This window comes from Streptomyces sp. NBC_01451 (genome assembly GCF_036227485.1).
Taxonomy (GTDB): Bacteria; Actinomycetota; Actinomycetes; order Streptomycetales; family Streptomycetaceae; genus Streptomyces.
In genome coordinates this window covers 7,561,019-7,674,113 of the sequence record NZ_CP109479.1, presented here as the reverse complement: position 1 = coordinate 7,674,113, position 113,095 = coordinate 7,561,019, and the positions used below count along the sequence as shown (strand labels likewise).

At 70.6% G+C, this 113,095-nt stretch carries 104 protein-coding genes, 1 tRNA gene and 1 riboswitch (2 of these 106 cut by a window edge); of the genes, 47 read left to right on the top strand and 58 right to left on the bottom strand.

From position 1 onward, the window contains the following. The 3 genes from OG595_RS33785 to OG595_RS33775 all read right to left on the bottom strand — a co-directional run. Window positions 1–192, bottom strand: partial view of an enoyl-CoA hydratase/isomerase family protein gene (locus OG595_RS33785; protein WP_329278699.1) — the beginning only. 630 nt of this gene lie to the left of the window's left edge; the window shows 192 of its 822 coding nt (coding positions 1–192); its start codon is at window positions 190–192; the stop codon falls past the left edge of the window. A 133-nt stretch (window positions 193–325) separates the two neighbouring features. Continuing rightward, the gene (locus OG595_RS33780; RefSeq protein WP_006123601.1) at window positions 326–547 is read right to left on the bottom strand and encodes a helix-turn-helix domain-containing protein; all 222 of its coding nucleotides are present in this window, start codon (window positions 545–547) and stop codon (window positions 326–328) included. Window positions 548–933: 386 nt separating this feature from the next. Then, a complete protein-coding gene (locus OG595_RS33775; protein WP_329278697.1) occupies window positions 934–2,532 on the bottom strand; it encodes an ABC-F family ATP-binding cassette domain-containing protein in 1,599 nt (532 codons plus the stop codon). Window positions 2,533–2,731: 199 nt separating this feature from the next. Here OG595_RS33775 and ypfJ point away from each other — a divergent pair, with 199 nt between their 5' ends. Together ypfJ and OG595_RS33765 are read left to right on the top strand one after the other, a co-directional pair. Then, entirely contained in the window at window positions 2,732–3,622 is an 891-nt protein-coding gene (gene ypfJ / locus OG595_RS33770) for a KPN_02809 family neutral zinc metallopeptidase (RefSeq protein WP_329278696.1), read from the top strand. Between the two features lie 147 nt (window positions 3,623–3,769). Then, on the top strand, window positions 3,770–4,183 hold the full coding sequence (locus tag OG595_RS33765; protein ID WP_329278695.1) for a VOC family protein: 414 nt from the start codon (window positions 3,770–3,772) through the stop codon (window positions 4,181–4,183). A gap of 181 nt (window positions 4,184–4,364) precedes the next feature. Here the strand turns inward: OG595_RS33765 and OG595_RS33760 are convergent, their stop codons facing one another. The 3 genes from OG595_RS33760 to OG595_RS33750 all read right to left on the bottom strand — a co-directional run bounded on the left by OG595_RS33760 (window position 4,365) and on the right by OG595_RS33750 (window position 7,973). Continuing rightward, window positions 4,365–5,774 carry a hypothetical protein gene (locus OG595_RS33760; RefSeq protein WP_329278694.1) on the bottom strand — a complete coding sequence of 470 codons (1,410 nt, stop codon included), beginning with the start codon at window positions 5,772–5,774 and terminating at the stop codon, window positions 4,365–4,367. A gap of 244 nt (window positions 5,775–6,018) precedes the next feature. Continuing rightward, window positions 6,019–7,155, bottom strand: a complete 1,137-nt coding sequence (locus OG595_RS33755; protein WP_329278692.1) for an alpha/beta hydrolase family protein — start codon at window positions 7,153–7,155, stop codon at window positions 6,019–6,021. 95 nt (window positions 7,156–7,250) lie between these two features. Next, window positions 7,251–7,973 carry a class II aldolase/adducin family protein gene (locus tag OG595_RS33750; RefSeq protein ID WP_329278690.1) on the bottom strand — a complete coding sequence of 241 codons (723 nt, stop codon included), beginning with the start codon at window positions 7,971–7,973 and terminating at the stop codon, window positions 7,251–7,253. Window positions 7,974–8,170: 197 nt separating this feature from the next. Between OG595_RS33750 and OG595_RS33745 the strand changes: the two genes are divergently transcribed. The 10 genes from OG595_RS33745 (at window position 8,171) to cobI (ending at window position 22,026) form a co-directional block, all read left to right on the top strand. Continuing rightward, on the top strand, window positions 8,171–8,929 hold the full coding sequence (locus tag OG595_RS33745) for a lysozyme (protein WP_329278688.1): 759 nt from the start codon (window positions 8,171–8,173) through the stop codon (window positions 8,927–8,929). Window positions 8,930–9,073: 144 nt separating this feature from the next. Then, window positions 9,074–10,333, top strand: coding sequence for an inorganic phosphate transporter (locus OG595_RS33740; RefSeq protein ID WP_329278686.1), 1,260 nt, complete (start codon window positions 9,074–9,076; stop codon window positions 10,331–10,333). A gap of 40 nt (window positions 10,334–10,373) precedes the next feature. Then, the gene (locus tag OG595_RS33735; protein ID WP_329278684.1) at window positions 10,374–10,595 is read left to right on the top strand and encodes a hypothetical protein; all 222 of its coding nucleotides are present in this window, start codon (window positions 10,374–10,376) and stop codon (window positions 10,593–10,595) included. 156 nt (window positions 10,596–10,751) lie between these two features. Further along, window positions 10,752–10,891, top strand: a riboswitch (cobalamin riboswitch). Window positions 10,892–10,992: 101 nt separating this feature from the next. Next, window positions 10,993–11,967, top strand: a complete 975-nt coding sequence (locus tag OG595_RS33730) for a cobalamin biosynthesis protein (RefSeq protein ID WP_329278682.1) — start codon at window positions 10,993–10,995, stop codon at window positions 11,965–11,967. An 11-nt stretch (window positions 11,968–11,978) separates the two neighbouring features. After that, window positions 11,979–13,511, top strand: a complete 1,533-nt coding sequence (locus tag OG595_RS33725; RefSeq protein ID WP_329283427.1) for a cobyric acid synthase — start codon at window positions 11,979–11,981, stop codon at window positions 13,509–13,511. After that, window positions 13,508–17,164, top strand: coding sequence for a cobaltochelatase subunit CobN (gene cobN / locus OG595_RS33720; RefSeq protein ID WP_329278681.1), 3,657 nt, complete (start codon window positions 13,508–13,510; stop codon window positions 17,162–17,164). Before OG595_RS33725 ends, cobN begins: the two co-directional genes overlap by 4 nt. Further along, a complete protein-coding gene (locus OG595_RS33715; protein WP_329278679.1) occupies window positions 17,161–19,194 on the top strand; it encodes a putative cobaltochelatase in 2,034 nt (677 codons plus the stop codon). Before cobN ends, OG595_RS33715 begins: the two co-directional genes overlap by 4 nt. Then, window positions 19,194–19,793, top strand: coding sequence for a cob(I)yrinic acid a,c-diamide adenosyltransferase (gene cobO, locus OG595_RS33710; RefSeq protein WP_329278677.1), 600 nt, complete (start codon window positions 19,194–19,196; stop codon window positions 19,791–19,793). Before OG595_RS33715 ends, cobO begins: the two co-directional genes overlap by 1 nt. After that, window positions 19,787–21,280: a cobyrinate a,c-diamide synthase gene (locus OG595_RS33705; RefSeq protein WP_329278675.1), complete on the top strand. Its 1,494-nt coding sequence runs from the start codon at window positions 19,787–19,789 to the stop codon at window positions 21,278–21,280. Before cobO ends, OG595_RS33705 begins: the two co-directional genes overlap by 7 nt. Continuing rightward, on the top strand, window positions 21,265–22,026 hold the full coding sequence (cobI, locus tag OG595_RS33700; RefSeq protein WP_443073271.1) for a precorrin-2 C(20)-methyltransferase: 762 nt from the start codon (window positions 21,265–21,267) through the stop codon (window positions 22,024–22,026). Before OG595_RS33705 ends, cobI begins: the two co-directional genes overlap by 16 nt. An 8-nt stretch (window positions 22,027–22,034) precedes the next feature. On the opposite strand, the gene OG595_RS33695 is transcribed toward cobI, so the two are convergent. Beyond that, complete coding sequence (locus tag OG595_RS33695) at window positions 22,035–22,775, bottom strand: ZIP family metal transporter (RefSeq protein ID WP_329278672.1); 741 nt, start codon at window positions 22,773–22,775, stop codon at window positions 22,035–22,037. A gap of 98 nt (window positions 22,776–22,873) precedes the next feature. Here OG595_RS33695 and cobM point away from each other — a divergent pair, with 98 nt between their 5' ends. The 5 genes from cobM to cobC all read left to right on the top strand — a co-directional run bounded on the left by cobM (window position 22,874) and on the right by cobC (window position 28,837). Next, entirely contained in the window at window positions 22,874–23,713 is an 840-nt protein-coding gene (cobM, locus tag OG595_RS33690; RefSeq protein WP_329278671.1) for a precorrin-4 C(11)-methyltransferase, read from the top strand. Next, window positions 23,710–24,996 carry a precorrin-6y C5,15-methyltransferase (decarboxylating) subunit CbiE gene (gene cbiE / locus OG595_RS33685; protein WP_329278670.1) on the top strand — a complete coding sequence of 429 codons (1,287 nt, stop codon included), beginning with the start codon at window positions 23,710–23,712 and terminating at the stop codon, window positions 24,994–24,996. The genes cobM and cbiE overlap by 4 nt, the downstream gene beginning before the upstream one ends. Further along, on the top strand, window positions 24,993–26,753 hold the full coding sequence (gene cobJ / locus OG595_RS33680) for a precorrin-3B C(17)-methyltransferase (RefSeq protein ID WP_329278669.1): 1,761 nt from the start codon (window positions 24,993–24,995) through the stop codon (window positions 26,751–26,753). The genes cbiE and cobJ overlap by 4 nt, the downstream gene beginning before the upstream one ends. Before the next feature lie 82 nt (window positions 26,754–26,835). Beyond that, on the top strand, window positions 26,836–27,774 hold the full coding sequence (locus OG595_RS33675) for a sirohydrochlorin chelatase (RefSeq protein WP_329278667.1): 939 nt from the start codon (window positions 26,836–26,838) through the stop codon (window positions 27,772–27,774). After that, window positions 27,764–28,837 (top strand): Rv2231c family pyridoxal phosphate-dependent protein CobC, encoded by a 1,074-nt coding sequence (gene cobC, locus OG595_RS33670; protein WP_329278664.1) that lies wholly within the window; start codon window positions 27,764–27,766, stop codon window positions 28,835–28,837. Before OG595_RS33675 ends, cobC begins: the two co-directional genes overlap by 11 nt. 153 nt (window positions 28,838–28,990) lie before the next feature. Here cobC and OG595_RS33665 read toward each other — a convergent pair whose 3' ends face one another. The 5 genes from OG595_RS33665 to OG595_RS33645 form a co-directional block, all read right to left on the bottom strand. Continuing rightward, window positions 28,991–29,893 (bottom strand): SCO1860 family LAETG-anchored protein, encoded by a 903-nt coding sequence (locus OG595_RS33665; RefSeq protein ID WP_329278661.1) that lies wholly within the window; start codon window positions 29,891–29,893, stop codon window positions 28,991–28,993. A 156-nt stretch (window positions 29,894–30,049) separates the two neighbouring features. Then, the gene (locus OG595_RS33660; RefSeq protein ID WP_329278658.1) at window positions 30,050–31,141 is read right to left on the bottom strand and encodes an amidohydrolase family protein; all 1,092 of its coding nucleotides are present in this window, start codon (window positions 31,139–31,141) and stop codon (window positions 30,050–30,052) included. Window positions 31,142–31,151: 10 nt separating this feature from the next. Then, window positions 31,152–31,964 carry an amino acid ABC transporter ATP-binding protein gene (locus OG595_RS33655; protein WP_329283425.1) on the bottom strand — a complete coding sequence of 271 codons (813 nt, stop codon included), beginning with the start codon at window positions 31,962–31,964 and terminating at the stop codon, window positions 31,152–31,154. A 32-nt stretch (window positions 31,965–31,996) separates the two neighbouring features. Further along, on the bottom strand, window positions 31,997–32,833 hold the full coding sequence (locus OG595_RS33650; protein ID WP_329278655.1) for an amino acid ABC transporter permease: 837 nt from the start codon (window positions 32,831–32,833) through the stop codon (window positions 31,997–31,999). After that, entirely contained in the window at window positions 32,830–33,675 is an 846-nt protein-coding gene (locus OG595_RS33645) for a transporter substrate-binding domain-containing protein (protein WP_329278652.1), read from the bottom strand. The genes OG595_RS33650 and OG595_RS33645 overlap by 4 nt, the downstream gene beginning before the upstream one ends. A 220-nt stretch (window positions 33,676–33,895) precedes the next feature. Here OG595_RS33645 and OG595_RS33640 point away from each other — a divergent pair, with 220 nt between their 5' ends. From OG595_RS33640 to thpD, 5 genes are all read left to right on the top strand, one after another. Next, entirely contained in the window at window positions 33,896–34,999 is a 1,104-nt protein-coding gene (locus OG595_RS33640) for a pyridoxal-phosphate-dependent aminotransferase family protein (RefSeq protein WP_329278650.1), read from the top strand. A gap of 262 nt (window positions 35,000–35,261) precedes the next feature. Then, the gene (gene ectA, locus OG595_RS33635; RefSeq protein ID WP_329278648.1) at window positions 35,262–35,831 is read left to right on the top strand and encodes a diaminobutyrate acetyltransferase; all 570 of its coding nucleotides are present in this window, start codon (window positions 35,262–35,264) and stop codon (window positions 35,829–35,831) included. Between the two features lie 31 nt (window positions 35,832–35,862). Next, a complete protein-coding gene (gene ectB, locus OG595_RS33630; RefSeq protein WP_329278646.1) occupies window positions 35,863–37,143 on the top strand; it encodes a diaminobutyrate--2-oxoglutarate transaminase in 1,281 nt (426 codons plus the stop codon). Between the two features lie 76 nt (window positions 37,144–37,219). Beyond that, window positions 37,220–37,642 carry an ectoine synthase gene (locus tag OG595_RS33625; RefSeq protein ID WP_329278643.1) on the top strand — a complete coding sequence of 141 codons (423 nt, stop codon included), beginning with the start codon at window positions 37,220–37,222 and terminating at the stop codon, window positions 37,640–37,642. A 5-nt stretch (window positions 37,643–37,647) separates the two neighbouring features. Further along, window positions 37,648–38,544: an ectoine hydroxylase gene (gene thpD / locus OG595_RS33620; RefSeq protein WP_329278640.1), complete on the top strand. Its 897-nt coding sequence runs from the start codon at window positions 37,648–37,650 to the stop codon at window positions 38,542–38,544. A 63-nt stretch (window positions 38,545–38,607) separates the two neighbouring features. Here thpD and OG595_RS33615 read toward each other — a convergent pair whose 3' ends face one another. The 4 genes from OG595_RS33615 to OG595_RS33600 form a co-directional block, all read right to left on the bottom strand. Further along, the gene (locus OG595_RS33615; RefSeq protein ID WP_329278636.1) at window positions 38,608–39,720 is read right to left on the bottom strand and encodes an aminotransferase class V-fold PLP-dependent enzyme; all 1,113 of its coding nucleotides are present in this window, start codon (window positions 39,718–39,720) and stop codon (window positions 38,608–38,610) included. A gap of 72 nt (window positions 39,721–39,792) precedes the next feature. Beyond that, window positions 39,793–40,515, bottom strand: a complete 723-nt coding sequence (locus OG595_RS33610) for a DsbA family oxidoreductase (RefSeq protein ID WP_329278634.1) — start codon at window positions 40,513–40,515, stop codon at window positions 39,793–39,795. Between the two features lie 224 nt (window positions 40,516–40,739). Further along, on the bottom strand, window positions 40,740–41,348 hold the full coding sequence (locus tag OG595_RS33605) for a DUF1349 domain-containing protein (RefSeq protein ID WP_329278632.1): 609 nt from the start codon (window positions 41,346–41,348) through the stop codon (window positions 40,740–40,742). A 106-nt stretch (window positions 41,349–41,454) separates the two neighbouring features. After that, a complete protein-coding gene (locus OG595_RS33600; RefSeq protein WP_329278630.1) occupies window positions 41,455–42,984 on the bottom strand; it encodes an aldehyde dehydrogenase (NADP(+)) in 1,530 nt (509 codons plus the stop codon). Window positions 42,985–43,128: 144 nt separating this feature from the next. Here OG595_RS33600 and OG595_RS33595 point away from each other — a divergent pair, with 144 nt between their 5' ends. The 3 genes from OG595_RS33595 to OG595_RS33585 all read left to right on the top strand — a co-directional run bounded on the left by OG595_RS33595 (window position 43,129) and on the right by OG595_RS33585 (window position 45,996). Further along, the gene (locus OG595_RS33595; RefSeq protein ID WP_329278628.1) at window positions 43,129–43,902 is read left to right on the top strand and encodes an IclR family transcriptional regulator; all 774 of its coding nucleotides are present in this window, start codon (window positions 43,129–43,131) and stop codon (window positions 43,900–43,902) included. A 3-nt stretch (window positions 43,903–43,905) separates the two neighbouring features. Then, window positions 43,906–44,397, top strand: coding sequence for a GNAT family N-acetyltransferase (locus OG595_RS33590; RefSeq protein WP_329278626.1), 492 nt, complete (start codon window positions 43,906–43,908; stop codon window positions 44,395–44,397). A 144-nt stretch (window positions 44,398–44,541) separates the two neighbouring features. After that, window positions 44,542–45,996: a peptidoglycan D,D-transpeptidase FtsI family protein gene (locus OG595_RS33585; RefSeq protein WP_329278624.1), complete on the top strand. Its 1,455-nt coding sequence runs from the start codon at window positions 44,542–44,544 to the stop codon at window positions 45,994–45,996. Window positions 45,997–46,103: 107 nt separating this feature from the next. On the opposite strand, the gene OG595_RS33580 is transcribed toward OG595_RS33585, so the two are convergent. After that, on the bottom strand, window positions 46,104–47,555 hold the full coding sequence (locus OG595_RS33580) for an NCS2 family permease (RefSeq protein WP_329278621.1): 1,452 nt from the start codon (window positions 47,553–47,555) through the stop codon (window positions 46,104–46,106). A gap of 285 nt (window positions 47,556–47,840) precedes the next feature. On the opposite strand from OG595_RS33580, the gene OG595_RS33575 reads away from it, so the two are divergent. From OG595_RS33575 to OG595_RS33560, 4 genes are all read left to right on the top strand, one after another. Continuing rightward, window positions 47,841–48,407, top strand: a complete 567-nt coding sequence (locus tag OG595_RS33575; RefSeq protein WP_329278619.1) for a SigE family RNA polymerase sigma factor — start codon at window positions 47,841–47,843, stop codon at window positions 48,405–48,407. Next, a complete protein-coding gene (locus OG595_RS33570; protein ID WP_329278616.1) occupies window positions 48,404–49,273 on the top strand; it encodes a hypothetical protein in 870 nt (289 codons plus the stop codon). Before OG595_RS33575 ends, OG595_RS33570 begins: the two co-directional genes overlap by 4 nt. Window positions 49,274–49,380: 107 nt before the next feature. Further along, the gene (locus OG595_RS33565) at window positions 49,381–50,211 is read left to right on the top strand and encodes a pectate lyase (RefSeq protein WP_329278615.1); all 831 of its coding nucleotides are present in this window, start codon (window positions 49,381–49,383) and stop codon (window positions 50,209–50,211) included. A 32-nt stretch (window positions 50,212–50,243) separates the two neighbouring features. Further along, window positions 50,244–51,926: a rhamnogalacturonan lyase B N-terminal domain-containing protein gene (locus tag OG595_RS33560; RefSeq protein ID WP_329278614.1), complete on the top strand. Its 1,683-nt coding sequence runs from the start codon at window positions 50,244–50,246 to the stop codon at window positions 51,924–51,926. Between the two features lie 89 nt (window positions 51,927–52,015). Here OG595_RS33560 and OG595_RS33555 read toward each other — a convergent pair whose 3' ends face one another. Continuing rightward, window positions 52,016–53,170, bottom strand: coding sequence for a right-handed parallel beta-helix repeat-containing protein (locus OG595_RS33555; RefSeq protein ID WP_329278612.1), 1,155 nt, complete (start codon window positions 53,168–53,170; stop codon window positions 52,016–52,018). Window positions 53,171–53,433: 263 nt separating this feature from the next. On the opposite strand from OG595_RS33555, the gene OG595_RS33550 reads away from it, so the two are divergent. Beyond that, a complete protein-coding gene (locus OG595_RS33550) occupies window positions 53,434–55,683 on the top strand; it encodes a family 43 glycosylhydrolase (protein ID WP_329278610.1) in 2,250 nt (749 codons plus the stop codon). 3 nt (window positions 55,684–55,686) lie between these two features. Here the strand turns inward: OG595_RS33550 and OG595_RS33545 are convergent, their stop codons facing one another. The 20 genes from OG595_RS33545 to OG595_RS33450 form a co-directional block, all read right to left on the bottom strand. Further along, a complete protein-coding gene (locus OG595_RS33545) occupies window positions 55,687–56,481 on the bottom strand; it encodes an HAD family acid phosphatase (RefSeq protein WP_329278608.1) in 795 nt (264 codons plus the stop codon). Window positions 56,482–56,635: 154 nt separating this feature from the next. Next, window positions 56,636–57,778, bottom strand: a complete 1,143-nt coding sequence (locus OG595_RS33540) for a right-handed parallel beta-helix repeat-containing protein (protein WP_329278606.1) — start codon at window positions 57,776–57,778, stop codon at window positions 56,636–56,638. Between the two features lie 45 nt (window positions 57,779–57,823). Then, entirely contained in the window at window positions 57,824–59,008 is a 1,185-nt protein-coding gene (locus OG595_RS33535) for a dienelactone hydrolase family protein (RefSeq protein ID WP_329278604.1), read from the bottom strand. After that, window positions 58,995–60,038 carry a pectinesterase family protein gene (locus OG595_RS33530; RefSeq protein ID WP_329278603.1) on the bottom strand — a complete coding sequence of 348 codons (1,044 nt, stop codon included), beginning with the start codon at window positions 60,036–60,038 and terminating at the stop codon, window positions 58,995–58,997. Before OG595_RS33530 ends, OG595_RS33535 begins: the two co-directional genes overlap by 14 nt. Window position 60,039: 1 nt before the next feature. Continuing rightward, on the bottom strand, window positions 60,040–61,161 hold the full coding sequence (locus OG595_RS33525; RefSeq protein ID WP_329278601.1) for a pectinesterase family protein: 1,122 nt from the start codon (window positions 61,159–61,161) through the stop codon (window positions 60,040–60,042). A gap of 2 nt (window positions 61,162–61,163) precedes the next feature. Beyond that, window positions 61,164–62,483 (bottom strand): pectate lyase family protein, encoded by a 1,320-nt coding sequence (locus OG595_RS33520; RefSeq protein ID WP_329278599.1) that lies wholly within the window; start codon window positions 62,481–62,483, stop codon window positions 61,164–61,166. A gap of 53 nt (window positions 62,484–62,536) precedes the next feature. Further along, window positions 62,537–63,337: a rhamnogalacturonan acetylesterase gene (locus OG595_RS33515; protein ID WP_329278596.1), complete on the bottom strand. Its 801-nt coding sequence runs from the start codon at window positions 63,335–63,337 to the stop codon at window positions 62,537–62,539. Window positions 63,338–63,439: 102 nt separating this feature from the next. Continuing rightward, window positions 63,440–64,777: an ABC transporter substrate-binding protein gene (locus tag OG595_RS33510; RefSeq protein WP_329278594.1), complete on the bottom strand. Its 1,338-nt coding sequence runs from the start codon at window positions 64,775–64,777 to the stop codon at window positions 63,440–63,442. Between the two features lie 52 nt (window positions 64,778–64,829). Beyond that, a complete protein-coding gene (locus tag OG595_RS33505; RefSeq protein ID WP_329278592.1) occupies window positions 64,830–66,854 on the bottom strand; it encodes a pectinesterase family protein in 2,025 nt (674 codons plus the stop codon). A 33-nt stretch (window positions 66,855–66,887) separates the two neighbouring features. Further along, window positions 66,888–68,441 carry a glycoside hydrolase family 43 protein gene (locus OG595_RS33500; RefSeq protein ID WP_329278590.1) on the bottom strand — a complete coding sequence of 518 codons (1,554 nt, stop codon included), beginning with the start codon at window positions 68,439–68,441 and terminating at the stop codon, window positions 66,888–66,890. Beyond that, a complete protein-coding gene (locus OG595_RS33495; protein ID WP_329278587.1) occupies window positions 68,438–69,289 on the bottom strand; it encodes a PmoA family protein in 852 nt (283 codons plus the stop codon). The genes OG595_RS33500 and OG595_RS33495 overlap by 4 nt, the downstream gene beginning before the upstream one ends. Continuing rightward, window positions 69,289–70,452 carry a Gfo/Idh/MocA family protein gene (locus OG595_RS33490; protein WP_329278586.1) on the bottom strand — a complete coding sequence of 388 codons (1,164 nt, stop codon included), beginning with the start codon at window positions 70,450–70,452 and terminating at the stop codon, window positions 69,289–69,291. The genes OG595_RS33495 and OG595_RS33490 overlap by 1 nt, the downstream gene beginning before the upstream one ends. Then, complete coding sequence (locus OG595_RS33485; RefSeq protein ID WP_329278584.1) at window positions 70,449–71,747, bottom strand: pectate lyase family protein; 1,299 nt, start codon at window positions 71,745–71,747, stop codon at window positions 70,449–70,451. The genes OG595_RS33490 and OG595_RS33485 overlap by 4 nt, the downstream gene beginning before the upstream one ends. After that, window positions 71,744–72,643, bottom strand: coding sequence for a carbohydrate ABC transporter permease (locus OG595_RS33480; protein ID WP_443073267.1), 900 nt, complete (start codon window positions 72,641–72,643; stop codon window positions 71,744–71,746). The genes OG595_RS33485 and OG595_RS33480 overlap by 4 nt, the downstream gene beginning before the upstream one ends. Continuing rightward, entirely contained in the window at window positions 72,640–73,575 is a 936-nt protein-coding gene (locus tag OG595_RS33475; protein ID WP_329278582.1) for a carbohydrate ABC transporter permease, read from the bottom strand. The genes OG595_RS33480 and OG595_RS33475 overlap by 4 nt, the downstream gene beginning before the upstream one ends. A 112-nt stretch (window positions 73,576–73,687) precedes the next feature. Continuing rightward, window positions 73,688–75,427, bottom strand: coding sequence for an L-arabinonate dehydratase (gene araD, locus OG595_RS33470; RefSeq protein ID WP_329278580.1), 1,740 nt, complete (start codon window positions 75,425–75,427; stop codon window positions 73,688–73,690). After that, window positions 75,424–76,335, bottom strand: a complete 912-nt coding sequence (locus tag OG595_RS33465) for a dihydrodipicolinate synthase family protein (RefSeq protein WP_329278578.1) — start codon at window positions 76,333–76,335, stop codon at window positions 75,424–75,426. Before OG595_RS33465 ends, araD begins: the two co-directional genes overlap by 4 nt. Beyond that, window positions 76,332–77,000: a GntR family transcriptional regulator gene (locus tag OG595_RS33460; protein ID WP_329278576.1), complete on the bottom strand. Its 669-nt coding sequence runs from the start codon at window positions 76,998–77,000 to the stop codon at window positions 76,332–76,334. The genes OG595_RS33465 and OG595_RS33460 overlap by 4 nt, the downstream gene beginning before the upstream one ends. A 187-nt stretch (window positions 77,001–77,187) precedes the next feature. Further along, window positions 77,188–77,940 (bottom strand): MBL fold metallo-hydrolase, encoded by a 753-nt coding sequence (locus OG595_RS33455; RefSeq protein ID WP_329278574.1) that lies wholly within the window; start codon window positions 77,938–77,940, stop codon window positions 77,188–77,190. 79 nt (window positions 77,941–78,019) lie between these two features. Continuing rightward, window positions 78,020–78,610: a TIGR03086 family metal-binding protein gene (locus OG595_RS33450; RefSeq protein ID WP_329278572.1), complete on the bottom strand. Its 591-nt coding sequence runs from the start codon at window positions 78,608–78,610 to the stop codon at window positions 78,020–78,022. Window positions 78,611–78,753: 143 nt separating this feature from the next. On the opposite strand from OG595_RS33450, the gene OG595_RS33445 reads away from it, so the two are divergent. Next, the gene (locus OG595_RS33445; RefSeq protein ID WP_329278570.1) at window positions 78,754–80,025 is read left to right on the top strand and encodes an MFS transporter; all 1,272 of its coding nucleotides are present in this window, start codon (window positions 78,754–78,756) and stop codon (window positions 80,023–80,025) included. On the opposite strand, the gene OG595_RS33440 is transcribed toward OG595_RS33445, so the two are convergent. Together OG595_RS33440 and OG595_RS33435 are read right to left on the bottom strand one after the other, a co-directional pair. Then, entirely contained in the window at window positions 79,962–81,134 is a 1,173-nt protein-coding gene (locus OG595_RS33440) for a hypothetical protein (RefSeq protein ID WP_329278568.1), read from the bottom strand. The genes OG595_RS33445 and OG595_RS33440 overlap by 64 nt on opposite strands. Then, window positions 81,131–82,126 (bottom strand): 5-dehydro-4-deoxyglucarate dehydratase, encoded by a 996-nt coding sequence (locus OG595_RS33435; protein ID WP_329278565.1) that lies wholly within the window; start codon window positions 82,124–82,126, stop codon window positions 81,131–81,133. The genes OG595_RS33440 and OG595_RS33435 overlap by 4 nt, the downstream gene beginning before the upstream one ends. Before the next feature lie 253 nt (window positions 82,127–82,379). Between OG595_RS33435 and OG595_RS33430 the strand changes: the two genes are divergently transcribed. The 8 genes from OG595_RS33430 to OG595_RS33395 all read left to right on the top strand — a co-directional run bounded on the left by OG595_RS33430 (window position 82,380) and on the right by OG595_RS33395 (window position 90,295). Continuing rightward, a complete protein-coding gene (locus OG595_RS33430; RefSeq protein WP_329278563.1) occupies window positions 82,380–83,189 on the top strand; it encodes an NAD-dependent epimerase/dehydratase family protein in 810 nt (269 codons plus the stop codon). A 312-nt stretch (window positions 83,190–83,501) separates the two neighbouring features. Then, window positions 83,502–84,269, top strand: a complete 768-nt coding sequence (locus tag OG595_RS33425) for a DeoR/GlpR family DNA-binding transcription regulator (protein WP_329278561.1) — start codon at window positions 83,502–83,504, stop codon at window positions 84,267–84,269. 96 nt (window positions 84,270–84,365) lie between these two features. After that, complete coding sequence (locus OG595_RS33420) at window positions 84,366–85,724, top strand: ABC transporter substrate-binding protein (RefSeq protein WP_329278559.1); 1,359 nt, start codon at window positions 84,366–84,368, stop codon at window positions 85,722–85,724. Next, complete coding sequence (locus OG595_RS33415; protein ID WP_329278557.1) at window positions 85,721–86,662, top strand: carbohydrate ABC transporter permease; 942 nt, start codon at window positions 85,721–85,723, stop codon at window positions 86,660–86,662. Before OG595_RS33420 ends, OG595_RS33415 begins: the two co-directional genes overlap by 4 nt. Continuing rightward, complete coding sequence (locus tag OG595_RS33410) at window positions 86,659–87,540, top strand: carbohydrate ABC transporter permease (RefSeq protein ID WP_329278555.1); 882 nt, start codon at window positions 86,659–86,661, stop codon at window positions 87,538–87,540. Before OG595_RS33415 ends, OG595_RS33410 begins: the two co-directional genes overlap by 4 nt. Next, entirely contained in the window at window positions 87,537–88,526 is a 990-nt protein-coding gene (locus OG595_RS33405) for a zinc-dependent alcohol dehydrogenase family protein (protein ID WP_329278553.1), read from the top strand. The genes OG595_RS33410 and OG595_RS33405 overlap by 4 nt, the downstream gene beginning before the upstream one ends. 271 nt (window positions 88,527–88,797) lie before the next feature. Continuing rightward, complete coding sequence (locus OG595_RS33400; protein ID WP_329278550.1) at window positions 88,798–89,019, top strand: hypothetical protein; 222 nt, start codon at window positions 88,798–88,800, stop codon at window positions 89,017–89,019. A 64-nt stretch (window positions 89,020–89,083) separates the two neighbouring features. After that, a complete protein-coding gene (locus tag OG595_RS33395; protein WP_329283423.1) occupies window positions 89,084–90,295 on the top strand; it encodes a TerD family protein in 1,212 nt (403 codons plus the stop codon). A 92-nt stretch (window positions 90,296–90,387) separates the two neighbouring features. On the opposite strand, the gene OG595_RS33390 is transcribed toward OG595_RS33395, so the two are convergent. Next, on the bottom strand, window positions 90,388–90,879 hold the full coding sequence (locus OG595_RS33390) for an FBP domain-containing protein (protein WP_329278548.1): 492 nt from the start codon (window positions 90,877–90,879) through the stop codon (window positions 90,388–90,390). A 70-nt stretch (window positions 90,880–90,949) separates the two neighbouring features. On the opposite strand from OG595_RS33390, the gene OG595_RS33385 reads away from it, so the two are divergent. Continuing rightward, window positions 90,950–91,528: a TetR/AcrR family transcriptional regulator gene (locus tag OG595_RS33385; RefSeq protein ID WP_329278546.1), complete on the top strand. Its 579-nt coding sequence runs from the start codon at window positions 90,950–90,952 to the stop codon at window positions 91,526–91,528. Between the two features lie 53 nt (window positions 91,529–91,581). After that, window positions 91,582–92,814, top strand: a complete 1,233-nt coding sequence (locus OG595_RS33380) for a GDSL-type esterase/lipase family protein (protein ID WP_329278544.1) — start codon at window positions 91,582–91,584, stop codon at window positions 92,812–92,814. Here the strand turns inward: OG595_RS33380 and OG595_RS33375 are convergent. From OG595_RS33375 to OG595_RS33355, 5 genes are all read right to left on the bottom strand, one after another. Beyond that, window positions 92,811–93,827 carry a 1-aminocyclopropane-1-carboxylate deaminase gene (locus tag OG595_RS33375; protein ID WP_329278542.1) on the bottom strand — a complete coding sequence of 339 codons (1,017 nt, stop codon included), beginning with the start codon at window positions 93,825–93,827 and terminating at the stop codon, window positions 92,811–92,813. The genes OG595_RS33380 and OG595_RS33375 overlap by 4 nt on opposite strands. Before the next feature lie 20 nt (window positions 93,828–93,847). Continuing rightward, a complete protein-coding gene (locus OG595_RS33370) occupies window positions 93,848–94,495 on the bottom strand; it encodes a GntR family transcriptional regulator (protein WP_329278540.1) in 648 nt (215 codons plus the stop codon). 134 nt (window positions 94,496–94,629) lie between these two features. Beyond that, window positions 94,630–96,213 (bottom strand): TROVE domain-containing protein, encoded by a 1,584-nt coding sequence (locus tag OG595_RS33365; protein ID WP_329278538.1) that lies wholly within the window; start codon window positions 96,211–96,213, stop codon window positions 94,630–94,632. Between the two features lie 355 nt (window positions 96,214–96,568). Beyond that, window positions 96,569–96,638 (bottom strand) — tRNA-Met (locus OG595_RS33360). 45 nt (window positions 96,639–96,683) lie between these two features. Further along, window positions 96,684–98,132, bottom strand: a complete 1,449-nt coding sequence (locus tag OG595_RS33355; RefSeq protein ID WP_329278536.1) for an alkaline phosphatase PhoX — start codon at window positions 98,130–98,132, stop codon at window positions 96,684–96,686. A 314-nt stretch (window positions 98,133–98,446) separates the two neighbouring features. Between OG595_RS33355 and OG595_RS33350 the strand changes: the two genes are divergently transcribed. The 3 genes from OG595_RS33350 to OG595_RS33340 all read left to right on the top strand — a co-directional run bounded on the left by OG595_RS33350 (window position 98,447) and on the right by OG595_RS33340 (window position 100,373). Further along, entirely contained in the window at window positions 98,447–98,677 is a 231-nt protein-coding gene (locus tag OG595_RS33350; RefSeq protein ID WP_329278534.1) for a hypothetical protein, read from the top strand. A 72-nt stretch (window positions 98,678–98,749) separates the two neighbouring features. Next, entirely contained in the window at window positions 98,750–99,883 is a 1,134-nt protein-coding gene (locus OG595_RS33345; protein ID WP_443073377.1) for a hypothetical protein, read from the top strand. 37 nt (window positions 99,884–99,920) lie between these two features. Beyond that, window positions 99,921–100,373 (top strand): hypothetical protein, encoded by a 453-nt coding sequence (locus OG595_RS33340; RefSeq protein WP_329278530.1) that lies wholly within the window; start codon window positions 99,921–99,923, stop codon window positions 100,371–100,373. Window positions 100,374–100,433: 60 nt separating this feature from the next. Here the strand turns inward: OG595_RS33340 and OG595_RS33335 are convergent, their stop codons facing one another. After that, window positions 100,434–101,903 (bottom strand): hypothetical protein, encoded by a 1,470-nt coding sequence (locus OG595_RS33335; protein WP_329278528.1) that lies wholly within the window; start codon window positions 101,901–101,903, stop codon window positions 100,434–100,436. A 481-nt stretch (window positions 101,904–102,384) separates the two neighbouring features. Between OG595_RS33335 and OG595_RS33330 the strand changes: the two genes are divergently transcribed. Then, window positions 102,385–104,214 (top strand): endonuclease/exonuclease/phosphatase family protein, encoded by a 1,830-nt coding sequence (locus OG595_RS33330; protein ID WP_329278526.1) that lies wholly within the window; start codon window positions 102,385–102,387, stop codon window positions 104,212–104,214. A gap of 78 nt (window positions 104,215–104,292) precedes the next feature. Here the strand turns inward: OG595_RS33330 and OG595_RS33325 are convergent, their stop codons facing one another. From OG595_RS33325 to OG595_RS33305, 5 genes are all read right to left on the bottom strand, one after another. Continuing rightward, entirely contained in the window at window positions 104,293–105,039 is a 747-nt protein-coding gene (locus OG595_RS33325; protein ID WP_329278524.1) for an SRPBCC family protein, read from the bottom strand. A gap of 5 nt (window positions 105,040–105,044) precedes the next feature. Next, window positions 105,045–105,734, bottom strand: coding sequence for an ArsR/SmtB family transcription factor (locus tag OG595_RS33320; RefSeq protein ID WP_329278522.1), 690 nt, complete (start codon window positions 105,732–105,734; stop codon window positions 105,045–105,047). Between the two features lie 78 nt (window positions 105,735–105,812). Then, window positions 105,813–106,517, bottom strand: a complete 705-nt coding sequence (locus OG595_RS33315; protein ID WP_329278520.1) for a hypothetical protein — start codon at window positions 106,515–106,517, stop codon at window positions 105,813–105,815. An 83-nt stretch (window positions 106,518–106,600) separates the two neighbouring features. Next, the gene (locus OG595_RS33310) at window positions 106,601–107,305 is read right to left on the bottom strand and encodes a hypothetical protein (RefSeq protein ID WP_329278518.1); all 705 of its coding nucleotides are present in this window, start codon (window positions 107,303–107,305) and stop codon (window positions 106,601–106,603) included. Continuing rightward, on the bottom strand, window positions 107,302–107,433 hold the full coding sequence (locus OG595_RS33305) for a hypothetical protein (RefSeq protein ID WP_329278515.1): 132 nt from the start codon (window positions 107,431–107,433) through the stop codon (window positions 107,302–107,304). The genes OG595_RS33310 and OG595_RS33305 overlap by 4 nt, the downstream gene beginning before the upstream one ends. Before the next feature lie 174 nt (window positions 107,434–107,607). Between OG595_RS33305 and dapA the strand changes: the two genes are divergently transcribed. Then, on the top strand, window positions 107,608–108,510 hold the full coding sequence (gene dapA, locus OG595_RS33300; protein ID WP_329278512.1) for a 4-hydroxy-tetrahydrodipicolinate synthase: 903 nt from the start codon (window positions 107,608–107,610) through the stop codon (window positions 108,508–108,510). Window positions 108,511–108,660: 150 nt separating this feature from the next. On the opposite strand, the gene dapD is transcribed toward dapA, so the two are convergent. The 3 genes from dapD to OG595_RS33285 all read right to left on the bottom strand — a co-directional run bounded on the left by dapD (window position 108,661) and on the right by OG595_RS33285 (window position 110,691). Beyond that, on the bottom strand, window positions 108,661–109,650 hold the full coding sequence (gene dapD / locus OG595_RS33295) for a 2,3,4,5-tetrahydropyridine-2,6-dicarboxylate N-succinyltransferase (protein ID WP_329278509.1): 990 nt from the start codon (window positions 109,648–109,650) through the stop codon (window positions 108,661–108,663). A 181-nt stretch (window positions 109,651–109,831) separates the two neighbouring features. Beyond that, complete coding sequence (locus tag OG595_RS33290; protein WP_329278507.1) at window positions 109,832–110,371, bottom strand: TetR/AcrR family transcriptional regulator; 540 nt, start codon at window positions 110,369–110,371, stop codon at window positions 109,832–109,834. Next, on the bottom strand, window positions 110,371–110,691 hold the full coding sequence (locus OG595_RS33285; RefSeq protein ID WP_164316260.1) for a DMT family transporter: 321 nt from the start codon (window positions 110,689–110,691) through the stop codon (window positions 110,371–110,373). The genes OG595_RS33290 and OG595_RS33285 overlap by 1 nt, the downstream gene beginning before the upstream one ends. A gap of 212 nt (window positions 110,692–110,903) precedes the next feature. Between OG595_RS33285 and OG595_RS33280 the strand changes: the two genes are divergently transcribed. Beyond that, window positions 110,904–111,776, top strand: coding sequence for an AbfB domain-containing protein (locus OG595_RS33280; RefSeq protein WP_329278502.1), 873 nt, complete (start codon window positions 110,904–110,906; stop codon window positions 111,774–111,776). A gap of 71 nt (window positions 111,777–111,847) precedes the next feature. On the opposite strand, the gene OG595_RS33275 is transcribed toward OG595_RS33280, so the two are convergent. The 3 genes in view from OG595_RS33275 to OG595_RS33265 are tightly spaced (at most 15 nt apart) and all read right to left on the bottom strand, a layout consistent with a single transcriptional unit that may run on beyond the window. Continuing rightward, window positions 111,848–112,180 carry a metal-sulfur cluster assembly factor gene (locus OG595_RS33275; protein WP_053741509.1) on the bottom strand — a complete coding sequence of 111 codons (333 nt, stop codon included), beginning with the start codon at window positions 112,178–112,180 and terminating at the stop codon, window positions 111,848–111,850. Next, window positions 112,177–112,644, bottom strand: coding sequence for a Fe-S cluster assembly sulfur transfer protein SufU (gene sufU, locus OG595_RS33270; RefSeq protein ID WP_329278497.1), 468 nt, complete (start codon window positions 112,642–112,644; stop codon window positions 112,177–112,179). Before sufU ends, OG595_RS33275 begins: the two co-directional genes overlap by 4 nt. Window positions 112,645–112,659: 15 nt before the next feature. Beyond that, on the bottom strand, window positions 112,660–113,095 hold the final stretch of the coding sequence (locus OG595_RS33265) for a cysteine desulfurase (protein ID WP_329278495.1). Its footprint extends 821 nt past the window's final position; only the last 436 of its 1,257 coding nucleotides appear in the window; its start codon lies off the right edge, out of view; its stop codon occupies window positions 112,660–112,662.

Genomic DNA, 113,095 nt, shown 5'->3' with positions numbered 1-113,095 from the left:
CACGGTGCCCGGCAGCAGCCGGCCCGCCTCGGCCAGCGCCCGCCACAGGGCGGGGCTCTGCGCGTTGCGCTTGGCCGGGTTGGTCAGCGTCACCGTGGCGACCGCGTCGTCGACGGTGAGTCGTACGCCGTCCTTGTCGAGTACGGAAACTTCGGGACCTTGACCAACGACGTCCTGGTCGAACGAAGCCATGGGGCGCCTCCGATGAGTGCGGTCGGATCAGGGTGCCCCCTACGGGGCGCACCTAAGTGACTGCACAGTAACCACCCGGCCGGTCAGCAGACCGACCGGGTGGCCACCATCGAAGCCGACGAGTCGTCGGGGATCAGGCCGAAGCAGCCTTCTTGCCCCGTGTCGCCCCGCCCCGGCCACGGAGCGTGACGCCCGACTCGCTGAGCATCCGGTGTACGAAGCCATACGAGCGACCGGTTTCTTCGGCCAGCGCTCGAATGCTCGCACCGGAGTCGTACTTCTTCTTCAGGTCTGCCGCGAGCTTGTCGCGCGCGGCGCCGGTTACCCGGCTGCCCTTCTTCAGAGTCTCGGCCACCCGTGCCTCCTCGTGGGAAGTGCGCTCTGGTCCTCTCATGATCACCCCTCAAGCGCCTCATGGCCACCCATTCGGCAAGGTCCGTGAGACAAGGTTTTGACGACAGGAGCGTGTCCCCACAAGCGGAATTTGCAATTCCATAGTCGGTTGTCCGTACGGCCGAACGAGTTGTTCCGCGAAATGCCTGGTCAGGAACGCGCGACGGCCGGGCCCTCGTCGATGAAGGGCCCGGCCGCGAAATGGATGTAGGACACACCTCGGTATGAGGAGATCTCACTCAGATGATGGATCACGGATCGGCCGAATGATCCAGAGGAAGTGGATCAGCGATTCGATCAAGTGACCGTGGCCGTCGGCCGGGGCCGGACGACCGGGGTGGGGGCCGGTCAGGCGAGGGCCACCAGGTCCGCGTAGTCGGCTCCCCACAGGTCCTCGACGCCGTCCGGCAGCAGGATGATCCGCTCCGGCTGGAGCGCGTGCACGGCGCCCTCGTCGTGGGTGACGAGGACGACGGCGCCCTTGTACGTGCGCAGCGCGCCGAGGATCTCCTCGCGGCTGGCCGGGTCGAGGTTGTTCGTCGGCTCGTCCAGGAGGAGCACGTTCGCGGAGGAGACCACGAGGGTCGCGAGCGCCAGACGGGTCTTCTCGCCGCCGGAGAGGACGCCTGCGGGCTTGTCCACGTCGTCGCCGGAGAAGAGGAACGAGCCGAGCGTCTTGCGGACCTCGACCAGGTCGAGGTCGGGGTTGGCGGAGCGCATGTTCTCCAGGACCGAGCGCTCGGGGTCGAGGGTCTCGTGCTCCTGCGCGTAGTAGCCGAGCTTGAGCCCGTGGCCCTCGATCACCTCTCCTGTGTCGGGCTTCTCGGCGCCGCCGAGCAGCCGCAGGAGGGTCGTCTTGCCGGCGCCGTTGAGGCCGAGGATGACGACGCGGGAGCCCTTGTCGATGGCCAGGTCGACGTCGGTGAAGATCTCCAGGGAGCCGTAGGACTTCGACAGGCCCTCCGCCATGAGCGGGGTCTTGCCGCAGGGCGCGGGCTCCGGGAAGCGCAGCTTGGCGACCTTGTCGGAGACCCGTACCGCGTCGAGCCCGGCGAGCAGCCGGTCGGCGCGCTTGGCCATGTTCTGCGCGGCGACCGTCTTGGTGGCCTTGGCGCGCATCTTGTCGGCCTGCGCGTTCAGCGCGGCGGCCTTCTTCTCGGCGTTCTGGCGCTCGCGCTTGCGGCGCTTCTCGTCGGCCTCGCGCTGCTGCTGGTAGAGCTTCCAGCCCATGTTGTAGACGTCGATCTGGGCGCGGTTGGCGTCCAGGTAGAACACCTTGTTGACGACCGTCTCGACCAGTTCGACATCGTGGGAGATCACGATGAAGCCACCGCGGTAGGTCTTCAGGTAGTCACGCAGCCAGACGATGGAGTCCGCGTCGAGGTGGTTGGTGGGCTCGTCGAGCAGCAGGGTGTCCGCGTCCGAGAACAGGATGCGGGCCAGCTCGATACGGCGCCGCTGACCGCCGGAGAGCGTGTGCAGGGGCTGGCCGAGCACCCGGTCGGGCAGGTTGAGCGCGGCGGCGATGGTGGCGGCCTCGGCCTCCGCGGAGTAGCCGCCCTTGGTGAGGAACTCCGTCTCCTGGCGCTCGTACTGCCGCATGGCCTTCTCGCGCGTGGCGCCCGAGCCGTTGGCGATGCGCTGTTCGTTCTCGCGCATCTTGCGGATCAGGGTGTCCAGTCCGCGCGCGGAGAGGATGCGGTCGCTCGCCAGCACGTCCAGGTCGCCGGTGCGGGGGTCCTGGGGGAGGTAGCCGACCTCGCCGGAGCGGGCGATCTGGCCCGCCGCGGGGATGCCCTCGCCCGCGAGGACCTTGGTGAGGGTCGTCTTGCCGGCGCCGTTGCGGCCGACCAGGCCGATGCGGTCGCCCTTGGTGATACGGAAGGTGGCGGACTCGATGAGGACACGTGCGCCGGCGCGCAGCTCGATACCGGAAGCGGAGATCACGGACAGACTCCAGGGCGGGGTTGTTGGCGGGGTGGGCGGCTGAGGACTTTCCCGCCGTCTAATGCGCGAGGAGACAGGCCATGGGACAAGTCTAACGGGGTCGTGCAAGCACTTTCTCTGCGTGCGGGTGTTCGGGACGGGTCCCCCGTTCGGACCTCTGTCCGGCGCCGCAGCTCAGGCCGCGTATCAGGATGACGTCATGCAGTTCGACGACGACGCCGATCTCGACACCTCCGAGGTCCAGGACGTACGCGGCAGCCGGGTCCCGGGAGGCAGAGCGACCGTCGGGGGTGGCATCGGCGTCCTGCTCGCGCTGGTTCTGGGCCTGTTCTTCGGTGTCGGCCCGGACCAGCTGGGCCTGTCCTCCGGCGGCGACGGGCCCACGGCGACCGCCTCCTCCCTCGCGCAGGTGCAGCGGACCTGCCGTACCGGCCGGGACGCGAACACCAGGGACGACTGCCGCATCGTGGCGGTGGTCAACAGCGTCCAGGACTTCTGGGACGGGGAGTTCGCGCGCGGCCCGAACACGTACACGCGGTCACCGACCGTGGTCTTCAGCGAGCGGGTGGGCACCGCGTGCGGCACGGCGACCTCGGCGGTGGGCCCGTTCTACTGCCCCGGCGACCGCAAGGTCTATCTGGACCTGGGCTTCTTCGACGAGCTGCGGACGACGTTCGGCGCCGACGGCGGCCCGTTCGCACAGGCATACGTGGTGGCGCACGAGTACGGGCACCACGTCCAGGACCTCCTGGGCACCCTGGGCAGGTCCCAGGACGGCCGTACGGGCGCGAACAGCAACGCGGTACGGGTGGAGCTCCAGGCGGACTGCTACGCGGGGGTGTGGGCCAACCACGCGACCACGACGAACGACGAGTCGACCGGGCGCCCGCTGATCACCAGCCTCACCGACGCCGACATCCGGGACGGCCTGGACGCCGCGGCTGCCGTGGGCGACGACCGTATCCAGGAGCGCTTCCAGGGGCGGGTGACACCGGAGACATGGACGCACGGCTCGGCGGAGCAGCGCCGGCAGTGGTTCCAGGAGGGGTACAGCACCGGGGACACGGCCCGCTGCGACACCTTCCGCTGAGCGGGGCGACGGGACGGGACGGACGCGGGACCGCTTGCCGGGGCGTTGTCAGTGGCCGGTGCAAGACTGGGCGCAGGCCGTTCTTTCCGGTTTCCGGTTGTCCGGTCTGCGGTTCTCCGGCAGCGGGACGTAGGGAGTGTGATGGGCATGGCAGGCACGGGCGGCGGGCGTCCCAGCGTCTACCCGACACTGGTGTACGCGGACGCGAAAGCGGCGATCCGGCAGCTCACCGAGGCCTTCGGCTTCACCGAGGCGTCGGTGTACGAGGGGGAGGACGGCTCGGTGCTGCACGCCGAGCTGGTGCAGGGCAACGGCGCGGTGATGCTCGGCTCGAAGGGCCGCGGCGGCGTCTTCGACACGGCGATGAAGGACGCGGGGCCGTGCGGGGTGTACGTCGTCGTGGACGACGTCGACGCACACCACCTGCAGGCCGTGGAGCACGGCGCGGACATCCTGATGCCCCCGACGGACCAGGACTACGGCTCGCGCGACTACATGGCACGCGACATCGAGGGCAACATCTGGAGCTTCGGGACATACGCGCCCGAGATACAGACCTGACCCCGTCCTCCCCCAGGGCGGCCCGAGTCCGCCGCGCGATACGACTGCGCGGCCTCGGTGGAGGTCCAGGACGCCACCGCGGCCCGCAAGGGCGCGCGACTGTGGCAGTGCGGCTGCGCCGCGTGAGTGCGGCCAGGCCGCACCGGCCCGCGACAGACCGACCGCGCAGCCGGCGGAGCCTTCAGCTGCCTCCGGTGTGCACCTGGAAGGCGGCGCGGCGTACGGCCTTGGCGAGGGCCGGGTCGGGGTGGGCGGCGGCGAGGGCGACCAGGACCTGGACGGTGCGGGGGTGGCCGACGGCGCGGACCTCGTCGAGGAGCGCGGGGATGGTCGGCTGCACCGCCGACTCCAGATGCCGTACGAGCAGCGGCGCCTCGCCGTGGTCGGCGACGGCCGCGGCGGTGTCGACCCACATCCAGGTGGCCTCCTCACGGGTGAGCACCTCGTGGGCGTCCTCGGGGTCGATCCCGTCGTGCTCGGCCAGCCACAGCAGGGCGTACGGCCGCAGCGGGGCCTTCTCCGTCACGGCGCGCACATCGGGCTCGGCGGGGCCGCCGACCACGCGGAGCGCCTCGAAGGCGAGACCGCGCAGCAGGGCGTCCTCACCGCGGGCGGCGTCGAGGAGTTCGGCGACGGCACTGCCGACGGGGCGGGCGGCGAGCCAGGCCCGGTACTCGGCGCGGGCCGCGTTGGGACGCAGCTGGGAGCAGCCGCGCAGCATGTCCTCGGCGTTCTGCTCGATGTTGCCGGCCGGGCTCTGCGCGGCGACGCAGATCTGCTCCAGCTTGACCCACACCGCCCAGCTGCCGAGCGGGGTGAGTGTGGCGTGGCCGTCGCCGTAGGTGAGGGCGCCGACGGAGGCCAGGGCGTGCAGGGCCCAGTCGAGGAGGGGGGCGAGCGGGGTGTCGACGGCGGTGGCCTCGGGCTGCTGGGGCAGCGGCTCGGGCTGGGGGCCGTACGGGACCTCGCAGCGCTCGGTGCGCAGTTCCGTGACCCGCTGCTCCAGGAGGTCCAGGAGCTGGTCCATGGGGACGGGGCCCGCGGACAGCTGGAGGAAGGAGAGCACTTGGGGCATCGCGGAGACGACCTCGGCGACGGCGGCGGGCTCGTGGTCCGCGGCCTCGGGGTGGGCGATCGACCAGGCGTCGAAGAGCGCGACCCAGCCGCGCAGTACGGCGCTGTCGTCACGGTTCCAGGCGCGCAGGCGCCAGCCGGGGCGTGCGATGTCGCCGTGCACCTCGACGAGGCCGGCGAGCCGGGCGGTGTCCCAGTCGTGGCGGACCTGATCCGGGGTCAGCCCCAGTTCGGCGGCGGCCCGTTCGGCGGTGGCGTCGGACAGGGCGCCCCTGCCGTCGGAGGACCCGCCGTCGTGGCCGGGCCGCAGGGAGGGGTCGGCCCAGCGGGCCACGCGGGCCGCGCCGGCCAGACCGGAGCGGGCCATTCTGGCCAGTTCCGCCGGGGCCGGTGTGCCCTCGGGCGGACGCGGGGCGGGGCGGCGCGAGCGCCGCTGGTTCATCGCTCGTGGGGCGGCGGCCAGGGGTCGCGGGCGGACAAGTCGAAGCCTGGAGTCGCGCGGGATACGGGACGTCACGGGTGCAGTCTTCCGGTTGACGGTCCGAAAACCCAAACGGAATGTCACGGCGGGCCACAGGGCTGGCCAAGGGAGGTGGTTCGAGCGGGGGCCCAGGGGGGTGTTCAAGCCAGTGGTCCAGGCTTAAACGGAAGGAGGTGCGGGGTGCGGCGGTGCATGGGCGAGACGCTGCGGACCAGGCGTTTCCCGGTGCGGGCGACGGCCGGAGCCGCCGACGGGGGAGCGGCCGGGTCGCCTGCGTCAGCTACATCAGCGGGGTCAGGAAGCGGCGCAGGGTTTCCTCGTACGTCGCCGGGTCCGCGTTCCACATCGCGCCGTGCGGGGCGTCCGGGACCTGGTGCAGGGTGATGAGGTCGGGGCGGCGGGCCGCGAGGCGGCGGGAGGGTCCCCACGGGGCGATCGTGTCGGCGGGGCCGTGGACGATCAGGGCCGGGACGGTGAGCCTGGCGGGGTCGGCGGCATGGGCGGCGGGTCCCTCGTGGCCGCCGTGCAGACCGGTGCGGCCCTGTGCGGCGCGCACGGCCAGCGGGAGCAGCGCGCCCGGGGTGCGGCGGGCCGTGGCGAGGGCGCGCAGGGTGGTCTCCCAGCTGAGCACCGGCGAGTCCAGGACCAGCCCGGAGACCCGGTCGCGCAGCGCGGAGCGGGCGGCGGCCCGCAGGGCCATGGTGGCGCCGGTGGACCAGCCGTACAGGACGACGTGCTCGGCGCCGTGGCTCAGGGCGTACCGGATCGCGGCGTCGAGGTCGCGCCACTCGGTCTCGCCGAGGTGGCCGAGGCCGTCCTGGGGCCGGGGCGCGCCGGGATCGCCCCGGTAGGCGAGGTCGAGGACCGGGAACTGATGGCGGTGCAGGAACGGCAGGACGTTCAGGGGGTGCTCGCGGGTGGCGCCGAGTCCGTGGACGGTGATCACCCAGGTACTGCGGGCCCCGGGCACGAACCACGCGGGCAGGGCGCCGAGTTCGCCGGGGATCTCGATGTCGAGGTGGTCGAGTCCGAGAGCGGTGCCGGGGTCGCCGACGTGCACGTTCGGGGTGAGCCAGACCTTGTCGCGGGGTTCCAGGGTGCCGTGGGTGACCCGTTCGAGGCGGCGTACGACGGTGTCGGCGGAGTGGGCCGCGTGGTTCAGGACGGGGCCTACGACGGCGTGGGTCCTGTCACCGGCGAGGCCGTAGGTGCCGGGGCGCCGGGAGGCCAGGGCGCGGGTGAGCACGACCCGGCCGGCGGCGGTGGAGTGCACGGTGAGCCGGGGTTCGGTGGGCAGGGGCCTGCCCTGGGGCGCCTTGAGGGCGGCGTCGCTGGCGTAGCGGCCGGCGGCGACACTGGCGGCGCCTGCTGCCAGGGCTGCGGTGACGGCAGCGGCCGTCGCGGTGACTGGGCGCACGGACCCAGTCTCGGTGCGGAGCGCTCCGACGGCCAGTGGGAGAGCCGGGAGAACCGGGAGAACGGGGTGAAAGGTGAAATGGGGCCTCTCCCCCGCTACCCCCGCTGCCCGTACTCCTTGAGCCGTTCCGCCGCCTCTCCCACCTGTTCCTCCGACAGGAGCGTGGGGGACCGTCCCGGCAGGGAGGACGCCGTGAGCCAGACGCGGCACATCCACTCCAGCTGGGCGGTGCGGTCGTACGCCTGGTCGAGGGTGGCGCCGTGGGTGAGCGTGCCGTGGTTCTGGAGGAGGCACGCGGCGCGGTCCGTCAGGGCCCGGAGCATGTTCTCGGCCAACTCCTCCGTGCCGTATGTCGCATACGGGGCGACTCGGACGGGGCCGCCGAGGTCGCCGGCCATGTAGTGGATCAGCGGCAGCTCCCGTACGAGCGTCGAGACGGCGGTCGCGTGGACGGCGTGGGTGTGGACGACGGCGCGGGCGTCGGTGGACCGGTAGACGGCGAGATGCATGGGCAGTTCGCTCGTCGGGGTCAGGGTGCCGAGAACCTGGCGGCCCGCCAGGTCGACGCCGACCACGCCGTCGGGGGTGAGCCGGTCGTACGGAACGCCGGACGGTGTGACCAGGACGGTGTCCCCGACACGCACGGAGACGTTGCCGGAGGTGCCGACCACCAGGCCGTCGGCCACCGTGCGGCGGGCCGTCGCGACGAGCCCCGCCCAGGCCCGCGCCGTCCCGTCGGACCCGGCGGGCCATCGTGCCGGATCAGTGCCCCGCACGTCGTCCCGCACGTCACGTCCGTCCCGTCGCTGCTCAGCCATGCCCCGATCCTGCCAGGCACGGTCCCGGAGCGGCGCCGGGCGAGGGCACTGTAGGGGGAAATTCCGGGGTCCGTAAGGGCGCGTGTGCGCGCGTATCGGCGCGTGCGTGCGCTTTGGCCGGAGACCGCCGGAAATCGGTCGATCTTCCAGTAGCCTCCTGGGGATTTGTCACGCACGCAGCCATTCCGGGGGGACACATGGCCCGTGATCACCGACCCTCGCTCCGGCACTTCCGGCGCCGGTCCCGTGCCGTCGCGGCCACCGCGGCGGCGATCGCCATCGGCGGGACCGTCCTGACGGAGGTCCCGGTCTCGGCGGCGGGTGAGCCGAGGGGGCACGACGTCTCGTCGCACCAGAAGGACGTCGACTGGCAGTCCGCGAAGGCGAAGGGCGCCACTTTCGTATACATCAAGGCGACCGAGTCCCACACCTACCGCAGTCCGTACTTCGGCCGGCAGTACGACGGTTCACGGGCCGCCGGCCTGATCCGCGGGGCCTACCACTTCGCCCTGCCGGACAGGTCGTCCGGCATCACCCAGGCCCGGTACTTCGTGCGCAACGGCGGGGCCTGGCGCGCGGACGGGTGGACGCTGCCCCCCGCGCTCGACGTCGAGTACAACCCCTACGGCAAGAAGAAGTGCTACGGCCTCGACAAGGCGGAGATGGCCAGTTGGATCACGGCCTTCAGCAACGAGGTCGCCCGGCTCACCGGCCGCCGTCCGGTCATCTACACGACCGCCCACTGGTGGAACACCTGCACGAACAGCAGCAGTGCCTTCACTTCGAAGCACGCCCTGTGGCTGGCCCGCTACAACGCGTCCGACGCGGGGGCGCTGCCGTCCGGCGGCTGGAAGTTCTGGACGTTCTGGCAGTACGACAACAGCGGCTCGCTGCCGGGTGACCAGAACCTCTTCAACGGGACGTCGGCCCAGCTCAAACGGTTCGCGAAGGGCTGACGGGAGCGGGCGCCGCCCGTCCCGCGACACCAGGGGAACGGCGCTCCGTTTTCGGCCACCCAGCGTCCCCCGCCAGTTCATCTTCCGTTCATCCAGGTTGCCTACGGTCCAAGAGCCAATACCGTACGGAAGAAATCTGGGTAAATGGAAAGCTTCTCGCTGATCCTCGCGATCGTGGTCGTCACCGCGCTTGCGTTCGATTTCACGAACGGTTTCCACGACACCGCCAACGCGATGGCCACCACCATCTCGACCGGTGCGCTCAAGCCCAAGGTCGCGGTCGCCATGTCGGCGGTGCTCAACCTCGTGGGCGCCTTCCTTTCCGTCGAGGTCGCCAACACGATCTCCAAGGGCCTCGTGGACGAGAGCGGTATCCGTCCCGAGGTGATCTTCGCCGCACTGGTCGGCGCGATCCTCTGGAACCTGCTGACCTGGCTGGTCGGGCTCCCGTCCAGTTCCTCGCACGCCCTGATGGGCGGCCTGATCGGCGCGACCATCGCCTCGGCGGGTACGGGCGCCGTCCACGGCGATGTGCTGGTGACGAAGGTGCTGATCCCGGCGATCGCCGCCCCACTGGTGGCGGGCATGGCCGCCATGCTGGCAACCCGGCTGTCGTACAAGCTCGGTGCAGCGCGGGCCGAGGGCAAGGCGGCGGAGAAGGGCTTCCGGGTCGGCCAGATCGCCTCCGCGGGCCTGGTGTCGCTGGCACACGGCACGAACGACGCGCAGAAGACGATGGGCATCATCACCCTCGCCCTGGTCGCCGGCGGCGCCGTCTCCCCCGACTCCGATCCCCCGGTGTGGGTCATCCTCTCCGCGGGCCTGGCCATCGCGCTCGGCACGTATCTGGGCGGCTGGCGCATCATCCGTACGATGGGCAAGGGTCTGACCGACCTCCAGCCCCAGCAGGGCTTCGCCGCCCAGACCAGCGCGGCGACCGTCATCCTGGCCTCCTCCCACCTCGGTTTCTCCCTCTCCACCACGCACTCGGTGTCGGGCTCGGTGATGGGCGCCGGCCTCGGCCGCAAGGGCGGCGTGGTCCGCTGGTCGACGGCGACCCGGATGTTCGTGGCGTGGGGGCTGACGCTGCCCGCCGCGGCTCTCGTCGGCGCGCTGGCGGAGTACGTCACCGGCTTCGGCGACTGGGGCACGGCTCTGGTGGCCGCCTTCCTCATCGCGTCGAGCGCGGCGATCTGGGTCGTGTCGCGCCGCGAGGTGATCGACCACACGAACGTCAACCACGTCGAGGGCGAGTCCGCCGAGAACGCCGAGCCCGCGGGCATCGTCACCACGGCCATCGCCGCCGTGACGCCGCCGCCGGCGGGCACCATCGCCGATGACCTGACGGCTACCATCCCGGCCCCGGCCGAGGTCACGGCGAAGCCGTCGGCCACGGCCCTCTGAGTCCGGCTCCCGGTCCGAGCGAGAAGCAGAAGGAAGCAACATGAAGATCGACTGGGCAGCCCTCGGCTCCGTCTTCGGCGTCAGCCTCGTCATCACCGTGGCCATGGTGGGCGTGTTCACCCTGGGCATCGTCGGGCTCTCGCGCCGCGAACGGGCGGTCGCGCAGGGCGAGTCGGCGGGGCTGGCCGTCACCGGGGCGTACGCGTGCTTCGCCGCCTGCGCGGCGGTGGTCTCGTACGGGATCTATCTGATCGTGGCCTGACCCGGCCGGACACGCGCGCACCTCCTCGCCGCCCGCTCCGACCCTGACCGCCTTGCCGGTGGTCACGGTCGGAGCGGGCGTTTTTCGTCGCCCCGATCCGGTCGTGGTGTGGGGCTCAGCACAGTCCTCCTTTCCTGGTCAACGGCAAGTTGACGGGTGTTCCGGGCCCGTGGTGGACTGCCGGAGCCATGTACGGCGGCAGAAGAGGAAGCCGGTGCGAATCCGGCGCGGTCCCGCCACTGTCACCGGGGTAGGTAACCCCGGGAGCCAGGAACTCTCGCCGCCGGTCTCGTCGAACCAGGGCGTGGACACCCTGAGTGAGGACATATCGCCATGCTCGGCTGCCGTTCGAGGTACAGCACCAGGTCGCTGCCCGACTCCACGGCCGGCTGAGCCGGTGCGTGCCGATCGCGTCTTCGCGTACGGCGCCACCGCCGGACTCCTCGGTGATCTGATCCTCGGCGACCCCCGCCGCGGGCATCCGGTCGCCGTGTTCGGGCGGGCCGCCGGCGCCGTCGAGCGGGTGCTGTGGCGGGACCACCGGGGGTGGGGCGCGCTGCACACCGCCATGTGCGCGGGGGGCGCCGTCTTCCTTGCCGCGGCGGCCGGTCGTGTCGTACGTCCGTCCCGTGCCGCTTCCCTCGCACTCACCGCCGCCGCCACCTGGGCCGTCGTCGGCGGTACCTCCCTCGGCCGGGAGGCGCGGGCCGTCGGCCGGTCCCTGGAGACCGGGGACGTCGAGGCGGCGCGGGAGCGGCTGCCCCATCTCTGCGGGCGGGATCCGCAGGCCCTCGACCCCGACGGGATCGCCCGGGCCGTCGTGGAGTCCGTCGCCGAGAACACCTCCGACGCCGTGGTGGGCGCGCTCGTCTGGGGCGCCCTGGGCGGGGTGCCCGGGCTGGTCGGGTTCCGGGCCGTCAACACCCTGGACGCGATGGTCGGGCACAGGTCGGAGAGATACCGGCGGTACGGCTGGGCCTCCGCGCGGCTCGACGACCTCGCCGGGTGGCCGGGGGCGCGGCTGACCGCCGTGCTCGCCGCCGTCGCCGGCGGTGATCCGCGCGGCGCAGTCCGGGCCTGGCGTGCCGACGCCGGACGCCATCCCAGTCCGAACGCCGGGCCCGTGGAGGCCTCGTTCGCGGGGGCGTTGGGGGTCCGGCTCGGCGGAACGCTGTCCTACGGGGGGCGGGTCGAGCACCGGCCCGTGCTCAACGGGGAGTCCGGGCGGGCTGTCGGCGTCCCCGACGTCGAACGGGCCGTACGGCTGTCCCGGCGCGTCTCCTGGCTGGCCCTCGGCGTCTGTGTCGCCGGGCGGCTGCTCGCGAACGCGATCATGAACAGGCGCAGGAACACCGAAGGGCGTACCTCATGAGTGGTGGGGCCATGGGTGGTGGGCTGCTCGTCGCCGGGACCACCTCCGACGCCGGCAAGAGTGTCGTGACCGCCGGGATCTGCCGGTGGCTGGTGCGGCAGGGGGTCAAGGTCGCGCCGTTCAAGGCGCAGAACATGTCCCTCAACTCCTTCGTCACACGGGAGGGTGCGGAGATCGGGCGGGCGCAGGCCATGCAGGCGCAGGCGTGCCGGATCGAGCCGACGGCGCTCATGAATCCCGTACTGCTGAAGCCGGGGGGCGACCGGAGCAGTCAGGTCGTGCTCATGGGGAAGCCGGTGGGCGAGATGAGTGCGCGTGGGTATCACGGGGGGCGGCAGCAGCGGCTTCTGGGGACCGTGCTGGAGTGCCTCGCCGAACTGCGGGGCACGTATGACGCGGTGATCTGTGAGGGGGCCGGGAGTCCGGCCGAGATCAATCTGCGGCGGACCGACATCGTCAACATGGGGATCGCGCGCAATGCCCGGCTCCCGGTGCTCGTCGTCGGCGACATCGACCGGGGCGGGGTCTTCGCCTCCTTCTTCGGGACGGTCGCCCTGCTGTCCCCCGAGGACCAGGCGCTCGTGGCCGGGTTCCTCGTCAACAAGTTCCGCGGGGACGTCAGCCTGCTCGAACCTGGGCTCGACATGCTGCTCGGGCTCACCGGACGGCCGACCTACGGCGTGCTGCCCTTCCGGCACGGGCTCGGCATCGACGAGGAGGACGGGCTGCGGATCTCGCTGCGGGGGACGGTCCGGGAGTCGAACGTCGCCCCGCCCGTCGGGGAGGACGTGCTGCGGGTCGCCGTGTGCGCGGTCCCGCTGATGTCCAACTTCACCGACGTGGACGCCCTCGCCGCCGAACCGGGTGTCGTGGTGCGGTTCGTGGACCGGCCGGAGGAACTGGCCGACGCCGACCTCGTCGTCATCCCCGGGACGCGGGGAACCGTGAAGGCGCTGGCGTGGCTGCGTGAGCGCGGGCTCGCGGACGCCGTCGTGCGCCGGGCCGCCGAGGGGCGGCCCGTGCTCGGCATCTGCGGCGGGTTCCAGGTTCTCGGCGAGCACATCGAGGACGACGTCGAGAGCCGGCAGGGCCATGTCGAAGGGCTCGGGGTCCTTCCCGTCCGGGTGCGGTTCGCCCGCGAGAAGACCCTCACCCGGCCCGTCGGCACCGCCCTCGGCGAACAGGTCGAGGGGTACGAGATCCATCACGGGGTCGCCGAGGTCACCGGAGGCGATCGGTTCATCTCTGATGGCAATGGACACAGTCTGGACGGGTGCCGGGTCGGGAGCGTCTGGGGCACGCACTGGCACGGCTCGCTCGAATCCGACGGGTTCCGGCGGGCGTTCCTGCGCGAGGTGGCCGCCGCCGCGGGCCGCCGCTTCGTCCCGGCCCCCGACACCTCCTTCGCCGCGCTGCGCGAGGAACAGCTCGACCTGCTCGGCGATCTCGTCGAACAGCACGCGGACACCGACGCGCTCTGGCGGCTCATCGAGTCGGGCGCGCCGCAAGGACTGCCTTTCATTCCACCGGGAGCGCCCGCATGAGCACAGTGTTGTTGTTGTCGACCGCCGACACGGACCTGCTGGCGGCCCGGGCCGCCGCCGGTGCCTCGTACCGGATCGGCAATCCGACCCGGGTGGATGTCACGGAGGAGCTGCCCGCGCTGGTCGAGGGCGCGGACATCGCCGTCGTGCGGCTGCTGGGCGGGAAGCGGGCCTGGGAGGACGGGCTCGCCTACCTGAAGAGCGCCGGTGTGCCGACCGTGCTGCTCGGCGGGGAGACCGTGCCGGACGCCGAGTTGATGGCCGAGTCGTCGGTGCCCGCCGGGGTGGTCGCGGAGGCGCTGCGCTATCTCATCGAGGGCGGCCCCGCCAACCTCGTGGAGATGGCGCGGTTCCTGTCCGACACCGTGCTGCTGACCGGTGAGGGGTTCGTCGAGCCGCAGAAGATGCCCGAGTACGGGGTGCACGGCTCGTACGCGCGGGAGAGCGGCCGTCCGACCATCGGGGTGCTCTTCTACCGGGCCCACGAGCTCAGCGGCAACACCGGGTTCGTCGACACGCTGTGCGACGCGATCGAGGCGCGGGGCGCCAACGCCCTTCCCGTGTACTGCGGTTCACTGCGCGGGGCGGACGCGGGCCTGTACGAGCTGCTCGCCGGTGCCGACGCCCTGGTCGCCACCGTTCTCGCCGCCGGCGGTACGCACGCCTCGGAGGCGTCGGCCGGCGGTGACGAGGAGGCCTGGGACATCGGGGCGCTCGCCGACCTCGACGTGCCTGTGCTGCAAGGGCTCTGCCTCACGTCGTCGAGAGCCACGTGGGACGCGTCCGACGCCGCCCTCTCCCCCATGGACGCGGCGATGCAGGTCGCGATCCCCGAGTTCGACGGCCGCCTGATCACCGTGCCGTTCTCCTTCAAGGAGGACGGCCCCGGTGGCGTACCCGTGTACGTCGCCGACCCCGAGCGGGCCGCCCGCGTCGCCGGAATCGCCGTACGGCACGCCCGGTTGAAGTACAGGCCGAACGCCGAGAAGAAGCTCGCACTCGTCTTCACCGCCTACCCGACGAAGCACTCCCGGGTCGGCAACGCGGTGGGACTCGACACTCCCGCGTCGGCGGTACGGGTGCTGGACGCGCTGCGCGCCGCCGGGTACTCCCTCACCGAATACCCGGACAACGGGGACGAGTTGATCCACCGGCTCATCGCGGCCGGCGGTCACGACGTGGAGTGGCTGACGGAGGACCAGCTGGCCGCCGCGCCCGCGCGCGTCCCGCTGGCCGACTACCAGGCCTGGTTCGACAAGCTCGACAGCGGGATGCGGGACGGCATGCTGGAGGCGTGGGGCGAGCCTCCGGGCAGCCTGTACGTCGACGGGGACGACATCGTCCTGGCGTCCCTCCAGTTCGGGAACGTCGTCGTGATGATCCAGCCGCCGCGCGGCTTCGGCGAGAACCCGATCGCGATCTACCACGACCCGGACATGCCGCCGTCCCACCACTACATGGCCGCCTACCGGTGGCTGGAGTCCTCGTTCGGCGCGGACGCGATCGTCCACATGGGCAAGCACGGCACCATGGAATGGCTGCCCGGCAAGGGACTTGGGCTGAGTCGCGGGTGCGGGCCGGACGCCGTGCTCGGTGAACTCCCCCTCGTCTACCCGTTCATCGTCAACGACCCCGGTGAGGGCACCCAGGCCAAGCGGCGCGGGCACGCCACGGTCGTCGACCACCTCGTACCGCCGATGGCACGCGCGGACACGTACGGCGACCTGGCGAAGCTGGAGCAGCTCCTCGACGAGTACGCGCTCGTCTCCGACCTCGACCCGACGAAGGCGCCCGCGGTGCGCGCGCAGATCTGGACGCTCGTCAAAGCGGCCGAACTGCATCACGACCTGCATGTGGACGACCAGCCGGACGACGACGCGTTCGACGAGTTCGTCATGCACATCGACGGCTACCTGTGCGAGATCAAGGACGTGCAGATCCGGGACGGCCTGCACATTCTCGGCGGCGGTCCGGAGGCCGAGCCGCGCGTGAACCTCGTCCTGGCCGTGCTGCGCGCCTCGCAGGTGTGGGGCGGTACGGCGAACGCGCTGCCGGGTCTGCGGGCCTGTCTCGCCGAGCACTTCGGGCTGGTCGAGAAGGAGTTGCTGGCCGAGCCGGGCGCCCCGATGAAGCTGTCGGCCGAGCTGACGGATCTCGTCGAGGGGCCGGCGCGTTCGGCCGCCGACGCCATCGACCTGCTGGAGCAGCTGTGCCGGCGGCTCGCGGAGGGCATGGAGGAGCGGGCGTGGGAGGCCGCGACGGTTCCCGCCCTCGTGCGTGACGTCATCGGTCTCGAACTTCCGGACGCCGTCGCGGTGTTGGAGTTCGCCTGCCGTGAGGTGGTGCCCCGGCTGGCCCGTACGACGGACGAGATCACCCACATCCTCAAGGCACTTGACGGCGGCTATGTCCCGGCGGGGCCCTCGGGCTCGCCCACCCGCGGACTCGTCAACGTCCTGCCGACCGGCCGCAACTTCTACTCCGTCGACCCCAAGGCCATTCCGTCCAGGCTGAGTTGGGAGGTCGGACAGGCGCTCGCCGACTCGCTCGTGCAGCGCTATCTGACCGACAACGGCGAGTACCCGACGTCCGTGGGCCTGACGGTCTGGGGCACGTCGGCCATGCGGACCCAGGGCGACGACATCGCCGAGATCCTGGCGCTGCTGGGCTGCCGTCCGGTGTGGGACGACGCGTCGAGGCGGGTGACCGGGTTCGAGGTGGTGCCGGTGGCGGAGCTGGGGCGGCCCCGTATCGACGTCACCGTCCGCATCTCCGGGTTCTTCCGGGACGCGTTCCCGCACGTGGTCGGGCTGATCGACGACGCGGTGCGGGCTGTGGCGGACCTGGACGAGCCGGCCGAGTCCAACTTCGTGCGGGCCCACGTGGACGCCGACGCCGCCGGGCACGGCGACCGGCGGCGGGCCACGGCCCGTATCTTCGGGTCGAAGCCGGGTGCCTACGGTGCCGGGCTGCTGCCGCTGATCGACGCGCGGAACTGGCGCAGCGACGCCGACCTCGCCGAGGTGTACGCGGTGTGGGGCGGCTACGCCTACGGGCGCGGGCTGGACGGGCGGGCTGCCCGGGGTGACATGGAGACGGCGTTCCGGCGGATCGCGGTGGCGGCGAAGAACGTCGACACGCGCGAGCACGACCTGGTCGACGCCGACGACTACTTCCAGTACCACGGCGGCATGGTCGCGATGGTGCGGCACCTGACGGGGTCGAGCCCCGAGGCGTACGTCGGTGACTCCGCGACTCCCGACCAGGTGAAGACGCGCACGCTGGGCGAGGAGACCCACCGGGTGTTCCGCGCCCGGGTGGTCAACCCGCGCTGGATGGCGGCGATGCGGCGGCACGGCTACAAGGGCGCGTTCGAGATGGCCGCGACCGTGGACTACCTCTTCGGGTACGACGCCACGGCAGGGGTCGTGGACGACTGGATGTACGAGAAGCTCAGCGCCGAGTACGTCTTCGACCACGAGAACCGGGACTTCATGAAGAAGTCCAACCCGTGGGCGCTGCGCGGGATCACGGAGCGGTTGCTGGAGGCCGCCGACCGTGGGTTGTGGGCCGAGCCGGACGCCGACACGATCGAGCGGCTGCGCGCGACCTACCTGGAGCTCGAAGGCGATCTGGAGGGCGACGACAAGTGAGTACCCCCTTTCCGTTCACGGCCGTCGTCGGCCAGGACGACCTGCGGCTCGCGCTGCTGCTGAACGCCGTCTCACCGGCGGTGGGCGGTGTGCTCGTGCGCGGCGAGAAGGGCACCGCCAAGTCCACCGCCGTGCGCGCCCTTTCGGTGCTGCTGCCCGCGGTCGATGTCGTCGCCGGGTGCCGGTTCTCGTGCGATCCGGGAGGGCCCGATCCGGCCTGCCCCGACGGGCCGCACGAGGCCGGGGCCCACGAGTCCCGGGCCGCCCGTATGGTCGAGCTGCCGGTCGGCGCGTCCGAGGACCGGCTTGTCGGCGCCCTCGACATCGAGCGGGCGCTCGCGGAGGGCGTGAAGGCGTTCGAGCCGGGCCTGCTGGCCGACGCGCACCGCGGGATCCTGTACGTCGACGAGGTCAACCTTCTTCACGACCATCTCGTCGACCTGCTGCTGGACGCCGCCGCCATGGGTGCCTCCTACGTCGAACGTGAGGGTGTCTCCGTACGGCATGCGGCGAAGTTCCTGCTCGTCGGGACCATGAACCCCGAGGAGGGTGAGCTTCGGCCGCAGCTGCTCGACCGGTTCGGGCTGACCGTCGAGGTCGCGGCCTCGCGGGAGCCCGACCAGCGTGTCGAGGTCGTGCGGCGGCGGCTGGCGTACGACGACGATCCCGCCGGGTTCGCCGCGCGGTGGGCCGACGAGGAGTCCGCCGTACGGGCCCGGATCGTCGCCGCGCGGGAGCTGTTGCCGTCCGTGCGGCTGGGCGACGGGGCGCTCCGGCAGATCGCCGCGACCTGTGCCGCCTTCGAGGTGGACGGGATGCGCGCCGACATCGTGATGGCGCGGACCGCGGTCGCGCTGGCCGCCTGGGACGGACGTACCGACGTGCTCGCGGAGGATGTGCGGCAGGCCGCGTTGCTCGCCCTGCCGCACCGGAGGCGGCGGAATCCCTTTGACGCGCCGGGACTTGACGAGAACAAGCTCGACGAGACGCTGGAGGAGTTCGGCGGCCAGGGCCCGGGGGCGGACGGTGGGGACGAGGATCCGGACCCGGACCCTGACCCCGGGCCGGACGGGCCCGGGGGCGGTGGTCAGGCCCCCGAGTCCGACGGGCCGCAGGGGGACGACGCCGGCGCGCGGCCAGAGGCCGCCGGGGAGGGCGGGGAGCCGCAGCCCTCGGGGCCCGGCTCCGGCGAGCAGCAGCCCGTACGGGCCGGTGAGCCCTTCCGTACCAAGGTGCTGAGCGTGCCCGGTGTGGGTGAGGGTGCTGCCGGGCGGCGGTCGCGGGCGCGGACCGAGCGGGGGCGGACCACGGGGTCCCGGCGGCCTCAGGGGGCGCTCACCAAGCTGCACCTGGCGGCCACCGTGCAGGCCGCCGCGCCGCACCAGCTGGCGCGGGGACGGGTCGGGCGCGGGCTGGTGGTGCGGCGGGACGATCTGCGGCAGGCGACGCGGGAGGGGCGCGAGGGGAATCTCGTGCTGTTCGTCGTCGACGCCTCGGGGTCGATGGCGGCCCGGCAGCGGATGAGTGCCGTCAAGGGCGCTGTGCTGTCGCTCCTGCTCGACGCCTATCAGCGGCGGGACAAGGTGGGGCTCGTGACGTTCCGCGGGGCGGCGGCCGATGTCGCTCTGCCGCCGACCTCGTCCGTGGACGCGGCGGCCGTCCGGCTGGAGTCGCTGCCGACCGGAGGGCGTACGCCGATCGCGGCGGGGCTGCTGAAGGCGCACGACGTGCTCCGGGTCGAGCGGATGCGGGATCCGGCCCGGCGGGCGCTGGTGGTGGTCGTGACCGACGGGCGGGCCACGGGTGGTCCGGAGCCCGTCGCGCAGGCCGGGCGGGCGGCTCGCCTGTTCGCCGCCGAGGGGATCGCCTCCGTGGTCGTCGACTGCGAGTCCGGGCCGGTACGGCTGGGACTCGCCGGGCAGCTCGCGGGTGAGCTGGGAGGTACGGCCGTGACGCTCGACGAGTTGCGGGCGGACTCCATCGCCGGTCTGGTGAGGGATGTGCAGGGGACTTCGAGGAGGGCCGCGTAATGCCGCAGGGACAGCCGAGTGTCGTACCGGACGACGGACTGACGACCAGGCAGCGGCGTAACCGGCCGCTCGTCGTCGTGCACACGGGGATCGGGAAGGGCAAGTCGACCGCCGCTTTCGGGCTCGCTCTGCGCGCCTGGAACCAGGGGTGGCCCATCGGGGTGTTCCAGTTCGTCAAGTCGGCGAAGTGGAAGGTGGGGGAAGAGAACGCGCTGCGGGTGCTGGGGGCCAGCGGCGAGGGCGGGACAGTCGACTGGCACAAGATGGGCGAGGGCTGGTCCTGGGTCCAGCGCGACGAGCAGCTCGACAACGAGGAGAAGGCCCGGGAGGGCTGGGAGCAGGTCAAGCGGGATCTCGCCGCCGAGACGTACAAGCTGTACGTGCTGGACGAGTTCGCCTATCCCATGCACTGGGGATGGGTCGACGTCGACGAGGTCGTCGCCGTGTTGCGGGACCGGCCCGGGAACCAGCATGTGGTGATCACCGGGCGCAACGCCCCGGAGAAGCTGGTGGAGTTCGCGGATCTGGTGACCGACATGTCCAAGGTCAAGCATCCGATGGACACCGGGCAGAAGGGGCAGCGGGGAATCGAGTGGTGACGTCCGCGTCCGCCTCCGTGTCGTCCGGGTCCGTGCCCCGGCTGGTCGTCGCCGCGCCCTCCTCGGGCAGCGGCAAGACCACCGTTGCCACGGGGTTGATGGCCGCGTTCGCCGCGCGGGGGCTCGCCGTGTCCCCGCACAAGGTGGGGCCGGACTACATCGACCCCGGGTATCACGCGCTCGCCACCGGGCGGGTGGGGCGGAACCTCGACGCGTACATGTGCGGGCCCGAGTTGGTGGGACCGCTGTTCGTGTACGGGGCGCGGGGATGCGACATCGCCGTGGTCGAGGGCGTGATGGGGCTGTACGACGGGGCCGCGGGCGAGGGGGAGCTCGCGTCCACGGCCCAGGTGGCCAAGTTGCTGCGGGCGCCGGTGGTGCTCGTCGTCGACGCGTCTTCGCAGTCCCGGTCCGTGGCGGCGCTCGTGCACGGGTTCGTGTCGTGGGATCCGGAGGTGCGGGTCGGGGGCGTGATCCTCAACAAGGTCGCGTCGGATCGGCACGAGGAGATGCTGCGGGAGGCGTTGGAGTCGGTGGGGGTGCCTGTGGTGGGGGTGCTTCGGCGGGTTCCGCAGGTGGATGTGCCCTCTCGGCATCTGGGGCTGGTGCCGGTCGCCGAGCGGCGGGGGGAGGCGGTGGCGGCTGTCGCGGCCATGGCCGCGCAGGTTTCGGCGGGGTGTGATCTTGAGGCGTTGATGGGGTTGGCCCGGGGGGCGGGGGCGTTGGCTTGTGCGGGGTGGGATGCGGGTGAGGTGTTGTTTTCTTCGCCCCCGCCGCCCCTACCCGTCCCATCCCTGGGGGCTGCGCCCCCAGACCCCCCTACGGCCCTGAACGGGTCTCGTCCTCAAACGCCGGACGGGCTGAAGGCGCCGGGCGGCGCTTCGGAGGTGATCGTCGCCCTTGCCGGCGGCGCCGCCTTCACCTTTTCCTATGCCGAGCATGCCGAGTTGTTGCGGGCCGCCGGGGCCGAGGTCGTCGTGTTCGATCCGCTTCGGGATGAGCAACTGCCTGACGGGACCCGCGGGTTGGTCATCGGGGGTGGGTTTCCCGAGGTGTTCGGTGCTGAGCTGTCCGCCAACGAGCCGCTGCGCAAGTCCGTCGCCGCTCTCGCCGGGAGCGGTGCGCCCGTTGCCGCCGAGTGTGCCGGGCTGCTGTATCTGGGCCGGGAGTTGGACGGGCGGCCCATGTGCGGGGTGCTCGATGCCACCGCCCGGATGAGTGACCGGCTCACCCTCGGCTATCGGGACGCCGTGGCCGTGAGCGACAGTTCGCTCGCGGTGGCCGGTACCCGGATGCGGGGGCACGAGTTCCATCGGACCGTCGTCGAGCCCGGGGCGGGGACGGCTCCCGCCTGGGGTGTGCGGGGTGCGGAACGGCGGGTCGAGGGGTTTGTACAGCGCGGTGTGCACGCGAGCTATCTGCACACGCACTGGGCGTCCGCGCCCGGTGTCGCCCGTCGGTTCGTGGAGAGGTGCCGGACGTCATGAGCAGCGAGAGCAGCGTCAGCAGCAGGTTGATCGGGGTCGGGGTCGGGCCCGGTGATCCCGAACTGGTGACCGTCAAGGGCGTCAACGCGCTGCGCGCCGCCGATGTGGTCGTCGTACCCGTGATGGACACCCTTGAGCGGGGGCGGGCCGAGGCCACCGTGCTGCACTACGTGGGCGCCGAGAAGATCGTCCGGGTCGTCTTCGCGCTCAACGAGCGGTCCGACCACGGGCGGCGCGAGGCTGCCTGGGACGCGGCCGGTGCCCGGGTCGCCGAGTTGCTCGGCGCGCACTCCGTCGTCGCCTTCGCGACCATCGGGGACCCCAACGTGTACTCGACGTTCACCTATCTCGCCCACACCATCGGGGAGCTGGTGCCCTCCGCCGTCATCGAGACCGTGCCCGGTATCACCGCGATGCAGGATCTGGCGGCGCGGTCGGGGGCCGTGCTCACCGAGGGGACCGAGCCACTCACCCTCGTACCCGTGACCGCGGGGGCCGCTGTCCTCAAGGAGGCTCTGGGCGGGCCGGGCACCGTCGTGGCGTACAAGTTCGGGCGGCAGGCCCAGGAGGTCGCCGAGGCGCTGCGGGAGAGCGGGCGGATCGGCGACGCCGTGTGGGGGTCGGCGCTGGGGCTGGCGGGCGAGTCCATCCGGCCCGCCGCCGAACTCGACGGTGAGCCGCTCCCGTACCTCTCCACGCTCATCGCGCCCGCGCCGCGCGACGGCGGCAGAGGCGGCAAGTTGTGAACGCCCGCTCAGCCCGACAGGCCCACCACCAGCCAGATGAACGCCGCGCCCGCGATCGTGCACAGCACCGTCGAGTGGGCGGGGTGGTCGTGGTGGGCCTCGGGGAGGATCTCGGCGGCGGCGAGGTAGAGCAGTACGCCGCCGAAGAGGCCGAGATAGCCGCCGAGCAGCTGTTCGGGGATGGTGAAGAAGAGGGTCGAGGCCGCGCCCGCGACCGGTGCCGCCGCGTCGGCGAACAGCATGGCCACGGCCTTGCGGCGGGCGTTTCCGTACAGGCTGGTGATCGTGTACGTGTTGAAGCCGTCGGCGAAGTCGTGGGCGATCACCGCGAGCGCGACCGCGAGGCCCATCCCGCCGCCCACCTGGAAGGCGGCGCCGATCGCGACGCCGTCCATCGCGCTGTGGCCGACCATGGCCGCGGCGGCCGTCAGGCCCACCTGGGGCGTCCGGCCGCCGTGCTCGCCGGTCCCCGCGGCGGCGCCGTGCGAGGCCTGCCGTACCGCGAGCAGACGTTCCACCAGATGGGCCAGCAGGAAACCGGCGACGAACAGCAGCAGCGCGGCCGGTACGCCGAACACCTCCCGGCCCGCCGCGTGCAGCGCCTCCGGCAGCAGGTCGAGGCCGACCACGCCCAGCATCAGGCCGCCGGCCAGGCCAAGGACGAGATGGCGGCGGTCGGTCACACGCAGTGCCGTCCAGCCGCCGGCCAGCGTCATCAGGAACGCGCCGAGCGCGACGAAGACCGCCATGTGCCCTTGCTATCCGATCAACCCGCCTCAGCGCACCTCCAGACCCACCCGCACACCCACTGACATTTTCGACATTCCGTACGAGAGGATCTCGCCCCATGGCTCCCACGGCCGACGTTTCGACCGACGCTCCCACCGGCAAGGTGACGTTCGTCGGTGCCGGCCCCGGCGCCGCCGATCTGCTGACCTTCCGCGCCGCCCGCGCCATCGCCGACGCCGATGTGGTGATCTGGGCGGCCAGCCTCGTACAGGAGGCTGTCCTCGAACATGCGCGCGAGGGGGCGGAGATCCTCGACTCGGCGACCATGTCGCTGGAGGACGTCGTCGCCGTGTACGAGCGTGCCGTGCGCGAGGGCCTGCGCGTGGCCCGGATCCACTCCGGCGATCCCGCGCTCTGGGGCGGCACCCAGGAGCAGGTCGACCGGTGTGCCGAGATCGGGATCGAGACCGAGATCGTGCCCGGCGTCTCCTCCTTCTCCGCGGTCGCCGCCCTCGCCCAGCGCGAGCTGACCATTCCCGAGGTCGCGCAGTCCGTGATCCTCACCCGGCTGGGCGGCGGCAAGACGCCGATGCCGCCGGGGGAAGAGGTGCGCGAGTTCGCGCGGCACGGGACCACCATGGCGATCTTCCTGTCCGCCGCCCGCAGCGGGCAGCTCGTCCGGGAGCTGCTGGAGGGCGGTTATCCGACGTCCACGGCGGTCGTCATCGCCTATCAGGCGACCTGGCCCGAGGAACTGGTCGTGCGGTGCACGATCGAGACGCTGGAGGAGACGGTCAAGGAGCACAAGCTGTGGAAGCACACCCTGTTCCTGATCGGCCCGGCCCTCGACGCCAGCGGCACCCGCTCGCACCTCTACCACCCCGGGCACTTCCACGGCTTCCGCAAGGCCGACCCGGCGGCCCGGCGGGCGCTGCGCGAGCGAGGGGCGAGTACGTGATCACCGTCATCGGTACGGGGACGGGGGCGCCGCTTCCGCCGGACGCCACGGCCGCCGTCGCCGGGGCCGCGCTGGTCGTGGGCGCCCGGCGGCACCTGGCCGCGGTGTCGGAGGCTGTGCCGGAGGGGGCCGACCGGATTGTCCTCGGGGCACTGGCTCCCGCGCTCGACACCGTCGAGGAGTACGTCGGGAAGGAACGGCCCGTCGTCGTGCTCGCCTCCGGTGATCCGGGGTTCTTCGGGATCGTGCGGGCGCTGGCCGAGCGGTTCGGGGCCGGGCGGCTCGATGTCAGGCCGGGGGTGTCCTCCGTCGCCGCCGCGTTCGCCCGGACCGGGCTGACCTGGGACGACGCGGTCGTGGTCAGCGCGCACGGGCGGGCTCTGCGGACGGCGGTCAACGTGTGCCGGGCGCGGCCCAAGGTGGCGGTGCTGACCGGGCCGGGCGCCGGGCCCGCCGAACTGGGCGCGGCGCTGGTCGGAGGTCCGGGGGCGCGCGTCCTGGTGGTCGCCTCGGCGCTGGGCGATCCGGACCTCGAACGCGTCGAGCGGGTCACTCCTGCCGAGGCGGCGGCACGGGACTGGGGCGACGCGGTGAGTGTGGTGCTGTGCCTGGACGAGGCACGGGCCGTCGCGTCCGTCCCTGTCACGGTCGCCGGGGCTGCCGCTGCCACCGGGCCCGCCCGATGGGCCCTGGACGAGCGGGAGTTCACCCACCGCGACTCGATGATCACCAAGTTCGAGGTACGGGCCCTGGCGCTGGCCCGGCTCGGACCGCGCCTGGGTGACCTGGTCTGGGACATCGGCGCGGGCTCCGGTTCCGTGGCCGTGGAGTGCGCGCGGCTCGGGGCGGCCGTGGTCGCCGTCGAGAAGACGCCGGACGGGGCGGATCGGGTGCGGGCGAACGCCGCAGCGCACGGCGTCGACGTGCGGGTGGTGGAGGGGAGCGCACCTGATGACCTGCCCGCGCTGTCCGCACCCGGACTCGAACTCGACGAACCCGACGCCGTGTTCATCGGCGGGGGCGGGCGCGAACTGCCGACGATCGTCGCAGCCTGTGCGGGGCGGGCCCGGCGGACGGTGGTGGTCGCGATGGCCGCCCTCGACCGGGTACCGGCCGTGCGTGCGGCGCTCGTCGGCGCCGGACTCGACTGCGACGGCGTCCTGTTGCAGTCGTCCCGGCTCGCACCGCTGCCGGGTGAGGTGACCCGCCTCGCGGCGACCAATCCCGTGTTTCTGCTGTGGGGCACCCGTCCCTCGGCACGTAGTGAAGGAGTTGCTCTGTGATCGGCCTGATTTCCGCGACGGCGGCGGGCGCGGCGGCGCGTGATCGCCTCGCCGCCGCCTGGCCCGACCGTACGCGTGTGTACGAGGGGCCGGTCGCCGACGCCGTCCGGCGCGCGTTCGGGGAGTGCGCGCAGCTCGTGTGCTTCCTGGCCACGGGGGCCGTCGTACGGCTGGTCGCCCCGCTGCTGTCCGACAAGGCGTCGGATCCCGGTGTGGTGTGCGTCGACGAGGGCGGACGGTTCGCCGTGTCGCTGGTCGGCGGGCACGGTGGCGGGGCCAATGAACTGGCCCGTGCGGTCGGGCGGTTGCTGGGCGCGGAGCCCGTGGTGACCACCGCGACGGACGCGGTGGGGGTGCCGGGGCTCGACACCCTCGGACTGCCCGTGGAGGGCGATGTCGCGGGAGTCTCGCGAGCCATGCTCGACGGTGAAACCGTCGCGCTGGAGCTGGAGTCGGGCTGGCCGCTGCCCGCGCTGCCGTCCAATGTGCTGCGTTCCGATGTGCTGCCGTCCGGTGAACTCCCGTCCGGTGTCGGGAGTGCGGTGCCCGGTGCCGGGCCGACGGTCCGTATCCGGGTGACCGACCGGCTGATCGACGGTGCCGGTGCGGGTGCGGTCGTGTTGCGTCCGCCGTCCCTCGTCGTCGGGGTCGGCGCCTCCAAGGGCGCTCCGGTCGACGAGGTGCTCGGGCTGGTCGAGGGGGCGTTGGCGGACGCGGGGCTCTCCGTGGCCTCGGTCGCCGCGCTGGCCACCGTCGACGCGAAGGCCGGCGAGCCGGGGATCGTCGGAGCCGCCGAACGGCTCGGGGTGCCCGTGGTGACGTACTCCGCCGACGAGTTGGCCGGGGTCGACGTGCCGAATCCCTCCGCCGCGCCGCTCGCCGCCGTGGGTACGCCGTCCGTGGCGGAGGCTGCCGCGCTGGTCGGCGGGGGTGAACTCCTCGTGCCCAAGCGGAAGTCGGAGCGGGCGGACGGGGCGCCGGCCATGGCGACCTGTGCCGTCGTACGGCGGCCGGGGCGTGGGCGGCTCGCGGTCGTGGGGCTCGGGCCCGGCGCGCGGGATCTGCTGACCCCGCGTGCCGAGGCGGAGCTGCGGCGGGCGTCCGTGCTGGTCGGGCTCGATCAGTACGTCGACCAGATCCGTGATCTGCTGCGGCCCGGTACCCGGATCCTGGAGTCCGGGCTCGGGGCCGAGGAGGAGCGGGCCCGGACGGCGGTGGCCGAGGCCCGGAAGGGGCAGGCGGTCGCGCTGATCGGCAGCGGGGACGCGGGCGTGTACGCGATGGCGTCGCCCGCGCTCGCCGAGGCGTCCGACGACATCGACGTGGTCGGGGTACCGGGTGTCACGGCCGCCCTCGCCGCCGGCGCGATTCTCGGCGCCCCGCTCGGCCACGACCATGTCTCCATCAGCCTCTCCGACCTGCACACACCGTGGCACGTCATCGAGCGGCGGGTGCTGGCGGCGGCCGAGGCGGACATCGTCGTCACGTTCTACAACCCGCGCAGCCGGGGCCGTGACTGGCAGCTTCCCAAGGCGCTCGCCGTCCTCGGCGCGCACCGGGAGCCGACGACGCCCGTCGGTGTCGTACGGAACGCGTCGCGGCCCGACGAGTCCAGCCGTGTCACGACCCTGGCCGGCCTCGACCCGGCGACGGTCGACATGATGACGGTCGTGACCGTCGGCAACACCGCGACCCGGAACATCGCGGGCCGGATGGTCACGCCTCGCGGATACCGCTGGCAGGAGGCGGCCCGATGAACACCACCGGTCAGGCGTCGCCGCCCGGCTGCCCGCTCAACACCCTTCCCCTTCATCCCACTTCACCGTCCGAGGAGACATCGTGACCACCCCTCCGCCCGCCCTGCTCATCGCCGGCCACGGCACCCGGGACGAGGCCGGGGCCGAGGCGTTCCGTGACTTCGTACGGGAGTTGGGACGCCGCAACCCCGAACTGCCCGTCGCGGGCGGCTTCATCGAGCTGTCGCCGCCGCCGCTGGGCGACGCCGTGACCGAGCTGGTGGAGCGGGGGGTACGCAGGTTCGCCGCCGTTCCGCTGATGCTGGTGTCCGCCGGACACGCCAAGGGGGACATCCCGGCGGCGCTGGCCCGGGAGAAGGAGCGGCACCCGGGGATCTCCTACACGTACGGGCGTCCGCTGGGCCCGCACCCGGCGCTGCTGGCGGTGCTGGAACGGCGGCTGGACGAGGCGCTGGGCGGTGGGGCGCGTACGCCCGCCGACCGGGCCGACGTGACCGTGCTGCTGGTCGGGCGCGGCTCCACCGACCCGGACGCCAACGCCGAGGTGCTCAAGGCGGCGCGGCTGCTGTGGGAGGGGCGCGGGTACGCCGGTGTGGAGACGGCGTTCGTGTCGCTGGCGGCGCCGGACGTGCCGTCGGGGCTCGACCGGTGCGTGAAGCTGGGTGCGCGGCGGATCGTCGTCCTGCCCTACTTCCTCTTCACCGGGATTCTGCCGGACCGGGTCCGGCAGCAGACGGAGGGCTGGGCCGCCGCGCACCCCGGGGTCGAGGTGCGGTCCGCCGACGTCATCGGTCCGGAGCCGGAACTGCTCGACCTGGTGATGGAGCGGTACCGGGAGGCCGTGCGGGGGGATCTGCGGATGAACTGCGACTCGTGCGTGTACCGGATCGCGCTGCCCGGCTTCGAGGACAAGGTCGGAATGCCCCAGCAGCCGCACTTCCATCCGGACGACGACAGCGACCACGATGGTCACCATCATGGACACCACTCCCACGGGCACTCGCACTCCCATGCGCACTGACAGAGACACCGACGGGCACGACCTCCGGCACCACGGGGACGCCGAGGTGCGCGACGACGGCGCCAGGCTGGTCGACCTCGCCGTGAACGTCAGAGCCGGCACACCCCCGGCCTGGCTGCGCGAGCACATCGCCGGGTCGCTCGGTGGTCTCGCCACGTATCCCGACGGGCGGGCCGCACGGGCGGCGGTGGCGGCCCGGCACGGGGTACCGGTGGAGCGGGTGCTGCTCACCGCCGGGGCCGCGGAGGCCTTCGTGCTGCTGGCGCGCGCCCTGAAGGTACGCCGACCGGTGGTCGTGCACCCGCAGTTCACGGAGCCGGAGGCGGCACTGCGGGATGCCGGGCACCGGGTGGACCGGGTGCTGCTGCGGGCGGCGGACAACTTCCGGCTGGACGCTTCGCTCGTGCCCGACGACGCCGACCTGGTGGTGGTCGGCAACCCGACGAACCCGACGTCGATCCTGCACCCGGCGGCTGCCGTCGCCCGACTTGCCCGTCCTGGGCGGACGTTGGTGGTCGACGAGGCGTTCATGGACGCGGTGCCGGGTGAGCGGGAGGCGCTCGCCGGGCGTACGGACGTGCCCGGCCTCGTGGTGCTGCGGAGCCTGACGAAGACGTGGGGGCTGGCCGGACTGCGGATCGGGTACGTGCTGGCGGCGCCGGAGACGATCGTGGAGCTGGAGCGGGCGCAGCCGTTGTGGCCGGTGTCCACGCCGGCGCTGGCCGCGGCGGAGGTGTGCGTGTCCGGGCGGGGCCTGGCGGAGGCGGAGGAGGCGGCCCGGCGTATCGCCGCCGACCGGGCTCATCTTGTCGCCGGGCTGGCCGAGTTCGGGTCCGACGGAGTGGAGGTGGTGACGCCGGCTGAGGGGCCGTTCGTGCTGGTGCGGGCGCCTCGGGCCGTTGCGGTGCGGGGGCATCTGCGCGGGCTGGGGTACGCGGTGCGGCGGGGCGACACGTTTCCCGGGCTCGGGGAGGAGTGGTTGCGGGTCGCCGTACGGGACCGGGTGACGGTGAACGGGTTCCTTCAGGCGTTCGACCGGGCGGTGACGCTGGCGGGACGGTGAGTTCCCTCGGGGCGCTGGCCCCGAACCTCCGCTCCTCGAAACGCCGGAGGGGCTGGACTGTCAGCCCGTCCGGCGCTTGAGGTCGAGGCCCCTTCAGGGCCGAAAGCGGGGGTCTGGGGGGCGCAGCCCCCAGGAACGGACGGGTCCGGCGCGTCAGTTCCTGGTGCGGCGGCGGGCCAGGGCGACCGCTCCGGCGCCCGCCGCGAGCAGCGCCACCGCCCCGCCCGCGAGATACGGCGTCATCGAGCTGCCGCCCGTCTCCGCGAGCCCCGCCTCCGCCGGTGCCCCCTGCGGCTTCACCTCAGGAGCCGGTTCCGTCGGCGTCGGGGCCGGCGGAGCCGCCTGTACGGCCGGTGCCTCACAGGTCGACCTCGCCAGTGTCACCGTGCCCTCGACCTCCGCCACGTTGAGGTCCAACGGGTTGACGGACACCTTGAGTTCGAGCGCGGTCGCAGCCGCCGTACGCGTCGTCGTCTCCGACTGCGACAGGTCGAGGCGCACCTCGCCGACTCCCGGCACCTTCACCTCGACGGGGCCGCTCGGCGTCAGCGTCACCTTCTTTCCGAGCGCCGTCACCGAACCCAGGAGGTTCGAGGAGGCGACCGGCTTCTCCCCGGCCACGCAGGTCGCCTTCGACGTGACCTGCTCCACCTCGATCAGCGCCAGGAGGGGGAGGCCGGGCACGTGGAGCTTGGCGTGTGCGAGTCTCGTCGACGCCTCCGCCTTCCCGTCCGACACCGCCGCCTTGGCCTCGGCGACCTCCGCACCGAGCACGGTGAACGGCCTTCCGCCGTCCACACCGTCCAACGTCGCGGTCAGGGCCGTCTGTTGGGCGGTCTGCGGAGCCTGCACCTCGTTCAGCGCGACCGCGAGCGGGACGTTCACGCCCTTGTTGAGGAGGGACACGTTCAGCCCGGTGCGGAGGACGACCGCGCTCGCGCGGCCCTGGTCCTCCGTGGCGTGGGCCAGGGCCGCGGGACCGGCGGCCACCAGGGCCGTGGCTGCCGCGACGGTGGCCAGACGGCGTGCGGGCATGCGGAAGTTGGTGGCGTTCACGGTTGGGGACCCCTCGGAAGAGACACGCTTGGGACCCGGTAAGAATTACGTACAGGGAGTCAACGGTCAGCAATCCGACGGGACTTCACTCCTACGTGGGGTTTCCGCGCAGATCTTCGAATCCCACGGCACGGATGTTCCCCGCAGTCACCCGGGTCACCCCACGACCCGACCGTTCAGCACCACCCGCAACGGCGCCCCCAACACCCGTACGTCCGCCCGCGGATCGCTCTCGTACACCACCAGGTCCGCCGCCGCCCCCTCCGCGAGGCCGGGCCGCCCGAGCCACTCCCGCGCACCCCATGTCGTCGCCGACAGCGCCTCGACCGCCGGGATGCCGGCCCTGGTCAGCTCGGCCACCTCCGCCGCGACCAGCCCGTGCGGCAACGTGCCCCCCGCGTCCGTGCCGACGTACACCGCGATCCCGGCGTCGTACGCGGAACGCACCGTGTCGTAGCGGCGTTCGTGCAGGCGGCGCATGTGGGCCGACCAGGTCGGGAACTTGGCGTCGCCGGCTGCCGCCAGGTTCGGGAACGTCGCGATGTTCACCAGGGTCGGGACGATCGCGACGCCTCGTGCGGCGAACAGGGGGATCGTGTCCTCGGTCAGGCCCGTCGCGTGCTCGACGCAGTCGATGCCGGCCTCGACCAGGTCCCGCAGGGAGTCCTCCGCGAAGCAGTGGGCCGTGACGCGCGCGCCCAGCCGGTGGGCCTCCGTGATCGCCGCCTCCACCGCCTCGCGCGGCCAGCAGGCGGAGAGGTCGCCGGTGCCACGGTCCAGCCAGTCCCCCACCAGCTTCACCCAGCCGTCGCCGCGCCGGGCCTCCCTGGCGACGTACGCCACCAGGTCGTCCGGCTCGATCTCGTGCGCGAAACCGCGGATGTAGCGGCGGGTGCGGGCGATGTGCCGGCCCGCCCTGATGATCTTCGGGAGGTCCTCGCGGGCGTCGGTCCAGCGGGTGTCGGACGGTGAGCCCGCGTCCCGGACCAAGAGGGTCCCGGCGTCCCGGTCGGTCAGCGCCTGCTTCTCCGCCGTGTCCTCGGGCACCGGACCCTGCGGCCCCAGGCCCACATGGCAGTGCGCGTCGACCAGGCCGGGCAGCGCCCAGCCCTCCACCGTGCGGACGTCACGGGCACCGGGCGGCCGGTCGTACGTGATCCGGCCGCCGACCACCCACAGCTCGTCCCGGATCTCCTCCGGGCCGACCAGCACCCGCCCCTTCACCCGCAGCACCGTCTGATCGCTCATGGACGGCACCTTAGTTCGGCCCCGCCGGCTTCTCCCCCGCCCCCTCCGCCTCCTGTGCCGTTTCCTCCTCCACGTCCGCCATCGCCGGGTCCAGCAGCCGGGAGAGGAAGTGGCGGGTGCGCTCGTGGGCCGGGTCGGTGATCACCCGGGCCGGGGTGCCCTCCTCGACGATCACTCCGCCGTCCATGAAGACGACCCGGTCGGCGACCTCGCGGGCGAACGTCATCTCGTGCGTGACGACCATCATCGTCATGCCCTCGTTCGCCAGCCTGCGCATCACCGCCAGTACGTCCCCCACCAGTTCGGGGTCGAGTGCCGACGTCGGCTCGTCGAAGAGCATGACCTCCGGGCCCATCGCCAACGCCCTCGCGATGGCGACCCGTTGCTGCTGGCCGCCGGACAGGGACGACGGGTACGCGTCCGCCTTCTCCGAGAGGCCCACCCGCTCCAGGTTCTCCGCGGCCACCCGCGCGGCCTCGGCCTTGTCCCGCTTCAGCACCCGGCGCTGCGGCAGCGTCAGGTTCTCCGTCACCGTCAGATGCGGGAAGAGGTTGAACTGCTGGAAGACCATGCCGATCCGGCGGCGGACCTCGTCGATGTCGACGTCGGGGTGCGTGACCTCCGTACCACCGACGAAGACCTGGCCCTTCGTAGGCTCCTCCAGCAGGTTCACACAGCGCAGCAGGGTCGACTTGCCGGACCCGGACGGGCCGATCACGCACACGACCTCGCCCTGCCCGATCTCCAGGTCGATGCCGCGCAGCACCTCGTTGTCGCCGAACGACTTGTACAGGCCCCGGACCTCGATCTCCGGCACACTCATGTCCGGCCCACTCATGTCCTCGGTACCCTCGGTCACCTCGTCGCCTCCCCCGCCTTCGTCTCCAGCCTTCGTACGACGAAGCCCAGCGGCACCGTCACCAGCAGATAGCACAGGCCCGCCACCAGGATCGGCGTGGAGTTGGCGGTCTGGCTGGCCAGGTCACGGCCGTACTTGGCCAGTTCGCGTTCCTCCAGGGTGACGCCGAGGAACAGCACCAGCGAGGAGTCCTTGAACAGGAGCACCAACTCGTTGGTGAGCGGCGGGATCACGATGCGGAACGCCTGCGGGATGATGATCGAGACCATGGCCCGCGCGTGCGAGAAGCCCAGTGAACGGGCCGCCTCCATCTGCCCCTTGGGCACCGCCTGGATGCCCGCGCGGATCGTCTCCGCCATGTACGCCGCCGACACCAGGCCGAGTGCCAGCGCCACCTTGCCGTACGTCCCGCCGGGAATCTCCGTGCCGGGGAAGGCGAGTGGCACCGCCACACCCACGAAGATGAAGATCAGCAGGGCCGGCAGGCCGCGGAAGATCTCGATGTAGATGCCCGCGACCCAGCGGTAGGGGCCCACCGGCGACAGCCGCATCAGGGCGACCGCCATCCCCAGCACCAGGCCGAAGACGAAGCCCGACAGGGTGTAGAGGACGGTGTTCTTGAGGGCCAGCGTGATGATCTCCGGGAACATCTGCTCGGCCAGGTCCGCCTGCGCGAACTGGTTCTTCAGACGGGCCCAGTCGGCCGACACCGCGAGGGCGACGACGGCCGCGACGAACAGCGCGTACTGCGCGCCACGGGACAGCGCCCGCTTCTGGGTGCGGCTCAGCCCCTGCCTACGGGGCTGCACCTGCTTCGCGTGGGCGTCGGTCATGACGCGGACGGAGCTGCCGCGGACTCGTCGTACGGGCCGATCCACTGCTCGTACAGCTTCTTGTAGGTGCCGTCGGCCTTCGCGTCGGTGATCGCCCTGTTGAGGGCGGCGAGCAGTTTGGTGTTGCCCTTCTTCACCGTGAAGCCGTACTGCTCACCGGTGTTGAGGTTGTCCACCACCTTGAAGGCGTCGGCGTTGGCCGAGTCCTTGAGCCAGCCCTGGACGACCGGGTAGTCGATGATCACGGCCTCGACCTGGCCGGTGCGCAGACCGTTGAGGACGGCGTCGGAGGACTCGAAGGAGACCGGGTCGAGGCCCTTGCCCTTGGCGTAGTCCTCGCCGGTCGTCTGAGCCTGGGCGCCGACCTTCTTGTCCTTGAGGTCCGCGAAGGAGGTGATGCCGCTCTTCTTGTCGACGAGGACGGCCTGCGTCGCCGCGAAGTAGGGCTCGGAGAAGTCCACGTTCTTCTTGCGTTCGTCGGTGATGGTCATGCCGGCCGCGCCGAGGTCGCACTGGTCCGCGTTGAGGAAGGCGCCCGTCTTGAAGTTCTCGAAGGGCGTGTCGAGGATCTCCTGCTTCACGCCGAGGTTCTTGGCGGCGAGGTCGACGAGCGACACGTCGAAGCCCTGCACCTTGCCGTCGATCTCCGACTGGAAGGGCGGGTAGGGAAGGTGCGTGCAGACGGTGAGCTGCCCGCCCTTGACGAGTTCGACCCCGCCGGCGGCGGTCTTCGCGGCGCCACCGCCGTCGTCGTCCGAGGAGCAGCCGGCCACGAGCAGGAGCCCGGCCGTCGCGGTGGTGGCGGCCAGGATGCGGGACCGTCGTGCGAGGACCGTGTTCACGGGGACCTCCTGTGGGGGGACTGTGGGGGACTAGAGGGACTGCGGCTTCTGATCATAAGGAGACGTTTGACTATCTCAAACTATTCCCATGGTTACGGCGCCATTCAGCCTGCGGTTTTCAGGCCGCGCGGCCTCCGATCCCGTCGGCCCGAGGGCCCGGAGGCTCTCCGGTTAGTCTCGACCCGGCTCACCTACCCCGCTATCCGAAGAGAGCACCACCGTGACCGCACACCCCTTCCTGGACCTGGCGCCGCTGACCGCCGCGCGCTTCGCGTCGATCGAGGACCGCGTGGCGCGGCTGCTCTCCACCGAACAGGACGTCGTGATCATGCAGGGCGAGGCGCTGCTGCCCCTGGAGGGCGCCATCAGGGGGACCGCGGGCCCGGGCACGACCGCTCTCAACGTCGTCACCGGCCCCTACGGGCAGACGTTCGGCGACTGGCTGCGGGACTGCGGCGCCACGGTCGTCGATCTCAGGGTGCCCTTCCACGCCGCGGTCACGGCCGCGCGGATCAGGGAGGCGTTCGCCGAGCACCCGGAGATCGACTTCGTCTCGCTGGTGCACGCGGAGGCGGCGACCGGCAACACCAATCCGGTCGCGGAGATCGGCGAGGCCGTACGGGAACACGGCGCCCTCTTCTACCTCGACGCCGTCGCCTCGGTCGGCGCCGAGCCGGTGCTGCCGGACGCGTGGGGTGTCGACCTGTGCGTGATCGGGGCGCAGAAGGCGATGGGCGGTCCGGCCGGGGTGTCCGCGGTGTCGGTGAGCGAGCGGGCGTGGGCGCGGATGGCGGCGAATCCGGGGGCACCGCGGCGGTCGTACCTCTCGCTGCTGGACTGGAAGGAGCGGTGGATCGACGGCGGCCGGCGCGCGCTCCCGCACGCTCCCGCCCAGCTGGAGATGCTCGCGCTGGAGGCGTGCGTGGAGCGGATCGAGGCGGCGGGGCTCGACACGGTGATGGCCCGGCACGCCGCCGCGGCGGCGGCCACCCGGGCGGGGGCGCTCGCGCTGGGCGGCGGCCTTGAGCCGTATGTGCACGAGGCCGGGGACGCGGCGCCGGTCGCCACGACCCTGCGGGCACCCTCCGGGGTAGTCGCGTCGGAGCTGGTGGCGAGCGCGCTGGCCGCCGATCCGGCGCTGCCGCTGGCGGCGGGCGGGGGCGCGTTGGCCAAGGAGATGATCAGGGTCAACCACTACGGCGCGGACGCGACGCGGGAGGCGGTGCTCGGGAGTCTGGCCGCACTGGGCGCGGCGCTGGCGGACCGTGGGCTGACGGTGGACACCGAAGGCGCCCGGCAGCATGCGGTCGCGAATTTCTCGTGAATGCGCGATGAAATTGGGCAATTCAATTCGAGGTAGCTTCCCGCATTCGCCTGCCCGCTTTTCATCGACCTAAACGCAAAGATTTCGCGAACGACCTGAGTGAATTGCATGATTGTGATCCACTCAACAACCCGCCCGCTTTGTCTGATTATTTACTGGACAAAGCGGGCTCTTCCATGCCCCGGGGATAACACATTCCACGCCCGCCCGGAACCCCGATCCGCGATGCATTTTTGATTTTCTCTCGGTAAGTTCGATTTGCATGAGCGCAGCACGGACAGACCTGCAAATAGACCGACCGGCGATTGCCGACGGGGCCGCGCTGTGGCGGATAGCCCGGGACTCGAAGGTTCTCGATCTCAACTCGTCGTACAGCTATCTGCTGTGGTGCCGGGACTTCGCCGCCACCTCGGCGGTCGCCCGGGACTCCGGCGGGCGCCCGGTCGGCTTCGTCACCGGGTACGTCCGGCCGGACCGGCCCGGCACCCTGCTCGTCTGGCAGGTGGCCGTCGACGTCGGCCACCGGGGGCGCGGGCTCGCCGCGGCACTGCTCGACGGGCTGACCCGGCGGGTCGGCGCCGAGCAGGGGCTCACCACCGTCGAGACCACCATCACGCCGCGCAACACCGCCTCGGAGCAGCTGTTCACCTCGTTCGCGGAGCGCCACGGCGCCACCGTCCAGCGGGAGGTGCTGTTCGACGCGGCCCAGTTCCCGAACGACCCGCACGACCCCGAGGTCCTGTACCGCATCGGCCCCCTCTCCGATTCCTCGGATTCCCCCGAACCTTTCGGACTCTCCGAACCGTCCGGACTCTCCGGACTCTCCGGCTGATCTCGCCCCCCACCTCAAGGAGTTCACCGACGTGACCATCACCCAGCCCGACCTGAGCGTCTTCGAGACCGTCGAGTCGGAGGTGCGCAGCTACTGCCGCAGCTGGCCCGCCGTGTTCGACCGTGCGCAGGGCAGCCGTATGTACGACGAGGACGGCCACGCCTACCTCGACTTCTTCGCGGGCGCCGGATCACTCAACTACGGCCACAACAACCCCGTACTCAAACGGGCGTTGATCGACTATCTGGAGCGGGACGGCGTCACCCACGGGCTCGACATGTCGACCTCCGCGAAACGCGCGTTCCTGGAGTCCTTCCAGGACTTGGTGCTGCGGCCCCGCGACCTGCCGTACAAGGTCATGTTCCCCGGCCCGACGGGCACCAACGCCGTCGAGGCGGCGCTGAAGCTGGCGCGGAAGGTGAAGGGGCGGGAGGCCATCGTGTCCTTCACCAACGCCTTCCACGGTATGTCCCTCGGGTCGCTCGCCGTGACCGGCAACGCCTTCAAGCGGGCCGGTGCGGGCGTGCCGCTGGTGCACGGCACGCCGATGCCGTTCGACAACTACTTCGAGGGGACCGTCCCCGACTTCCTGTGGTTCGAGCGGCTGTTGGAGGACCAGGGCTCCGGACTAAACAAGCCGGCCGCCGTGATCGTGGAGACCGTGCAGGGCGAGGGCGGCATCAACGTGGCGCGCCCGGAGTGGCTGCGGGCGCTGGCCGACCTGTGTGTGCGGCAGGACATGCTGCTGATCGTCGACGACATCCAGATGGGCTGCGGGCGCACCGGCGCCTTCTTCTCCTTCGAGGAGGCGGGCGTCGTACCCGACATCGTCACCGTGTCGAAGTCCATCAGCGGGTACGGACTGCCCATGTCTCTCTGCCTGTTCGGGCCCGAGCTGGACGTCTGGGAGCCGGGCGAGCACAACGGCACGTTCCGCGGCAACAATCCGGCGTTCGTGACGGCCACCGCCACGCTGGAGACCTACTGGTCCGACGGTTCCGCCATGGAGAAGCAGACGCGCACCCGTGGCGAGCAGGTCGAGGAGGCGCTGATCTCGATCACCGAGGAGAACCTCGCCGACGTCAAGGAGTACCGGGGCCGGGGCCTGGTGTGGGGCCTGGAGTTCCACGAGAAGGCGCGTGCGGGGCGGGTCGCGCGGCGGGCCTTCGAACTCGGGCTGCTCATCGAGACGTCCGGCCCGGAGAGCGAGGTCGTGAAGCTGCTGCCGGCGCTCACCATCACGCCCGAGGAACTGGACGAGGGCCTGCGGATCATCGCCCGTGCCGTACGCGAAACCGTCGAGATCGTCTGAACAGCTGTCTGAACTGCTGTCCGAACGCCAGCACGTCAGCACGTCTGAACCATTTGAGAAAGGGGTTGTTGAGCACGTGATCGTCCGTTCGTTCAAGGACATCGAAGGCACCGACCGGCATGTGAGGGCGGCGTCCGGTACCTGGGAGAGCAAACGCATCGTCCTCGCCGAGGAGCGGGTCGGCTTCTCGCTCCACGAGACGGTTCTGTACGCGGGCACGAAGACGTCGATGTGGTACGCGAACCACGTCGAGGCCGTCGTGTGCGTCGAGGGCGAGGCCCTGCTGACCGACGACGAGACCGGGCGGACGTACACGATCACCCCCGGCACGATGTACCTCCTCGACGGGCACGAGCGGCACACGATGCGGATCAAGGAGGACTTCCGCTGCCTGTGCGTCTTCAACCCGCCCGTGACCGGCCGCGAGGACCACGACGAGAACGGCGTCTATCCCCTGCTGACGGAACCCGACTTCGCCCCCGACTCCGAGGAGGTCTGACACCCATGTCACCCACGTCCGCTCTCACCGACCTGTACCCCACCCGTGGCTCCGCCGAGGTGTCCGTGCCCCGTCAGGACCCGGTCCTCTGGGGTGCGCCGGACACGCCGGGACCGTTCGCCGCGGCCGACCTCATGGCGTACGAACGTGATGGTTTCCGGGCGCTCGACCGGCTCCTCGATGACGACGAAGTCGCGCTCTACCGGGCTGAGTTGGAGCGGCTGGTCGCCGATCCGTCCGTCCGGGCCGACGAACGGTCGATCATCGAGCCGAAGTCGAAGGAGATCCGGTCGGTCTTCGAGGTGCACCGGATCAGCGAGGTGTTCGCCGGGCTCGTGCGGGACGAGCGGGTCGTCGGACGCGCCCGGCAGCTCCTCGGCTCCGACGTCTACGTCCACCAGTCGCGGATCAACGTCAAGCCGGGGTTCGGGGCGGGCGGTTTCTACTGGCACTCGGACTTCGAGACCTGGCACGCGGAGGACGGTCTGCCGAACATGCGGACGGTGTCCGTCTCGATCGCGCTGACCGAGAACCTGGACACCAACGGCGGCCTCATGATCATGCCGGGCTCGCACCGCACGTTCCTCGGCTGTGCGGGGGCGACGCCCGACGACAACTACAGGAAGTCGCTCCAGATGCAGGACGCGGGCACCCCGTCCGACGAGGCGCTGACCTCGCTCGCCGACGAGCACGGCATCAGGTTGTTCACGGGCAGGGCGGGTTCGGCGACCTGGTTCGACTGCAACTGCATGCACGGCTCCGGGGACAACATCACGCCGTACCCGCGCAGCAACGTCTTCATCGTGTTCAACAGCGTGGAGAACCGGGCGGTGGAGCCGTTCGCGGCACCGGTGCGCAGGCCGGAGTTCATCGGTGCGCGGGACTTCACACCGGTGGGGTGAGCGCCCGGCCCAGGGCAGTGCGGGCCGGGCGCTCCCGGGGTTCTCACGTCGTCGGTCGCCGGTTCAGCCGGACAGGACGTCCAGGAGCCGGTCGACGTCCGAAGGCGTGTTGTAGAGGTGGAAGGCCGCGCGCAGGTTTCCGGCGCGGTCGGACACCTCGACCCCGGCCCTGCTCAACTCGGCTTGCCGGTAGCCGAGTTGCGGGACCGACACGATGGCCGAGCCGGGTGCCGGTACGGGCCGGTGTCCCAGCCGGTCGAGGCCGGCGCGGAACCGGTCGGCGAGCGCGAGGTCATGGGCCCGTACGGTGTCCACGCCCAACTCCTCGATCAGGGCGAGGGAGTGGCGGGCTCCGGCGTAGGAGAACAGGCTGGGGCTCTCGTCGAACCGCCTTGCGGAGTGGGCGAGTTCACGCACCGGGCCGTAACAGCTGTCCCAGGGCTCCTCCCCCGCGACCCAGCCGGCGAAGACCGGCGTCAGCCCGCCCAGGTCCTCGGGTACGACGAGGAAGGCCACGCCCCGTGGGCAGACGAGCCACTTGAAGGCGACGGAGGAGACGTAGTCGTAGGCGTCCGCGTCGATGGGCAGCCAGCCGGTGGCCTGGGAGGCGTCGACGTACGTACGGGCCCCGTGCTCGCGGGCGGCCTCGCGCAGCGCGGCCAGGTCGACGACGCGTCCGTCGGCGGACTGCGCGGCGCTGACGGCGACGAGGGCGGTGCCTGGCCGGACCGATTCGGGGATCCGCTCCAGCGGCACGGTCCGCACCTTCAGATCCCCGCGTACGTGGAACGGGTTGAGGACGGAGGTGAAGTCGTCCTCGGCCGTGAGGACTTCGGCGCCGGCGGGCAGCGAGGCGGCGATCAGCGCGGTGTAGACCGCGACGGAGCCCCCGGCCGCGACCCTGCGGTCGGAAACCCCGACGAGCCGCGCGAAGGCGGCGCGCGAGGCCTCCACGTCGGCGAACATGTCCTGTGGCCGGCCGTCGGCCACGGACTGCACGGCGTCTCGCATGGCGGCCACGGCGCGGGCGGGGAGGAGCCCGGTGCTCGCGGTGTTCAGGTAGGTGGTCTTCGGAGCGAACTCGGCACGGACGAGGTTGCGGAGGTTCTCGGATGTCGAGGCTTTCACGGAGGTCTCCATGGGACCACTCTGCGGCCCGAAGATCCCCTCGTCCATTGCCGAATTCTGCACGGCACCGCGAAGGACTGCTTATACGTAGGCCTTGAGCTGCGGTTTTCCCTCGCGGCGCTACTTCTGGGGTACGGCACACCCGTCGGGCCCGCAGACCTCGGCGCTGTCGCCCTCCGCCCGGACGACCTTGAGGGGAGCGGGCCGCTCGCCCCACGCCTGGGTGAGTGCCTGGGCGAAGACGTCGGCGGGCTGGGCGCCGGAGACACCGTACTTGCGGTCGAGGACGAAGAACGGCACGCCATTGGCGCCCAGTTCGGCGGCCTCGCGCTCGTCGGCGCGCACGGCGTCGGCGTAGGCGTCCGGGTCGGCGAGTACGCCCCGGGCGTCGTCGGCGGCGAGGCCGGCGGCGACGGCCAGCTCCACGAGGCGCTCGTCGTCGCCGAAGACGGACTGCTCCTCGGCGAAGTTCGCCTGGTAGAAGAGCTGGATCAGCTCGTTCTGGCGCCCCTTGTCCTTGGCGAGGTGCAGCAGCCGGTGCATGTCGAAGGTGTTGCCGTGGTCACGGTCCCGGGTGCGGTACGCGAGTCCCTCGGCGGCGGCCTGCGCGCCCAGGTTCTCCTCCCCGGCCTGTGCCTGCGCCTCGCTCATGCCGTACTTCTTGGTGAGCATCTTGAGGACGGGCTGGATGTCGCCCTTGGCGCGCCCCGGGTCCAGCTCGAACGACCGGTGCACCACCTCGACGCCGTCCCGGTGCGGGAAGGCGTCCAGCGCCTTCTCGAAACGGGCCTTGCCGACGTAGCACCAGGGGCAGGCGATGTCGCTCCAGATCTCGACGCGCATGTCTTCGGCTCTCCAGGTCGTACGGGTACGGATACGGGTGCGGAGACACCCTCCGCTGAGTGTGTGAACGTTCAATCAGCGCGGATCATTCCCACGCCCCGGGGCGCCTGCGGCGCACCCAGGGGCGCGGGGAACTGCGCGCGACAAGCCACGCCGGACCGCACCCGCACGACAACCTGACCCTGCGCCCCCGGATGACACCCGGCCCAAGCCCAGCGCAGCCCTCAGCTGCCGTCCCGCAGGTCCTTCGGCCATTCCGGCCGGAACTCGATGTGGTCGTACGTCACCACGCACCCCTCCCCCATCGGGGACTGGGTCATGAAGCCGACCAGGGCCGCGTCGGCCTCCTTCTCGTCGCCCAGGGTGAACAGGCGGACGAAGGTCCACTTCTCGCCGTCGCGTGAGGCGTGGAAGGCGAAGGCGCGGCCGGTGCGGCTGATCCGGAGCCAGACCGAACTGCCTTCCACGGTGAAGGAGTTGGCGTCGTCGGAGTGTCCCCGGGTGACCACCGTGCAGACGGTGGGCACATCCGGGGAGTACTCAAGGCAGAGCTTGGCCCAGGCCCGCTCGCCGACATGGACGTAGAGCACCCCGGCGTCGAAGGCAGCCCCGAACCCGACGGTGACGCGGGCGATCAGCTGGAACTCCCCCTCCGGGGCGCCCAGCAGCCGCGGCGCGTCGGCGGCGGGGTCCAGCGCCTCCCCGGTGGGCGGCACGAACCGGTCCTGCCGGGGCCCGGCCCACCCGGTGAGCACCCCGTCCTCGAAGGACCAGTGCCCGTCGGGCCCATAAGTGCGGAGGGGAAAGGGCAGTGGGGAAAGCTCCAGGTCCATTGCCTGATTATCGCAGGTCCAGAGAGGCGGGCTTGAGGGGTGCGGGGAACTGCGCGATCAGCCACAACGGGCCCGCAGCCGCGAAATCCACCGCACCCCCGCGGCGCTAGCGCTCCAGGCGACCGTTGAACCGCCGGGGCAGCCCCAGCTCGTTCTCGTCCCGCAGCTCGACCGGCAGCAGCGCGGCAGGCGTGTTCTGGTAGGCCACCGGCCGCAGCCAGCGCTCAATGGCCGTCCCGCCGACCGAGGTCGACGTCGACGTCGTGGCCGGGTACGGCCCCCCGTGCTGCTGGGCCGCGGCCACAGCGACCCCGGTCGGCCACGCGTTCACCAGCACACGCCCCGCCAGCGGAGTCAGCTCGGCCAGGATCTCGGCCCCGCGCCCCTCCCCCGCGGCCTCCTCCGCCGAGAGGTGGACCGTCGCCGTGAGGTTGCCCGGCAGCCGCGAGAGAACGGCGTTCGCCTCGGCGTCGTCCGCGTAGCGGGCCACCACGGTGACCGGCCCGAAGCACTCCTCCAGCAGCAGGTCGTACGCCCCCTCCGCCGCGAGCTTCTCCGCCGCGACCGTGAGGAACCCCGCGCTGACCGTGTGCTCGCCGCCCGCGCCCGGCGTCACCGGGGACTCGACGTCGGGCAGCTCGGCGCGCTCGGCGACCCCGGCGACGAAGTTGTCGCGCATCCGGTGGTCCAGGAGGACACCGGACGCGGTGTCGCTGACCGCGTCCGTCAGGGACTTCAGCAGCCGGTCGCCCGCCGCGCCGGCCGGCGCCAGCACCAGGCCGGGCTTCACGCAGAACTGGCCGACGCCCATCGTCATGGAGCCCGCGAGTCCCGTACCGATCGCCTCGGCGCGCTCGTTGGCCGCCGCCTCCGTGATCACCACGGGGTTCAGCGAGCCCAGCTCGCCGTGGAACGGGATCGGGACCGGACGGGCCGCAGCCGCGTCGAAGAGGGCACGGCCGCCTCGTACGGAACCGGTGAAACCGGCCGCCGCGACGAGCGGGTGCTTGACCAGTTCGACGCCCGCCTCGAAGCCGTGGACCAGGCCGACGACGCCCTCGGGGATGTCGTGCAGGGCCGCGGCCCGGCGCAGGACGGCCGCGACCAGCTCGGACAGGCCCGGGTGGTCGGGGTGGGCCTTGACGACCACCGGGCAGCCGGCCGCGAGCGCGCTCGCGGTGTCGCCGCCGGGGACGGAGAAGGCGAAGGGGAAGTTGGAGGCCGAGTAGACGGCCACGACGCCCAGCGGAATCTTGTAGCGCCGCAGATCCGGGATCGGCGGGGTCGCGGTGTCGTCGGGGTGGTTGATGACGACGTCGAGGTAGTCGCCCTCGTCGACGATGTCCGCGAAGGCCCGCAGCTGGTAGCAGGTGCGGGCGAGTTCGCCGGTCAGCCGGACCGGGCCGAGCGCGGTCTCCGCGTCGGCGGCCTCGACGAGCTGCTCCTTGGCCGCTTCGAGCTGCTCGGCGGCGCTGCGCAGGAAGGCCGCGCGGACCGTGCGGTCCACGAGGGCCGGGCGGGCGGCGTGCGCGGCACGGACGGTGGAGTCCACCTCCTGGGCCGTGGCCTCGACAGCGACCTGCTCCCGCTGCTTCCCGGTACGGGGGTCGACACTCCAGACTGGTGCTGCTGCCACCGGGGGTCCCTCCAGATTGTGTTGCCATTTGTGATGCGAATTTCCCGCGTCATTCACCAGCTGCGTTCGATATGCTGAACAGCGTCTCTGATGATGAATATGCTGTTGGAGACTATTTCCCGTCGAACGAAGGGGTCAAGGGCGATGTCGGCAGCCGAGACAGGCGGCGGGGCGCAGGTCAAGTCCGCGGTAAGGACCGTTGAACTGCTCGAATACTTCGCCGGACGTCCCGGCATGCACTCCCTGGCAGTGGTCCAGGAGGCCGTCGGTTATCCCAAGTCCAGTCTTTACATGCTTCTGCGCACGCTTGTCGACCTCGGCTGGGTCGAGACGGACGCCACGGGCACGCGGTACGGCATCGGCGTACGGGCCCTGCTGGTCGGCACCTCGTACATCGACGGCGACGAGGTGGTCGCGGTGGCCCGCCCGACCCTCGACCGGCTCTCCGACGACACGACGGAGACCATCCACCTGGCCCGGCTCGACGGCACGAACGTCGTCTACCTCGCCACCCGCCAGTCGCAGCACTACCTGCGCCCCTTCACCCGGGTCGGCCGCCGGCTGCCCGCCCACTCGACCTCCCTCGGCAAGGCGCTGCTGGCCACCCACACCGACGAGCAGGTCCGCAAACTGCTCCCGGAGACGCTGCCCGCGCTGACCGAGCACACGATCACCGACCGGGAGAAGCTCATCGAGGAGCTGCACCTGGTGCGCGAGCAGGGCTTCGCGGTGGACCGCGAGGAGAACACGCTGGGGCTGCGCTGTTTCGGCGTGGCGATCCCGTACCGCACCCCCGCGCGGGACGCGATCAGCTGCTCGGTGCCCGTCGCCCGGCTCACCCCCGCCCATGAACAGATGGTCAAGGACGCCCTGTTCGACGCACGCGACCGGCTGACCCTGGCCACCCGGAGGCTCTGAGCGATGAGGTACACGGCGTCCACGGAGGTCGAGCTCCGTGAGGTCCACGACAGTGACCTGCCCGTCTTCTTCCGGCAGACCAACGACCCCGAGTCGCTGTGGATGGCCGCGTTCACGGCGAAGGACCCGACCGACCGGGACGCCTTCGACGCCCACTGGGAGCGGATCCGCGCCGCGCCGGACGTACTGAACCGCACGGTCCTCGTCGACGGTGACGTGGTGGGCAGCGCGGCGGTGTACGGCGAGCCGGGCGACCGCGAGGTGACGTACTGGATCGACCGCGCCTACTGGGGCCGCGGTATCGCGACGGCCGCTCTGCGCGCGCTCGTCGCCGAGGTCGCGGAGCGCCCGCTGCACGCGCGTGCCGCCGCCGACAACGCGGGTTCGCTGCGGGTCCTGGAGAAGTGCGGTTTCCGCGTCTCCGGGCACGACCGGGGGTTCGCGCAGGCGCGCGGCGCGGAGATCGACGAGGTCGTGCTGACGCTGGAGGCCTGACCGTCGTACGACGGCCTATGCGGCACAGGCTGCACAGGTGTCCCTTACAGCCTCCTGCTGCGGCCTCCTGGTCTTCCTGAATGTGCCATGAGAAATCGGGCGACAGGGAACGTTCCGTTCGGCGCCGCTCGTCTTCGGAGCGGGATGAACAAAACGATCAGGCGCGCCTCCGTCTTCTCACTGCTGCTCGTGCTCTCCCTGCTGGTCAGGGCGACATGGGTGCAGTTCTACGACGCCAAGGCGCTCGCGGACGACAGCAACAACCGGCGGAACGCGATCGCGCTGTACGCGAACCCGCTCGGGAACATCATCGTGGCCGGGGAGTCGGTCACCGGCTCGAAGGAGACGAGCGGCGGGGATCTGAAGTACCAGCGGACGTACACGGACGGCAGGCTCTACGCCGCCGTGACCGGCTACAGCACGCCGTTGTTCACGCCGACACAGCTTGAGGGCATCTACAAGGACGTGCTCGACGGCTCGGACAGCAGACTCACGACCGTCATGGACACGGTCACCAAGGAGCACGCGGCCCCGGGAAACGTGATCACGACGATCGACCCGGACGTGCAGAAGGCGGCGTACTCGGCGCTCGGCGACAAGAAGGGCGCGGCCGTCGCCATCGACCCGAAGACCGGCAGGATCCTCGCCATGGTGTCGACCCCGTCGTACGACCCGTCGACGATCACCGGCGCGAGTGACGGCACCGCCTGGACCGAGCTCAACGAGGACCCCGACAAACCGCTGGTCAACCGGGCGATACGGCAGCCTCTGCCGCCGGGTTCGACGTTCAAGCTGGTGGTCGCGGCGGCGGCCCTGGAGGACGGGCTGTACGGGTCGGTGGACGACCGTACGGACAGCCCGGACCCGTACCCGCTGCCGGGCACGACCCGCGAGCTGACGAACGAGAACCCCGACGCGCCCTGCGAGAACGCCACGATCCGGGTCGCGCTCCAGTACTCCTGCAACAACGTGTTCGGGAAGATGGCCGTCGACCTCGGGCAGGACAGGATCAGGGCGATGGCGGAGAAGTTCGGCTTCAACGACGAGAAGCAGGACGTGCCGGTGCGGGCGTACCCGAGCGTGTACCCCTCGGACATGGACGAGTCGCAGACCGCGCTGACGGGCATCGGGCAGTTCGATGTCACGGCGACGCCGTTGCAGATGGCCATGGTGTCCGCCGCGATAGCCGACGGCGGCAAGCTCGTCTCGCCGCACATGGTGTCCCAGGTCACGAACTCCGACGGGGACGTGTTGGAGGACTACGACAACGACGCGTCGACGAAGGAGATCGTCAGCTCGGAGACGGCCGAGCAGTTGCAGTCGGCCATGCAGACGGTCGTCTCCGACGGTACGGGGACGAACGCGCAGGTGGCCGGGGCGACGGTGGGCGGGAAGACGGGGACGGCCCAGCACGGCGAGAACAACAGCCAGACGCCGTATGCCTGGTTCACGTCCTATGCGAAGTCCGACTCCAACGGCAAGGAGGTTGCCGTGACTGTGCTGGTCGAACAGTCGGGAGCGGCCCGGTCCGAGGTGAGCGGGAACGGGCTGGCCGCGCCGGTGGCCAAGGCGATGATGAGCGCCGCGCTGGCCGGGTGAGCTTTTCGGCCACCGCACCGTCGTGGCCGGTCGCGCCCACGCGGCGGAGCCGCGAATGGACAGAGCCCCGCGCCCCTGGAAGCAGGCGCGGGGACCCCGCCCTCTGTCTACTTCGTACCGAAGAGCTGCTGAATGGGGTCGATCGCGAAGTAGATCAGGAACAGGGCGCTCGTGCCCCACAGCAGCCAGTGGACCTCCTTCGCCTTGCCGAGGACCGACTTGATGAGGACGAAGGCCAGGAAGCCGGCGCCGATGCCGTTGGTGATGGAGTACGTGAACGGCATCACGGCGATCGTCAGGAACGCGGGGATGGCGATCTCGTACTTGTCCCAGTCGATGTGCTTGACCTGGGTCATCATCAGGAAGCCCACCGCGACCAGGGCGGGGGCGGCGGCCTGCATCGGGACGATCGTCAGGATCGGCGTGAAGAAGAGCGCGCAGGCGAACAGGCCGCCGGTGACCAGGTTGGCGAAGCCGGTGCGCGCACCCTCACCGACACCCGCCGCCGACTCGATGAACGAGGTCGCCGAGGACGAGGAGCTCGCGCCGCCCGCCACCGCCGCCGCGCCGTCGATGAGCAGCACGCGGCCGAGGTTGGGGACCTTCCCCTCCTCGTCCAGGAGACCGGCTTCGGCGCTGATGCCGACGACCGTGCCCATGGTGTCGAAGAAGTCCGACAGGACCAGGGTGAAGATCAGCAGGACGACGGTGATCACCGTGGTCTCACCGAACGCGCCGAACAGGCTGAAGTCGCCGATCAGCCCGAAGTCGGGGGTGTCCGCGATCTTGTCGGGCCAGGCCGGCGTGGTCAGGCCCCAGCTCTTGACGTCGGCGACCGAGTTGATGATGAGCGCGACGAGCGTCATCGTGACGATGCTGATCAGGATCGCGCCCTTCACCTTGCGCGCGATCAGGCCGATGGTCAGCAGGACGCCGAGACAGAAGACCAGGACGGGCCAGCCGCTGAGCGTGCCCGTGCCGCCGAGCTGCACCGGGACCGTGGTGTTCGCGGCGTCCGGGATGCGGCTGACGAAACCGGCGTCGACGAAGCCGATGAAGGCGATGAACAGGCCGATGCCCACCCCGATCGCCGCCTTGAGCGGCCCCGGGATGGCGTGCATGATCGCCTCTCTGAGGCCGGTCACCACAAGGACGCAGATCAGCAGGCCCTCCAGGACGACCAGGCCCATCGCGTCGTCCCAGCTCATCAGCGGGGCGATCTGGAAGGCGACCACCGCGTTGAGGCCGAGGCCCGCGGCGAGGGCGAGCGGGAGGTTGCCGCCGACGCCCATGATGATCGTCATGACCGCGGCCACCAGGGCGGTGGCGGTGACGAGCTGGACGTTGTCGAGCTGGTGGCCGAACTTGTCCTTGGCGCTGCCCAGGATGATGGGATTCAGGACAAGGATGTAGGCCATCGTGAAGAAGGTGGCGAAGCCGCCGCGTACTTCACGGGCGAAGGTGGATCCCCGCTCGGAGATCTTGAAGAAGCCGTCGACGCTGTTCGCCGCGGGGGGCGCGGCGTTCGGCCGGTCAGCCACCTTCTGTGGTTCGGACATGGCGGTTACTCCTCGTTGCCTGGTTGATCGGTGTGCGGATGCTGGCTGGATTGTTCCTGTGTTGAACCGTTCTCAGGTTTTCTCCGTGTTACGGAATCAGGATCGACCCGTCGTACGACCCTCGAAGGGCCGTACACACGCCTGATACTCTCTCGGCTCTCGCGCCAAACGATCACCATCCCTTCACCGGCGCACCACAGCGGCCGTGACGCAGACGCCCGGTTTCGGCCGGCAGCCGCCGCCGGCCTGGGAAAACTCAGTGAAACTAAGGGGGAGAGGTCGCCCGTGGGCACTGTCGTCGACGACGCAGCCTCCGTGGAGTTCCATGCCTTCTTCGAGCGGCACTACGCCGAACTCGCGCGCCTGGCCCACATGCTGACGGGCGAGGCGGACGCCGCCGACGACCTGGCGGCCGATGCGCTGCTCGCGCTGTGGCACCGCTGGGACCGGGTGCGGGCCGCCGATCATCCGGTGGCGTACGCGCGTGGCGTGGTCGCCAATCTGGCCAAGACCCGGATCCGCAGTGCGGTCCGGGAGCGCCGGAGGATCACCCTGTTCTGGTCGCAGCGGGAAGAGAAGACGGAGAATCCCGACATACCTGGCGTCATAGACGTCCAGGAGGCCCTGCGCAGGCTGCCGTTCCGCAAGCGGGCGTGTGTGGTGCTGCGGCACGCCTTCGACCTCTCGGAGAAGGACACCGCGCTCGCCCTGGGAGTTACTGTCGGTACGGTTAAGAGCCAGACGTCCAAGGGAATGGCCGAACTGCAGCGGCTCCTTGGCACCGACGAGGCCCCGCTTCGGATGCGCACCCCTGTGCGCACCACCGGCGGAGCGGGAGGGACCAACCGATGAGGACGCCGCACGACGAGCTGCGCGCCGGGCTGCACGAGACGGCCGAGGCGTACGAGCCCGACCGCGCGCGCATCCTCGCGCGGGTCGAGCGCGGCATGGCCGCCGGTCCCGAGGAGAAGCGCCCCCGGCGCCGGGCGACGCGTCCGCCGCTGCTGGCCTGGGCCCGGGTCGCGGGTGCCACCGCCGCGGTGTCCGGAATCCTGGCGATGGGCGGGTACGCGCTGGCCTCCGTGGTGAAGAGCGACGAGACCCCGGCCGACCCGACCGTCTCGGTCTCGCCGTTGCCGACCCCGTCGCCGGACGCGACCAGCCGGGCACCGGTCCAGCCGGCCCCGGACCCTTCGGGCGGCAACGCCCAGGACGACGAGCCGAGTTCGACGCCGACGCCCACCCCGACGCCGAAGGCCTCGGACACCGTGGCGGCTCCTGCCGCGAAGGGCACCGAGGACGGGCCCCTGTGGTCGGACGGCTCGATCGATCCGCACAGCAACGACTTCTGGGCGCAGAGCAACGTCACCATCAAGACGTCCAAGCAACTCACCGCGCTCACCATCGAGTTGAAGGTCGCCGACACCGGAGGGGTCACCTCGGCGGGTGCCTGGCGGTCGGCTCCGGAGGACGACTTCGACCTGACGGTCGCCGAGCGCGACGGCTTCCTGGTCTACACGTGGGTGCTCAAGGAGGGCCGTACGGTCTGGCCGGGCGAGTGGGTCTTCGCCGGCCAGTACGACCACACGCGCGGCGGCCGGGACGCGAAGGACGACACGTACACGGTGACGGCCGAAACGGCGGGCGGACAACTGGCCGTGAAGGGCGACTTCGCAGGCCAGGACGGCAAGGACGACTCCGCCGAGGGCGACTCGTGAAGCGGTAGCGGCACCTCGTAAAAAAGTTCCGCGGACTCGGCAACCCTTTCCCCGCGGGCGGCGACCAGGAGACGAACGCATCTCCTCGCCCCCAAGGAACACGGTTCATGACCGCACGAGTCGAACAGCGCGTCCGCCACCGCCGCCGGGTCACCGGGCGGCGGGCCGTGATCGCCGGTACCGCCGCTCTCGGCCTCACCGGAGCGGCGGTCCTGACGACGACGCTGCTGTCCTCGGCCGGTGCCGCCGCCGTCTGGCCGACGGCCAAGGGCAGCAAGGCCGTGTCGTCGAAGATCACGGTGTCGGGCACGTACGACGGCAGGCTGAAGAAGTTCTTCGGCAGTGGCGCGCTCGACAACGGCAGCCAGGAGGAGGGCCAGGACCCGATCTTCGAGCTGAAGGACGGCGCGGTCCTCAGGAACGTGATCATCGGCACGCCGGGCGCGGACGGCGTCCACTGCACCGGCTCCTGCACCCTGGAGAACGTGTGGTGGCTGGACGTCGGGGAGGACGCCGCCAGCTTCAAGGGCAAGAAGCCGACGGCCGTGTACAAGGTGATCGGCGGCGGCGCGAGGTCCGCCTCCGACAAGGTGTTCCAGTTCAACGGGGCCGGCAGGCTCAGCATCACCGGCTTCCGCGTCGAGAACTTCGGCAAGCTGGTGCGCTCGTGCGGCAACTGCCGGACGCAGTACAAGCGCACGATCGTGATCAGCGACATCGACGCGACCGCGCCGGGCAAGGTGCTGGTCGGCGTGAACGCGAACTACGGCGACACGGCGACGCTGAGCAGGATCCGTATCCACGGCGACCCCAGGAAGAAGATCAAGCCGTGCGTGCGCTTCAAGGGCAACAACAAGAGCAAGGAACCGACCGAGATCGGCAGCGGTCCGAACGGAACCACCTGCAAGTTCTCGCCATCTGACATCACGTACAAGTAAGTGATCCTTCAAGCACGACGGAGCCCGCAGCCGTGAGCACGCACAAGAGAAACATCGGTCGCCGCAGGCTGCTGGCCGCTTCGGCGGTGGGAGTGGCCGGGACGGGCGCCGCGGTGGCGACCGGCAGCGGTCTGCTGTCGTCCGCCTCAGCGGCTGGTTTCGGCCACACCGACGACGGTTCCAACTTCGTGGTCAACACGGGTGCCTCCCTCGTCTTCAAGATCTCCAAGAAGACCGGCGACCTCACCTCCCTGGTCTACCGGGGCAAGGAGTACGAGGGCTACGGCGGCAGGCACTCGCACGTCGAGTCGGGGCTCGGCGCGTCCACGGTGACGGTGAAGCAGTCCGGGTCGACGATCCTGGTCAAGGTCGTGCACGGGGCGATCACCCAGTGGTACGCGGCGCGCAGCGGCCAGAACAACGTCTACCTGTGGACGAACAAGGCGGACGCCTCCTTCACGGCGACCCGCTTCCTGGTCCGCCTCAGGCCGGGGATGTTCCCGAACGAGGGTTCCGACTCCTGGATCGAGGCCTCCGACAGGATCATCGAGGCCGGGGACGTCTGGAAGCGGGCGGACGGCACCACGCACTCCAAGCACTACTCGGGCAAGCGGGTCATCGACTACGACCACATCGGCTTCACCACCGGCTCGGTCGGCCTGTGGATCGTGCGCTCCAACCACGAGAAGGCGTCCGGCGGCCCCTTCTACCGCTCACTGCTGCGCCACTCGAACGACAAGGGCGCGGGGCTGTACGAGATCCTGCACTACAACGAGGCCCAGACGGAGCCGGAACGTTTCGGCCTACAGGGCCCGTACGTCCTCGCCTTCACGGACGGCGGCGCCCCCTCGCCCTCCCTCGCCGCCGCCCGCCTCGACACCTCCTGGGTGGACGGGCTCGGCATCACGGGCTGGGTCGGCGCGGCCGGGCGCGGCAAGGTGGCCGGCGTCGGCATCAAGGGGATGGACGCGAAGCACCCGTACACCGTGGGCTTCGCGAACGCGGGCGCCCAGTACTGGGCGAAGGCCGCGGCCGGCACCGGCGCCTTCTCCTGCAAGGGGATGCTGCCGGGCACGTACACGCTGACCGTGTACAAGGGTGAGCTGGCCGTGCACACCGCCTCGGTGACGGTGAGGGCGGGAAGCGCGACCGCGCTGAACAGCATCACCGTGACCGGGGACCCGTCCGCCGCGAAGACGATCTGGCGGCTCGGGGACTGGGACGGCACGCCCGGCGAGTTCAAGAACGCCGCGCTGATGACGTACGCGCATCCGTCGGACGGCCGCGCGGCGAAGTGGACGGGGAACGTCACCATCGGCAGCGGCCCGCAGGCGGCGGCCTTCCCGGCGTACATGTGGAGCGGTGTCAACGACGGCATCCTCGTGTACTTCAAGCTGACCGCCGCCCAGGCCGCCGCCGCGCACACCCTGCGCATCGGCGTGACGGACGCCTTCGCGGGCGGGCGCCCGCGCGTCACGGTCAACGACTGGGTGTCGGCCGTCCCCTCCGCATCCGCTCAGCCGTCGACGCGCTCGCTCACGACGGGTTCATATCGAGGGAACAACCGTACGATCACTTACAGCGTCCCTAGTAGTGCGTGGAAGACGGACACGAGTCAGTACAACGTACTGAAGATCAACATCGTCAGTGGTTCGAGCGGCACGGCGTTCCTCAGCCCGGGCACCTCGTTCGACTGCCTGGATCTGCTGGCCTGAGCCCCCCTCGGCCAGTCAGAGAGTCCCCTGCCGGTGACGACCGGCAGGGGACTCGTTCTTCTTGCGGCGCACGCCGGTGCGCCAGTACGTCAGTTCATGGTCGACCCGATGACCGTCGAGTCCACCGTCAGGAACGTGGTCGCCGGCAGCGAGCCGTTCGGCTGCCGGGCACCGTACGCGGTCGTAGCGTCCTTCGACTTCGGCGCCGGCGCCGGGACGCCACTGTCCCAGTTGTCGGCGGCCGACACGGTGGCCGGGCCCAGCTCGGCCGGGGTGCCCTTGTTGCTCACCGCGAGGTTCCTGGCGAGGCGGGCCCTGCCGGTGGCGAAGTAGAAGCCGGACTGGGCGTTGGCGTAGGCCGTGTTGCGGTTGAGCAGGATCGCGCCGGTGTTGGAGTTCTCGGTGAACCCGTGCAGATTGTTGTCCCAGGCCGCGTTGTTGTTGACGACGTGCGCGACCGAGACTCCCCCGCCGCCCAGCTTGAAGCCGTTGCCGTTCCCCTCGAACGCGGAGTCGTTCCAGCGGTTCCTGCCGTTGCCGAAGGCCCAACTGTGCTCGACGGTGACGGGGGTGGAGAACTGCCAGAGGTCGAGCCCGTCGTCCGCGTTGTCGTAGAGGCGCGCTCCGGTGATCCTGTTGCCGGTGCCGGAGCCGAACTTGATGGCCAGGCCGTCGGCGTTCTGGCCATGGGCCGCGGGGTCGTAGTTGAGGTAACTGTCCAGGTTCTGCACGAGGTTGTCGCTGGTGCCGTCGCCCCGCAGGGTGAAACCGGAGTCGCCGTTGCGGGCGGTGACGAGGTTCCTGAAGATCCCGCCGACGGACGAGGTGACGACGAAGCCCTGGGCCGGGGAGTTCTGGAAGGTGAGGTTCTGGACCGTCCAGTGGTCGCCGTAGATGCCGGCCAGCCAGGACCCGGCGGGCAGCTTCGAGCCGTCGATCCTCACCTTCTCGCCACCGTACGCCTGGAGCGTGATCCGCGCCGAACTCGTGCCGTTCGCGGTCGACTTGAGGGTGGCCGTCGGGTAGTACGTACCGGCACGCACCTGGATGACGCTGCCGGCCGCCGCGTTCCTCACCGCGGACTCCAGCTGGGCGGTGCTGGACACGGTGACCGTGGTGCCGGCAGCGCTCGCACCGTCGGGCGAGAGACCCAGGTAGACGCCGCCCGCACCCGAGGAGAGGGCCACCGCCGCGGCGATGGAGAGGGTGCGGTTCCTGCGGTGGCGGCCGGTGCCGATGCGCACGGGCGTTCCTTTCCTCGGGGCTGGGACTGCGTTCGCTTCCTGACTGGCGAGCCGGGCTGCGGCCCCGATGAGGTGAGACCGCAGCCCGGCTCCGCTGTCCTGTTGCCGCCCGGCCGAAAAGGGTTGCCCCGGTCCGCACAAAAGCGTTCGAGACTTTCGGTCCCAGCGGTCCCGTCCGCACCGATTGACGTGCTGTCCCCCTGCTGGTGAGATTCCGAGGACGATCACTCAACAGAAACCATCACACTCCCACAGGATGTGTCATGCGCCCCCACCTCGCCCGCACCCTCCTGCTCCCCCTCATCCCCCTGGCGGCCCTTCTCCTCGCCCTGCTCGCCGCCCCGCCCAGCCCCGCCGCCTCTGGAGCCCCACCCGTGACCCAGCAGAAGCACGAGCAGCAGACCGAGCCCAAGTCCGCCCAGAAGTACGCCGGTTACCTCTTCGCCTACTTCACCGGCGAGGGCACCGCCGACGGCGAGCAGATCCGGTACGCCCTCAGCCGCGGCAACGACCCATTGCACTGGCGGGAGTTGAACGCGGGCAAGCCGGTCCTCACCTCCACCACCGGTGAGAAGGGCCTGCGCGACCCGTTCGTGATCCGCTCCCCCGAGGGCGACAGGTTCTACATGATCGCGACCGACCTTCGCATGTACCGCAACAGCAGCGGCAGTTGGGACTACGTCCAGCGCCACGGCAGCAAGTCGATCATGGTCTGGGAGTCGACCGACCTGGTCCACTGGACCGACCAGCGGCTGGTGAAGGTCTCCCCCGACTCGGCGGGCAACACCTGGGCGCCGGAGGCGTACTACGACAGCGAACTCGGCTCGTACGTCGTCTTCTGGGCGTCGAAGCTGTACGGCGACGACGACCCCGGGCACACCGGCTCGACGTACAACAAGATGATGTACGCGACGACGAAGGACTTCCGCACCTTCAGCGATCCGAAGGTCTGGGACGACCCGGGCTACTCGGTGATCGACTCGACGGTCGTGGAGCACAGGGGGACCTACTACCGCTACACGAAGGACGAGCGGGACCCCACCTCCTCCAGCCCCTGCTCGAAGTTCATCACCGCGGAGAAGTCGACCTCGCTGACGGACACCTCCTACGACTTCGTCTCCGACTGCGTCGGCAGCGGGTCCATCGACCGGGGCGAGGGACCGACGGTCTTCAAGTCCAACACCGGGAACAAGTGGTACCTGTTCATCGACGAGTACGGGGGTCGCGGGTACGTCCCCTTCGAGACCACCGATCTCGACTCGGGCAAGTGGACCATGTCCGCGAACTACCAGCTGCCCGCCAGCCCCCGCCACGGCACGGTGATGCCGGTGACCAAGGTGGAGTACGACCGGCTGCTGGCCGCCTACCCGGAGACCCCGACATCCGTCGTGGACGCGACGGCCAGTGGGCAGAAGGGGTACGCGGTCGTCACGGAGGCCGCCGCCAAGGTCGTGCTGCCGATGCGTCCGGACGCCGAACTGGCCCACCTGGCTCCTAAGTTGTGGGTGGGCGAGGGCGCGAAGGTGACCCCGGGATCCGGTACGCGGCGCGACTTCCGCAAGCCGCAGAAGTACACGGTGACGGCGGCGGACGGGACGCGCCGCACGTGGACGGTCGAGGCCGTGCCCACCCGCAGCCCGGTCCTGCCGGGGCTGTACGCCGACCCCGACATCCAGTACCTGGACGGCCGTTACTGGATCTACCCGACCACCGACGGCTTCCAGGGCTGGGGCGGCACGCAGTTCAAGGCGTTCTCGTCGAAGGACCTGGTCCACTGGACCGACCACGGCGTGATCCTCGACCTGGGTCCCGATGTGTCCTGGGCGGACAGGAACGCCTGGGCGCCGGCGATCGCCGAGCGGAACGGCAAGTACTACTTCTACTTCTGCGCCGAGCAGGCGATCGGGGTGGCGGTGGCCGACTCCCCGGCGGGCCCGTTCAGGGACGCGCTCGGCAAACCCCTGGTGGCGAAGGGGCAGTTGAGCGGCCAGATGATCGACCCGGCCGTGTTCACGGACGACGACGGCCAGGCGTATCTCTACTGGGGCAACGGGCACGGATACGTCGTGCCGCTGAACGACGACATGGTGTCGTTCGACGCGGCGCAGGTGCGGGACATCACTCCGGACAACTTCCGCGAGGGTTCCTTCGTGGTGAAGCGGCAGGGGACCTACTACTTCATGTGGTCCGAGGACGACACCCGCAGCGAGAACTACCACGTCGCCTACGCGACCGGACCGTCCCCGCTCGGCCCGTGGACCGAGCGGGGGACGATCCTGTCCAAGCGCCCCGAGTACGGCATCAGGGCCACCGGCCACCACTCGGTGGTGAACGTGCCCGGCACCGACGACTGGTACATGGTGTACCACCGGTTCGCCGTCAACGGCCCCGGCAAGGCGGGCGGTGACGGCATGCACCGGGAGACCACCATCGACCGGATGCGGTTCGCGGCCGACGGGGCGATCCTGCCGGTCGTACCGACCCTGGAGTCGATCCAACCGGTCGGGAAGTGAGGCTCAGCTCACGAAGTACGTCGGGTTGGGGAGCTTGTACGTCCTGTCGGCGTAGCCGCCCTCCAGGTCCGAGTACTGGTCGCCGAAGTTGGCGATGACGTCGTACCCGAGGTCCTCGATGTGCTTGCGGGTGCCGGACTTGTACTGCACGGTCGTGCAGGTCCAGGCGCCGGCCGTGGCACAGGCGCTCAGGTAGGCGGGCGGGTTGGCCGCGTCCTTGAGGAACATGTGGTCGGCGTCGAGGTTGATGTCGGCGCCGACCTTCTTCAGGTTCGCGACGGCCGCGGCGCGCTGCGACTCCTTCAGACCGGAGTTGTAGAACACCTCGACGCCCTTGGCCTTGGCGTAGGCGACCAGCTGGGGCGTGCCGAAGACGGCGGGGCGGTCGGCCTTGGCCACATAGTCGGCCCAAGTGGCCGAGTTGTAGGTGTAGTTGGTCTTCTTCTCGTAGTCGAGGGAGAGCAGCAGCGTGTCGTCGATGTCGAAGACGACCGCGGGCTTCTCACCCTTGTGCAGCGCCTTGCGGGCCGCCTTGTCGATGTACTTCTTCGCCGCCGACTCGATCTGCGCCAGGTCCTTGGCGTACGGGCTGGTGGTGGAGGCCTGGTAGACACCGGCACTGTCGAGCGTGGTGCCGTAGTAGGAGTCGATCTCCTGGACCAGGAGCCCGATGTTGTGGGGCTCGTGCGTGGAGTTCGCCGTGGACTGTCCGGCGGTGGCCGCGCCGGTGCCGTACAGGGCGGCGCCCGCGACGGCACAGGCGACGGCGAGCGTCGCGAAACGGAATGGCTTATGCATGACAGGTTTCTACGCGCGTCACCCTGGTGGTTGCCAGACCTTTTGCCTGATCTATATCAAGTCCATAGGGGTTGGAAACCAGCCATTGAGGCCTGAGGAGTGCGGCAGCCGCACCGCACTCCCCGGCTCACCTCGCGGCTCGCCCCGGCGGAGGTCAGTTCATCGTCGACCCGATCGTGCTGCTGCCCGTCGTCAGGAACGTCGTCGCGGGCAACGTCCCGTCCGAGGCACGGGAGTTGTACGTGGTCGACGCGTTCGTGGACACGAAGGACGGGGTCGAGATCCCGGAGTCCCAGTTGTTGCCGGACGAGGTGACCGACGAGCCCTTGCTCACCGAACCGGAGCTGTTGCCGACGGCCAGGTTCTTGCCCAGCCTGGCCGCGCCGGTGGCGAAGTAGTAGCCCCACTTGGCGTTGGCGTAGGCGGTGGTGCGGTTGATGACGATGGCGCCCTTGTTGCTGTTCTCGGTGAAGCCGTTGCCCGCGTTGTCCCAGGCGGCCGAGTTGTTGACGACATGGGCCACGGTCTCGCCGTCGCCGCCCAGCTTGTAGCCGTTGCCGTCGCCCGCGAACGCCGAGTCGGACCAGCGGTTCTTCCCGTTGCCCATCGCCCAGGTGTGCTCGACGGTGACGGGCGAGGAGAAGGACCAGAAGTCGAGCCCGTCGTCCGAGTTGTTGTAGAGACGGGCGCCGGTGATGAGGTTGCCGGTGCCGGAGCCGAACTTCACGGCGACGCCGTCGGCGTTCTCGCCGTGGTTGGCGGGATCGTAGTTGCCGTACGAGTCGATGTTCTTCACCGTGTTGTTGGTGGTGTTGTCGCCGGTGAGCGTGAACCCGGAGTCGCCGCCGTTGATGGTCTTGATGTTGCTCCAGACCGTGGAGGCGCAGGACTGGCAGACGACCGCGCTGTCCGGCGAGTTCTGGAACGTGATGTCGGAGACGGTCCAGTAGTCGGCGGTCAGCTTGAAGATCCAGTCGCCGTCGGGCAGGTTCGACCCGTCGATCTTGACCGTCTCCGAGCCGTAGGGCTGGAGGTAGATGCGGCTGGCGGACGTGCCGTTGGCCGTCGACTGGAGGGTGGCCGTCGGGTAGTACGTCCCGGCGCGCACCTGGATGACGGTGCCCGCGGTGGCACTGGACAGCGCGCTGCTCAGCTGTGCGGAGGTGGAGACGACCACGGTCGCGGCCTGGGCGGGGGTGGGGAGTACCGCGAGGCCGGCCCCGGCGGTGGTGACGGCGAGAGCGACGAGCGAGTTCCTGATGCCGGCGGCACGGGCACTACGAGTGATACGACGCATGACGTGCGGGTCCTTTCGTCGTAACGGGGAAGAGTGGAGCGGAAGTCACAGGACGGCGTCCAGCCATGAGAAGACGTCGTCCTGCATGGGTGCGGTGAACACATGGCCGAGGTCCGGCCAGATCCTGGTGTGCAGCCGCTCCCCGGCGCGACGCGAGCGCCAGACGGCGCGCAGCTTCTCGTGGGCCACGCGTACGCCCTCCGCCGGGAACAGCGGATCCTGGGCGCCGTGGAAGAACAGCATCGGCCTGGGTGCGGCGATGCTCGCCACGTCGGGGAAGTCGAGATGCCGGGCGAGCCCGGGGTGGAGCATGTGGTAACTGGACTGGCCGCGCAGGGTGTTGTTGCCGGGAACCATCATTTCCTTCAGCCCGGTCATCCAGCAGACACTGGCCGCGGCGGCGATGTCGTCGCTGAGCGCGGCGGTCTGCCAGGCCCGGTAGGCGCCCATGGAGAACCCGACGGCCGCGACCCGTCGCCGGTCCACGCGGTCGAGCCCGGCGAGGAAGCGGGCTGCGCGTACGTCCTCGCGGGCCATGAGTCCGGCGAGGGACGAGCCGAGGTTGTACAGGTTGCTCGCCAGGGCCTGCTGCTGGTCGTAGGCGAGTGGCCCCCGGTCGGCCCAGCCGAGCGCGTCGAGTGCCAGCACGACGTATCCGCGCCGGGCCAGCTCGTCGCCGACGAACCGTCCACTGAAGTACCGGTCCGCCCAGGCCTGCGCGGAGGCGAGCCGGATGTCGTCGTACCAGGGCCGGACCAGCTTCTCCTTCCCGATGTCGAACTTCGCCCCGTGGTCGTGGAGCAGCAGTACGGCGGGGAAGGGGCCGGGGCCGTGCGGGGTGAGCAGCGCGCCGCGCACGGGCTCGTACCGGGTGAGGGCGAGAGTCACCAACTCCCTTGTGTAGGTGGGTGTTTCGGCACGTGCGCTGAACTCGGGGCGGTACGGGGTCTCGTCGCCGTCCGGCTCGACGAGGAGCGTTTCCTCCACCTTGGCGCGGGCGATCCGACGCCAGGACCGGAAGTCCCGGACGCCGGATCTGCCCCAGGCGAGCGGGAAGTCCAGCTCGTCCTTGAGCGCCGGGTAGAAGCCGGGCAGCGGACCGTCGACGACGGCCGACTCCAGGCCGACGTCCGCATGGGCGGGCTGGGCGACGCCGGCTCCGTTGATCAGCGCGGCCCCCGCCCCCACGACGAACGTCCGCCGCCCCACCGCCGGATCACGGCCGTTCATCCGGGCACCAGTCGCCGAGATACGTCCGCCGCGTGTGTTCGCCGGCCTCCGCCGCCGTGAGCTGCGGCCGGTTCTCCGGCACCGTGATCAGCGCGCCGGGACCGGAGTTGCCGTACTCGCGAAACCGCATGGTCTGCCACGGATAGGCCTCGCGCATGTTGGTGTACGGGGTCACGGCGTCGATGCCCGGGCCGAGCCAGGTGTCCCGGACGACCAACGAGGGCCAGGCGGTTGTCTCGTAGGACGGCACCCAGGGCCGGGCGATCCTGTACGCGCCGTCCTCCGCGCCCGAGGTCACCAGTCCGCGTACCGCCAGGAAGCCGTAGGGGTTGGCGCGGGCCGTGGCGGGGGCGAAGACCATGCCCTCGGGTTTGAAGGCGACGTCCCGGTCGAGGGTGTGGAAGTGGCAGCGCTCGAAGACGGCCCGGGCCCGCCCGAAGACGAAGTCGACGTCGCCCTCGATGTAGCAGTCGCGGTAGTAGTGCCGGTCGAAGGCGGTCAGTGCCGTCGTGTCCGCGAACAGGGTGTCCTGGTGGGCGAGGAACCGGACCCGGGTGAACTGCGACCGGTCCCCCGTGACATACGCGGCGACAGCCTGCGTTCCCGTGATCTCCGGGTGGTCGGCGCGCAGCCAGTCGTTGGCGAGGGTCAGGTCGCGTACGGTCAGGCCGGGCGCCGCCGAGGTGAAGGTGGCGGAGCCGGCGGTGCCGTAGGTGCCCGAACCGTCGGGTTTCGGGGTGCCGTTGGCGTTGTCGTACACGATGACGGTGTCGCGCGGGTCGCGGGTGGCGCCGCGGATCGTCAACTCGGCTGCCTGGGCCGGGATGTCGATGACTTCGCGGTACGTTCCCGGGTGCACGGCGATCGTCCACCCGGTCCCGCCCGCCGCCACCACGGCGTCCACCGCTGCCTGGACGGAGTCGCCGGGGCGGACGTGCCGGACCCGGCGGGCCCCGGACGCGAACGCGGGGGCCGTACCGGTGGCGAGCAGCCCGCCCGCGAACCCGGTGAGCAGTGTGCGTCGGCGCATCTCAGCACCACCGTCCGCGCCACGGCGTCCAGTCGCCGAGGTAGGCCTCACGGGTCGCCGACTCGGCTTCGGTGGCCGTGAGCTGGGGGCGGTTCTCGGCGACCAGGATCCTGGCTCCCGGGCCCGTGTTCCGGAACTCGGCGAACCGCTGGCTCTGCCACGGGTAGCTGTCCGACATGTTGGTGTAGGGCGCGACCGCGTCGATGCCGGGCCCGAGGTGGGTGTCCCGGACGGTGAGCATCGGGCGGGCGGTGGTGTCGGAGCTGGGCACCCAGGGGCGGGCCAGCTTGTAGGCGGCGTCCGGGGCTTCGCTGGTGACGCGGCTGCCGGTCACCAGGTAGCCGCGGGGGTTGGTGCCCACGGTGGAGGGCGCGAAGGCGAAGCCGTAGGGGGTGCCGGCGAGGTCGGTGCGGTCGAGCGTGCGGAAGTGGCAGCGCTCGTACACGGCGGTTGCCCGGCCGAAGACGAAGTCGACGTCCCCTTCGACGTAACAGTGCGCGAAGTACTGCCGGGCGTACGCCTCACGGCTCATCGAGTCGGCGTACAGGGTGTCCTGGTGGCCGAGGAACCGGCAGTGGTGGAACGCGGCACGGTCGCCCTGCACCTTGATGGCGACGGCCTGGGTGCCCGCGATCTCCGGGTGGTCGGCGCGCAGCCAGTCGTTGGCGAAGGTGATCCAGCGGGCCGTGAAGTCGGCGGCCTGTACGAGGGTGGTGGCGGAGCCGGTGGTGCCGTAGGTGCCGCCGCCCGGTTTCGGGGTGCCGGCCGCGTTGTCGTACACGATGACGACGTCGCGCGGGTTCTCGGAGGCGCCGATCAGGGTCAGTTCCGTACGGGCGGCCGTGACGGCGACGGTCTCGCGGTAGACGCCCGGCGCGACGACCAGCGTGTATCCGGTGCCGCCGACGGCGGTCACGGCGGCCTGGACGCCGGTGAAGTCGCCGGTGCCCGCCGCGTCGACGTACAGGGTCCGCTCGGTCAGACGGCGGGACGGGGAGCCGTAGCGGCCGAAGCGGGTCCGGCCGGCCGCGCGGGCGGGGGCCGCGAGCCCCAGGGCCAGTGCGGCCCCGGTGCTCGCGACGACGAACGACCTTCTGTTGAGAGGGGGTTGAAGGTCGGCCATGATCAGCAGACCTTGCCCGCGCCCGCACCGCGGTCGACGATGTGCGGCACCGCCCGCGGCGGGTCGACCTTCGTGCGGAGGGTGGGCGTCCAGCCGGCGCCCGACTGGAGTGTCTCGGCGGGGATCTCGGCGTTGTGGACGGCGATCAGGTCGGTCAGCCTGCCGTTGACGTAGTTGTTCTCGGCGGTGAGCGGCGACTCCTTCCACTTCTTCAGCACCTGGCCGACACTGGCGCCGGCCGGCAGCGAGATGGCGTTGTCGGTGGCGTACAGCTGCGAGGAGATGCCGACGCCGAAGATGTAGTAGTCGGACTTCTGTTCCTCGGTCACCACATAGCTGTTGTTGTAGACGTCGACCTGCCCGAAGCGCACGCGCGGGGAGCGCTGGAGGATGCCGTCGAACTTGTTGTGGTGCATGGTGACCTTGAGCTTGCCCGCGTCCGTGGTGGCGGTGCTGTCGCTGTTCCCGATCAGCATGTTCTTGTCGTGGTCCTTGAAGGAGTTCCAGGACACGGTGACGTAGTTGGCGCCGCGCACGATGTCCGTCAGCCCGTCGTGCTGCTGGAAGATCTTGCCGAAGTAGCTCGGCCGCTCGCGGTCGGGGTAGCGGCCGTCGGTGAGGGTGTTGTGGTCGATCCACACGTGGTCGGTGCCGTAGACGACCACGGCGTCGTACTCGGAGTTCCAGGCCCCGGTGTTGTTGTCGTCGGTGGGGTCCCACTTCGGGAAGCAGTCGAGGGGGGCCTCGATGGTGAGGTTGCGCAGGATGACGTTGGAGACGCCCTTGACCTGGAGGCTGCCGCCGAGGATGCCGGAGTTCCTGCCGACGCCGACGATGGTGGTGTTGCTCGGGATGTTGGCCTTGATCTCCGTGTCCTGGTTGGCGGCGGACGCGACCCGCGCGTCCTCCTGCGGGCCGCTGGCGACCTTGTCGTTGCCCCAGACCGCCGGGTCGTAGTCCTTGAGGTACTGCTGGAGGTCGTAGCCCCCGGCGACGAAGGCCTCGCAGCCCTCGGACACGGCCTCGATCATGCCCTTGACCTTGATGATCCTGGGTGCGCTGCCGCCGTCCTCCAGCGCGGCCTTGAACTGCGCCCAGGTGGTGACCGTGTAGACGTGGTCGGCGGTGGCGGCCGAACCGCCGGTCGTGCCGCCCGCGTCGGACGCCCAGCCGTCTCCGGCGGCGAGGGTCTGGCGGCCGAGGTCGCGGGCCGGGGCGGCGGCCTGTGCGGCGGGGCCGGTGACGGTGAGGACGAGGGCGGTGCAGCCGAGCAGGGCGGCGGCCTTCATGGTGACATGATCATGACATGCGCGAGCGTTCATGGTGCGGCTCTCCTTCTGGAGGAACAGGCTGGGGGGACTTGCGGGGGAAGCGGCTACGCGGTGGCCGACGGCCAGGTGATCCAGGACTCCGGGATCACGTCGTCGAGGCGGCGCACGTCCCGGCGTGCCAGCACCCGGCGCCGCACCAGCCCGGCGGCGACGAGCCGGGCCACCGCGATGGCACCCGGCGGGTTGAAGTGCGTGTTGTCCTGCTCGGTCGCTGTCCAGTTGAAGTACTTCTTCGTCTCCTCGACCCCCAGCTCCTGCCAGAGCGCGATCGACAGGGCCTGGATGTCGAGCAGCGCCACGCTCTCCGCCTCGGCGAGCGCACGCATCGCCGCCGGGTAGTCGCCGTGGGTCGGCAGCGCGTTGCCGCTCGCGTCGAACTTTCTCCGCTCTACGGAGGTGGCGAGCACCGGCCGGGCACCCCGGGCCCGCGCACCGTCGATGTACAGCCGCAGATAGTCCTGGTACGTCGTCCAGGGCTCGGTGTAACGGACGGGGTCGGCGCTCTTCTCGTCGTTGTGCCCGAACTGGATGAGCAGGAAGTCACCGGGGGCGATCACATCGAGAATGGCGCCAAGACGCCCTTCGTCGAAGAAGCTCTTGGAACTGCGCCCGTTCACCGCGTGGTTGGCGACAGGCAGATCCTTCTGGAGAAAGAAGGGGAGCGCCATTCCCCACCCGGTCTCCGGGGCGGCGTCGGCGTATTTCTGGGCGGCGGTGGAATCACCGGCGATGTAGATCGTGCGGGAACACCGGCTGGAATGCGCCGACGCGTTTCCCGAGGATGCGATGGCGAGAGGAACAGCAGCGATGGCAGCTGCGGACACTTGCCGACGGCTAAGAGACACGACGTTGTGCCTTTCGAGAGGAGTCGGGCACCCGCGCCCCTGTTTCTGGGGGCGCGGGGAACTGCGCGAACAGCCACGGCGGACCCGCGGCCGAAAAGCGACCTAACCCATCTGCCCATTCCACTCGGCCTGCGCGGCGTTCAGCTGGTCGGCCAACGTGTCCAGGAACTCCTTCGCGCTCATCTTCTTCAGCAGCACCTTCTGGAAGTTGGGCTCGTTGTCCGCCTTCGAGATCGTGTTCCAGTCGGGCAGGTAGTACGGCAGCTGCACGATCTTGATCGTGCCGCTGTTCAGCGACTCGGCCGCCAGCTTCGTCGCCTCCGCCGACTGGATCCACGCGTCCTTCGCCGCCTCCGTGTTGGACGGAATGGCGCCCGCGGACTCGTTCCACTTGCTGTTGGACGCGTGCGAGACGGCGAACTCGATGAACTTCCACGAGGCCGTCTTGTTCTTGCTGGACTTGAACAGACCCAGCCCGTCGACGGGGTTGGAGACCTGCACCCGGGTCCCGTCGTCCTGCGTCGGGTTCGGAATTCCCCGGAACTTGCCGTTCAGCGCCTTCAGGTGGTCCTGGTAGGAGCCGAGGTTGTGGCTCAGCATGCCGATGTCGCCGCTGTCCCACTGGGCGACCATCTTCTTGAAGTCGTTGTTGACGTCGGCGGACGGAGTGTCCTTCTTGAACAGCGCGGTGTACTTCTCCAGCGCCGCCACGTTCTTCGGGTCGTTGACGGTGGTCTTCGTGTCCTTCCAGAACGACGTGATGCCGGACTGCCCGTACATCGCGTCCAGGGCCTGCGCGATCGACCCCTCGCCACCACGAATGGTGTAACCGAACCTGTTCTTGCTCGCGTCGGTGAGCTTGTCGGCGGCGGTGTAGAACTTCGACCAGGTCGTCGGCGGGTCCAGCTTCGCCGCCTCGAACAGGTCGGTGCGGTACCAGAGCGTGCCGTTGTTCGCGGAGGTCGGGACGGTGAACAGTTCGTCGCCGCCGCCCGCGCTGCGCACGCTGTCGATCATGCCCGGGGTCAGCTTGCCGTTCAGCGAACTGTTCTTGAGCCGGTCGTCCAGCGGCTCCAGGGCGTTCTGGGCGGCGATGCCGGCGAGCATGGCCGCGCCGACCCCGCCGACGTCGGGCAGGCCGCCGCCCTGGATCGCGGTGTCGTACTTGGACTGGATGCTGTCGGACGGTATCCCGACGTACTTGACCTTGATGTCGGGGTTGGCCTTCTCGAAGTCGGCGATGATCTCCTTCCAGACGTCGGTGCGCACACCGCCGTTGTTGTCCCAGAAGGTGATCTGGCCCTTGCCCGAACCCTCGTTGCCCTTGTCCCCGCCCGCCCCGCTGCCGTCGTCACCGCAGGCGGTGGCGGTCAGGGCGAGCACGGAACCCAGGGCCACGGCGATGGCCGCGCGCCTGCTTCTGCGGATGCTGATCTTCATTGGTCGGCACTCTCTCTTCTGGATCAATCGGAAACTATGAAGTTGTGGGGGGTCAGCGGCGGGCGTACGGGGCCCAGCCATCCGTACCGTTCAGGTAGTCGGCCACGGTGTGAGTGGCCGCGTCGGCTTCGCTCAACTGCGGCCGGTCGGCGGTCACTTCGGCACCTGGGCCGTACGTCCGGTACTCGGTGAAGCGAGCGTCCCGCCACGAGAAGCCGCTCATGTCGGTCCACGGCGAGGCCTTGATCGCGGCGGGCAGTTCGGTCTCCCGGAACAGGACCTGGGCGATGGCGTTCGGCTCGCCGCCCGGGTGCCAGGGCCTGCCGAGGTGGAAGGATCCGGCGGGCGCGTCGCTCACGATCTTCGAGCGGGTGATCAGGAAGCCGTACGGATTGCCCGTCCAGGTCGAAGCGGCGGTGATGTACCCGTTGTTGGTGGTGGAACCTCGGCTCAGCGCGCGGATCACCGACCGCTCGATGACGGTCGTCGCCCGGCCGTAGACGAAGTCGACGTCGCCCTCGATGTACGAGTCGCGGACGTAGACGCGGCTGATCACGTCCAGCTTGGGGCTGTCGGTCATCAGGGTGTCCTGGTTGCCCAGGAAGGCGGTGTTCTCGAAGACGATCCGGTCGCCGGTCGTCTTCATCGCGAGCGCCTGCTCGCCGTTGAGCACGACCGCGGCCTCGTCGAAGTCGTTGCTGAAGGTGAGGTTGCGGGCGGTGACGTCGCTCGCGGCGATGCGTACCGTCGCGCTGCCCGTCGAACCGCCGTACTCGGCGGGCGTGTCGAAGACGATGACGGTGTCGGAGCGGTTCCGGCCGGTCCCCTGGAGCAGGATGTTCGACTTGCCGACCGGGATGAAGACCTTCGCACGGTACGTTCCCGGCGCGACGGCGATGGTCACCGGCCCGGTGTTGCCGACGGGCACGGCGTCCACGGCGGCCTGGACGGTCGGGTAGTCGGCGGGGACCTGGAGCGTCACCGCGGCGCCGATCCGCCGTTGCGGCCCGGAGAAACGCTTGACCAGCGCGGGCACGGCGGCGGCCGGGTCCAGCCGGTACGCGTAGAAGTCACGGGGTTCGAAGGCGGTGCCCCACTCGTCCTGCCGTCCGGTGACGTGCTTCAGGATCGACCCGCGCTGCACCAACTCGGCGGTGGCGTCCGCCTGGTAGGGATGCTGGACACCGTCGTAGTAGCTGTTCTCGATGACCATCCTGGTCCTGCCGCGCGACCAGTTGCCGTACGTCCAGACGGGATCGCCGTCGGAGACCTGCGCCGACACGTAGTTGTTGTAGAGGTGGGCGTAGGCGCAGTTGTCGGCGGACGGGTTGCGCTGCTTCGTGCCGGTGAACCAGTTGTGGTCGATGGTGATCTGGGTGAGCACGTTGGGCGTCCAGCCGATCCCGAACGCCTTGTTGTGGTTGGTGAACTGGTTGTTGGAGACGGTGATGTACCGGCTGTCCTTGCGGATGTCGAGCAGTCCGTCGCCCATGTGTGTGAAGCGGTTGTGGTCGATCCAGACGTGGTCGACGGTGTCCATCTGGATGGCGTCGAAGTCGGTCGTCTTGCCGTCCCAGTCGCCCTCGACGTACGAGTCACGGATCGTCAGATTGCGGATGATCACGTCGCTGGTGCCGGGGTTGAGGTGCAGCTCGCCGTGGACGATCTCGCCGGTGTCACCGACACCGATGATCGTCTTGTTTGAGGTGACGACGACATCCGCGCCGAAGGGCGCCACGTCTATCGAGCCCGCGACCCGGATGACGTACGGCTCCTCGGCCGCCGCGTACTTCACCAGCGAGGCCTGGTCGGTGACCGTGACGACTTTGCCGCCCGCGCCGCCGTCGGTGCCGCCGTCGAGTGAGGCGAAACCGTGGGCCCGGTCGGTCCAGCGGGGGGCCGCCGGTGCGGTGCCCTCGGCGGTGGAGGGAACGGCCGTCACGGAGGTGGCGGCCGTCGCCTCACCGGCCGCCCCGAGGGCCAGAGCAGCCACCAGGGCCACGACGGTCGCCAGGGTTCTGCCGACGGCGACGGGGCCACCGGCGCCCGGTAAGCGCTTGCTAGGGAAGTGCGTCATTGCGGCTCCCAACAGGCATACGAATAAGGTGAGTTATGGAGAGGTGACGCTGAACCGCGTGAACGTGGCCGCGCCGGCGTGTCCCCCGCCGACGGGTGCGAGTGCGAAGAGGCCGAGCAGGGCGCCGACCCAGCGCCAGGGGGTGGCGGCGAACACCGGCCCGGACGACTCCCAGCCGTCCCCGGCGCCGACGTCGTACGCGAACCGGCAGCGCGCCCCCGCCCCGATCGCGATCCGCAACCGGACCCGCCCCTCGGGGGCCGCCTTCGGACGGCCGGCGTCCCGTTCCCGGTCGGCGACGGACTCGGCGAACCGGTGGACGAGCCGGACCGTCCCGTCCTCCGCCCGCTCCAGACCGATCCAGCCGAAGGAGTCGCCGAGCACGGCGAGCCCGGCCCGCGCCCCGGGCTCCTCGCTGTCGAGCCGCAGCTCCACCTCGGCCACGCATTCGACGCCGGGCAGCCGCTGGGTGAGGACGTTCGGGAGTTTCCGCAGGTCATGGGCGTCGGCACTGCGTACGCAGGTCAGCCGTAGCCCGTCCCCCGAGTGCTGGGTGGCCCAGCCGTCCTGGGGGTTGGCCGTCCACTGCCACTGACGGCCGTACCGTCCGCCGGGGAAGTCGTCGTCGGTGGCGGGCGCCGCGGGCGTCTGCACCGGCAGATCGGGCTTGCGGTGTACGGCGACGGGGGTGCCGGAGTCACCGAGCACGGGCCAGCCGCCCGCACCCCCCGGCTCCTCCGCTCCACCCCAGCTCATCGGCTGGAGGTGCACGACACGGCCGTACGGGCCGCGCTGCTGGAAGTGGAGGAACCAGTCCTCGCCGGACGGGGTGCGCACCCAGCCGCCCTGGTGAGGCCCGTTGACGTCGGTGTCCCCCTGCTCCAGGACGATCCGCTCCTCGTACGGCCCGAAGAAGTCACGGGAGCGGAAGGCGCCCTGCCAGCCGGTCTCCACTCCCCCGGCGGGTGCCAGGATCCAGAACCAGCCGTCGTGCCGGTAGAGCTTCGGGCCCTCAAGGGTGAACCAGCCCGGGATGCGGTCGCCGTCGACGATCACCTTTCCCTCGTCCAGAAGTCCCGTGCCCTCGGGGTGCATCCGGTGGCCGGTGAGCCGGTTCTTGATGCCCGAGCGGGACCTGGCCCAGGCGTGCACGAGGTACGCCTCGCCGGTCTCCTCGTCCCACAGCGGGCACGCGTCGATGAGGCCCTTGCCCTCCTCGACCAGGTGCGGTTTGGTCCAAGGACCACGTATCTCCGGGGAGTTGACCTGGAAGATACCGTGGTCGGGGTCGCCCCAGAAGATCCAGAACCGGTCGTCGTGATGCCGGAGCGAGGGCGCCCAGACACCGCAGTCGTGGCGCGGGACCCTGAACTCGGCCGCCGGGCGGAGGCGTTCGAGGGCATGGCCGACGAGGGTCCAGTTGACGAGGTCCCGGGAGTGCAGGAGGGGCAGGCCGGGCGCCCTGCCGAAGCTGGACGCGGTGAGGTAGAAGTCGTCACCGACGCGGACGACGTCCGGGTCGGACCAGTCGGAGTTCAGGACCGGGTTGCGGTAGGTCCCGTCGCCGAGATCGGCACCGGTGATCACGCGCTCACCGCCTTCCGTACGAGAGCCGCGGCCTCGCCCCGGTCCAGGCGCCCGTCGGCGACGACCGTGACGATCCGGCGTACGGCGGTCTCGCCCGCGCCGATCGGCAGCCGCTCGGCGAAGGCGAGCGAGGAGCCGACCCCCGGGTACTCCTCGGCCCGGACGAACCACGGGTCGCGGCGCGTCTGTTCGGTGGCGCCTGCGAAGACGAGCGTCCAGTTGCTGCCGGCCAGGGCGAGCCAGTCGGCACGGGTGCCGTGGACCGCGGACTCGCCCTCGGCGTCGGGCGTGAAGACGTCGGGGGTGCCGGCCTCCTTGCGCGCCCGCCAGAAGAAGCCGCCGTAGGCCGCGCCGGGGCGGCCGTTGGTGGCGGGGCTGCCGATGGAGAGGGGGGCGTCGGTGATGTTGGTGAGGGAGAAGGTGAAGTCCAACGCCCAGGCGGAGCGGGTGAGTTCGGTGGCGGCGACCGTTCGCCGCTCGCGCAGCAGCTCGGCCGGGCCGACCATCCAGCGCAGTTCCTCGACGAAGCCGTCGGGGTCCCGGAGCTGGTAGGCGGTGTGCCGCTGGGCGCCGTGGTTGTCCAGCTCGGTCGGCCCCTGGTCCCGTACATAGGTGCGCCCGCCCCAGAAGTTGTTCCCCTCGACGTCGGGTATGGCGACACCGACGCCGAGGTGGTGGGTGTGGTCGGCGGGGCTGAGCTCGGTGACAGCGGTGCCGGCCAGGGTGGTGACGGGGTGCAGGTACGGGCGGGGCGCGTGGCGGAGCGGCAGCTCCGGCCGGCCGGTGTAGCGGCCGACCGGGCGGCCCGCGATCCGCAGGACCAGCGACTCGTTGGGCATCTGGTTCATCAGGTGCTCACCTCTTTCGGGAGCGCCCAGGAGGCGCCCAGCTCGGAGTAGAGGGAGAGGGTGTCGGCGGCGGCAGCGACGAGGCCGTCGATACCGGGGACCACTCGGCGGCGGGTTTCCCCGGGCATGAACTCCCAGGCTTCGGAGGGGAGTTCGGCCGGGTCGGGGGCCTGGCGGATCGCCTCGACGACCCGCATGAACGCACCGGTCGCGTCGGGCACGACCAGCAGTTCGGCGCCCTCGGTGAGATGGTCGACGAGGTTCTCCAGCAGGTCGGTGCGGTCGTACTCGTACTCCTCCGGGCCGTGTCCGGAGCGCTGGAGGAGCACGCGGTCCTGCTTGTACCAGAAGGTGATCCGGCCGCTGGTGCCGTGCACGAGGACGTACGGGTCGTCCGGGTGCTCGGCGCACAGGGTCGCGGCGACGGTGACCGGGACGCCGTTCGCCGTGCTGACGCGGACGCACGAGGTGTCGTCGGACTCGATGTCGTTGGCGCGCAGCAGCTCGGTCTCGATGCCGGTGACGTCCTCGGCGCGGGTGGTGCCGCCGAGGACGAGGCCGGTGGCGACGGCGTGCGCGAGCGGGTTGGTGAGCACGCCGTCGATGACGTCCACTCCGTTCAGCCTGCGCTTGCCCGCCCAGGGCGCGCGCCGGTAGTACGCCTCGTCGCGCGCCCACGCGCCCGCCCCGCCGACGCCGGTCACCGTGCCGATGGCGCCCTCGGCGATCAGTTCCCGGATCGCCGGCACGGCGTGCGACCCCAGCGACTGGAAACCGATCTGGCAGGCGACCCCGGCCGCGGCGACCCCGTCGGCCATACGCCGGAACTCGGCGTACGACGGCGCCGGCGGCTTCTCCAGCAGCAGGTGCACGCCCTTCGCGGCGGCGATGAGCGCGAGGTCGGTGTGGGTGGGGATCGGCGTGCAGATCACGGCGACGGCGGCGCCGGTGGAGTCGAGGAGCGCGCCGAAGTCGGCGGACTGCTCGGGCGTGCCGAGCCCGTCCAGCTCCTCGTCGGTGAGCGGGGTCAGCTCGCAGACGCCCGCCAGCCGTACGAGCCCCTTGTCCTGGAGCCGGCGGATGTTCGCCAGATGCCAGTGCCCGTGGCCGCGCGCTCCCGCGAGCACTACCGGAACCGGTGTCGTCAGGTGTGTCGTGTTCATGTGAGCCTCCCTGCGCCCGCGCCGCGTGCCACCTCTCGGTCGGCCGTGTCGGCGCTGTCGATCTTTGTGTGCAGGGTAGGCGTCCAGCCGACGTCGGCCGTGAGATCGCGCTCGCTGCCCGAGTTGTAGGCGTTGTGGATGGTCAGAAGATCGACGGGGAAGCCGTTGAAGAGGGTGCCCGTCTGGTGCAGGGCGGTGCCGTTCCAGCTCTTGACCAGGTCGGCGGCCTCGACGTGCCCCGGGGTGGTGAAGGCGTTGTTCTCGGCGTACACGGCGGACTCGGTGGACACACCGACGGAGTAGCGGTAGTCGTCGCCGTGGTCGACGAGGTAGCGGTTGTTGTAGACGTGCACCTGTCCGAAGCGGACGCGCGGGGCGCGCTGCGTCACCGAGCGGAACTCGTTGTGGTGCAGGGTGACCCGGAGTTTCCCGCGGTCGCCGGTGGCGGTGTCGCCGGAGCCGATGAGCATCGCCTTGTCGTGGTCGGCGAACCGGCTCCAGGAGACGGTGACCAGGTCGGAGCGGTTGGTGATGTCCAACAGGCCGTCGTGGCGCAGGTAGTTGCGGGCGAAGTAGGTGGGCTCGTCGGCGTCCGGGTGCCCCTTGTCGGAGGCGGTGACGTGGTCGACCCACACATGGGTGGCGCCGTTCAGCCAGAGGTTGTCGTAGGCCGTCTTCCAGTCGCCCAGGCCACCGGAGTTGGGCTGCCAGACGGGGAAGCAGTCGTAGGCGTCGCGGAGTTCGAGGTTGCGGACGATCACGTTGTCCGCGTTCCTGACCTGGAGGCTCGCGCCCTTGAGGACGGCGCCCGAACCGAGCCCGACGACGGTCGTGTTGGAGCCGACGGGCAGCACGACCCGCTCGGCCTGCCGGGCCGCCGCGGCCTGCCGGGCCTCCTCCGCCGCCCCGCTCGGCCTGGCGGAACCCCAGGTGCGGGGGTCGTACGCGGCCAGGTATTTCCGGACCGTGTAGCCGGTCCCGGACGCGTAGTCACCACACCCCAAGTGCCCACCGTCATCAGTGGTGTTGGCGTCAATGACCCCTGCGATGCGGATGATCTTCGGGGTGGTGCTGCCGGCGTCGAGGGCGCGGACGAGTTCGGCGCGGCTGCGTACGGTGAACACGTGGGCGTCGTCCGCCGCCGCGCCGCCGGTGGTGCCACCGCCGGCGGCGGCCCAGCCGTCGTTCGCCGGCAGGGTGTCGCGGCTGACGTCGCGGGCGTCGGCGCCGGCCGGGGTGCTCAGTACCGCACCCAACAGGGCGATGGCGGCGGCGACTTGCAGAACGCGTCTCATCCCTTCACCGCCCCCGCGCTGAAGCCGGTGATCAGCCACTTCTGGATGAAGGCGAAGACGATGACCACGGGTACGGCGGCGATGATGCCGCCCGCCGCGAGGGCGCCCAGGTCGACGCTGTCCGCGCTCATCAGGGTGTTGAGGCCGACCGGGATGGTCTGCTTGCCCTGGTCGCTGAGGAACATCAGGGCGAACAGGAAGTGGTTCCAGGAGTGCACGAAGGCGAAGGAGCCGACGGCGATCAACCCGGGCCGCAGCAGGGGCAGTACGACGATACGGAACGCGGTGAAGCGGTTGCAGCCGTCGACCCAGGCGGCCTCCTCCAGCGAGTACGGCACGTTCTTGATGAATCCGCTGATGAGGATCATCGACAGCGGGAGCTGGAAGACCGTCTCGGCGATGATGACCGCGCCCAGCGAGTTGATCATCTGGAGCTCGGCGAAGATCTGGAACAGCGGCACCAGCAGCAGGGCGCCCGGCACGAACTGGGAGCAGAGCAGGGCCAGCATGAAGGCGCGCTTGACCTTGAAGTCGAAGCGGGCGAGGGCGTAGCCGCCGGCCAGGGCGACGAGCGTCGTCATCACCAGCGTGGCGACGCCGACGAGGATGCTGTTCTCGAAGTACGTGCCGAAGCTTCGCTCGGTCCACACCTTGTCGAAGTGGTCGAGGGTCATCGGCCAGGGGACCAGGGAGGTCGAACCGGCCGGGCGCAGCGCGAAGAGGAGGATCCAGTAGAAGGGGATGAGGGTGAAGACGAGGTAGATCCCCAGGGGGAGGTAGATCTGCCAGCGCGGGGCCTCGTCCCAGGCGCGCCGCTGCTTCCTGGTCGGGCGCGGCGGCTCGGGAACGTCGTCCACGGGCATGGGCACGATCACGGTGGCTTCCTTGGTGATCACTTGTTCTCCCCTCCGAACTTGCTCAGCCGCAGGTAGACGATCGAGAAGAAGAGCAGGATCACGAACGCGACCGTGGTGAGGGCCGACGCGTAGCCGAAGTTGTGGGCGTCGACGCTGGTGTTGGCGATGTAGAGCGGGAGGGTCGTGGTCTCGCCGGCCGGTCCGCCGCCCGTGAGGGTGTAGAGGAGGTCGACGTTGTTGAACTCCCAGACCGCGCGCAGCAGCGTGGACAGGACGATGGCGTCCTTGAGGTGCGGCAGCGTGATGTGCCAGAACTGCTTGATCCGGCTGGCGCCGTCGACCTCGGCGGCCTCGTACAGGTCCTTCGAGACGGACTGGAGGTCGGCCAGGATGAGGATCGCGAAGAAGGGCACGCCTCGCCACAGGTCGGCGACGATCGCCGCCGGGAACACGGTCGACGTGTCCGACAGCCAGCTCGTGCCGTACGTGCCGATGCCCGCGTCGGCGAGGTAACGGGTGATGCCTGTCTGGGAGTTGTAGAGCAGCACCCAGATCGCGGAGGTGAGTACGCCCGAGACGGCCCAGGGCGAGAAGACCAGCGCGCGGCCGATCGACCGCCCCACGAAGGTCTGGTTGACGATCAGCGCGAGCGCCAGACCGAACATCAGCTGCAGGCCGACCTCGACGACGACCCACTTGCCGCTGAAGACCAGCGTGTCCCAGAACTGGGGGTCGTCGGTGAAGGCGTGCGTGAAGTTGTCGAGACCCGCGAAGCCGTTGCGCCACGGCTTGGTGGGGTTGAAGTTCTGCAGGCTGTAGTAGAAGACGCTGATGACCGGGTAGGCGATGAAGCCCACCATGAGCAGGGCTGCCGGTGCGATCAGCAGATACGGGAGCCTTCGCGGCGTCGCGGAGGCACGCCGCCGCCGGGGTGGCGTGGGCGGTTTCGCCACGACTGCGGCTTGGGCCATGACTGTTCTCCGTTCTCGGTACGTCGTGCGTGCGTCGTGCCTGCGTCGTGCCTGCGTCGTTCAGGAAGCGCTTTCTCCTTGTGCAGGGGTGTGCGCTGCCGGGCTTGTCCGGTCAGCCCGCGTACGGGTCGCGCACCTTGCCCGGCCTGGCCAGGAACTCGAAGTCGCAGCCGGTGTCGGCCTGCGTGATCTGCTCGTTGTAGAGCGCCCCGTAGCCGCGCTCGTACCGTTCGGCCGGAGGCGTCCACTCCGCCCGCCTGCGCGCCAACTCGTCTTCGTCCACGTTGAGTTGGAGCGACCTTCCCTCGACGTCGAGGGTGATGGAGTCCCCGGTGCGGACGAGCGCGAGCGGCCCGCCGACATGCGACTCGGGGGCCACGTGCAGCACGCACGTGCCGTAACTCGTGCCGCTCATCCGGGCGTCGGAGATCCGCACCATGTCCCGTACGCCCTGCTTGAGCAGGTGGTCGGGGATGGGCAGCATCCCGTACTCGGGCATGCCCGGGCCGCCCTTGGGACCGGAGCCGCGCAGCACCAGGACCGTGTCGGCGGTGATGCCCAGCTCGGGGTCGTTGATGGTGCGTTGCATGGTGCGGTAGTCGTCGAAGACGACCGCGCGCCCGGTGTGCTTGAGCAGGTGCGGCTCGGCGGAGATGTGCTTGATGACCGCGCCGTCCGGACAGAGGTTGCCGCGCAGGACGGCGACCCCGCCCTCGCTCGCGACCGGCCTGTCGCGCGGGCGGATCACCTCGTCGTTGTGCACCTGCGCGCCGTCGAGCTGCTCGCGCATGCTGTCGTACGACACCGTCGGCCGGTCCAGATGCAGCAGGTCGGTGATCCGGGAGAGGAACCCGGGCAGGCCGCCGGCGAAGTGGAAGTCCTCCATGAGGTACGTCTGTCCACCTGGCCGTACGTTGGCGAGCACCGGTACGGTCCGCGCGATGCGGTCGAAGTCGTCGAGGGTGAGCCGGACGCCGGCCCGGCCCGCCATGGCGATCAGATGGATCACGGCGTTGGTGGAACCGCCGAGGCCGAGGACGGTCGTGACCGCGTCGGTGAAGGCGTCGGCGGTGAGGATGTCGCTCAACTTGCGGTCCTGGTGGACCAGTTCGACGATCCTCAGACCCGACGCGGCGGCCATCCGGTCGTGCCCGGAGTCGACGGCGGGGATGCTGGACGCCCCCGGCACGGTCACGCCGAGCGCCTCGGCGGCGGCGGTGAGCGTGGACGCCGTGCCCATGGTCATGCAGTGCCCGGGGGAACGGGCGAGGCCGCTCTCCAGCTCCGTCATCTCGCAGTCGCCGATGAGCCCGGCGCGCTTGTCGTCCCAGTACTTCCACATGTCGGTGCCGGAGCCGAGGATCTCGTTGCGCCAGTGCCCGGGCAGCATGGGCCCGGCGGGCACGAACACGGCCGGCAGGTCGACGCTGGCCGCCCCCATGAGCAGGGCGGGCGTGGACTTGTCGCAGCCGCCCATCAGGACGGCCCCGTCGACCGGGTACGAGCGCAGCAGCTCCTCCGTCTCCATGGCGAGGAGGTTGCGGTAGAGCATGGGGGTCGGCTTCTGGAAGGTCTCACTGAGCGTGGAGACCGGGAACTCCAAGGGGAATCCGCCCGCCTGCCACACGCCCCGCTTCACGGCCTGCGCCCGGTCACGGAGGTGCACATGACAGGGATTGATGTCCGACCAGGTGTTGAGGATCGCGATGACGGGCTTGCCGAGGTGCTCCTCGGGGAGATAGCCGAGCTGGCGGGTGCGGGCCCGGTGACTGAAGGAGCGCAGCCCGTCCGTCCCGTACCACTGATGACTCCTGAGCTCCTCCGGCGCTTTGCGCGCCTGGTCGGGCTTCATATCGACCACCCGGCGGCAATCTCGGCGACCTCGGCGCGTTCGTTCTCGGGCAGCGCGCGGCTCGGCGGGCGGACGTCGCGGCGGCACAGGCCGAGGGAGGCGAGGGCCTCCTTGACGACGGTCACGTTGTTCGCGGAGGCGTTGGCGGCGCGCAGTTCCTCGAAGCGGCGGATCTGCTCCCAGACCTTCATGGCGCCCGGGTAGTCCCCCGAACGGAGCGCTTCGATCATGTTCAGCGAGACGGCCGGGGTGACGTTCACCAGGCCGGAGGTGAAGCCGGTGGCGCCGGCCGAGAAGTAGGAGGGCGCGTAGGGCTCGGCGAGCCCGGCCACCCACACGAAGCGTTCGAGCCCGGCGTCCCGTGCGAACGCGGCGAACCGGGCGGCGTCCGGGACGGCGTACTTCACGCCGATGACGTTCGGGCAGACGTCGGCGAGTTCGGCGAGCCTGAGGCCGCTCAGCGAGGCGTTGCGGATGTACGGAACGACCCCGAGTCCGGGCACGGCCTCGGCGATGGCCCGGTGGTAGTCGACCCAGCCGCCCTCCGAGACGTACGGGTGGATGGGCTGATGGACCATCACCATCGCGGCCCCGCAGTCCTGGGCGTGCCGGGCGGCGGCCACCGCGGTCGGCACGTCGTGCCCGACGCCGACGAGGATCACGGCCCGGTCGCCGACCTCGTCGACGGTCAACTCGGTGACCAGGCGCCGCTCTTCGGGAGTCAGGGTGTAGAACTCGCCCGTGTTGCCGTTCGGCGTGAGGGTGGTGATGCCGCCGTCGAGGAGTCGGCGCAGCAGGGCCCGGTGGGCGGGCTGGTCGACGGTACCGTCCTCGGCGAACGGGGTCACCGGGATCGCCACCACGTCGGCCAGGGCCGCCCGTTGGGCCTCGAACACCACGCCGCTCATTCCTGACCGTCCTCTCCCTGGGCCTCGGACTCCCCTGAGGGGTAAGCCCGTTGCACGAACGACTCGATATGCGCGTGCAGGGCGCGCGCCGCGCCGTCGGAGTCACCGGCGAGGGCGAGCCGCAGGATCTCCCGGTGCTCGTCCGCTTCCCGCTCCCAGGAGGGGTTGGCGGCCCAGGCGACGGCGGAGACCAGGGCGGCCTGGTCGCGCACCTCGTCGAGCATCCGGCCGAGCAGCGGATTGCCGCACCGGACGTACAGGGAGCGGTGGAACTCCCGGTTGGCCAGGGAGCGTTCGGCGGTGTCGGTGGCCTCGTCGGCCCGGGTGAGCGCGTCACGGGCGGCGTCGAGCGAGGCGCCTCTGCGCACGGAACGCTTGAGGGCCTCCGGCTCCAGCAGCAGCCGTACGTCGTAGACCTCGCGCGCCATGTCCGCGTCCACCATGCGCACCGTGACGCCCTTGTACTGGTTCATCACGACGAGTCCGGTGCCGGCCAGCGTCTTGAGCGCCTCGCGCACCGGGGTCTTCGAGACCCCGAACTGTGCGGCGAGCTCGGTCTCGACCAGGGCCTGACCCGGTGTCAACTGCCCGGTGAGGATGCGGTGTTTGATCCCCTCCAGCACGAACTGCGTGCGGGACGGGATCGGCGTGGGCACAGAGGTCATGCGTGCCTCTCGGATCTTGACGGACCTGACCCACCGGATCAGATCTCGCGTATCGGATCTCACATATCGCGTCTCATATATGACGTACGAAGTACGACGGCTTGAAGGTAGGAGGGGTGCCGTGTTTCGTCAACGCTTCCGACAAAGAAACAAATGAAGACGCGTGATGCGGGGGCCGCCGCGCGGGTCAGATGAGCTTCGTGGTGCCTTCGTACGCGGTGTCGGTGGGCCCGCCGAAGACGGCGGCGGCCCGGTCGGTGGCCGCGTCGGGAGTGAGCGTGGGCCCGACGTGGGTGACGAGCAGCGAAGCGGCCCCCTTCGCGTATGCCCCGGCGTCCTCCGGCGTCAGATGCACCTGTTCGCCATCGCTATCGTCATGCCGGTCGATGTCGGCCTCGCACAGGAACAGGTCGGCGCCCCGGGCGAGTTCGCCGAGCGCGTCGCAGGGGCCGGTGTCCCCCGAGTACGCGAGAACCTTCCCCTGCGACTCGGCGCGCAGCCCGTACGCCTCCATGCCGTGGGAGACCGCGCGGGTCGTCAGCCGCAGGTTCCAGTGCCGGACGGCATGGCCGTCGTACAGCGGCCTGAAGTCGAGGATTCCGCTCAGGAAGCCGAGGTTGGGCTGCCCGAAGAATCCCGCGATCCGGCGCGCGCACTCACGGGGCGCGTAGACGGGAATCGGCGCGGGCGGGGTCAGCCCGCCGTACGCGAACCCGTACACGGCGGCGAGCAGATCGGCGTTGTGGTCGGCGTGCAGATGGGAGATCCAGATCGCGGTGAGCCGTGCGGGATCCGTGTGCCTCTGCAACTCCGCGAAGGTGCCGGGCCCGGCGTCCACCCACACCTCGGCACCGCCGCCGCGCACCAGATAGCCGGAGCAGGGGCGTCCCGGCTCCGGATGCGGAGAGGCGGTGCCGAGGACGGTGAGGCTCAGGGGCATGCGGGGAGCGTACGGGGCGGCGCGGGCAGGTGTCCGGGGATTCGCAGGCCGCGCAGGCAGGGGGCGTGGCCCGCTCCGCTCACGCCGTCGTCCACCGCGGATCGCGCCCGCTGAGCCCGATCACCCGGTCCAGCAGGGGCGCGTCGTCCGGTACGGGAACGACCGGGCCGAAGACGCCGTTCCCGCCGTTCTGCTCGGCCGCGGCGGCCAGGAAGCCGTACGCCGCCTCCACGGCGGCCGGGTCGGGCTCGTACTCCTGCCCGGTGGCACGGGCCAGATCCCAGCCGTGGACGACGAGTTCTTCGGCCGCGACGGCCGCGGCGACCGCGCCCGGCAGGGTCACCCCACCGGCGCGGGTCTCGCCGGTCCAGGCGGCCGGGTCGCGCCAGGCGTCGGCGAGTTCGTCGAGCGCCTTCGGCAGGCTCTCGCGCCAGCCGGCCGCGATGTCCGGCACCGAGGAGCCCGGACCGGTGTCCGTCGTCGCGCCGAGGTCCTTGCGCGCGGCGTCGCGGAAGGCGACGGACAACCCGGCGACGTGGCCCAGCAGATTGCGCACGGCGTACGCCGGGCACGGCGTCCCGGCCGCGAGCTGCTCGTCGGTCACCCGCTCCGCGATCCGGGCCACGGTCCTGGCCTGCGGTCCGAGGTCGAGGGTCGTCTGGTCGGTCATCGGCTTCTCCCCTGGGCTGGTCGACTCTGCGGAGAGGTGGACCGACGCCGTACGCGAAACTCATCGCCCGCCCCTTCCCGCCCTCCCTTCTAAGGCATCTTCCCGATCCCCCCACCCACCCCTTAGCCCCACGATGACCAGGCATGACGACTCGAAACTGGTCCGTAAAACGCGTCCTCCGGGACCGCAACGCCAGGCTCTGTCTCACCGGAGTCGTGATCTCCGGCTTCGGCACGTCGGCCCTGTGGCTGGCATCCGGGATCTGGGTCAAGGACCTCACCGGCTCCGACGGCCTCGCCGCGCTCTGCCTGTTCGCGATGTGGGCGCCGAGCCTGGCGGGCCCGCTGCTGGGCACACTCGCCGACCTCCCCCGGTCTCGGCTTCGCTCGACCGGGCGGTGCCCCCATCGCCGCAAACCGCTCCTGATCCGGACGAACCTGACCCTCGCGGCACTCCTGCCGGTCCTGTTCGCGGTCGACTCCGCGGGGCGTGTGTGGATCCTCTTCGCCGTCCTGGTGGTGTACGGCGCGGCGGGCGTCGTCCATGACGCGACCGAGGCGGCACTGGTCGCCTCGGCCGTCGACAAGTCGCTCCTGGGCGACTTCAACGGCCTGCGCATGACGGCGAACGAGAGCATGAAACTGATCGCCCCGCTGGCCGGCGCCGGCCTCTACGCGGCGTACGGCGGCCCGGGCGTGGCCCTCCTGGACGCCGTCACGTTCGTCCTCGCCACACTCCTGTACGCCGGTCTGCGCGTCCGCGAGAGCGCCCCGCCACCCCCGCCGACCGGCTGGCGCACCCGGACCGCCGAGGGCGCCGCCTTCCTGTGGCGGCACGACCGGCTGCGCCCGCTCGTCCTGGCGGGCGGCACGACGATGTTCCTGTCGGGCCTGAGCGGCGCCACCCTCTACGCCGTCGTCGAGGGGCTCGGCCACTCCCCCGCGTACGCCGGTCCGCTGTACGTCCTCCAGGGCGTCGGCTCGGTGGCGGTCGGCCTGGCCTCGGGCCCGCTGCTGCGGCGCCTCGGGGAGCGCCGGTTCGCGGCGTACGGGATCGCCCTGACCGGCGCCGCCATGGCCCTGCGGGCGGTCCCGGCCGACCTCGCGGTCCTCGGCTCCGCCGTGGCCGCCGGGGCGGGCCTGCCGTGCGTCCTGATCGCGGGCCTCACCGCCGTGCAGCGGGAGACCCCGGAGGAGTTGCTCGGCCGTACCGCGGCGACCGCCAACACCCTGATGTTCGCGCCCACGGCGATCGGGCTGGCCGTGGGCGCGGCGCTGGTCGAACCCGTCGACCACCAGGTGATCCTCGTCGGCTGCGCCCTCGCCCTGCTGCTGGCCGCGGTCGCGCCGTCTCAGCGCCGGGCCAGCGCGTCCCGTACGGAGTCCAGGTCGGCGTCCGATGCCAACCCGGCGTGATAGAGCCGCAGTTCGGTGGCCCCGAGTCCGGCAGCGCGCTCCGCGTCCGCCGCGAGGGTGCCCGGCCTGCCGCCCATCCCGGAGACCACGACGAAGTTGGCGGCCAGGACAGCGCCATCCCGCTCCACCTCCGCGAACGGCGTCAGCAGGCCCGCCCCGCCCGTGCACGGCACCACCACGCCGTCCGCGACGGACAGGATGTGCGCGGGGTCCACGCCCACGTTGGCGCCGACGTGGTACGAGACGGGGTCGGCGTGCAGCAGTACCCGGAAACCGGCCGGGGCCGCCGCCCGGACCGCCGCGACGGCCGCTTCCTGGAGTGTGCGGGCCGTTTCCTCGCGCCACGCGCGCGTGAGGGCCGCCTTCTCCTCGCCGAGGGTCTTCTCGACACCGGCCCACCCCCCGTGGTCCGGCTCGCCCCGCCAGAGCGGCTCCAGCGCGGCGCGTACGGCCGCCGCGAGCTCGTCGGGATCGAGGCCCTGGCCGCCGTACCCCGCCCGGCAGGACGGGCAGAAGCACAGGGCCATCAGATACTGGCCGGCGTCGCCGAGGCCGATCGCGCCGGTCTTGTCGTGGGCGTGCAGATGCGTGAGTCCGTACCAGCCGAGGGACTCCAGTTCCGTACCGCGCGCCCCGGGCCTGACGGCGGCCTCGGCGGCGAGGTCGACGAGGTACGCGCGCGTGGCGGGCTGTGCGATGCAGGGCGCCCACGGGTAGCGGTCCCCGTAGGCGTTGACCACGGAGGTGTCCGGATGGTCGGCGCCCAGGCGGGAGTTGTGGGCGAGGACGACCCAGGTGTGCACGTCGAGACCCGCGTCGGCGAGGGCGTCGGCGGCCTCGCCGTAGGCGTCCCCGGGCGCCCAGGACCCGGCGGCGCAGGGGCGCAGTGCGCGGCCCGCCCAGCGCTCGTCCGTCGGGTCGGTGGGGTACAGCACGGCCGCGTGCTCGGCGGTGACGATGCGGTGGCGCGGGTGCCGGGGGGTCAACGCGCGCGTGGAGTGGTAGGCGGAGGCGAGGGTCACCTGTTCCACGCCGAGCGCCGCGATCCTGCGGGCGGCGCCGGGATCGCCGTTGACGTCCCAGGGATAGACGAATGCGGACGCCTTCACACGCGCTCCTCGAACTCGGAACCGACGACAACCGCGGACTCGGGCCCGGCGTCCAGCAGCGCGTGACCGCGCTCGACGAGCCGTACGAGCTGCTTCACATGGTCCTCGGTCGGCTCGTGCAGCGGCGGCCGGACCTCCCCGACGTCGAGCCCGGTGTGCCGTACGCCTGCCTTGACGAGCGAGACGGCGTACCCGCGCCCCTGCGCCCGCAGCTCGACGAACGGCCGGTAGAAGCCGTCCAGGAGCCGGTTCGCGGTCACGTCGTCACCGGTGTTGAGCGCCCGGTGGAAGGCGAGCGCGATCTCGGGCGCGAAGCAGAAGACGGCCGACGAGTAGAGGGTGACGCCGATGCCCCGGTAGGCCAGCCCGGTCAGTTCCGCGGTCGGCAGCCCGTTGAAGTACAGGAAGTCACCGGGGTGCTCGGCGCGTACGGCGCTCACGATGCGCTGCATCAGGTCCAGGTCGCCGAGCCCGTCCTTGAGCCCGATGATCCCCTCGGTGCGCGCCAGGCCGACGACGGTCTCGGGGGTGAACACCGCGTTGTCCCGCTGGTAGACGACGACCGGCAGGGTGGTGGCCGCGGCCAGCTCCCGGTAGTGGCGCAGCAGCCCCTCCTGGCCGGCCACGACCAGATACGGCGGCATGGCGAGCAGCCCGTCGGCGCCGGCCTCCTCCGCGAGACGCGCGTAGCGCACGGCGAGCGCGGTGCCGTATCCGGCGCCCGCGACCACGGGCACGCGCCCGGCCGTCTCCTCCACCGCCGCCCGTACGCAGTCCTGGAACTCCTCGGGCGTCAGCGCGTGGAACTCCCCTGTGCCGCAGCACGCGAAGACGGCAGCGGCCCCCGCCTCCACACCCCGGCGCACATGCGTGCGGAAGACGTCGAGGTCGAGGGAGCCGTCGGGGCCGTACGCGGTGACGGGGAAGAACAGCGGACCGCTCGGGACGGAGAGTCTGGTGGCAAGGGCGGCGGTGAGAGGGGCTGGCGTCACGGGCTCTCCCTGGGAATACGTTCGTGCATGCTTCTGATTGACGTCTACATTTCTGAACACTTTCACGCTAAGGGCCCCTCGCGGGACAGGTCAAGCCGACCGGCAGTCAACAACGGGGCAGAATCCCCAGCTCTGCGTCACACTTGACGGCAGCGGCCACCCCTCCATAGCGTGTCCATGGATGTGAATGTCGTACACGCATGCGACCTTCGCCCCGAGAAGACCCCGCCAGGAGCCCCAAGGAGACCCGAGGATGCCCGCTCCCCGCACCGTTCTGCTCACCGGCGCCGCCGGCGGACTCGGCACCCTGATGCGGGACCTGCTCCCGTCCCACGGCTACGAACTGCGCCTGTTCGACCTGCTCCCCGTCGAGGGCGAACCCGACGCGATCACCGCGGACCTCACCGACATGGCGGCGCTGCGCGAGGCCGTGCGGGGCGTCGACGCGATCGTCCACCTCGCCGGCATCTCGCTGGAATCCTCCTTCGAGAAGATCCTCAGGGCGAACATCGAGGGCACCTACAACCTGTACGAGGCCGCCCGGCAGGAGGGCGTCGGGCGCGTCGTCTTCGCCTCCTCGAACCACGCGGTGGGCTTCACCCCCCGCCCCCAGGGCACCGACCCGCTGATCCCGGTCGACACCCCGCACCGCCCGGACACCTTCTACGGCCTCTCCAAGTCCTTCGGCGAGGACCTGGCCCAGCTCTACTGGGACAAGCACGGCCTGGAGACCGTCTCCGTCCGCATCGGCTCCTGCTTCCCCGAGCCGACCAGCGTGCGCATGCTGTCCCTGTGGATGAGCCCCGCCGACGGCGCCCGCCTCCTCCACGCGGCCCTGACCGCCGAGAATGTCGGCCACACCGTCGTCTACGGCTCCTCCGCCAACACACGCCTGTGGTGGGACCTGAGCACCGCGCGGGCACTCGGCTACGCGCCGCAGGACGACTCGGAGCCGTACGCCGAGAAGCTGATCGCCGAGCAGGGCGACCTCGACCCGGAGAACGTGGCCCACGCCCACCTGGGCGGCCACTTCGTGAGCGACCCGCCGATCTGGCCGTACTGAGCGCACGGAGCGCACTCCCGAGGCGGGCGGGCACCGAACGGGCCTGCCCGCCATCGCATTCGGGCAGGAACGACCGCCTCTGATGGTGCCGCGACAGCGCACCATCAGAGGCGCGGGGAACTGCGCGACCAGCCACAACGCACCGGCGGCCGCGACCCGACCGCACCGACCGGGCCAGTGGGCCCACCCCGCCCGAACGGGCAGACGCGGTCACTATCACCCCCGTAACAGACCTGGTCACCACCCCGCGCCCGCTGTAGAACTTCCCCCACAGGGCCCGAACGGGCAACGCGGCAGGAAGCGGGCGACGACATGGCCAACACCGCCGAAGACCGCCAGCGGCACATCGTGCGCGCCGCCCGCGCCACCGGCTCGGTCGACGTGACCACCCTCGCCGCCGATCTGGGCGTGGCCAAGGAGACCGTACGGCGCGATCTGCGCGCCCTGGAGGACCACGGCCTGGTCCGCCGCACCCACGGCGGCGCCTATCCCGTGGAGAGCGCCGGTTTCGAGACGACGCTCGCCTTCCGCGCCACCAGCCATGTGCCCGAGAAGCGCCGGATCGCCGCCGCGGCGGCCGAACTGCTCGGGGACGCCGAAACGGTCTTCGTCGACGAGGGATTCACCCCCCAGCTCATCGCGGAGGCGCTGCCCGGGGACCGGCCGCTGACCGTGGTCACCGCGTCCCTGCCTGTCGCGGGCGCGCTCGCGGAGGCCGAGAACACCTCGGTCCTGCTGCTCGGCGGCCGGGTCCGCCCCGGCACCCTCGCGACGGTCGACCACTGGACGACGAAGATGCTGGCCGGCTTCGTCCTCGACCTGGCCTACATCGGCGCCAACGGCATCTCCCGCGAACGCGGCCTGACCACACCCGACCCCGCCGTCAGCGAGGTCAAGGCCCAGGCGATCCGGGCCTCCCGGCGCACGGTGTTCGCGGGCGTGCACACCAAGTTCGGGGCGGTCAGCTTCTGCCGGTTCGCCGAGGTCGGCGACCTGGACACGATCGTCACGAGCACCCTGCTGCCCACGGCGGAAGCCCACCGCTACTCCCTGCGCGGCCCACAGGTCGTCCGAGTCTGAGCCCCCGACTCGCCCACCCCTCGACCCTTTCACCCCTTACCGGCACCCCCACGCCCACACGAGCCCGTTATGCCCCCATACCTCCAGGAGCGATCCATGCGAACCCCGAGCCGACGGAGGCCGCGAGCCACACTCGCCCTGGCCGCCGCAGGGACGCTGCTCTCCGGCTGCTGGGCCGGAGCGGGCGGGTCCGGTTCCGGCGGCGACGCCGTCAACGTCCTGATGGTGAACAACCCGCAGATGGTCGAGTTGCAGAAGCTCACCGCGGCCCATTTCACCAAGGAGACCGGCATCAAGGTCAACTTCACCGTTCTGCCCGAGAACGACGTCCGCGACAAGATCAGCCAGGACTTCGCCAACCAGGCGGGCCAGTACGACGTGGCGACCCTCTCCAACTACGAGATACCGATCTACGCCCGCAACGGCTGGCTGCACGAGATGGACACGTACGTCGCGAAGGACAGCGCGTACGACGAACAGGACGTCCTCACACCTATGCGCCAGTCCCTCACCGGGGATGACGGCAAGCTGTACGGCCAGCCCTTCTACGGCGAGTCGTCCTTCCTGATGTACCGCAAGGACGTGTTCGACGCGAAGGGCCTGACCATGCCCCCGCACCCCACCTGGACCCAGGTCGCCGACCTGGCGGCGAAGGCCGACGGCGCCGAGCCGGGCATGAAGGGCATCTGTCTGCGCGGTCTGCCGGGCTGGGGCGAGGTCATGGCACCCCTCACCACCGTGGTGAACACCTTCGGCGGCACCTGGTTCGACAAGAACTGGAAGGCGAGGCTCGACTCCCCCGAGTGGCAGCGGGCGGTGAACTTCTACGTCGGCCTCGTCCGCGACCACGGCGAGTCCGGCGCCCCCCAGGCCGGCTTCGCCGAGTGCCTCAACAACATGACCCAGGGCAAGGTCGCCATGTGGTACGACGCCACCTCCGCGGCCGGTTCCCTGGAGTCGGCGAACTCACCGGTCAAGGGCAGGATCGGATACGTACCGGCACCCGTCGAGAAGACGGAGTCCTCCGGCTGGCTCTACACCTGGGCCTGGGGCATCCAGAAGGCCTCCCGCAACCCCGACGACGCCTGGAGGTTCGTGTCCTGGGCGGCCGGCAAGCAGTACGAGCAACTGGTCGGCGACGAGATCGGCTGGTCCGACGTCCCGGCCGGCAAGCGCGCGTCGACGTACGAGAACCCCGCCTACCGCCAGGAGGCCGCCGCCTTCCAGGAGACGACGAAGGAGGCCATCGAGGGCGCCCGCCCCGACGACCCCGGAGTACAGCCACGGCCGGCACCCGGCATCCAGTTCGTCGGGATCCCCGAGTTCACCGATCTCGGCACCAGGGTCTCGCAGGAGATCAGCGCGGCCATCGCCGGACGCCAGTCCGTCGAGTCGGCCCTGAGGAAGTCCCAGAAGCTGGCAGAGGAGATCTCCGAGGAGTACGAGGGACGATGACCGCGACCACGACAGCCCCGACCACCGCCGCACCATCCGTACGCGCCGTGCAGCGCCCCTCGAACCGCGTGCGCGCCTGGGCCACCCGGGCACCGCTGCTCCCGGCCCTGATCTTCATGATCGCCGTGACCCAACTCCCCTTCGTGGCAACCCTGGTGATCTCGTTCTTCGACTGGAACGCGCTCTACCCGAACGCCCGCCGTTTCACGGGCTTCGCCAACTACACGGAGGTCCTGACCGACGCGGACCTGCGTCACTCCGTGTGGACGACCGTCCTGCTCACCGCGGCGGTGGTCCTGGCCAGCCTGATCCTGGGCCTGGGTCTCGCCCTCCTCCTGGACCGCGGGTTCCGCGGCAGGGGCATCGTCCGCACCCTCCTCATCGCCCCCTTCCTGGTGGTCCCGGTCGCGGCGGCCCTGCTCTGGAAGCACGTGCTCTACAACCCCGAATACGGCCTGCTGAACGGCCTGTTGCACTACGTAGGGGGCCCACAGCCCGACTGGATCTCCAACACCCCGCTGCTCGCGGTGGAGATGTCACTGGTCTGGCAGTGGACGCCGTTCATGATGCTGATCCTGCTGGCGGGACTGCAGAGCCGCGACCAGCAGCAGATCGAGGCGGCGAAGGTGGACGGCGCGAACGACTGGCAGGTCTTCCGCCACCTGACCCTCCCCCACCTGCGCCGCTACCTGGAACTGGGCGCGCTGCTGGGCTCGATCTACATCGTCCAGAACTTCGACGCGGTCTTCACGATCACGTCGGGCGGCCTCGGCACGGCGAACCTCCCCTACACCGTCTACCAGAGCTTCTACCAGGCCCACGAGAACGGCCTGGCCTCCGCCGCCGGTGTCCTGGTGGTCATCGGCTCGATCATCATCGCGACCTTCGCCCTGCGCGTGGTCTCGTCCCTGTTCCGCGAGGAGGCGTCCCGAGCATGAGCGCCACGACAGAAACGGCCGAAGCGCCGGAAGCGGCGGTCCGTGTTGTACGTCCCCGCCGCAGCCGGGGAGCGGGCCTGGGGCTGCTGGCCTGGCTGGCGGGCATCCTCTTCTTCCTCCCGATCGCGTGGATGGCCCTGACGTCCTTCCACTCGGAGGAGGACGCGGCGACCAACCCCCCGTCCTTCGGCGCCGCGCTGACCCTCGACGGCTACCGCGAGTTCTTCGGCACGGGAGGCGGCGCGAGTCCCTGGCCGTCCCTGATCAACTCGACGGTCGCGTCGGTGACATCGACACTGTGCGTCCTGCTGCTGGCGCTCCCGGCGGCGTACGCCCTGTCCATCCGCCCGGTGCGGAAGTGGACGGACGTCCTGTTCTTCTTCCTGTCGACGAAGATGCTGCCGGTGGTGGCGGGCCTGCTCCCGATCTACCTGTTCGCCAAGAACACGGACCTGCTGGACAACATCTGGCTGCTGGTCGTCCTCTACACGTCCATGAACCTGCCGATCGCGGTGTGGATGATGCAGTCCTTCCTCTCCGAGGTCCCGGTGGCGATCATCGAGGCGGCGCGGGTGGACGGGGCCCGGCTGCCCACGGTCCTCACCCGGGTGGTCGCCCCGATAGCCCTCCCCGGCATCGCCGCGACGGCCCTGATCTGCTTCATCTTCAGCTGGAACGAACTGCTGTTCGCACGAGTGCTGACGGGTGTGGTCGCGGAGACGGCTCCCGTCTTCCTGACCGGCTTCATCACCAGCCAGGGCCTGTTCCTGGCGAAGGTGTGCGCCGCGTCGCTCGTCATCTCCCTGCCGGTGCTCGCCGCGGGGTTCGCCGCCCAGGACAAACTGGTCCAGGGCCTGTCCCTGGGAGCCGTGAAGTGAAGGCAGCCGTCATCGAGTCCGCGGGCAAGGCCGTCGTCCTTGAGGTCCCGGACCCGACCCCGGGCCCCCGCGAGGTGGTCGTCGAGGTCGCGGCCTGCGGCCTGTGCGGCACCGACCTGCACATCCTCCAGGGCGAGTTCGCCCCCACACTGCCGATCGTGCCGGGACACGAGTTCGCGGGCGAGGTGGTGGGCGTGGGCACGGCGGTCACGGAACTGGCACCGGGCGACCGCGTGGCCGTGGACCCCTCCCTCTACTGCCACGAGTGCCGCTACTGCCGCACAGGCCACAACAACCTCTGCGAACGCTGGGCGGCGATCGGTGTGACGACGGCGGGCGGCGCGGCGCAGTACGCGGTGGCCCCGGCCGCGAACTGTGTACGTCTGCCGGAGCACATCCGCACCCAGGACGCGGCCCTGGTGGAGCCCCTGTCGTGCGCGGTACGCGGCTACGACGTGCTCCAGTCCCGTCTGGGCGCCCACGTCCTGATCTACGGCTCGGGAACGATGGGCCTGATGATGCTGGAGCTGGCCAAGCGGACGGGCGCGGCGAGCGTCGACGTTGTCGACATCAACGCGCAGCGCCTGTCGACGGCCCAGTTGCTGGGCGTGTCGGGCTCGGCGACGAACGCGGACGAGCTGGAGCGTCCGCAGGGCTGGGACGTGGTGGTGGACGCGACGGGCAACGCGGCGGCGATCCAGGACGGCCTGGACCGGGTGGCGAAGGCGGGCACGTTCCTCCAGTTCGGCGTGGCGGACTACGCGACCCGGGTCACGATCGACCCCTACCGCATCTACAACCAGGAGATCACCATCACCGGGTCGATGGCGGTGCTGCACAGCTTCGAACGGGCGGCGGAACTGTTCGCGGCAGGCGTCCTGGACCCCGAGGTCTTCATCAGCGACCGCCTGCCCCTGGACCAGTACCCCCGAGCCCTGGACCAGTTCGCCTCAGGCGTGGGCCGAAAGACCGTGGTGGTGCCGTAGTCCGTTTCCCACCCGCTCACCCACCCGTTCACCGCTTCTGTCCAGCGCGGGCCGAGGCATCTCCACCCACACCAGGTTTCCCACCCACTCGCCCCCACAGCTCCTTCAGAACAGGCCCAGGCATTCCCAGCCCGTCCGGCGTATGAGGACAAGGCCCCTTCAGGGCCGGCAGCGGGGGTCCGGGGGCGCGGCCCCCAGGGACGGGACGGGAAGGGGCGGCGGGGGCGAAAACCCCTGGGCGGCACCCACCCCACCCGCCTAGCATCCCCCCATGCCCCGCCCCAACGGCTTCGCCTACACCCACCACCCCGACGGCACAGTGAGGATCACACACGGCGCCCACCCCGCCACCACCCTCCGCGGCCCCAGGGCCACCGAGTTCCTGGCGGAGGTGGAATCCGGCGACCCCCAGCTGGTCATGGCCCGCTGGACCGGCAACTACAAGCGCGGCAACGAGCGGACGGCCCGTAACCACCCCAGAAACCGGCACTGAACCAATTGGCCGCAAGGTAAGGGAACGGCAAAGCGGGTCCGCTCGTTCACCGGTCATGACAGCTATGACACCCGGCTCGAACATCCCTCTTCCCGTCGCCCGAGTGACGGTGGACGTCGCTGCCCCGGTGCGGCTCGACGTATCGAGCCTGCTGCTCACCGCCGACGGCAAGGTGCGCTCCGACGACGACTTCATCTTCTACAACCAGCCGACCGGCCCCGGCGTGACATACCGCTCCGGCGGCGGCACCGCCCCCGACTCGATCACGGTCGACACCGCCGCCGTCCCCCCGGGCATCGAGAAGATCGTCGTCACGGCGAGCCCGGACGCCGCGGGCCAGTCCTTCCAGGGCATCGAGCCGACGGCCACGATCCGCAACGCGGACGACGGCTCCGTACTGGCGACGTTCACCCCGCCCCGGCTCGGCACGGAAACCGCGCTGGTGATCGTCGAGGTCTACCTCCGCAACGGCGCCTGGAAGGCCCGCGCGGTGGGCCAGGGCTACGCGAACGGCCTGGCCGGCATCGCCACGGACTTCGGCGTGAGCGTGGAGGAGCCGACACCGGCACCGGCCGCGCAGCCGGCCCCGGTCCAGCCCCCGGCACCCCCGATGGCACCGCCCGCCCCGGCCGGGTCGTTCGCCTCTCCCCCCGCCCCCGCCGCACCCCCGGCTCCCCCCGCCCCGACCCTCGGCGCCGGAAAGATCAACCTCGACAAGGGCCGCGTAAGCCTCCAGAAGAACCAGACCGTGTCCCTGGTCAAGGGCGGCCGGCCGCTGCTCTCCCAGGTCAAGATGGGCCTCGGCTGGGAGCCCGCGTACCGGGGCAAGGACATCGACCTGGACGCGTCGGTCATCGCGTACGGCCCGCAGCGCAACCACATCGACAGCTGCTACTTCGGCAAGCTCTCCATCGTGAACGGCGCGATCAAGCACTCCGGCGACAACCTCACGGGCGAGGGCGGCGGCGACGACGAGGTCATCGTGGTCGACCTGGGCCGCCTCCCCCAGGAGGTCACCGGCCTGGTCTTCACGGTCAACTCCTTCTCGGGGCAGAAGTTCACCGAGGTGGCGAAGGCGTACTGCCGTCTCCTGGACGCGGCGACGGGCGAGGAACTGGTCCGCTTCGACCTGACCAGCGCCGAACCGCAGACGGGCGTGATGATGGCGAAGATGATCAAGCAGTTCTCGGGCGAGTGGGAGATGACGGCGATCGGCGACTTCGTCAAGTCCCGCACGGTCCGGGGCATGGTGAAACCGGCAGCCCAGTCCCTGTAGCCACGCGCAACCCACCCAACCAACCACTCACCGAACGACCCACCGAAGCGGACCGTGGGGCGGCACCGCCGCCCCGTCACACCGTTCCACCGTCAAGCCGTCACCTTGGCGATGAACGCGGCGACGTTCCCCGCGGTCCGCCGGATCTTCTCCTCCAGAGTGATCGTCTCGTGGAGCCGGGCCCCGGCTCCCGCGTCCTTCCTGCCCCGCACATACAGCGAGCAGCAGAGGTCGCCGCATATGTACGCGCCCACCGAGTTGCCCTGTTTCCCCGCCTTCCCCGCCCTGGGCGCGACCATCAGGGACACGCCTCCGGTGTGGGACGTCAGGCACATCGAGCACATGCTGCGCCGCGTCTGCCCGAAGGCGGGCGCGGAAGCGCGCAGGGCGAGTCCGGTCGTACGGCCGTCCAGCACGGTGACGAGGTAGGCGCGGTCGGGGGCCTGGGGGTCCCGCCAGCCGAGGAAGTCCAGGTCGTCCCAGGGCCGGTCGGCCAGGTCCCGTGGCACGGACAGGCGCTGCGCCTCACCCTTGCTGCAGTTCACGAACGCGGCGCGGATCTCCCGCTCAGTCAGTGGCTCCATAACGGCAGGCTAATTTGCCTAAATATTTTAGGCAAACCTATATTCTCCTTAGCCGAACAGGAGGAGGGTCATGGCACGCGTAGGACTCACCGCGGAACGCCTGACCAGAGCCGGAGCGGAACTCGCCGACGAGGTCGGCTTCGACCAGGTGACCGCCTCGGAGCTGGCCCGGCGGTTCGGCGTCAAGGTCGCGAGCCTGTACTCGCACGTCAGGAACACCCAGGACCTCAGGACCAGGATCGCCCTGTTCGCCCTGGAGGAACTCGCCGACCGGGCCGCCGACGCCGTGGCCGGACGGGCCGGCAAGGACGCCCTGACCGCCTTCGCGAACGTCTACCGCGACTACGGCCGGGAACACCCCGGCCGCGCCGCCGCCACCCGGATGAGGCTCGACCCCGAGACGGCCGCGGCCGGTGCGGGCGTCCGGCACGCCCGGATGACGCGGTCCATCCTGCGCGGTTACGAGCTGACGGAGCCCGACCAGACCCACGCGGTCCGCCTTCTGGGCAGCGTCTTCCACGGGTTCACCAGCCTGGAAACGGCAGGCGGCTTCAGCCACAGCGCCCCCGACTCGGAGGAGAGCTGGACCCGGATCCTCGACGCCCTCGACGCCCTGCTGCGCAACTGGCCGACCCTTCCCACCCGTTGACCGACAGGCCGAGAACGGACCGAGGACGGACCGAGGACAGACGGAGGACACACATGCACACCGAGACCCAGTGGACGACCACGCACATCACCGCGGACCTCGTACGCGGCGCCCTGGACCTGGAGCACACCCCGCACGGCGTACTCCCCCACCGTCTGCCGGCCCGGGCCCGCGCCCAGTGCACGGACCCCCAGCTCGCCTCGGCGGAATCCCAGCCCTCGGGCGTACGGCTGGTCTTCCGCACCCGAGCGACCTCCGTCGAACTGGACACGCTGCCCACCAGGCGGGTCTACGTGGGCGCCCCACCCCGCCCCGACGGCGTGTACGACCTCCTCGTCGACGGCCGGCTGAGCGCCCAGTCCACCGTGGCCGGGGGCGGCAACACCCTGACCGTCGACATGACCGCCGGCACCGCGACGCACGAACCCGGCCCGCCCGGCACCCTCCGCTTCACCGGCCTGCCGGACCGCATGAAGCGCGTCGAGATCTGGCTGCCCCACAACGAGACCACCGAGCTCGTCGCCCTGCGCACCGACGACCCGGTCGAGCCCGTCGCCGCACGCGACGGGGGCCGGAAGGTCTGGCTGCACCACGGCAGTTCGATCAGTCACGGTTCCGACGCCGCGAGCCCCACCGCCATCTGGCCCGCGCTCGCCGCGTCCCTCGGCGGCGTGGAACTGATCAACCTGGGCCTGGCCGGCAGCGCCCTGCTCGACCCGTTCACCGCCCGGGCGATGCGCGACACCCCCGCCGATCTGATCAGCGTCAAGATCGGCATCAACCTGGTCAACACCGATCTGATGCGTCTGCGTGCCTTCGGCCCTGCGGTGCACGGCTTCCTCGACACCATCCGCGAGGGCCATCCGGCCACACCGCTCCTGCTCGTCTCACCTCTCTACTGCCCCATGCACGAGGACACGCCGGGCCCCACCGCGCTGGACCTGTCCACGATCGGCGCCGGTGAAGTGCGCTTCCAGCCCATGGGCGACCCCGCCGAGCGCGCCGCCGGCAAACTGACGCTCAACGTCATCCGGGAGGAGCTGTCCCGCATCGCGAGACAGCGGTCGGCTGACGACCCGCACCTCCACCACCTCGACGGCCGCGCGCTGTACGGGGAGTCCGACTTCGCCGAACTCCCCCTGCCCGACCAGCTCCACCCGGACGCGGCCACCCACCGCCGCATCGGCGAACGCTTCGCCGAACTCGCCTTCACGACGACGGGCCCCTTCGGAAACCAGCGCCGGAGCACAGTCCCGGCCCAGGTCGCGGACCAGGTCGCGGACTAGAACAGCGCGCTGTACGCGTTCAGCGCGGGCTGTCCGCCCAGGTGCGCGTACAGCACGGTGGAGTCGCGTCCGATCTCCCCCCGCGTCACCAGGTCGACCATCCCGGCCATCGACTTCCCCTCGTACACGGGATCGGTGACCATCCCCTCCGTACGGGCGGCGAGCCGCATCGCGTCCAGGGTGGTGTCGTCGGGGATCCCGTACGTGCCCGCATGGTAGCGCTCGTCCAGCTCGACGTCCGCCTGCGTCAACTCCCGCTTTACGCCGATGAGTTGCCCGGTGTTGTGGGCGATCCGCGCGATCTGCTCCTTGGTCCGGGCGGGCGCCGCCGACGCGTCGATGCCGAGCACACGCCGCGTACGGCCGCCCGCCTCCTCAAGCGCCGCGAACCCGGCGACCATGCCGGCCTGGGTCGACCCGGTCACCGAGCACACCACCACGGTGTCGAAGAAGACCCCCAACTCCCTTTCCTGTTCGGCGACTTCGTACGCCCAGCCGGCGAACCCGAGGCCGCCGAGCGGATGGTCGGAGGCGCCCGCCGGAATCGCGTACGGCTTGCCGCCCCCTTCCTCCACCTCCCGCAGCGCCAGTTCCCAGCTCTCCTTGAACCCGATACCGAACCCGGCGCGCACCAACCGGACATCGGCCCCGGCGAGCCGGCTGATCAGGATGTTGCCGACCTTGTCGTAGACGGAGTCGGGCCACTCCACCCAACTCTCCTGCACGAGGACGCACTTGAGCCCGGCGCGGGCCGCGCAGGCGGCGACCTGACGGGTGTGGTTGGACTGCACACCGCCGATCGAGACGAGCGTGTCGCAGCCCTGGGCGAGGGCGTCGGCAACGAGGTACTCCAGCTTGCGGGTCTTGTTGCCGCCGTAGGCGACACCGGAGTTGCAGTCCTCCCGCTTGGCCCAGAGGGCGGCACCGCCGAGATGCGCGGTGAGCCGCTCCAGCGGGTGCACGGGCGAGGGCCCGAAGAGAAGGGGGTAACGCTCGTACGAGTCAAGGGACATGGGTCCTCCGGGAGTCGGGATCAGTCGCTGTCCGCGAGCTCGGCCAGCCCACGCCAGATCTCCGCGGTGACACGGACCGCCTCGTCCACGTCTCCGGCCGCGCAGGCATCGAGGAGCCTGTCGTGCAGGCCGGCCGAACGACAGTTGCCGCCCTCGCTGAAGCGTCGTCGCTCCAGACGGCGGATGAGCGGTGTGTAGCGCGCGGCGGTCGCGGCCGCCGCGCGATTGCCGCTGACCCGGACGAGGACGTCGTGCAGCTGGTCGTCGGCGCGCAGGGCGGACTCCACGTCACCGGCACGGACGGCCGCCGCGAACCGCTCGTTGGCCGCGCGCATCGCCTCGACGTCCGCGGCGAACAGCCGGGGTACGGCGACCCGGGTGACCAGCTCGTGCATGGCCCCGACCACGGCGGCCGCGTCCCGCACGTCGGCGGCCACGACCGGCGTCACCTTGGTGTAGCTCTGCGGCTTGCTCTCCAGCAGCCCCTCGTCGACCAGCCGCGCGAACGCCTCACGCACCGGCGCCCGGGACAGCCCGAGCCGCTCGGCGAACTCGGCGTCCCGCACCACGGCACCGGGTTCGATCTCCCCGGAGACGATGGCGTCGCGGATCGCTTCGTACGCGCGATCCCTGAGCAGGGTCCGGGGGACGGGTCGCATCGCTTCCACAACTGAAATGTTAGATGTCAGAGAGGCGGGCACACAAGGGCGCTGAGCACGCGGACGAAAGTGTGGCCCGCACCGAAGTACGGGCCACACCCCACTCGTCCCACTCGCCGCGACTCGGCGCGGCCCGGCTCAGCTCAGCCGACCCACGGCCAGTCCGAGTCGTGCGCCCCTTCCAGCAGCGGAATCATCCGGAAGGCCGCGTCCGACAGCCCGCCGAACGTGTGCCGGTTCCCCGTCCCCGACGGGCCGTGGCCCGCCCGGTACCCGGCGAGGTTCCAGGTGTAGACCGGTACGTCGGCCGGCACCTGCTCGGTGGGATCGCCGTGCACGCTGTGCGCGTACTGCTCGTCCGTGACGATCAGGACCCGGTCGTGCCCTCGGTAGTGGCGCCGCACCGCCTCGGTGGTGTCGGTGCCGCCCAGGTCGCCGAAGCGGTCCAGGATCTTCAGCACCGACTCGCCCTCGCGGTACGTCACGCGCTTGCTCGACGTACCGAACTCGACGAGATCCGCGCCCGCCGCCCGCAGGGCGAGCGCCGAGCCGAAGACCGCCGCCGCGTCGGCCCGGGTGAGTTCCGAGCGTTCGGACAGCCGGGAGTAGAACATCGAGCCGGAGCGGTCGACGAGGACGAGCGTCCGCCCGCCCAACGCCGGCACATTGGCCAGCGAGTGCCCGAGCGCCTGCTCCAGCGGGTACGCCCAGCGCAGCGAGGGCGCGTGGCGGTACGCGGCGAGGTAGCGGAAGGGGAACTGCCGCGAGCGCGCGACCTCGGCCGGGTCGCTGATCTTCGCCGCGACCCGCGCCGCGACCTCGTCGCTCACGCCCGCCTCGTCGAAGTTCCGCAGGTTCCGGACGAGGGCCATCGCGCCCATGGACGGGATGACGGCCTCCCAGGCCGCCTTGTCCATCGGCCCCTGAAGCCAGCCGGCCAGCGCCTCCCAGGTCATACCCGCCTCCGCCAGCCGCTCGGCGCCGCGCGCCCCGGTCACGACCTTGCGCCGCTTCGCGGGCCGCAGCGCCATCAGGTCACGGTGTGCGGCGAGCACGGGCAGCGACTTGGGGACGACGGCCGTGTCCGGGTTGTGGCGCCGGTCCAGCGCGTACTGGAACAGGTCGCCCTGCCACGGCTTGTCCGGATCCGGCGCCGCGTGCACCAGGTTGAGGATGTCGCCGAAGCGGTAGCCCTTGGACGCGGTGTCGTACTTCAGCAGCGACTTGCCGCTGTAGAGCCGACGTACGGCGTCGGCGACACCGCGCTTGACGGGCTTGGGAATGCTGCGGCCGTACCGGGAGGTCCAGTAGGCGAGCAGTTCGCCGGGCTCGTCGGGGCGGCGCAGTACGGAGTCGACGACCTGCCGGTTGGTGGGGCCGTCGGTGACGTTCGCGTCGAGGCGGGCCTTCACGTACTCGGCGGCGCCCACGATGGCTGCCGTACGGAGGTTGCCCTCGCCGCGCAGCCAGCCGAGGAGGCCTGCCGTCCACGCCGGGTCGGTGACGGCGAGCCGGCTTACGAGCGCGGCGAACCGGTCGTCCCGGTCCTCGCCGCTCTCGTAGAAGGTCTTCTGCGCGACGAAGTTGGCGATCGACAGCAGGAACAGTTCCGAACGCTCGTCCCGCTCACGGCCTCGGCCGCCCTGGTACGTCCGGAGCACGCGCCCCGTCGAGGTGACCCGCGAAGTGGGCTGCGCCTTGGCGGCCTTGGTGTTGAATCGCGCCATGATGAATTCCCCCCCCATTCGCCAGCACTTCGTGCGTGGAACGGTTTTGGAGGGAGGCACGGCAATAGGAGGATGGCCGAGGTCGAAATCGGCGACGGTCGCTTATCAACTGGCGCGTCTTCCGTTCCGCCACACCGGCCCTGGGCCGATGACGGGATTCGAACCCGCATGAGGAGTCAACCCCACCAGTTCCCGAAGTATCCGCTGCCTGCGCACCGGGCACCCACCTGTTGCCGCGCCTCCCCGAGATCGAATAGCGCACCGGGAGGTGCATGAAGTTCCGGGTGTCCAGAGATCGAAGCCGGCGGAACCGACGTAGGTGCTCTAACCCCTGAGCTACACCGGCGCGTTGTGCCGGTGACGGGACTCGAACCCGCGGCCGCCCCATTATGAGTGGAAGTAGGTCCTGCCTTCGCACCTGGACGTTCATCACTCTAGGAGGCGTACCGCGGGCCGGGCGACCCAATTAACTATCCGCGCTTCTGCCGCTTCCAGGGTCCGGTGATCGCGAGCATGATTCCCGGAGTCTGGATGTTCGCGTACAGGGTCTTGCCGTCGGGCGAGAAGGTGACCCCCGTGAACTCACTGTATTCGGGCGCCTCTTCGGTGCCGGCGTTGAGTTCGTTGCGGGCGATCGGATACGTCCGTCCGCTGTCCGTCGCGCCGAACAGGTGCTGGACGCCTTCGCCGTCCTCGGCGATGACCAGGCCGCCGTACGGGGAGACGGTGATGTTGTCGGGGCCGTCGAAGGCGCCGTCGGCCGACGGGTCGGGGTTCACGCCCAGCAGGACCTTGAGGGTGAGCGTGCGGCGCTTGGGGTCGTAGAACCAGACCTGGCCGTCGTGCTGGACGGGACTCTCGGAGCGGGCGTAGGAGGAGACGATGTAGGCGCCGCCGTCGCCCCACCACATGCCTTCGAGCTTGCGGGCCCGGGTGATCTCCCCGGCGCCGAACTGCTTGCGCACGTCGACGGTCCTGGCGTCGCGGTCGGGCACGTCGACCCAGTCGACGCCGTACACCGTGCCGATCTTCGTGGCGCGGGAGAGGTCGTCGACGAACTGGCCCGCGGAGTCGAAGCACTTGGGCGCCTGGAGGGTGCCCGCGGTGTCGGACAGGGTGCGGAGGTTGCCGTGGCCGTGGTGGCAGTGCTGCGGCGGGGTCCAGCGGTAGAGAAGGCCGTTGGGGGACGCGGCGTCCTCGGTGAGGTAGGCGTCGCCGCGCTTGGGGTCGATGACGACGGCCTCGTGGTTGTAACGCCCGAAGAACTTGAGGGGTTTGGGGCTCCGGTTGGCACGCTTGTCGCTGGGGTCGACCTCGAAGACGTATCCGTGGTCCTTGGTCATGCCGTTGACGCCGGCGCGGTCGGAGTTCTCCTCGCAGGTGAGCCACGTACCCCAAGGGGTGCTGCCGCCCGCGCAGTTGGTGGAGGTGCCCGCGATGCCCACCCATTCGGCGACATGCCCGTCGGGACGCACCTCGACGACCGTGCAGCCGCCGGACGCGGCGGGGTCGTAGACGAGGCCCTCGGTGAGCGGCACCGGGTAGGTCCAGTCGGCGCGCGGGCCCTTCAGCTCGTGGTTGTTGACGAGGAGGGTGGTGCCGCGCGGGCCCGGGAAGGCGGCGGTACCGTCGTGGTTGGACGGGGTGATCTCGCCGGAGTCCAGCCTGGTCTTCCCGCTGTACGTGATCACGCGGTACGAGAATCCGGCGGGAAGCGCCAGCAGGCCCTTGGGGTCGGGCAGGAGCGGGCCGTAGCCGACTCCGTGGTGCAGGTCCGCCGATTCCCCGGACGCACTCCCGGTCTCCGTGGACGCGAGGGCGTTCGGCGCGGTGGCGAGGGCGCCGACGGTGCCGGCCAGCGCGACCCCGGCCGAGGTGATCGCCGACTGTCTGCCGAAGTCCCTGCGGGTGAGCGACATGGTGTCTCCTGTGACGGTGTGTGGCCTGGAGGGTGGGGGACCTCGGGTCTTCTGAGCCACCGTCCCGCCCACGCCTGAACGGGAGTTGAACACCGGACGACGTCCTGCGACCCGCTTCCGTGAATCCGCACGCCCTTGCCCGCAGGAACCATGGGGCCCTCGCACCCGAGGAATCGATCCGACGAATCTTCGTAAAGAAGGTCATCCGGTGCGGATCGTGCGTAATCCCATGATTTATGGCGCAACGCCTTGACCGCCGGTGTCCATTGCCATAGACACCCAACTACCTGAAGTACCCAGGGAGGCGAGCCGACGTGAACGCACAACAGGCGCGCAGCCTCCACGAGGGCCGGCTGATGAGCCTGCCCCAGGTGACGGGAGTCGGGACCGGGAAGGACGAGCACTCGGGCGAGGACGTCGTGATCGTCTTCGTGACCCGCAAGGTGCCCCGGGACCGGCTCAGGGACGAGGACGTGGTTCCGGACGAGCTCGACGGCGTACCCGTGCGCGTGCTCGCGATCGGCGAGGTCTCCGCACAGGAGTAGCCGCTCGGGTGCCCCGGAACCGCGCTGACCGGGGAAGAAGGTGGTCTGGCCGTGACGAGCCAGCCCGAACTGATGCGAGGGCCCACCGGCGGGCAGCTGAGCGACAGCTCACGCCGGCAGGCGTTGTCGGACTTCCTGCGGCGCGAACAGCCGCTGGCGAACGTCGTCGGCTTCGGCCACGGCGTGAAGTGGAGCGAGGGCCGGCCGACCGGCGAACCGGCCGTGCTGGTGTTCGTGACCCAGAAGGTCCCGGAGTCGATGCTGCCCGAACGGGACGTGATCCCGTACCAGATGGACGACAGCACCCCCACCGACGTGGTGGCGGTCGGCCATGTCTCGGCCCAGCGGCAGCCGGGTGTCCGGCGTGCGGAACGGCACGGGACGCAGTACAGCGCCGACGGCGGTGTGGAGGAGCAACTCGCCCGTCTGTCCCAGCCGTTGCTGGAGGAGATGGGCGGTCCGGCCGCGTTCGAGCCGCAGCTCCTGCGGCGCCGGATGCGGCCGTGCCCCTCGGGGTTCTCGGTCGGCAACGTACGGGTGACGGCGGGCACGCTCGGCAGTGTGGTGTACGACTTCCTGCCGACCGCCACGGTCGACCCGCCGGGCGCGGGTCTGGGCGTACCGTCGAAGTTCTACATCCTGTCCAACAACCACGTGCTGGCCGACTCCAACCGGGCCCAGCTGGGCAGCCCGATCGTGCAGCCGGGCGTCTTCGACGGCGGTACGGACCCGGCGGACCGGATCGCGACCCTGGAGCGGTTCATCCCGATCCAGTTCGCTCCGCAGATCCCGCTGGAGCGGCACGACAACGTGGTGGACGCGGCACTGGCCTCGGTGGACTTCCAGGACGCCACCCGCGAGCAGTACTTCAGCGGGGCGCCGCGGGCCTGGCGGCGCAGGTCCAAGGTGTCGGTCGGCGACCTGGTGAAGAAGACCGGCCGGACGACCAACATCAGCTTCGGCCGGGTCATCTCGGTCGACGCGACGATCGACGTCAACTACGGCGCCGCGGGCACGGCCCGCTTCAAGGACCAGATCCTGACGACGAACATCTCGGCGGGCGGCGACTCCGGTTCGCTGGTCACCTCGCTCGACAACGTCGCGGTGGGGCTCCTGTTCGCCGGGTCCTCGGTGGTGACGGTCGCCAACCACATCGAGAACGTCCGCGCACTGCTGCGCATCGAGATCGCCGAGCAGTTGGCCTGACGGTCACCCGAATCCGTATGGGAGAAGGAGTGTTCCCATGACCACCCAGGCACAGAAGAAGAAGGGCGCGAGCACGCCCGAGCACCGCTTCCACAACGCGCAGGGCGCCGAGGTCAAGACGCGCGACGAGGCCTTCGCCGCCGAGACGGGCGTCTCGCCGGAGGCGCTGGCCACGTCGGCGAAGCTGGAGCTGCACAACGGGGCCGCGGTCACCTGGCAGCTGGAGGTCAAGTACAACCCCAACACCTACCCGTACGTCGTCGTGGGCGGCCGGATCACCGGCACGATCTGCGGCAGCACCTGGAACATCACGGGCGGCTTCATGGGCCAGACGATCCGCCTGGACGCCACGAACGCGAGCAGCGGCGGAAGCTGCGCAGCGACGCTCACCCTGATCGGCGAGTACCAGAACCCGCCGGCGTACCGGGGGACGTACGGCTTCAACGGGGCGACGTCGTCGTTCAAGCACACGACGATCTACCACTGCTGAGCCGACCGGTTCCCGACCGCGACCCGCGTGCCACCTGCCACGCGGGTCGCGGTGTCACGCTCAACCTCCTTGCTGCGACCGCGCCTTGAACGCGGCCTTCCGCGCCTCCTTGGCCACCCGCTTGTCCGGGTGCAGCCGTCCCATCGCCTCCAGCACGTCCGGTGTCGCCGGGTGGTCCACGCGCCAGGCCGCCTCGAAGAAACCGCCGTGCTGCTGCGCCAGCCCCTCCACCAGTCCGCGCAGCTCCGCCGAGTTGCCCTCGGCCGCCAGCTGGGCGGCGACCGTGTCGATGGTCAGCCAGAACACCATCGCCTCGGACGGGGCGGGCACGTCCGGCGCGCCGTACTCGCTGAGCCAGACGCGGGCGAGGCCGCCCAGTTCGGCGTCGTCGAGGACCTCGCGCAGCGCGGGCTCGGCCTCGCCGCCGACGAGGGACAGTGCCTGCTGGCAGCGCAGCCGCCGCAGTGGCGCACCGGCGTCGCCGCCCCGGGCCGCCGCCAGCAACTCCCTTGCCGCGGCGAGGGGTTCGCGGCGCGTCAGCCACTGCTCGGTCTCGGCCCGCGCCGCCGTGGCGGGGAAGGCCGCCGTGCCGTCGAGCAGCGCGTCCGCGCCCTTGTCGGCGAGGTCTCCGACGGCGGGCGCCTCGAAGCCGGACTCCAGCAGCCGCGCCCGTACGCCGTACAGGCCGAGCGGGGTGAGCCGCACCATGCCGTAGCGGGAGACGTCGGTCTCGTCACCCGCCAGCGCGCCCTCGGCGGGGTCGTCGGTGTCCGCCATGAGCGCCTCGTCGACGGGCCGGTAGGCGACGAGCCCGACGGGTTCGAGCAGCCTGAACTGGTCGTCGAGGCGCATCATCATGTCCGAGACCTGCTCCAGGACGTCGTTCGTGGGCTCGCCCATGTCGCTCGGTACGACCATGGACGCGGCCAGCGCCGGCAGCGGTACCGGGACGTCGGCGGGGCCGCCCTCGCTGACGCTGAGCAGGTACAGGTTGGCGAGCACGGCGTCGAGGAAGTCGGCCTCCGCGTCGGGGTCCCAGTCCAGCCGGGAGAAGTCGACCTCGCCGTCCTCGCCCATGGCGTCGACAAGATCGTCGAGGTCGGGCACGCTCGCGTCGGCGAGGACGGTCTCCAGCGCCCCGAGCCACACCGCGAGCACCTCGTGCGGTGCCCCCGAGGTGAGCAGCGCCAGGTCCTCGCCCACCGTGACGGTGCCCTCGTCCTCGTCGACGACCTCGACGAGCCCTGTGTCCACGGCGACCCGCCAGGCCTCACTGGCACTGGCGAGCGCGTCCTCGACACTCACGTCACCCGCGTCGCCCGCGCCCTCGGCGCCGATCAGCCCCAGCTCGTGGGCCGCCGCCGGGAGCTGCTCCTCGACGAGTACGCCGCCGGTCTCGACGCGGGTGTCCGGTCCGGCCCAGCGGGCGAGGCGGACGGCGCGGGAGACCAGCGGGGCGGCGAGCGCGTCCCGCGCCAGCTCCGCTTCGGAGTGCAGTCGCACCGGCGGCAGGGGGGAGCTGTCTGACATCGGCTGTTTTCTCCTCAGGCGCCCGAAAGGCCGTACGGCGGCACCCGGATGAGCCCGGAGTCCGACGACGGCGTCTGACGACCGTACGACTTTGTGTTGAGGGCCGTACGACTCAGCCGCTCAGCCTAGACGGATTTGGCACCATGCCGCCCGGTTCATGTACCTGTCAGAGGCGGTAGATGGCTGAAACCTTGACAAGTGGCCTGACCAGGCAGGAGATTGACGCGCGTAGAAGTGGAGAGGACGCCGATTCACCGCATCCCCTTGCCTTCCACCGTGCTCCATCATGTTCACTGTTCTCCCAAGCCGGGCGTTCACTGCCGATCGCCTGGTGCCGAGCCCTCGGCGCGGAGCCTTCCGCACCGGGTGTTCACCGGATGTCTACGCGCGTCGCCAGCCGCCCAGCAGGTCGCGTTCCCCCCACGGCACCACCGTTACCACCTTCGTCCCGGCACCCATGTTTGTCCCCGGAGGGATTCCGTTGCCGAGCAAGTCCTCTGCGCGTCTTGCCGCGCTCACTGTCGCCGCTGTCTGTTCCACTGTCGCCACCATGGTCGTGGTGCCGTCGGCCGCACACGCCGACACCGTGCATATTCATGACATCCAGGGCACCACGCGCCTGTCCCCGCTCTCGGGCCAGAAGGTCACGGACGTGGCGGGAATCGTCACCGGTGTCCGTACCTACGGTTCGTCGCGCGGTTTCTGGCTCCAGGACACGGCCCCGGACGCCGACCCGGCCACCAGCGAGGGCGTCTTCGTCTTCACCAGCACCAAGCCGACCGTCGCCGTCGGCGACTCGGTCACCGTCACCGGCACCGTCTCGGAGTACGTGCCCGGCGGCGCCTCGACCGGCAACCAGTCGGTGACGGAGATCGTCAAGCCGACGGTCACCGTCCTCTCCAGCGGCAACGCGGTCCCGGCGCCGGTCGTCGTCGACGCCCGGTCCGTACCGGCCGCCTACACCCCGGCGGGCGACACCGCCGCGAGCGGCTCGGTGAACGCGCTGACGCTGCGGCCCAAGAAGTACGCCCTGGACTACTACGAGTCCCTTGAGGGCATGAACGTCCAGGTCAAGAACGCCCGCGTGGTCACCGCCACCGACCCGTACACCGAGCTGTGGGTCACGGTGAAGCCGGACGAGAACGACAACCGGCGCGGCGGCACGGTGTACGGCTCGTACACCTCGCAGAACACCGGCCGGCTCCAGATCCAGTCCCTGGGCGCGGTCGCCGACTTCCCGACCGCGAACGTCGGCGACAGCCTCACGGGCACCACGACCGGCCCGCTGGACTACAACCAGTTCGGTGGCTACACCCTCGTCGCCAACGAGATCGGCACCCTCAAGCAGGGCGGCCTGAAGCGCGAGACGACCCGCAAGCAGTCGCGGAACGAGCTCGCGGTGGCGACGTACAACGTCGAGAACCTCGACCCGTCGGACACCAGCTTCGCCGCGCACGCCGCCGCGATCGTGAACAACCTGCAGTCGCCCGACATCCTGTCCCTGGAGGAGATCCAGGACAACAACGGCGCGACGAAGGACGGCACGGTCGCCGCCGACCAGACCGTCAAGAAACTGATCGACGCGATCGTGGCGGCGGGCGGCCCGGCGTACGACTGGCGCTCCATCGACCCGGTGGACCTCGCGGACGGCGGCGAGCCCGGCGGCAACATCCGTCAGGTGTTCCTGTTCAACCCGGCGCGGGTCTCCTTCACCGACCGGCCGGGCGGCGACGCCACGACCGCCACCGGTGTCACCAAGGACCACGGCAAGGCGGCCCTGACCCTCTCGCCGGGCCGGATAGACCCGGCCAACGCGGCCTGGACGAACAGCCGCAAGCCGCTCGCGGGCGAGTTCGTCTTCCGCGGCAAGACCGTCATCCTGATCGCCAACCACTTCGCGTCGAAGGGCGGCGACCAGGGCCTCACCTCGCAGTTCCAGCCGCCGGCGCGCAGCTCGGAGACCCAGCGTCACCTCCAGGCGACCGCGGTGAACTCGTTCGTCAAGGACATCCTGAAGGTCCAGAAGAACGCGGACGTGATCACGCTCGGCGACATCAACGACTTCGAGTTCTCCGACACCGCCAAGCTGCTGGAAGGCGACGGCGAACTGTGGTCGGCGATCAAGTCGCTGCCCAAGAGCGAGCGTTACACCTACGACTACCAGGGCAACAGCCAGGTCCTGGACCAGATCCTGGTCAGCCCGTCGATCAGCCGCAGCTGCGACTTCGACTACGACTCCGTGCACATCAACTCGGAGTTCAACGACCAGATCAGCGACCACGACCCGCAGGTGCTGCGGTTCCAGCCGTGACCGCCGACCGGTCCCGGTAGGTCCCAGCAGTCCCAGCAGTCCCAGTAATCGCAGCAGTAGCAGTCGTCGTACGGCCGCTCAGGACTGGCTGAACACGCCGTTCAGCCAGTCCTGCCAGGCGGTCTCGCACTCCTTGATGTCGGTGTCCGGCGTGAAGTCGTGCAGGGAGATGCCCACCGGGTAACCCCAGTGGTTCCGCCCGAAGAAGCGGGTGAGGCCCCGGTCCGTGCGCAGCCCGATGAAGTACGGGTTGCGGAAGTCGACCACGGCCTCGAACTCGTCGGGTCCCCGGACCGTCACCCGCGTACCGACGGGCACGTCCTCCCCGACCCCGAGCGCCCGCCCGACGACGGCGAGGGCGTCGGCGGCCTTGGACGCCTCGGGCCCGTCGAAGGTGGCGAACGCGGCCGGGCGGGGCGCGAAATGGGTCAGGTACTCGCGCAGGGTGTGCAGGTAGAAGTCGGTGTGCCGGGCGGCGCCGTCGTACTGGTTGTCCCAGTCGTCGACGAAGATCCCGCTGTGCACGTAACGCACCCAGGCCCGGCGGCCCTCGTCGCGCGGTTCGACGGTGTAGTCGAGCTGGTTGAGGGTCTGCTCGGAGATGCCCTCGACGTCCTCGACGCGGTTGGTGTAGCGGTGCGGCGGGTCCCAGGCGACGACCCTGGAACCGAAGGGCCCCTTGCCGCCGACCCGTGGCTCCGGCGGCTCCATCGGCCACAGATACCCTCCGGTCCTGGTGGTGACCGCCTCCCACACCTCCTCCGGACTGGCGTCGACCTCGAACTCGCGCGCGATCTCGAACTCCTTGGAGACTTCCTTGGACATGGCGCTCACTCCTGGATTTCCGCGGTGCCTGTGATGTGTGTGGTGCCGGTGAGGTCTGCCGTGCCGGTGACGTCCGCGGGCCCCGTCGTGCCTGACGTCGGTTCACCGGGCCGGGGCTTGACCGTCGGGTGCACGGCCACGACGATCCGGTGATCGCGCCCGCCCTCGGCACCGGGCGAGTCGTACTTGCGCAGCAACGCGCTGACGCCCGCCGTCAACTCCTCGATGAACGCGGCCCGGTCGCCGGCGGAGGCGAACCGCACCTCGCCGTCGAGCGCATAGGTGGCGAGCCTCTTACGGGCCCGGTCGGCGCCGGTGATCAGCGTGCCGACGTCCCGCACCAGCCGCGCCCCGACCGCCAGCAGCCAGCGCGCGGAGAGCTGGTCCCGGAAGCGGTCGGGATCGGGCTGTACGGCGGCCAGAGCGAGCGGCGAGATGACGTACGACGCGGCGGTCGCCCGCATCAGCCGCTCGGTGACGTTGCCCTTGCGGCGCTCCCCGGCCAGCTCGACCAGACCGTGCCGCTCCAGCGCCTTGAGGTGGTAGTTCACCTTCTGCCGGGGCAGTCCGACCTTGCCGGCCAGCATGGCGGCCGACGCGGGTCCGGCGGCCAGCTCGGCGAGCAGCCGGCCCCTTATGGGGTCCAGCGAGACGGCGGCAGCCGCCGGGTCCTCGATCACGGTGACGTCCAGCATGGCTCCACCGTCCCACCGAACACTTTTTTTGTCCAGGGGAGAAAAGTCTTCGGTGAGACCTCGGCGAAGCCGGTCGGATCACTCGGGGACGAGCCCGAGGACGTACGAGTACCGGCTGCCGCTGATCGACTTGACCGCGGGACACGTCCGTACGCGCTCCCACCGGGCGCCGGCCGCCTCGGCACCCTCCCCCGGCTCGGCGACGGCCGCGCCGTAGGACTCCGGGCTCTCCCACTCGGCGTAGTTCAGGACGTGGGTGCCGTCCTGGCTGAGATGGAAGTGCGCGGAGACGAGGCCGCGGTCCCTCTCCGGCGACTCGGCGAGGGCGCCGAGCACCAGGTCGACCCATTCGCGCCGCCGCTCCGCGGTCCCCTCCTCGAAGTCGATCCGGACGGTCACGACGAGCCCGGGAACGCGCGTGTCCCCGGCGGCCCGCTCCTGGCTGCGGTACCGCCGGTACCGGTCGAGGGCGACCCGCTCGATCCCCGGTACGGCGGTGTCGATCTCGTCGACGCGCGCCTGCCGCTGGGTCTTGACGAAGGCCTCGTGGTCCTGCTCCCGGGCCCACTGGGAGTGATGGAGCAGAGTGGTCCCGTCATGACCGGCGTAGACGAAGTAGCCGAGCCCTCCCCCCACCGGCCAGCCCTGACGCACCCAGGTCGCGGCGATGGCGTCGACCGTCTCCCGCTGCCGCTCGGGCGTGCCGACCCGCCAGGTGCCGAAGAAGGGCGCCTCGACGTCGGGGCGGGTGAGGTCGGGGTGTGCGTCGGTACGACGGGCCATGACGGCCTCCACTGGTCGGCATCGATGGGTCCGCCGACCAGCCTCCGACCTCGACCGCGGTTGAGGTCAAGCCCTGCTGGACATCAACTCCCCTGCCCTTTGGGCCCGTTGCCGGGTCCCCGCTCGTCCAGTCGCGCCAACTGGCCCTGGAACCAGTCGAGCCGGGCCTGCAACAGCGCGGCCTCGGCGACGAGTTCGGGCACCCCCAGGCCCTCGGCCACACCCGGTCGGCCGACGACCGCGGTGACGGCGCCGCTCCCCGCCACGACCCGCAGACCGCCGCCGGCCAGCCGCGCGAACCCCGCGAGCGACACGGACGTACGCCCCCTCGCGCAGCCCGCGCACGCGGCGGCCAGGCCGCGCCACCCGGGTCTTCCCCAGCCGGCGTCGGCGAGCACAGCGGCGACCGCACCGCAGGCGCAGGGTCCGACGGTCGCGACGCGCACCCGCTGGCGGGCGTAGCGGAAGCCGAGTTCGAAGCGGATGTAGGCACCGAGGACGGTGACGTCGAGCAGGACGGCCGTCCGGTGCTCGGCGGTGCACAGCAGCCCTTCGGCCGTCGCCCGGTCGTGCACGCAGTGGAAGCCGCAGTCGCAGCGGCGGTGCGGTGCGCGGTGCCGCAGGCCGTAGACACAGGACGCGTCGGCGAGAACCCCGTACGGCAGCGCACCGCCGAGCGACACTCCGGTGAACCCGGCCCGGGTGCCGTCCTGGGACAGCACCGGGTGGGCGATCTTGTATCCGGTCGGCGGCTCCGCCGGACGTTCCTCGGGGAGCCGCAGCCTCATCGTGCGACCGGAGCCTCTTCGGCGGTTGCCTCCGACTCGTCCATTTCTTCCGGAAGCAGGAGTTCCTCCTCCTGCCCGGGGGCCTGTTCCTCCGCGACACCGGTGGCGAGTGCCTTACCGAGCCTCATGACGCCTCCCATGACCTGCTGTTCGGTGACCGTCCCGACCATGGTGACCCATGGAGGCCCGAGTTGGCACCAGCGCCTCCCACCGCCGAATTTCCGAACCTGGAAGCATCGCTTATGAATACCCTGCAAAAGAATTAAGTGGAGCTTCACGGAAGGCTTGTCGAGACTGCTCGTATGACAACACCACCCGTGCCGTCCCCTCCCCCCTTCGGCCGCGCCCTGTGCGCGATGGTCACGCCCTTCACCGGCGAGGGCGCCCTGGACCTCGACGGCGCCCAGCGGCTCGCCGACCGGCTGGTGGCCGGGGGCTGCGACGGCCTCGTCCTCTCCGGCACGACGGGCGAGTCCCCGACCACATCGGACGCGGAGAAGTCGGCGCTGGTACGGGCGGTGCGGGAGGCGGTCGGTGCGCGCGCGTCGATCGTGGCGGGCATCGGCACCGCGGACACCCTGCACTCCGCCGAGCTGGCCCGGGCTGCCGAAAAGGCGGGCGCGGACGCCCTGCTGGCGGTCGCCCCCTACTACAGCCGCCCTCCGCAGGACGCGATCGAGGCCCACTTCCGCGAACTGGCGGACGCCTCCGCCCTCCCCCTGGCCCTGTACGACATCCCGGGCCGCACCGGTGTCCGTATCGAGCCGGAGACGATGATCCGCCTCTCCGGCCACCCGAGGATCGTCGCCGTGAAGGACTGCGCGTACGACCTGATGGGCACCCAGAAGGTCCTGTCCCGGACCGGCCTGGCGTTCTACACGGGCTGCGACGAATACGTGCTGGCACTGTACGCGCTGGGTGGCGCCGGCTACATCAGCACCGTGGCCAACGCGGTCCCCCGGCACTTCCGGTCCGTCATCGACGCGTTCGGCGCGGGCGGGACCACCGAGGCCGCCCGCCTCCAGCAACAGGCGCTTCCGCTCATCGAGTTGATGATGGCGTCCGGACTGCCGGGCGCGGTCACGGCCAAGGCCCTGCTCGGCGCGCTGGGCCTGCCCTCGGGCCCGGTGCGGGCACCGCTGCGACCGGCCGACCGGGCGGCAACGGACGAACTACTGGCGGCGTACGAGGAGTTGACCGCGTAGCCACCCCGCCGGAGGCCGACGGCCCGGGGACCGGAAACCCGGGAAGGGCCGGGAACCGTACCGTCGCGTCGGCGCGCGATACGACTCACGACCCTTCCAGAACCGCTCCCGCCGGAACCCGCGGACCGCGGCCGGGGTAGGCGGCGTACGTCAGTTGTGGCTGTGCAGGACCTCGTTCAGGCCGCCCCAGACCGCGTTGTTCGGACGGGCCTCGACCCTGCCCGTGACGGAGTTGCGGCGGAAGAGGATGTGGGAGGCGCCGGAGAGTTCACGGGCCTTGACGATCTGTCCGTCGGGCATGGTGACGAGGGTGCCGGCGGTGACGTACAGCCCGGCCTCGACCACGCACTCGTCGCCGAGCGCGATTCCCACGCCGGCCTCGGCGCCCACCAGGCAGCGCTCGCCGATGGTGATACGGACCTGGCCGCCACCGGACAGCGTGCCCATCGTCGAGGCACCGCCGCCGATGTCGGAACCGTCGCCGACCACGACTCCGGCGGAGACGCGGCCCTCGACCATCGACGTACCGAGCGTGCCCGCGTTGAAGTTGACGAAGCCCTCGTGCATGACGGTCGTGCCCTCGGCGAGGTGCGCGCCGAGGCGCACCCGGTCGGCGTCGGCGATGCGGACGCCCTTGGGAGCCACGTAGTCGGTCATGCGGGGGAACTTGTCGATGGACGTGACCTGGAGGTGCAGGCCCTCGGCGCGGGCGTTGAGCCGCACCTTCTCGACGTCGTCCACCGCGACCGGGCCGAGCGAGGTCCAGGCGACGTTGGCGAGGTGGGCGAACATGCCGTCCAGGGACTGCCCGTGCGGCTTCACGAGCCGGTGCGAGAGCAGGTGGAGGCGGAGGTAGACGTCGTGCGCGTCGAGCGGCTTGTCGTCGAGGGAGGCGATGACCGTACGGACGGCGACCACCTCGACGCCCCGGCGCGCGTCCGGTCCGACCGCTTTCGCCGCACCCTCGCCGAGCGCCTCGACGGCCCGCTCGACGGACAGCCGCTCGGTACCGGCGGGGCCGGGCTCGGCGGACAGTTCGGGGGCGGGGAACCAGGTGTCGAGAACGGTGCCGTCGGCGGCGACGGTGGCAAGCCCGGCGGCCACGGCGCCGGTGGTGCGGGAAGCAGTCGTGTCGGTCATGGAGAAAACCTAACTTGCCCGAGCCCGCAGGGGCGAACCAGCACGGAACGGATCTCAAGGGCCGGTCACAGTCCCCCGGCAGGCATCATCCAGCCCCTCCGGCGTTCCAGGAGCGGGCGTTCGGGGGCGGACCCCCGAGGAGGGGACGGGCACGGGCGGCGGGGACGGAAACCCTCCCGCGTCAGACCCGCAGCACCCTCCCGAACACCTCCCGGGCGAACCCCTCGTCGTAGACACCGCCCGTGAGCAGCACCTGGAGACAGATCCCGTCCATCACCGCCACCAGCGCCCGCGCGGTGACCGCGTCCGTCCGCCCGCCCAGCAACTCGGCGACCCCCTCGGCCCATTCGGCGGCAACGGACCGCAGCGCCGGCCGCCGGAGCGCCGCCAGATACAGCTCGCACTCCAGCTCGACCCCCGCCCGGTCCCCCGACAGCCACTCCCCCAGCAGCCCGGCAAGCTCCCCCGCCAGATCGGCCCGGTCGTCCCGCAGCCCGCCCCGCGCGGCCACCACCTTCGCGAAGCCCTCGTTCGCCTGCCTGAGCGCGGCGACGAGCAGTTCGTCGAGGGTGCTGAAGTGATACGTCGTGGACCCCAGCGGCACATCCGCCTCCGCCGCCACCGACCGATGGCTCAGTCCGGCGATGCCCTTCTCCCCCACCACCCGGATCGCCGCGTCGATGATCCGCTGGCGCCGCTCGGGGTCGTACCGCCGCACCATCAGTGCGCACCACCCATGTTGAGCACGACGACCCCGCCGATGATGAGCACGATTCCCGCGACCTTCGTCACACTCATGCCCTCCCCGAGGAACACCGCCCCGATCGTCGCGACAGCCGCCGTCCCGATCCCCGACCAGATCGCGTACGCCGTTCCGACGGAGACGGTCTTCAGCGTCTGTGCGAGCAGCACGAAAGCGACGGCATACCCCAGGCCGGTCAGCACGGAGGGCCACAACCTGCTGAAACCGTCGCTGTACTTCATGGCGGTCGTGGCACCCACCTCGGCGGCGATGGCTCCGACCAGCAACACATATCCCATGTGTACGAGTGTACGCATCGATGCGTACGTCCGTACACAGCAACTGCCCAAACCCACCCTCACTCCGCACCTCGCCACCAACTCCCCCGGCCCCCGGTCTCATTGAGGAAACAACCCTTCTCACGGCACTGGACGTCACCTAGCCTCGCGTCCATTACTGTTTCAACCACTCGTTCACACGTTCGCCACAGGCGACGCCGGAGGAACAGCGCATGGCAGAAGAAAAGCCCCGGCTCATCCCGACTCAACCGTGGGAGAACGGCTGGGCCCCGGACACCTCGCGTGTGCCCGGGACGCGACGGCTCTGGATGGCGGGCACCCTGGCCCTGTCGGTCGTGGCCGCCTGTGTGACCGCGATCATCGTCACGGACCAGCAGGCCGAGGAACCGGTGCCCGTGGCGAAGGCCCCCGTGCCCTCGCCCGGTTCGACGTACCCCGGTCTCCTCACCTTCGCCTCCCCGTCGGCGTCCGAGGACACACCGCCGAACGGAAAGAGCGGCCTGTCGTCGGCCCAGCCGACCACATCGGCCTCGCCGTCCGCCGCGGCCCCCGCGCCGGACGTCAAGGGCTCCGCCTCCGCGCCCGCCAAGGAGACTCCCGCGAAGCCCGCCACCTCCCCGTCCCCCGGCAAGTCCTCCGCCGCTCCTGGTGGACAGTCGGGGTCGCACATCTGGAAGTCCGTCGAGGCGGCCAGCTACCCCGGCCGCTACTGGCACGTGTCAGACGGCCTGGTGAAGCTCGACCAGGTCCGCGGCTCGGAATCCCGCGAGGACTCCACCTTCGACGCCGTCAAGGGGCTGTCCAACAGCTCCTGCTACTCGTTCAAGACGCACGACGGCAAGTACCTGCGCCACCGCAACTTCATCCTGCGCGCCGAAGGCAACGACGGCTCCGCGCTGTTCAAGCAGGACGCCACCTTCTGCGCCGCGTACGCGGGGTATTCGGACGCGGTGCTGTTCCAGTCCGTGAACTACCCCAACTACGCGCTGCGCCAGAAGGACTTCCAGATACGTCTGGACCCGTGGGGCTACAACACCACGAACCGCCAGGACTTCGCCTTCCGCGTCGTGAACCCGCTGGCCTGAGACACGACGAAAGCGGCGGCACCCGAGAGGGTGCCGCCGCTTTCGTACGCGGTGCGGGAGAGGACCGAACCTCAGACGTTGAACCCGAGCGCCCGGAGCTGGTCCCGCCCGTCGTCGGTGATCTTGTCCGGGCCCCACGGCGGCATCCACACCCAGTTGATGCGCAGTTCGTTGACGATGCCGTCCGTGGCGGACTTGGCCTGGTCCTCGATGACGTCCGTGAGCGGGCAGGCCGCCGACGTCAGGGTCATGTCGATCGTCGCGATGTTCGCGTCGTCGATGTGGATGCCGTAGATCAGACCCAGATTGACGACGTCGATGCCCAGTTCGGGGTCGACGACGTCGTACAGCGCCTCGCGGACCTCGTCCTCCGAGGCCGGCTTCATCTCGATGGTCTCGCTCATGCCGTCTTCCTTTCGGCGGCGTCCGAGCCCAGGGCCTGGGCCGTCGCGTCCTTCCACGCCATCCAGCTGAGCAGCGCGCACTTCACCCGGGCGGGGTACTTGGAGACACCGGCGAACGCGACAGCGTCCTCCAGCACCTCCTCCATCGCGTCGTCCGGTTCGAGCCGGCCCTTGGACTGCATCAGTTCCAGGAAGGTCTCCTGGATCTTCTGCGCCTCGGACAGTTCCTTGCCGACCAGGAGCTCGTTCAGCACGGAGGCCGACGCCTGGCTGATCGAGCACCCCTGGCCCTCGTACGAGACATCACTGATCGTCGCGCCGTCGTACTTCACGCGCAGGGTGATCTCGTCGCCGCACGTCGGGTTGACGTGGTGCACCTCGGCGTCGCCATCCCGGAGACCGCGCCCGTGCGGGTGCTTGTAGTGGTCCAGGATGACTTCCTGGTACATCGAATCAAGCTTCACGACTCAGCCAGCTCCTCAGCCGAAGAAGTTCCGTACGTGCTCCAGCCCGTCGATCAGCGCATCGATCTCGGTCGGCGTGGAGTACAGATAGAACGACGCTCGCGTGGTCGCAGGAATTCCGTAGCGCAGGCAGACCGGCCGGGCACAGTGGTGACCGACACGGACCGCGATGCCCTGCTCGTCGAGGACCTGGCCCACGTCGTGCGGGTGGATGTCACCGAGCGTGAAGGAGATCGCCGCGCCCCGGTCCTCGGCCGTGGTCGGGCCGATGATCCGCAGGTCGGGGACCTCGCCGAGCCGCTTCACCGCGTACTCGGTGAGCGCGTGCTCATGGGCGAGGATCTTGTCCATGCCGATCGCGGAGAGATAGTCGATCGCCGCACCGAGACCGACCGCCTGGGCGATCGGCGGAGTGCCCGCCTCGAACTTGTGCGGGGCGGGAGCGTAGGTC

What these genes read in the sequence shown, in the direction of transcription:
- ypfJ (WP_329278696.1), top strand. Translation starts at nt 2,732, where the DNA reads ATGCAGTTCGACGACGACGCCGATCTCGACACCTCCGAGGTCCAGGAC.
- OG595_RS33765 (WP_329278695.1), top strand. Translation starts at nt 3,770, where the DNA reads ATGGCAGGCACGGGCGGCGGGCGTCCCAGCGTCTACCCGACACTGGTG.
- OG595_RS33750 (WP_329278690.1), bottom strand. Translation starts at nt 7,973, where the DNA reads ATGGCTGAGCAGCGACGGGACGGACGTGACGTGCGGGACGACGTGCGG.
- OG595_RS33745 (WP_329278688.1), top strand. Translation starts at nt 8,171, where the DNA reads ATGGCCCGTGATCACCGACCCTCGCTCCGGCACTTCCGGCGCCGGTCC.
- OG595_RS33740 (WP_329278686.1), top strand. Translation starts at nt 9,074, where the DNA reads ATGGAAAGCTTCTCGCTGATCCTCGCGATCGTGGTCGTCACCGCGCTT.
- OG595_RS33735 (WP_329278684.1), top strand. Translation starts at nt 10,374, where the DNA reads ATGAAGATCGACTGGGCAGCCCTCGGCTCCGTCTTCGGCGTCAGCCTC.
- OG595_RS33725 (WP_329283427.1), top strand. Translation starts at nt 11,979, where the DNA reads ATGGGTGGTGGGCTGCTCGTCGCCGGGACCACCTCCGACGCCGGCAAG.
- cobN (WP_329278681.1), top strand. Translation starts at nt 13,508, where the DNA reads ATGAGCACAGTGTTGTTGTTGTCGACCGCCGACACGGACCTGCTGGCG.
- cobO (WP_329278677.1), top strand. Translation starts at nt 19,194, where the DNA reads ATGCCGCAGGGACAGCCGAGTGTCGTACCGGACGACGGACTGACGACC.
- OG595_RS33695 (WP_329278672.1), bottom strand. Translation starts at nt 22,775, where the DNA reads ATGGCGGTCTTCGTCGCGCTCGGCGCGTTCCTGATGACGCTGGCCGGC.
- cobM (WP_329278671.1), top strand. Translation starts at nt 22,874, where the DNA reads ATGGCTCCCACGGCCGACGTTTCGACCGACGCTCCCACCGGCAAGGTG.
- cobC (WP_329278664.1), top strand. Translation starts at nt 27,764, where the DNA reads ATGCGCACTGACAGAGACACCGACGGGCACGACCTCCGGCACCACGGG.
- OG595_RS33660 (WP_329278658.1), bottom strand. Translation starts at nt 31,141, where the DNA reads ATGAGCGATCAGACGGTGCTGCGGGTGAAGGGGCGGGTGCTGGTCGGC.
- OG595_RS33655 (WP_329283425.1), bottom strand. Translation starts at nt 31,964, where the DNA reads ATGAGTGTGCCGGAGATCGAGGTCCGGGGCCTGTACAAGTCGTTCGGC.
- OG595_RS33650 (WP_329278655.1), bottom strand. Translation starts at nt 32,833, where the DNA reads ATGACCGACGCCCACGCGAAGCAGGTGCAGCCCCGTAGGCAGGGGCTG.
- ectA (WP_329278648.1), top strand. Translation starts at nt 35,262, where the DNA reads ATGAGCGCAGCACGGACAGACCTGCAAATAGACCGACCGGCGATTGCC.
- thpD (WP_329278640.1), top strand. Translation starts at nt 37,648, where the DNA reads ATGTCACCCACGTCCGCTCTCACCGACCTGTACCCCACCCGTGGCTCC.
- OG595_RS33615 (WP_329278636.1), bottom strand. Translation starts at nt 39,720, where the DNA reads ATGGACGAGGGGATCTTCGGGCCGCAGAGTGGTCCCATGGAGACCTCC.
- OG595_RS33610 (WP_329278634.1), bottom strand. Translation starts at nt 40,515, where the DNA reads ATGCGCGTCGAGATCTGGAGCGACATCGCCTGCCCCTGGTGCTACGTC.
- OG595_RS33605 (WP_329278632.1), bottom strand. Translation starts at nt 41,348, where the DNA reads ATGGACCTGGAGCTTTCCCCACTGCCCTTTCCCCTCCGCACTTATGGG.
- OG595_RS33595 (WP_329278628.1), top strand. Translation starts at nt 43,129, where the DNA reads ATGTCGGCAGCCGAGACAGGCGGCGGGGCGCAGGTCAAGTCCGCGGTA.
- OG595_RS33590 (WP_329278626.1), top strand. Translation starts at nt 43,906, where the DNA reads ATGAGGTACACGGCGTCCACGGAGGTCGAGCTCCGTGAGGTCCACGAC.
- OG595_RS33585 (WP_329278624.1), top strand. Translation starts at nt 44,542, where the DNA reads ATGAACAAAACGATCAGGCGCGCCTCCGTCTTCTCACTGCTGCTCGTG.
- OG595_RS33580 (WP_329278621.1), bottom strand. Translation starts at nt 47,555, where the DNA reads ATGTCCGAACCACAGAAGGTGGCTGACCGGCCGAACGCCGCGCCCCCC.
- OG595_RS33570 (WP_329278616.1), top strand. Translation starts at nt 48,404, where the DNA reads ATGAGGACGCCGCACGACGAGCTGCGCGCCGGGCTGCACGAGACGGCC.
- OG595_RS33565 (WP_329278615.1), top strand. Translation starts at nt 49,381, where the DNA reads ATGACCGCACGAGTCGAACAGCGCGTCCGCCACCGCCGCCGGGTCACC.
- OG595_RS33550 (WP_329278610.1), top strand. Translation starts at nt 53,434, where the DNA reads ATGCGCCCCCACCTCGCCCGCACCCTCCTGCTCCCCCTCATCCCCCTG.
- OG595_RS33545 (WP_329278608.1), bottom strand. Translation starts at nt 56,481, where the DNA reads ATGCATAAGCCATTCCGTTTCGCGACGCTCGCCGTCGCCTGTGCCGTC.
- OG595_RS33540 (WP_329278606.1), bottom strand. Translation starts at nt 57,778, where the DNA reads ATGCGTCGTATCACTCGTAGTGCCCGTGCCGCCGGCATCAGGAACTCG.
- OG595_RS33535 (WP_329278604.1), bottom strand. Translation starts at nt 59,008, where the DNA reads ATGAACGGCCGTGATCCGGCGGTGGGGCGGCGGACGTTCGTCGTGGGG.
- OG595_RS33530 (WP_329278603.1), bottom strand. Translation starts at nt 60,038, where the DNA reads ATGCGCCGACGCACACTGCTCACCGGGTTCGCGGGCGGGCTGCTCGCC.
- OG595_RS33525 (WP_329278601.1), bottom strand. Translation starts at nt 61,161, where the DNA reads ATGGCCGACCTTCAACCCCCTCTCAACAGAAGGTCGTTCGTCGTCGCG.
- OG595_RS33520 (WP_329278599.1), bottom strand. Translation starts at nt 62,483, where the DNA reads ATGAACGCTCGCGCATGTCATGATCATGTCACCATGAAGGCCGCCGCC.
- OG595_RS33510 (WP_329278594.1), bottom strand. Translation starts at nt 64,777, where the DNA reads ATGAAGATCAGCATCCGCAGAAGCAGGCGCGCGGCCATCGCCGTGGCC.
- OG595_RS33505 (WP_329278592.1), bottom strand. Translation starts at nt 66,854, where the DNA reads ATGACGCACTTCCCTAGCAAGCGCTTACCGGGCGCCGGTGGCCCCGTC.
- OG595_RS33495 (WP_329278587.1), bottom strand. Translation starts at nt 69,289, where the DNA reads ATGAACCAGATGCCCAACGAGTCGCTGGTCCTGCGGATCGCGGGCCGC.
- OG595_RS33490 (WP_329278586.1), bottom strand. Translation starts at nt 70,452, where the DNA reads ATGAACACGACACACCTGACGACACCGGTTCCGGTAGTGCTCGCGGGA.
- OG595_RS33485 (WP_329278584.1), bottom strand. Translation starts at nt 71,747, where the DNA reads ATGAGACGCGTTCTGCAAGTCGCCGCCGCCATCGCCCTGTTGGGTGCG.
- OG595_RS33475 (WP_329278582.1), bottom strand. Translation starts at nt 73,575, where the DNA reads ATGGCCCAAGCCGCAGTCGTGGCGAAACCGCCCACGCCACCCCGGCGG.
- araD (WP_329278580.1), bottom strand. Translation starts at nt 75,427, where the DNA reads ATGAAGCCCGACCAGGCGCGCAAAGCGCCGGAGGAGCTCAGGAGTCAT.
- OG595_RS33465 (WP_329278578.1), bottom strand. Translation starts at nt 76,335, where the DNA reads ATGAGCGGCGTGGTGTTCGAGGCCCAACGGGCGGCCCTGGCCGACGTG.
- OG595_RS33460 (WP_329278576.1), bottom strand. Translation starts at nt 77,000, where the DNA reads ATGACCTCTGTGCCCACGCCGATCCCGTCCCGCACGCAGTTCGTGCTG.
- OG595_RS33455 (WP_329278574.1), bottom strand. Translation starts at nt 77,940, where the DNA reads ATGCCCCTGAGCCTCACCGTCCTCGGCACCGCCTCTCCGCATCCGGAG.
- OG595_RS33450 (WP_329278572.1), bottom strand. Translation starts at nt 78,610, where the DNA reads ATGACCGACCAGACGACCCTCGACCTCGGACCGCAGGCCAGGACCGTG.
- OG595_RS33445 (WP_329278570.1), top strand. Translation starts at nt 78,754, where the DNA reads ATGACGACTCGAAACTGGTCCGTAAAACGCGTCCTCCGGGACCGCAAC.
- OG595_RS33430 (WP_329278563.1), top strand. Translation starts at nt 82,380, where the DNA reads ATGCCCGCTCCCCGCACCGTTCTGCTCACCGGCGCCGCCGGCGGACTC.
- OG595_RS33425 (WP_329278561.1), top strand. Translation starts at nt 83,502, where the DNA reads ATGGCCAACACCGCCGAAGACCGCCAGCGGCACATCGTGCGCGCCGCC.
- OG595_RS33420 (WP_329278559.1), top strand. Translation starts at nt 84,366, where the DNA reads ATGCGAACCCCGAGCCGACGGAGGCCGCGAGCCACACTCGCCCTGGCC.
- OG595_RS33415 (WP_329278557.1), top strand. Translation starts at nt 85,721, where the DNA reads ATGACCGCGACCACGACAGCCCCGACCACCGCCGCACCATCCGTACGC.
- OG595_RS33410 (WP_329278555.1), top strand. Translation starts at nt 86,659, where the DNA reads ATGAGCGCCACGACAGAAACGGCCGAAGCGCCGGAAGCGGCGGTCCGT.
- OG595_RS33400 (WP_329278550.1), top strand. Translation starts at nt 88,798, where the DNA reads ATGCCCCGCCCCAACGGCTTCGCCTACACCCACCACCCCGACGGCACA.
- OG595_RS33395 (WP_329283423.1), top strand. Translation starts at nt 89,084, where the DNA reads ATGACACCCGGCTCGAACATCCCTCTTCCCGTCGCCCGAGTGACGGTG.
- OG595_RS33390 (WP_329278548.1), bottom strand. Translation starts at nt 90,879, where the DNA reads ATGGAGCCACTGACTGAGCGGGAGATCCGCGCCGCGTTCGTGAACTGC.
- OG595_RS33385 (WP_329278546.1), top strand. Translation starts at nt 90,950, where the DNA reads ATGGCACGCGTAGGACTCACCGCGGAACGCCTGACCAGAGCCGGAGCG.
- OG595_RS33380 (WP_329278544.1), top strand. Translation starts at nt 91,582, where the DNA reads ATGCACACCGAGACCCAGTGGACGACCACGCACATCACCGCGGACCTC.
- OG595_RS33375 (WP_329278542.1), bottom strand. Translation starts at nt 93,827, where the DNA reads ATGTCCCTTGACTCGTACGAGCGTTACCCCCTTCTCTTCGGGCCCTCG.
- OG595_RS33365 (WP_329278538.1), bottom strand. Translation starts at nt 96,213, where the DNA reads ATGGCGCGATTCAACACCAAGGCCGCCAAGGCGCAGCCCACTTCGCGG.
- OG595_RS33355 (WP_329278536.1), bottom strand. Translation starts at nt 98,132, where the DNA reads ATGTCGCTCACCCGCAGGGACTTCGGCAGACAGTCGGCGATCACCTCG.
- OG595_RS33345 (WP_443073377.1), top strand. Translation starts at nt 98,750, where the DNA reads ATGCGAGGGCCCACCGGCGGGCAGCTGAGCGACAGCTCACGCCGGCAG.
- OG595_RS33340 (WP_329278530.1), top strand. Translation starts at nt 99,921, where the DNA reads ATGACCACCCAGGCACAGAAGAAGAAGGGCGCGAGCACGCCCGAGCAC.
- OG595_RS33335 (WP_329278528.1), bottom strand. Translation starts at nt 101,903, where the DNA reads ATGTCAGACAGCTCCCCCCTGCCGCCGGTGCGACTGCACTCCGAAGCG.
- OG595_RS33325 (WP_329278524.1), bottom strand. Translation starts at nt 105,039, where the DNA reads ATGTCCAAGGAAGTCTCCAAGGAGTTCGAGATCGCGCGCGAGTTCGAG.
- OG595_RS33320 (WP_329278522.1), bottom strand. Translation starts at nt 105,734, where the DNA reads ATGCTGGACGTCACCGTGATCGAGGACCCGGCGGCTGCCGCCGTCTCG.
- OG595_RS33315 (WP_329278520.1), bottom strand. Translation starts at nt 106,517, where the DNA reads ATGGCCCGTCGTACCGACGCACACCCCGACCTCACCCGCCCCGACGTC.
- OG595_RS33310 (WP_329278518.1), bottom strand. Translation starts at nt 107,305, where the DNA reads ATGAGGCTGCGGCTCCCCGAGGAACGTCCGGCGGAGCCGCCGACCGGA.
- OG595_RS33305 (WP_329278515.1), bottom strand. Translation starts at nt 107,433, where the DNA reads ATGAGGCTCGGTAAGGCACTCGCCACCGGTGTCGCGGAGGAACAGGCC.
- dapA (WP_329278512.1), top strand. Translation starts at nt 107,608, where the DNA reads ATGACAACACCACCCGTGCCGTCCCCTCCCCCCTTCGGCCGCGCCCTG.
- dapD (WP_329278509.1), bottom strand. Translation starts at nt 109,650, where the DNA reads ATGACCGACACGACTGCTTCCCGCACCACCGGCGCCGTGGCCGCCGGG.
- OG595_RS33290 (WP_329278507.1), bottom strand. Translation starts at nt 110,371, where the DNA reads ATGGTGCGGCGGTACGACCCCGAGCGGCGCCAGCGGATCATCGACGCG.
- OG595_RS33285 (WP_164316260.1), bottom strand. Translation starts at nt 110,691, where the DNA reads ATGGGATATGTGTTGCTGGTCGGAGCCATCGCCGCCGAGGTGGGTGCC.
- OG595_RS33280 (WP_329278502.1), top strand. Translation starts at nt 110,904, where the DNA reads ATGGCAGAAGAAAAGCCCCGGCTCATCCCGACTCAACCGTGGGAGAAC.
- OG595_RS33275 (WP_053741509.1), bottom strand. Translation starts at nt 112,180, where the DNA reads ATGAGCGAGACCATCGAGATGAAGCCGGCCTCGGAGGACGAGGTCCGC.